Annotated in this window: 111 protein-coding genes, 1 tRNA gene and 1 pseudogene (2 of these 113 cut by a window edge); 69 read left to right on the plus strand and 44 right to left on the minus strand. The window is 70.0% G+C overall.

Features of this window, described 5'->3' with window-relative positions; translation table 11 throughout:
• The 3 genes in view from AB0O65_RS08740 to AB0O65_RS08750 are tightly spaced (at most 60 nt apart) and all read right to left on the minus strand, a layout consistent with a single transcriptional unit that may run on beyond the window.
• Positions 1–65: the beginning of an NAD(P)/FAD-dependent oxidoreductase gene (locus AB0O65_RS08740; protein WP_071641304.1), read on the minus strand. The gene continues 1,222 nt to the left of window position 1, outside the view; the window shows 65 of its 1,287 coding nt (coding positions 1–65); its start codon is at positions 63–65; the stop codon falls past the left edge of the window.
• Positions 66–76: 11 nt separating this feature from the next.
• Positions 77–733 carry a histidine phosphatase family protein gene (locus AB0O65_RS08745; protein WP_363384208.1) on the minus strand — a complete coding sequence of 219 codons (657 nt, stop codon included), beginning with the start codon at positions 731–733 and terminating at the stop codon, positions 77–79.
• A 60-nt stretch (positions 734–793) separates the two neighbouring features.
• Positions 794–1,711 (minus strand): DnaJ domain-containing protein, encoded by a 918-nt coding sequence (locus tag AB0O65_RS08750; RefSeq protein ID WP_363384211.1) that lies wholly within the window; start codon positions 1,709–1,711, stop codon positions 794–796.
• 32 nt (positions 1,712–1,743) lie between these two features.
• Between AB0O65_RS08750 and AB0O65_RS08755 the strand changes: the two genes are divergently transcribed.
• Positions 1,744–1,932, plus strand: coding sequence for a hypothetical protein (locus AB0O65_RS08755; RefSeq protein ID WP_071641192.1), 189 nt, complete (start codon positions 1,744–1,746; stop codon positions 1,930–1,932).
• Between the two features lie 3 nt (positions 1,933–1,935).
• Here the strand turns inward: AB0O65_RS08755 and AB0O65_RS08760 are convergent, their stop codons facing one another.
• Positions 1,936–2,703: an alpha/beta hydrolase gene (locus tag AB0O65_RS08760; RefSeq protein WP_071641302.1), complete on the minus strand. Its 768-nt coding sequence runs from the start codon at positions 2,701–2,703 to the stop codon at positions 1,936–1,938.
• A 73-nt stretch (positions 2,704–2,776) separates the two neighbouring features.
• Entirely contained in the window at positions 2,777–3,751 is a 975-nt protein-coding gene (locus AB0O65_RS08765; RefSeq protein ID WP_363384213.1) for a DNA topoisomerase IB, read from the minus strand.
• A 179-nt stretch (positions 3,752–3,930) separates the two neighbouring features.
• Between AB0O65_RS08765 and AB0O65_RS08770 the strand changes: the two genes are divergently transcribed.
• The 4 genes from AB0O65_RS08770 to AB0O65_RS08785 all read left to right on the plus strand — a co-directional run bounded on the left by AB0O65_RS08770 (position 3,931) and on the right by AB0O65_RS08785 (position 7,288).
• Positions 3,931–5,421 (plus strand): MATE family efflux transporter, encoded by a 1,491-nt coding sequence (locus AB0O65_RS08770; protein WP_071641188.1) that lies wholly within the window; start codon positions 3,931–3,933, stop codon positions 5,419–5,421.
• Positions 5,422–5,602: 181 nt separating this feature from the next.
• Entirely contained in the window at positions 5,603–6,025 is a 423-nt protein-coding gene (locus AB0O65_RS08775; RefSeq protein WP_363384216.1) for a hypothetical protein, read from the plus strand.
• Between the two features lie 199 nt (positions 6,026–6,224).
• Positions 6,225–6,896, plus strand: a complete 672-nt coding sequence (locus AB0O65_RS08780) for an acyl-CoA synthetase (RefSeq protein WP_071641185.1) — start codon at positions 6,225–6,227, stop codon at positions 6,894–6,896.
• Positions 6,893–7,288 carry a hypothetical protein gene (locus tag AB0O65_RS08785; RefSeq protein ID WP_071641183.1) on the plus strand — a complete coding sequence of 132 codons (396 nt, stop codon included), beginning with the start codon at positions 6,893–6,895 and terminating at the stop codon, positions 7,286–7,288. The genes AB0O65_RS08780 and AB0O65_RS08785 overlap by 4 nt, the downstream gene beginning before the upstream one ends.
• 6 nt (positions 7,289–7,294) lie before the next feature.
• Here AB0O65_RS08785 and AB0O65_RS08790 read toward each other — a convergent pair whose 3' ends face one another.
• Positions 7,295–8,380, minus strand: coding sequence for a PQQ-dependent sugar dehydrogenase (locus AB0O65_RS08790; protein ID WP_071641181.1), 1,086 nt, complete (start codon positions 8,378–8,380; stop codon positions 7,295–7,297).
• A gap of 102 nt (positions 8,381–8,482) precedes the next feature.
• On the opposite strand from AB0O65_RS08790, the pseudogene AB0O65_RS08795 reads away from it, so the two are divergent.
• Positions 8,483–9,894, plus strand: a pseudogene (locus AB0O65_RS08795) (MFS transporter).
• A gap of 6 nt (positions 9,895–9,900) precedes the next feature.
• Here the strand turns inward: AB0O65_RS08795 and purB are convergent.
• Positions 9,901–11,274 (minus strand): adenylosuccinate lyase, encoded by a 1,374-nt coding sequence (purB, locus tag AB0O65_RS08800; RefSeq protein WP_363384948.1) that lies wholly within the window; start codon positions 11,272–11,274, stop codon positions 9,901–9,903.
• 37 nt (positions 11,275–11,311) lie between these two features.
• A complete protein-coding gene (locus tag AB0O65_RS08805) occupies positions 11,312–11,824 on the minus strand; it encodes a low molecular weight protein-tyrosine-phosphatase (protein WP_071641175.1) in 513 nt (170 codons plus the stop codon).
• A gap of 113 nt (positions 11,825–11,937) precedes the next feature.
• Between AB0O65_RS08805 and AB0O65_RS08810 the strand changes: the two genes are divergently transcribed.
• Complete coding sequence (locus tag AB0O65_RS08810) at positions 11,938–12,198, plus strand: hypothetical protein (RefSeq protein WP_363384221.1); 261 nt, start codon at positions 11,938–11,940, stop codon at positions 12,196–12,198.
• Positions 12,195–13,499 (plus strand): hypothetical protein, encoded by a 1,305-nt coding sequence (locus tag AB0O65_RS08815; protein WP_363384224.1) that lies wholly within the window; start codon positions 12,195–12,197, stop codon positions 13,497–13,499. Before AB0O65_RS08810 ends, AB0O65_RS08815 begins: the two co-directional genes overlap by 4 nt.
• A gap of 20 nt (positions 13,500–13,519) precedes the next feature.
• Here the strand turns inward: AB0O65_RS08815 and AB0O65_RS08820 are convergent, their stop codons facing one another.
• A complete protein-coding gene (locus AB0O65_RS08820; RefSeq protein ID WP_363384227.1) occupies positions 13,520–13,921 on the minus strand; it encodes a phage holin family protein in 402 nt (133 codons plus the stop codon).
• 85 nt (positions 13,922–14,006) lie between these two features.
• Between AB0O65_RS08820 and AB0O65_RS08825 the strand changes: the two genes are divergently transcribed.
• The 4 genes from AB0O65_RS08825 to AB0O65_RS08840 all read left to right on the plus strand — a co-directional run bounded on the left by AB0O65_RS08825 (position 14,007) and on the right by AB0O65_RS08840 (position 18,619).
• Positions 14,007–15,074 (plus strand): histidinol-phosphate transaminase, encoded by a 1,068-nt coding sequence (locus AB0O65_RS08825; protein WP_363384230.1) that lies wholly within the window; start codon positions 14,007–14,009, stop codon positions 15,072–15,074.
• Between the two features lie 83 nt (positions 15,075–15,157).
• Complete coding sequence (locus AB0O65_RS08830; RefSeq protein WP_363384233.1) at positions 15,158–16,285, plus strand: thiamine pyrophosphate-dependent enzyme; 1,128 nt, start codon at positions 15,158–15,160, stop codon at positions 16,283–16,285.
• 11 nt (positions 16,286–16,296) lie between these two features.
• The gene (locus tag AB0O65_RS08835; protein WP_363384951.1) at positions 16,297–17,262 is read left to right on the plus strand and encodes an alpha-ketoacid dehydrogenase subunit beta; all 966 of its coding nucleotides are present in this window, start codon (positions 16,297–16,299) and stop codon (positions 17,260–17,262) included.
• Between the two features lie 22 nt (positions 17,263–17,284).
• Entirely contained in the window at positions 17,285–18,619 is a 1,335-nt protein-coding gene (locus AB0O65_RS08840; protein WP_191712446.1) for a dihydrolipoamide acetyltransferase family protein, read from the plus strand.
• A gap of 103 nt (positions 18,620–18,722) precedes the next feature.
• On the opposite strand, the gene AB0O65_RS08845 is transcribed toward AB0O65_RS08840, so the two are convergent.
• Positions 18,723–19,940 (minus strand): ROK family protein, encoded by a 1,218-nt coding sequence (locus AB0O65_RS08845; RefSeq protein ID WP_363384236.1) that lies wholly within the window; start codon positions 19,938–19,940, stop codon positions 18,723–18,725.
• Between the two features lie 99 nt (positions 19,941–20,039).
• On the opposite strand from AB0O65_RS08845, the gene AB0O65_RS08850 reads away from it, so the two are divergent.
• The 12 genes from AB0O65_RS08850 (at position 20,040) to AB0O65_RS08905 (ending at position 32,376) form a co-directional block, all read left to right on the plus strand.
• Entirely contained in the window at positions 20,040–21,344 is a 1,305-nt protein-coding gene (locus AB0O65_RS08850) for an extracellular solute-binding protein (RefSeq protein ID WP_363384239.1), read from the plus strand.
• The gene (locus AB0O65_RS08855; RefSeq protein ID WP_071644561.1) at positions 21,341–22,252 is read left to right on the plus strand and encodes a sugar ABC transporter permease; all 912 of its coding nucleotides are present in this window, start codon (positions 21,341–21,343) and stop codon (positions 22,250–22,252) included. The genes AB0O65_RS08850 and AB0O65_RS08855 overlap by 4 nt, the downstream gene beginning before the upstream one ends.
• An 80-nt stretch (positions 22,253–22,332) precedes the next feature.
• Positions 22,333–23,154: a carbohydrate ABC transporter permease gene (locus tag AB0O65_RS08860; RefSeq protein WP_313480683.1), complete on the plus strand. Its 822-nt coding sequence runs from the start codon at positions 22,333–22,335 to the stop codon at positions 23,152–23,154.
• Positions 23,155–23,253: 99 nt separating this feature from the next.
• Positions 23,254–24,927, plus strand: a complete 1,674-nt coding sequence (locus tag AB0O65_RS08865) for a glycoside hydrolase family 13 protein (RefSeq protein ID WP_363384242.1) — start codon at positions 23,254–23,256, stop codon at positions 24,925–24,927.
• Positions 24,928–25,080: 153 nt separating this feature from the next.
• Complete coding sequence (locus AB0O65_RS08870) at positions 25,081–26,028, plus strand: zinc ABC transporter substrate-binding protein (RefSeq protein ID WP_363384245.1); 948 nt, start codon at positions 25,081–25,083, stop codon at positions 26,026–26,028.
• A complete protein-coding gene (locus AB0O65_RS08875; RefSeq protein WP_071640595.1) occupies positions 26,025–26,864 on the plus strand; it encodes a metal ABC transporter ATP-binding protein in 840 nt (279 codons plus the stop codon). Before AB0O65_RS08870 ends, AB0O65_RS08875 begins: the two co-directional genes overlap by 4 nt.
• On the plus strand, positions 26,861–27,709 hold the full coding sequence (locus tag AB0O65_RS08880) for a metal ABC transporter permease (RefSeq protein WP_363384248.1): 849 nt from the start codon (positions 26,861–26,863) through the stop codon (positions 27,707–27,709). Before AB0O65_RS08875 ends, AB0O65_RS08880 begins: the two co-directional genes overlap by 4 nt.
• 50 nt (positions 27,710–27,759) lie before the next feature.
• A complete protein-coding gene (locus AB0O65_RS08885) occupies positions 27,760–28,176 on the plus strand; it encodes a transcriptional repressor (protein WP_071640591.1) in 417 nt (138 codons plus the stop codon).
• 89 nt (positions 28,177–28,265) lie between these two features.
• Complete coding sequence (locus AB0O65_RS08890; RefSeq protein ID WP_256220985.1) at positions 28,266–29,207, plus strand: permease; 942 nt, start codon at positions 28,266–28,268, stop codon at positions 29,205–29,207.
• On the plus strand, positions 29,200–29,982 hold the full coding sequence (locus AB0O65_RS08895) for a TIGR03943 family protein (protein WP_363384251.1): 783 nt from the start codon (positions 29,200–29,202) through the stop codon (positions 29,980–29,982). Before AB0O65_RS08890 ends, AB0O65_RS08895 begins: the two co-directional genes overlap by 8 nt.
• Positions 29,972–31,708, plus strand: coding sequence for a hypothetical protein (locus AB0O65_RS08900; protein WP_363384254.1), 1,737 nt, complete (start codon positions 29,972–29,974; stop codon positions 31,706–31,708). Before AB0O65_RS08895 ends, AB0O65_RS08900 begins: the two co-directional genes overlap by 11 nt.
• Positions 31,705–32,376: a DNA-3-methyladenine glycosylase gene (locus AB0O65_RS08905; RefSeq protein WP_363384257.1), complete on the plus strand. Its 672-nt coding sequence runs from the start codon at positions 31,705–31,707 to the stop codon at positions 32,374–32,376. The genes AB0O65_RS08900 and AB0O65_RS08905 overlap by 4 nt, the downstream gene beginning before the upstream one ends.
• 105 nt (positions 32,377–32,481) lie before the next feature.
• Here AB0O65_RS08905 and AB0O65_RS08910 read toward each other — a convergent pair whose 3' ends face one another.
• Positions 32,482–33,483 carry a LacI family DNA-binding transcriptional regulator gene (locus AB0O65_RS08910; protein WP_071645081.1) on the minus strand — a complete coding sequence of 334 codons (1,002 nt, stop codon included), beginning with the start codon at positions 33,481–33,483 and terminating at the stop codon, positions 32,482–32,484.
• A complete protein-coding gene (locus AB0O65_RS08915; RefSeq protein ID WP_363384260.1) occupies positions 33,473–34,681 on the minus strand; it encodes a Gfo/Idh/MocA family oxidoreductase in 1,209 nt (402 codons plus the stop codon). Before AB0O65_RS08915 ends, AB0O65_RS08910 begins: the two co-directional genes overlap by 11 nt.
• Between AB0O65_RS08915 and AB0O65_RS08920 the strand changes: the two genes are divergently transcribed.
• The 6 genes from AB0O65_RS08920 to AB0O65_RS08945 all read left to right on the plus strand — a co-directional run bounded on the left by AB0O65_RS08920 (position 34,680) and on the right by AB0O65_RS08945 (position 38,376).
• Complete coding sequence (locus AB0O65_RS08920; RefSeq protein WP_363384955.1) at positions 34,680–34,796, plus strand: hypothetical protein; 117 nt, start codon at positions 34,680–34,682, stop codon at positions 34,794–34,796. The two genes, AB0O65_RS08915 and AB0O65_RS08920, sit on opposite strands and share 2 nt — an antisense overlap.
• Before the next feature lie 224 nt (positions 34,797–35,020).
• Positions 35,021–35,257, plus strand: coding sequence for a 50S ribosomal protein L28 (gene rpmB, locus AB0O65_RS08925; protein WP_071645079.1), 237 nt, complete (start codon positions 35,021–35,023; stop codon positions 35,255–35,257).
• Positions 35,257–35,427 carry a 50S ribosomal protein L33 gene (rpmG, locus tag AB0O65_RS08930; protein WP_045250846.1) on the plus strand — a complete coding sequence of 57 codons (171 nt, stop codon included), beginning with the start codon at positions 35,257–35,259 and terminating at the stop codon, positions 35,425–35,427. Before rpmB ends, rpmG begins: the two co-directional genes overlap by 1 nt.
• Positions 35,428–35,429: 2 nt before the next feature.
• Positions 35,430–35,735 (plus strand): 30S ribosomal protein S14, encoded by a 306-nt coding sequence (rpsN, locus tag AB0O65_RS08935; protein ID WP_071645078.1) that lies wholly within the window; start codon positions 35,430–35,432, stop codon positions 35,733–35,735.
• Positions 35,736–36,005: 270 nt separating this feature from the next.
• Complete coding sequence (locus AB0O65_RS08940) at positions 36,006–36,293, plus strand: HU family DNA-binding protein (RefSeq protein WP_071645077.1); 288 nt, start codon at positions 36,006–36,008, stop codon at positions 36,291–36,293.
• A gap of 70 nt (positions 36,294–36,363) precedes the next feature.
• Positions 36,364–38,376 (plus strand): cytochrome c oxidase assembly protein, encoded by a 2,013-nt coding sequence (locus AB0O65_RS08945; RefSeq protein WP_363384265.1) that lies wholly within the window; start codon positions 36,364–36,366, stop codon positions 38,374–38,376.
• Between the two features lie 4 nt (positions 38,377–38,380).
• Here the strand turns inward: AB0O65_RS08945 and AB0O65_RS08950 are convergent, their stop codons facing one another.
• Entirely contained in the window at positions 38,381–39,481 is a 1,101-nt protein-coding gene (locus tag AB0O65_RS08950; protein ID WP_363384268.1) for a hypothetical protein, read from the minus strand.
• 68 nt (positions 39,482–39,549) lie between these two features.
• On the opposite strand from AB0O65_RS08950, the gene AB0O65_RS08955 reads away from it, so the two are divergent.
• From AB0O65_RS08955 to AB0O65_RS08980, 6 genes are all read left to right on the plus strand, one after another.
• A complete protein-coding gene (locus tag AB0O65_RS08955) occupies positions 39,550–40,968 on the plus strand; it encodes an AAA family ATPase (RefSeq protein WP_363384271.1) in 1,419 nt (472 codons plus the stop codon).
• Between the two features lie 60 nt (positions 40,969–41,028).
• Complete coding sequence (locus AB0O65_RS08960; protein ID WP_313480532.1) at positions 41,029–42,315, plus strand: serine hydrolase domain-containing protein; 1,287 nt, start codon at positions 41,029–41,031, stop codon at positions 42,313–42,315.
• A 119-nt stretch (positions 42,316–42,434) separates the two neighbouring features.
• Complete coding sequence (locus tag AB0O65_RS08965) at positions 42,435–43,022, plus strand: hypothetical protein (RefSeq protein WP_363384274.1); 588 nt, start codon at positions 42,435–42,437, stop codon at positions 43,020–43,022.
• Positions 43,023–43,108: 86 nt separating this feature from the next.
• A complete protein-coding gene (locus AB0O65_RS08970) occupies positions 43,109–43,684 on the plus strand; it encodes a copper resistance CopC family protein (RefSeq protein WP_363384277.1) in 576 nt (191 codons plus the stop codon).
• Between the two features lie 97 nt (positions 43,685–43,781).
• On the plus strand, positions 43,782–44,798 hold the full coding sequence (corA, locus tag AB0O65_RS08975; protein WP_363384280.1) for a magnesium/cobalt transporter CorA: 1,017 nt from the start codon (positions 43,782–43,784) through the stop codon (positions 44,796–44,798).
• A 65-nt stretch (positions 44,799–44,863) separates the two neighbouring features.
• A complete protein-coding gene (locus AB0O65_RS08980) occupies positions 44,864–46,060 on the plus strand; it encodes an aminotransferase class I/II-fold pyridoxal phosphate-dependent enzyme (RefSeq protein WP_363384283.1) in 1,197 nt (398 codons plus the stop codon).
• A gap of 18 nt (positions 46,061–46,078) precedes the next feature.
• Here the strand turns inward: AB0O65_RS08980 and AB0O65_RS08985 are convergent, their stop codons facing one another.
• A complete protein-coding gene (locus tag AB0O65_RS08985) occupies positions 46,079–46,546 on the minus strand; it encodes a MarR family transcriptional regulator (RefSeq protein ID WP_071645069.1) in 468 nt (155 codons plus the stop codon).
• Between the two features lie 120 nt (positions 46,547–46,666).
• Here AB0O65_RS08985 and AB0O65_RS08990 point away from each other — a divergent pair, with 120 nt between their 5' ends.
• Entirely contained in the window at positions 46,667–47,026 is a 360-nt protein-coding gene (locus tag AB0O65_RS08990; RefSeq protein WP_191712462.1) for a hypothetical protein, read from the plus strand.
• Entirely contained in the window at positions 47,023–47,421 is a 399-nt protein-coding gene (locus AB0O65_RS08995; RefSeq protein ID WP_313480541.1) for a peptide ABC transporter permease, read from the plus strand. Before AB0O65_RS08990 ends, AB0O65_RS08995 begins: the two co-directional genes overlap by 4 nt.
• Before the next feature lie 50 nt (positions 47,422–47,471).
• Here AB0O65_RS08995 and AB0O65_RS09000 read toward each other — a convergent pair whose 3' ends face one another.
• The 3 genes from AB0O65_RS09000 to AB0O65_RS09010 form a co-directional block, all read right to left on the minus strand.
• The gene (locus tag AB0O65_RS09000; protein ID WP_363384287.1) at positions 47,472–47,813 is read right to left on the minus strand and encodes a protein-L-isoaspartate carboxylmethyltransferase; all 342 of its coding nucleotides are present in this window, start codon (positions 47,811–47,813) and stop codon (positions 47,472–47,474) included.
• A 142-nt stretch (positions 47,814–47,955) separates the two neighbouring features.
• Positions 47,956–50,340: a phosphoenolpyruvate synthase gene (gene ppsA / locus AB0O65_RS09005; protein WP_363384290.1), complete on the minus strand. Its 2,385-nt coding sequence runs from the start codon at positions 50,338–50,340 to the stop codon at positions 47,956–47,958.
• A 25-nt stretch (positions 50,341–50,365) separates the two neighbouring features.
• The gene (locus AB0O65_RS09010; RefSeq protein WP_363384293.1) at positions 50,366–51,208 is read right to left on the minus strand and encodes a pyruvate, water dikinase regulatory protein; all 843 of its coding nucleotides are present in this window, start codon (positions 51,206–51,208) and stop codon (positions 50,366–50,368) included.
• Positions 51,209–51,339: 131 nt separating this feature from the next.
• Here AB0O65_RS09010 and AB0O65_RS09015 point away from each other — a divergent pair, with 131 nt between their 5' ends.
• Complete coding sequence (locus AB0O65_RS09015; protein WP_071642944.1) at positions 51,340–51,534, plus strand: hypothetical protein; 195 nt, start codon at positions 51,340–51,342, stop codon at positions 51,532–51,534.
• Between the two features lie 27 nt (positions 51,535–51,561).
• Here the strand turns inward: AB0O65_RS09015 and murQ are convergent, their stop codons facing one another.
• The 4 genes from murQ to AB0O65_RS09035 form a co-directional block, all read right to left on the minus strand.
• On the minus strand, positions 51,562–52,497 hold the full coding sequence (gene murQ / locus AB0O65_RS09020; RefSeq protein WP_363384296.1) for an N-acetylmuramic acid 6-phosphate etherase: 936 nt from the start codon (positions 52,495–52,497) through the stop codon (positions 51,562–51,564).
• Positions 52,487–53,386: a BadF/BadG/BcrA/BcrD ATPase family protein gene (locus tag AB0O65_RS09025; protein WP_363384299.1), complete on the minus strand. Its 900-nt coding sequence runs from the start codon at positions 53,384–53,386 to the stop codon at positions 52,487–52,489. The genes murQ and AB0O65_RS09025 overlap by 11 nt, the downstream gene beginning before the upstream one ends.
• A gap of 42 nt (positions 53,387–53,428) precedes the next feature.
• Positions 53,429–53,502 (minus strand) — tRNA-Gly (locus AB0O65_RS09030).
• Between the two features lie 51 nt (positions 53,503–53,553).
• On the minus strand, positions 53,554–54,087 hold the full coding sequence (locus AB0O65_RS09035) for a 2'-5' RNA ligase family protein (protein ID WP_363384302.1): 534 nt from the start codon (positions 54,085–54,087) through the stop codon (positions 53,554–53,556).
• 45 nt (positions 54,088–54,132) lie between these two features.
• Between AB0O65_RS09035 and dcd the strand changes: the two genes are divergently transcribed.
• From dcd to AB0O65_RS09050, 3 genes are all read left to right on the plus strand, one after another.
• Entirely contained in the window at positions 54,133–54,738 is a 606-nt protein-coding gene (gene dcd, locus AB0O65_RS09040; protein ID WP_363384305.1) for a dCTP deaminase, read from the plus strand.
• 1 nt (position 54,739) lies between these two features.
• The gene (locus AB0O65_RS09045) at positions 54,740–55,177 is read left to right on the plus strand and encodes a hypothetical protein (RefSeq protein WP_363384308.1); all 438 of its coding nucleotides are present in this window, start codon (positions 54,740–54,742) and stop codon (positions 55,175–55,177) included.
• 223 nt (positions 55,178–55,400) lie between these two features.
• Complete coding sequence (locus AB0O65_RS09050; protein ID WP_363384311.1) at positions 55,401–56,615, plus strand: FAD-dependent oxidoreductase; 1,215 nt, start codon at positions 55,401–55,403, stop codon at positions 56,613–56,615.
• Between the two features lie 6 nt (positions 56,616–56,621).
• Here the strand turns inward: AB0O65_RS09050 and AB0O65_RS09055 are convergent, their stop codons facing one another.
• Complete coding sequence (locus AB0O65_RS09055; protein ID WP_363384314.1) at positions 56,622–59,000, minus strand: glycosyl hydrolase family 65 protein; 2,379 nt, start codon at positions 58,998–59,000, stop codon at positions 56,622–56,624.
• Between the two features lie 136 nt (positions 59,001–59,136).
• Complete coding sequence (locus AB0O65_RS09060) at positions 59,137–60,573, minus strand: MFS transporter (RefSeq protein WP_071642980.1); 1,437 nt, start codon at positions 60,571–60,573, stop codon at positions 59,137–59,139.
• A 140-nt stretch (positions 60,574–60,713) separates the two neighbouring features.
• On the opposite strand from AB0O65_RS09060, the gene AB0O65_RS09065 reads away from it, so the two are divergent.
• The 4 genes from AB0O65_RS09065 to AB0O65_RS09080 all read left to right on the plus strand — a co-directional run bounded on the left by AB0O65_RS09065 (position 60,714) and on the right by AB0O65_RS09080 (position 65,919).
• Positions 60,714–61,982, plus strand: a complete 1,269-nt coding sequence (locus AB0O65_RS09065) for a DUF222 domain-containing protein (protein ID WP_363384317.1) — start codon at positions 60,714–60,716, stop codon at positions 61,980–61,982.
• A gap of 152 nt (positions 61,983–62,134) precedes the next feature.
• The gene (locus tag AB0O65_RS09070; protein ID WP_363384320.1) at positions 62,135–62,596 is read left to right on the plus strand and encodes a DUF3817 domain-containing protein; all 462 of its coding nucleotides are present in this window, start codon (positions 62,135–62,137) and stop codon (positions 62,594–62,596) included.
• A 120-nt stretch (positions 62,597–62,716) separates the two neighbouring features.
• On the plus strand, positions 62,717–64,480 hold the full coding sequence (treS, locus tag AB0O65_RS09075; RefSeq protein ID WP_363384323.1) for a maltose alpha-D-glucosyltransferase: 1,764 nt from the start codon (positions 62,717–62,719) through the stop codon (positions 64,478–64,480).
• Complete coding sequence (locus tag AB0O65_RS09080) at positions 64,477–65,919, plus strand: phosphotransferase (RefSeq protein WP_083428689.1); 1,443 nt, start codon at positions 64,477–64,479, stop codon at positions 65,917–65,919. The genes treS and AB0O65_RS09080 overlap by 4 nt, the downstream gene beginning before the upstream one ends.
• Before the next feature lie 13 nt (positions 65,920–65,932).
• Here the strand turns inward: AB0O65_RS09080 and AB0O65_RS09085 are convergent, their stop codons facing one another.
• The 12 genes from AB0O65_RS09085 to AB0O65_RS09140 all read right to left on the minus strand — a co-directional run bounded on the left by AB0O65_RS09085 (position 65,933) and on the right by AB0O65_RS09140 (position 78,090).
• On the minus strand, positions 65,933–66,853 hold the full coding sequence (locus tag AB0O65_RS09085) for an NAD(P)/FAD-dependent oxidoreductase (protein WP_313480575.1): 921 nt from the start codon (positions 66,851–66,853) through the stop codon (positions 65,933–65,935).
• The gene (gene fdxA, locus AB0O65_RS09090) at positions 66,846–67,193 is read right to left on the minus strand and encodes a ferredoxin (RefSeq protein WP_071644999.1); all 348 of its coding nucleotides are present in this window, start codon (positions 67,191–67,193) and stop codon (positions 66,846–66,848) included. The genes AB0O65_RS09085 and fdxA overlap by 8 nt, the downstream gene beginning before the upstream one ends.
• Positions 67,190–68,614 carry an FAD-dependent oxidoreductase gene (locus AB0O65_RS09095; RefSeq protein ID WP_313480578.1) on the minus strand — a complete coding sequence of 475 codons (1,425 nt, stop codon included), beginning with the start codon at positions 68,612–68,614 and terminating at the stop codon, positions 67,190–67,192. The genes fdxA and AB0O65_RS09095 overlap by 4 nt, the downstream gene beginning before the upstream one ends.
• Entirely contained in the window at positions 68,611–69,558 is a 948-nt protein-coding gene (gene cobA / locus AB0O65_RS09100) for a uroporphyrinogen-III C-methyltransferase (protein WP_313480580.1), read from the minus strand. The genes AB0O65_RS09095 and cobA overlap by 4 nt, the downstream gene beginning before the upstream one ends.
• Positions 69,555–70,466 (minus strand): ABC transporter permease, encoded by a 912-nt coding sequence (locus AB0O65_RS09105; RefSeq protein ID WP_313480582.1) that lies wholly within the window; start codon positions 70,464–70,466, stop codon positions 69,555–69,557. The genes cobA and AB0O65_RS09105 overlap by 4 nt, the downstream gene beginning before the upstream one ends.
• Complete coding sequence (locus AB0O65_RS09110) at positions 70,456–71,292, minus strand: ABC transporter ATP-binding protein (RefSeq protein ID WP_313480584.1); 837 nt, start codon at positions 71,290–71,292, stop codon at positions 70,456–70,458. The genes AB0O65_RS09105 and AB0O65_RS09110 overlap by 11 nt, the downstream gene beginning before the upstream one ends.
• Positions 71,292–72,362, minus strand: a complete 1,071-nt coding sequence (locus tag AB0O65_RS09115; protein WP_313480686.1) for an ABC transporter substrate-binding protein — start codon at positions 72,360–72,362, stop codon at positions 71,292–71,294. Before AB0O65_RS09115 ends, AB0O65_RS09110 begins: the two co-directional genes overlap by 1 nt.
• Before the next feature lie 52 nt (positions 72,363–72,414).
• The gene (locus tag AB0O65_RS09120) at positions 72,415–73,713 is read right to left on the minus strand and encodes a GTP-binding protein (protein ID WP_363384330.1); all 1,299 of its coding nucleotides are present in this window, start codon (positions 73,711–73,713) and stop codon (positions 72,415–72,417) included.
• Complete coding sequence (gene cysD / locus AB0O65_RS09125; protein WP_083428839.1) at positions 73,713–74,684, minus strand: sulfate adenylyltransferase subunit CysD; 972 nt, start codon at positions 74,682–74,684, stop codon at positions 73,713–73,715. The genes AB0O65_RS09120 and cysD overlap by 1 nt, the downstream gene beginning before the upstream one ends.
• Complete coding sequence (locus AB0O65_RS09130) at positions 74,681–75,433, minus strand: phosphoadenylyl-sulfate reductase (RefSeq protein WP_313480589.1); 753 nt, start codon at positions 75,431–75,433, stop codon at positions 74,681–74,683. The genes cysD and AB0O65_RS09130 overlap by 4 nt, the downstream gene beginning before the upstream one ends.
• The gene (locus AB0O65_RS09135) at positions 75,430–77,148 is read right to left on the minus strand and encodes a nitrite/sulfite reductase (protein WP_363384335.1); all 1,719 of its coding nucleotides are present in this window, start codon (positions 77,146–77,148) and stop codon (positions 75,430–75,432) included. Before AB0O65_RS09135 ends, AB0O65_RS09130 begins: the two co-directional genes overlap by 4 nt.
• Before the next feature lie 255 nt (positions 77,149–77,403).
• Positions 77,404–78,090, minus strand: coding sequence for a CbiX/SirB N-terminal domain-containing protein (locus tag AB0O65_RS09140; RefSeq protein WP_363384338.1), 687 nt, complete (start codon positions 78,088–78,090; stop codon positions 77,404–77,406).
• Positions 78,091–78,293: 203 nt separating this feature from the next.
• Between AB0O65_RS09140 and dnaK the strand changes: the two genes are divergently transcribed.
• From dnaK to AB0O65_RS09160, 4 genes are read left to right on the plus strand one after another with little or no spacing between them, the layout of a single operon-like run.
• The gene (gene dnaK / locus AB0O65_RS09145; protein ID WP_071641916.1) at positions 78,294–80,153 is read left to right on the plus strand and encodes a molecular chaperone DnaK; all 1,860 of its coding nucleotides are present in this window, start codon (positions 78,294–78,296) and stop codon (positions 80,151–80,153) included.
• Positions 80,154–80,155: 2 nt separating this feature from the next.
• Positions 80,156–80,821 (plus strand): nucleotide exchange factor GrpE, encoded by a 666-nt coding sequence (locus tag AB0O65_RS09150; RefSeq protein WP_363384342.1) that lies wholly within the window; start codon positions 80,156–80,158, stop codon positions 80,819–80,821.
• 13 nt (positions 80,822–80,834) lie between these two features.
• Positions 80,835–81,818: a DnaJ C-terminal domain-containing protein gene (locus AB0O65_RS09155; RefSeq protein WP_363384345.1), complete on the plus strand. Its 984-nt coding sequence runs from the start codon at positions 80,835–80,837 to the stop codon at positions 81,816–81,818.
• Between the two features lie 2 nt (positions 81,819–81,820).
• Positions 81,821–82,285 (plus strand): MerR family transcriptional regulator, encoded by a 465-nt coding sequence (locus tag AB0O65_RS09160; protein ID WP_363384348.1) that lies wholly within the window; start codon positions 81,821–81,823, stop codon positions 82,283–82,285.
• Positions 82,286–82,397: 112 nt separating this feature from the next.
• Here AB0O65_RS09160 and AB0O65_RS09165 read toward each other — a convergent pair whose 3' ends face one another.
• Positions 82,398–83,984, minus strand: a complete 1,587-nt coding sequence (locus AB0O65_RS09165; protein WP_363384351.1) for a cation:proton antiporter family protein — start codon at positions 83,982–83,984, stop codon at positions 82,398–82,400.
• A gap of 40 nt (positions 83,985–84,024) precedes the next feature.
• The gene (gene mgtE, locus AB0O65_RS09170; RefSeq protein WP_071641936.1) at positions 84,025–85,380 is read right to left on the minus strand and encodes a magnesium transporter; all 1,356 of its coding nucleotides are present in this window, start codon (positions 85,378–85,380) and stop codon (positions 84,025–84,027) included.
• 240 nt (positions 85,381–85,620) lie between these two features.
• Between mgtE and AB0O65_RS09175 the strand changes: the two genes are divergently transcribed.
• The 8 genes from AB0O65_RS09175 to AB0O65_RS09210 all read left to right on the plus strand — a co-directional run bounded on the left by AB0O65_RS09175 (position 85,621) and on the right by AB0O65_RS09210 (position 94,772).
• Positions 85,621–86,286, plus strand: a complete 666-nt coding sequence (locus AB0O65_RS09175) for a GntR family transcriptional regulator (protein WP_363384354.1) — start codon at positions 85,621–85,623, stop codon at positions 86,284–86,286.
• 129 nt (positions 86,287–86,415) lie between these two features.
• Positions 86,416–87,372 (plus strand): tripartite tricarboxylate transporter substrate binding protein, encoded by a 957-nt coding sequence (locus AB0O65_RS09180; protein ID WP_363384357.1) that lies wholly within the window; start codon positions 86,416–86,418, stop codon positions 87,370–87,372.
• A 58-nt stretch (positions 87,373–87,430) separates the two neighbouring features.
• Complete coding sequence (locus AB0O65_RS09185) at positions 87,431–87,973, plus strand: tripartite tricarboxylate transporter TctB family protein (protein WP_071641941.1); 543 nt, start codon at positions 87,431–87,433, stop codon at positions 87,971–87,973.
• Entirely contained in the window at positions 87,970–89,598 is a 1,629-nt protein-coding gene (locus AB0O65_RS09190; RefSeq protein ID WP_071641943.1) for a tripartite tricarboxylate transporter permease, read from the plus strand. The genes AB0O65_RS09185 and AB0O65_RS09190 overlap by 4 nt, the downstream gene beginning before the upstream one ends.
• Positions 89,595–90,464 carry a dihydrodipicolinate synthase family protein gene (locus AB0O65_RS09195; RefSeq protein WP_071641945.1) on the plus strand — a complete coding sequence of 290 codons (870 nt, stop codon included), beginning with the start codon at positions 89,595–89,597 and terminating at the stop codon, positions 90,462–90,464. The genes AB0O65_RS09190 and AB0O65_RS09195 overlap by 4 nt, the downstream gene beginning before the upstream one ends.
• 62 nt (positions 90,465–90,526) lie before the next feature.
• Positions 90,527–91,504 carry a LacI family DNA-binding transcriptional regulator gene (locus tag AB0O65_RS09200; RefSeq protein ID WP_191712489.1) on the plus strand — a complete coding sequence of 326 codons (978 nt, stop codon included), beginning with the start codon at positions 90,527–90,529 and terminating at the stop codon, positions 91,502–91,504.
• 123 nt (positions 91,505–91,627) lie between these two features.
• Positions 91,628–93,115: an FGGY family carbohydrate kinase gene (locus tag AB0O65_RS09205; RefSeq protein WP_313480609.1), complete on the plus strand. Its 1,488-nt coding sequence runs from the start codon at positions 91,628–91,630 to the stop codon at positions 93,113–93,115.
• 25 nt (positions 93,116–93,140) lie between these two features.
• Positions 93,141–94,772 (plus strand): fucose isomerase, encoded by a 1,632-nt coding sequence (locus AB0O65_RS09210; protein ID WP_225211055.1) that lies wholly within the window; start codon positions 93,141–93,143, stop codon positions 94,770–94,772.
• A 69-nt stretch (positions 94,773–94,841) separates the two neighbouring features.
• On the opposite strand, the gene AB0O65_RS09215 is transcribed toward AB0O65_RS09210, so the two are convergent.
• Positions 94,842–95,426, minus strand: a complete 585-nt coding sequence (locus tag AB0O65_RS09215; protein WP_313480611.1) for a hypothetical protein — start codon at positions 95,424–95,426, stop codon at positions 94,842–94,844.
• Between the two features lie 94 nt (positions 95,427–95,520).
• On the opposite strand from AB0O65_RS09215, the gene AB0O65_RS09220 reads away from it, so the two are divergent.
• Positions 95,521–96,699 carry a glycosyltransferase gene (locus AB0O65_RS09220; protein ID WP_256221023.1) on the plus strand — a complete coding sequence of 393 codons (1,179 nt, stop codon included), beginning with the start codon at positions 95,521–95,523 and terminating at the stop codon, positions 96,697–96,699.
• Positions 96,700–96,725: 26 nt separating this feature from the next.
• Here AB0O65_RS09220 and AB0O65_RS09225 read toward each other — a convergent pair whose 3' ends face one another.
• A complete protein-coding gene (locus AB0O65_RS09225) occupies positions 96,726–96,869 on the minus strand; it encodes a hypothetical protein (RefSeq protein ID WP_177243799.1) in 144 nt (47 codons plus the stop codon).
• Positions 96,870–96,968: 99 nt separating this feature from the next.
• On the opposite strand from AB0O65_RS09225, the gene AB0O65_RS09230 reads away from it, so the two are divergent.
• Positions 96,969–97,937, plus strand: a complete 969-nt coding sequence (locus AB0O65_RS09230) for a helix-turn-helix domain-containing protein (protein WP_071641957.1) — start codon at positions 96,969–96,971, stop codon at positions 97,935–97,937.
• Between the two features lie 61 nt (positions 97,938–97,998).
• Here AB0O65_RS09230 and allB read toward each other — a convergent pair whose 3' ends face one another.
• The 3 genes from allB to AB0O65_RS09245 all read right to left on the minus strand — a co-directional run bounded on the left by allB (position 97,999) and on the right by AB0O65_RS09245 (position 101,660).
• Positions 97,999–99,396: an allantoinase AllB gene (gene allB, locus AB0O65_RS09235; protein ID WP_071641959.1), complete on the minus strand. Its 1,398-nt coding sequence runs from the start codon at positions 99,394–99,396 to the stop codon at positions 97,999–98,001.
• Positions 99,397–99,465: 69 nt separating this feature from the next.
• Entirely contained in the window at positions 99,466–100,191 is a 726-nt protein-coding gene (locus AB0O65_RS09240; RefSeq protein ID WP_071641964.1) for an aspartate/glutamate racemase family protein, read from the minus strand.
• 23 nt (positions 100,192–100,214) lie between these two features.
• Positions 100,215–101,660, minus strand: a complete 1,446-nt coding sequence (locus tag AB0O65_RS09245) for an NCS1 family nucleobase:cation symporter-1 (RefSeq protein ID WP_239528468.1) — start codon at positions 101,658–101,660, stop codon at positions 100,215–100,217.
• Between the two features lie 299 nt (positions 101,661–101,959).
• Between AB0O65_RS09245 and AB0O65_RS09250 the strand changes: the two genes are divergently transcribed.
• The 5 genes from AB0O65_RS09250 to pucL all read left to right on the plus strand — a co-directional run bounded on the left by AB0O65_RS09250 (position 101,960) and on the right by pucL (position 105,254).
• Entirely contained in the window at positions 101,960–102,817 is an 858-nt protein-coding gene (locus AB0O65_RS09250; protein ID WP_071641968.1) for an aldolase/citrate lyase family protein, read from the plus strand.
• Between the two features lie 45 nt (positions 102,818–102,862).
• Positions 102,863–103,330, plus strand: coding sequence for a thioredoxin-dependent thiol peroxidase (gene bcp / locus AB0O65_RS09255; protein ID WP_204974852.1), 468 nt, complete (start codon positions 102,863–102,865; stop codon positions 103,328–103,330).
• Between the two features lie 179 nt (positions 103,331–103,509).
• Positions 103,510–103,998, plus strand: a complete 489-nt coding sequence (gene uraD / locus AB0O65_RS09260) for a 2-oxo-4-hydroxy-4-carboxy-5-ureidoimidazoline decarboxylase (RefSeq protein ID WP_313480618.1) — start codon at positions 103,510–103,512, stop codon at positions 103,996–103,998.
• Between the two features lie 11 nt (positions 103,999–104,009).
• A complete protein-coding gene (gene uraH, locus AB0O65_RS09265; protein ID WP_204974850.1) occupies positions 104,010–104,351 on the plus strand; it encodes a hydroxyisourate hydrolase in 342 nt (113 codons plus the stop codon).
• 9 nt (positions 104,352–104,360) lie between these two features.
• Entirely contained in the window at positions 104,361–105,254 is an 894-nt protein-coding gene (pucL, locus tag AB0O65_RS09270; protein WP_313480621.1) for a factor-independent urate hydroxylase, read from the plus strand.
• A 37-nt stretch (positions 105,255–105,291) separates the two neighbouring features.
• On the opposite strand, the gene AB0O65_RS09275 is transcribed toward pucL, so the two are convergent.
• Positions 105,292–106,041, minus strand: a complete 750-nt coding sequence (locus tag AB0O65_RS09275) for an SDR family oxidoreductase (protein WP_313480623.1) — start codon at positions 106,039–106,041, stop codon at positions 105,292–105,294.
• Between the two features lie 22 nt (positions 106,042–106,063).
• Positions 106,064–106,831 (minus strand): IclR family transcriptional regulator, encoded by a 768-nt coding sequence (locus tag AB0O65_RS09280; RefSeq protein ID WP_071641979.1) that lies wholly within the window; start codon positions 106,829–106,831, stop codon positions 106,064–106,066.
• Between the two features lie 194 nt (positions 106,832–107,025).
• Between AB0O65_RS09280 and AB0O65_RS09285 the strand changes: the two genes are divergently transcribed.
• The 4 genes from AB0O65_RS09285 to AB0O65_RS09300 form a co-directional block, all read left to right on the plus strand.
• Entirely contained in the window at positions 107,026–108,426 is a 1,401-nt protein-coding gene (locus AB0O65_RS09285) for an NAD-dependent malic enzyme (protein WP_191712499.1), read from the plus strand.
• Positions 108,427–108,431: 5 nt separating this feature from the next.
• Positions 108,432–109,697 carry an aldolase gene (locus AB0O65_RS09290; protein ID WP_363384372.1) on the plus strand — a complete coding sequence of 422 codons (1,266 nt, stop codon included), beginning with the start codon at positions 108,432–108,434 and terminating at the stop codon, positions 109,695–109,697.
• Positions 109,694–110,506: a bifunctional allantoicase/(S)-ureidoglycine aminohydrolase gene (locus AB0O65_RS09295; RefSeq protein WP_143187152.1), complete on the plus strand. Its 813-nt coding sequence runs from the start codon at positions 109,694–109,696 to the stop codon at positions 110,504–110,506. The genes AB0O65_RS09290 and AB0O65_RS09295 overlap by 4 nt, the downstream gene beginning before the upstream one ends.
• A 186-nt stretch (positions 110,507–110,692) precedes the next feature.
• Positions 110,693–111,465 carry the 5' portion of a TIM barrel protein gene (locus tag AB0O65_RS09300; protein WP_363384375.1) on the plus strand. It continues 13 nt past the right edge of the window, so 773 of the gene's 786 nt are visible here — the first part of the coding sequence; the start codon lies at positions 110,693–110,695; its stop codon lies off the right edge, out of view.

Consider the following 111,465-nt stretch of genomic DNA (forward strand, 5'->3'; position numbering starts at 1 on the left):
GTCGCGGCCCGCAGGCCGGCGAGGCCCGCGCCTACGACGATGACATCGTGGTCTGCTCCTGGCATCCGCTCTAGCATCAGGATTCCGCCGGCTCCATGGGCAGGTGCGGCCCGTGGTTCCAGGCCAGGATCGCGGGGGATTCGCGCGCGAATCCGAGCACCGACACCGAGCCCGCGTCGAGCGAGATCGACGCGGCGAATCGTGGTGCCTGGCGCAGGAACACCGCCGTGAGGATACGCAGATAGTGGCCGTGCGCGACGAGGGCGACATCTCCGGATGCCATCGCCGGCAGCACGCGGGTCAGCACACGCGACGCGCGTGCGGCGACCTCCTCGACGGTCTCGCCCGGCGTCTCGCCGCGGATCACCCCATGGGTGAACGTCGTCCAGCTGTAGCCGAGCTCCGCCCGGATCTCCTTCGTCGTGCGCCCCTCGTACCCGCCGTAGTCCCATTCGACCAGAAGGGGGTCGATGCCGGCATCCAGCCCCGCGAGCTCGGCCGTGCGTCGCGCCCGCTGCAGCGGCGAGCTGAGCACGAGGCGGAAGTCGTACCCCTGCACCAGCTCACCGGCCGCACGGGCGAGATCCTCACCGTGGGTGGTCAACGGGATGTCGGTCAGACCCGTGTGCCTGCCGGTGCGCGACCATTCGGTCTCGCCGTGGCGCAGCAGCACGAGCTTGCCCCGAGGGGCGTCGGGCGCGGGTCGATCGGGCAGCGGGTCGGTGGCATCCACGCTCTCACCGTAACCCTCGCTGCAGCCCCGGGCGCGGGCGCGCGCGGCTTCTCACGCGCCTCACGGTGAGAGCACGCGGACCGTGTGCGTCAATCGGCTTCGCACGTCGAACGCCTCGTTGCCGCCGAGCACGCGCGCTCCCGGCACTCCGGCGCGCAGCACCGAGCGCAGCGCGCTGCGGCGCACGACCACGACCGGCACACCCCTGACGGAGACCAGCGGCGTGATCGCGTCGTCGAGGTCGTCATCGGGAAGGATGAGGATCGCCCCGCCGAACCGCACGCGTGCAGCGCGTGCCACGATCCGCATGCGGGCGAGCAGGTCGCCGATGGGGGCGGCGCCGCCGACGTGGCTGCCGATGACCTCGCCCTGACGGAACCGCACCGGTCCGCCGAAGTCCTCCGACCGGAGGCCGTACAACCCGGTCGGGCTGAGCACGACGTGATCGAGCTTCCCCTCCTCGTCCTCGCCGGTGGCGACGTCATACCACGCCGTGAACCCGATGCCGAGCTCGTCGATCGCCGCGGCCGTGGCCTCCTCCGCCAGCGCGTCGGCCAGCATCCGACGCGCCTGCCACGATGCCGCGTGCACGACGAGCGGGTCGTAGGCCTCGGCATCCGTCGCCTCGTGACCGAGCTGCTCGGCGAGCAGCTCACGGTAGCGGCGACGGCGCCACGCGCCCGCCTGCCCGTGCGAGCGCCCGCGCGGGCGGGTGCCCGTCGCGCCCGGAGTCGACGGACGCGTGGCCCAGGACGTCGTCCCCCTCCCGCGGTCGTAGGCGGCGCGCGCGGCCGAGGTGCCGACCAGCTCCCAGGCCCGCTGCACGCGCACGAAGACGGCCGCGTCGCCCCCGGTGTCGGGGTGCGACTGGCGCAGCCGCAGCCGGTAGGCGCGGCGCAGGTCGTCGTCGCTCACCTGGGGCGTGACACCGAGAACCTCGTACGCGGATGCCGAGAGCGGGCCGTCGAAGGTCACCATCACACGTTAGACGCTTCTTCTAGGCTGGAGGCATGACCAAGAGCACCCTGTGGACCATCGTCGCCGTCGTCGTCTCGGTCGTCATCGCGTTCTGGATCGTGAACGTGCTGTTCTCGCTGATCTGGTTCATCGCGAAGCTGGCGATCGTCGCCGTCGTCGCGGTGATCGTCTTCGTCGTCATCCGCGCGCTCATGGCCCGCTCCCGCGGCGAGCGGCGCTGAGCCTCAGCCCCGCAGGAATTCCAGCGCCGCGACGCGGAACGCCTTCGCCCCCGGGGCGTTGAAATGATGTCTGCCGGGGATCTCGAAGAACGTGGCCTGCGGGGCTGCCTCGGCGAGCCGCCGCGAGCCCTCGAGCACCCCGTCCAGCGCTCCGGTCGCGAACAGCACCGGCTGCTGCGGGGCGTGCGCGGGATCCGGGTCGATCGACCGCGAATCGCGCATGCCCTCGGCCAGGGCGAGCAGGGCGTGCATGTCGTTGCCCGCCACCCGCTCGGCCAGCGTGATGTAGCTCTGCGTCACCGGATCGGCGACGGGCGTGCCGTCCGTGGCATATCGGCGCACCTGGTCGGTGTCGAGCCGATCCAGCGGGATGCCGTCGGGCACGCCGCCCAGCACCGCGCGCGGAATGCGGTCGCCGAGGTCCAGCGCGACCTGCCAGCCGACCCGCGCACCGAGGGAATAGCCCACGTACAGGGCCTCGTCGATGAGGAACGTGTCGAGCACCGACTCGACGTCGCGCGCGAGGCTGCGCACCGTGTAACCGGCCGAGTCGTGCGGTTTCTGGCTCGCGCCGTGCCCGCGCTGGTCGATGCCGAGGATCCGGAAGCCCTCGCGCTCGAGCATCCGCACCCAGCCGGTGTGCACCCAGGTGTCGGCCGTGCTCGATGCGAACCCGTGCACGAGCACGACCGTCGGCCCGCTCGCGTCACCCCACGAGTACGTCGCGAGGGCGACGCCGTCGCCGACCTCGACGTACTGGGGCTCGGGCATTTCGGTGAGTGCGGAGAGGATGTCGACCACACCACCATCATGCTCCTGCAGCACCGATGCCGGCGCCTGAGCGTCAGCCGAACAGCGTCACCAGCTGGCCCTCCACCCGTCGCGCCGGGTCGACGACGACGCCCTCGTCGTACAGGTCGAACACGCGCGGGTCGATGTAGCTGGCACGGGCCACGGCGGGAGTGTTGCCCAGGGCGGATGCTGCCACGCGCACGGCCTGGGCGGCGGCGCGCGAGCGCGCAGTCGCGGTGGGCTTCAGGCCGATCTGCGCCAGGGCGACGGCAGCCGAGATGGTGCCGTGCAGCGTGCGGAAGTCCTTCGCCGTGAAATCGCCGCCGGTGCGCAGCCGGACGTCGTCGTTGATCTCGGCGGCGCGGAGCGGGTGCCACGCGGCGGCACGGGCCGTGTCGTCCTGCCAGCTGAGCAGCAGCGAGCGACTGCCGCGGCGTTTCAGCCCGGAGATGAGCATCGCGAGGTCGGCGTCGTCGACCTCGGATTCCCAGGGCTGGCCGCTCTTGCCGGGAAAGCGCAGCTCGACGACCCGGCCGCCGCGCACCCTGGCATGCGATCCGCGCAGGGTGACCAGCCCGATGCTGCCGTGCGCCTTGGCGTACTGCTCCGATCCCACTCGCAGCAGGGCCGAGTCGAGCATCCGGAACGCACCCGCGAGCAGTCGCGGCCGGCCGAAGCCGTCGGTGCGCAGATCGCGGGTCACCCCACGGCGGGCGCTCGGCAGCACCTCGGCGAGCTGCAGCATGCGATCGAACTTCTCGCGCGCCATCCGCTCATGCCACGCGGGGTGGTAGATGTACTGCCGTCGGCCCGCGGCATCGATTCCCGTCGCCAGGATGTGCCCGTTGGCATGCGGGCACATCCACACGTCGGTCCACGCGGGCGGCACGACGAGGGCGCGCAGACGTTCGAGCATCGCCCGATCGTCGACCGGGGTGCCGTCCGCCGTCAGGAACCGGTAGCCGCGACCGTGACGCATCCGCCGGATGCCCGGGGCGTGCGGGTCGCTTCGACGTAGGCGTGTCATGCATCCGGACTACCCAACCGGCCCGATCGCAGGCAAGCCCCTGGCGTGGACGGAGGGAAAGAAATATGCGGCTGCGGCTCGACCGTTTCGAAACGATTCGATAGACTGTCCGAGCGGCGCCGTGACGATCCACGGTGCCGCCGTCTTTTTGCCGGCATCCCTCGTTCCCCCGGATCATCATGGCCACCACCCTCATCACGGGGCGCCCTTGGCGCGTCATCCTGCTCTTCTCCGTGCCCCTGCTCATCGGCAACGTTGTGCAGCAGCTCTACCAGTTCGTCGACACGATCGTCGTCGGGCGACAGCTCGGCGTCGACTCGCTCGCTGCGGTCGGCGCGACCGGCAGCCTGATCTTCCTCATCATCGGCTTCGCGTGGGGTCTCGCCAGCGGGTTCGCTATCCCGACCGCGCAGGCGTTCGGCGCCGGGGATGCCCGCGGGGTGAGCCGCTCGGTCGCCACGGGAACCCTGCTCACCGCTGTCACCAGCCTGATCCTCACGGTGCTCGGGCCGCTCATCGCGCGCCCGTTCCTCGAGCTGCTGCAGACGCCGTCCGAGCTGCTCGCCGAGGCCACGACCTTCACCCAGGTGACGTTCATCGGCGGCAGCACGATCATGTTCTTCAACTACCTGGCGGCCATCATCCGCGCTATCGGCGACTCGACCACGCCGCTGGTGTTCCTCACCATCTCGTGCGGATTGAACGTCGGTCTCGTGATCCTCATGGTCGGCCCGCTGGGCTGGGGCGTCGCCGGCGCGGCCCTGGCCACGGTGATCGCGCAGGCCGTCTCGGTTCTGCTCTGCCTCGGATACCTGTGGCGGAAGCTGCCCGTGCTGCACGTGCACCGCGATGACTGGAAGGTGCGCCGCGCCGACGCGCTCGAGCACCTGCGACTCGGCCTGCCGATGGGATTCCAGGCATCCATCATCGCGATCGGCGCCCTCGCGGTGCAGGTGGCGCTGAACACGCTCGGCGCCGACGCCGTCGCCGCGTACACCGCCGCATCCCGCATCGACGGCCTCGCCGTCGCCCTTCTCGCCTCGCTGGGGCTGGCCTCGTCGATGTACGCCGCGCAGAACCTGGGCGCCCGCCGCCCCGACCGCATCCGCCGGGGCACGGTCCAGGCGCTGTGGATGGCAATCATCACCTCGGTGCTGCTCGGCGTGATCATGATCGCGTTCGGTGCGTCGGTGGTGCGCCTGTTCGTCGGCGACGGATCCGATCGGGTCGTCGACCTCGCCCATCAGATGCTGATCATCAACGGCGTCAGCTACGCCGCCCTCGGTGTGCTGTTCGTGCTGCGCGGCGTGCTGCAGGGTGTCGGCCGGGTCGCCATTCCCACCATCACCGGTGTGGTCGAGCTGGTCGCGCGCGTGATCGCCGCGGTCGCGCTGGGCGCGGTGTGGGACTTCGCGGGCGTCGCCCTCAGCAATCCGCTCGCCTGGATCGGTGCCGTCGTGATCCTCGTGCCGGCGTACGTCTCCGCCCATCGCGGGTTCGGCAGGCTGCCCGTCGAACCGGTCGAGACCACGCTGACCACGCCCATGCCGGTGATCGGCCCGTCGGAGGGGTCGCGGACGGTGGATGCCGTGTTCACCGCCCCCGTGCCTGTGGTCTCGGGCCGGTTGAGCTCGCTGCGCCTGCCCCGGAGGGGGCGCCGCCTGCGCTGAGCGCGCGCCGCCGAGAGGTGCGGACGGCGCGGAATCGGGCCGTCACGAGCCGTTCACGCGTCATCCCTCAGGATGATGCCGAATCGTTCCCCTGGCTGACGCACAAGCCGGATCTCCGCGCGTAACCTGGCTGACACGAGCACGCCGCGATGCGGCGTGCGGATGACCGGGGGGTCGGGGAATGTCCAGTCTTGCAGTGGCCAACATGTTGGCATCCGTGCTCGTGCCCATCGGCAACGCCGGCGCGGTTCTGGCGGTGGTCTGCGCACTCATCTTCGCTCTCGCCTTCGCACGGGGGTCGGCTGGGCTCGCGGGCGGCGCCGCCGGCGTCTGGATCCTGGGTGCGCTGCTGAGCCTCTGCGCATCGTTCGCCACGGTGTGGACCCCGGTGGTCGTCTCGCTGAGCGCGCTCGCCGCCGCCTTCGTCGTCGGCGTGCTCGGGCGAGTGCTGCTGCGGGCGGCGCGCAGGCCGCGCGCCGCGCCGGCCGCCGCAGCCGCCCCCGCAGATGCCGTGCCGGGGACGGCCAAGCCGGCCGCGGCGCGCATCACGGGGCGCAGCGCACCGGCTCGGGCGGGCGCCGAGACCGTCCGCGTCGCCTCCTGATCCGGGCCCGGTCGACGCCGAGGCGACTCGGCGTTGCGAGGTCGATCAGGCACGGTTTCGCACGCGTCGCCGTACCGAAGTGACCCCGGATGCCATCGCGGATGCCCGCGGCGCGGCCCGCGCGGCGGCCCCACCACCGTCGAGGCGGTGCAGGGGTCGCGCGACGTAGACTGGTCGGGTCACCGATCTGAGGACTGTCATGCCCGCCGCTTCCCGCTCGCGCACCGCGCGCCCCGCTGCGGTGCGCCCGTTCACCGCGCGCACCGTGCAGCTCGCTCGCGCACTGATGGCGGCCGTCGCCGCCCTCATGATCACGTTCTCTCCCGATCACTCCGCCGCCGTCGGCCTGGCGGTGTTCGGCGGCTTCGCGATCGTCACGTCCCTCGTGCTGATCGTCGCCGCGATCATCGTCCACGGCCCGGGCCAGCGCTGGCCCTCGGTGCTGATGGGCGCGATCACCCTGGTCCTCGGCATGGCCGCGAGCATCCCGACCTGGCGCACGGACGCGCTGTTCTTCGTGCTCGTGATCACCTGGGCGGCGCTGACCGGTCTCGTCGAGCTGATCTCGGGCATCCGGTCGCGGGGCCAGGAGGGCTCTCGCGACGCGATCACGGTCGGCGGGCTGGGGCTTCTGCTCGCCGCGCTGCTGCTGATCGTGCCCGTCGGATTCGTGCAGAACTACGCCGTCGAGGGGCACGCCATGTCGCTCACCGGCATCATCATCGGCGTGGGACTGTTCGGCGGCTACGCCGCGATCGTGGCGGTGTTCCTCGGCATCGCGGGGCTCGCACCCGCCGCGACGAGCACCGCGACGACGAGCGAGACGACTGCCGGGGCCGACCGCCTGGCCGACCACGGAGGAGAGGCATGACCGACCACAAGCCGACGCGCAAAGAGATCCTGCGCCCGCTGCACCTCGTGGGCATCGCCCTCGCCGCCGGCGTCTTCGCGACCGTCGTGACCCTCGTCTCGACCGGGGCGTTCACCGAGCGCGTGAACCTCTCCATCGCCAAGGGCACCTACGAGGGCCTCACCCCGCTGGGCCTCGGACTGGTCATCGGCGGCGCCTCGTTCATCGTCACCCTCCTCGGGCTCGCCATGCTCATGCTCGCGGTCGACCCCGCAGACGTCACCAGGACCATCGATCGCCCGGTGCTCCTCGACCACGACCCGTCGTCGTCCGCCCCCGAGAGCGGCCAGACCGGCGCACCGCGGAGCGGCGAGCGTCGTGATGGCGGCGACGGTCCGGCCACGGCATCCTGACCCGCCTCATCCCTCCGGCAGCGTGAGCTGCAGCAGCCGATCGTCGTCGCGCCCCGGTGATCCCCGACCGTCGGTGTTGTTCGTCAGCACCCAGAAGGTGCCGCCGGGACCGGCGACCACGTCGCGGAGCCGGCCGAATCGGCCGGTGTAGACCGCCCAGGGTTCGATGCTCGGTGTCGTCGTGTCGTACAGCCAGAGCCGCGCACCGCGCAGACCAGCGACGTACACGACGTCGTCGATCACGGCGATGCCGCTGGGGCTCGCTTCGTCTGGCGCCCACACGGCGACCGGATCGATCGTGTCGTCGGCGCGCCCGAACCCCTCGTGGTCGGGCCAGCCGTAGTCGCCGCCCGCCTCGATGCGGTTCAGCTCGTCCCACGTGTCCTGCCCGAACTCGCTCGCCCACAGGGTGCCGTCATCACCCCACGCGAGTCCCTGCACGTTGCGGTGGCCGAGGCTGTACACCGCTGTGCCGAACGGGTTGCCGCGCGCCGGCTCGCCCTCCGGCGTCACCCGCAGGATCTTTCCGCCGAGGAAGTCCCGATCCCGAGCACGATCACGCTGCCCCGCGTCGCCGGTGGCGATGTACAGCATCCCGTCCGGTCCGAAGGCGATCCGCCCGCCGTCGTGATTCGATGCCCGCGGGATGTCGGCGACCACCACCTCGGCCGCGTCGACGTCCAGCGTCAGCGAGCCGGGCTCGCCGGTCAGCGGCATCCGCACGACCCGGTTGTCGTCCGCCGCACCGTGATAGGCGTACAGCCAGCGCGTCTCGCCATCGACGAGCAGCGCGAGGCCGTGCAGGCCCGACTCGCCACCCGACACGACACCGGGCACGATCCCGGCCTCGCGCAGGTCTCCGGATGCCGTCAGCTCGAGCACCTCGCCGCCGTCGCGCTGCGAGATCAGCGCCCCGCCGCGGTCGAGGCGCACCACCGACCACGGCGCCGCCAGCCCCGACACGAGCGTGATCGGCTCGGTGTTCGCCGTGTCGGTCGGGTCGACGGCGGGCGGGGTCGGGATGCCGGGGGCCGAGCAGCCCGCGAGAACGAGAGCGCCGAGCACCAGCGCCGGTGCGACGCGTCGTCTCATCGGCCGCTCCTCTCACGCGTGTGCCCTCCAGCATCCGTCACTTCGCGCCGTCGATCCACCCTCGGCGGGAATACATCCGCCACGCGGCGCCTTGGCCCTGTCATGACCGTCTCCGTCGATCGCGCCTCCGTCGGTCTGCGATCGGAGCGCGGGCCCGTGCTCGGTGCGCTCATGCTCGCCACGGGGCTCATCGCGATCGACACGACGATCCTGGCCACCGCGGTGCCCACGGTCGTGCGAGATCTCGGCGACTACCAGCTGTTCCCGTGGCTGTTCTCGGTCTACCTCCTCGCGCAGGCGGTGAGCGTGCCGATCTACTCGCGCTTCGCCGACACCATCGGTCGCAAGCCCATCATCCTGATCGGGATCGGCCTGTTCCTGGCGGGATCGGTGCTCTGCGGGTTCGCGTGGAGCATGGTCACGCTCATCCTGTTCCGTGTCGTGCAGGGTCTCGGCGCCGGGGCCGTGGGCCCGATGGCCATGACGATCGTGGGTGACATCTACACGGTCGGCGAGCGGGCCAAGGTGCAGGGCTACATGGCCAGTGTCTGGGCGATCTCGTCGGTCGTGGGCCCGTCGCTCGGCGGCATCTTCGCCCAGCTGGATGCCTGGCGGTGGATCTTCTTCATCAACGTGCCGCTGTGCCTGCTGGCCGGATGGATGCTGGTGACGAGGTATCACGAGCAGGTGGAACGGCACCGGCACCGCATCGACTACCTCGGCGCGGTGCTGTTGACGCTCGGCCTCACGGGGATCATCCTCGGACTGCTCGAGGGCGACAGCGCCTGGGCATGGCTGTCGTGGCAGAGTGCGATCTGCTTCGTGGGGGGCGCGCTGCTGCTCGTCGTCTTCGCCTTCGTCGAGAAGCGGGCAACGGAGCCGATCATCGACTTCGCCCTCATCACCCGGCGGCTCATCCTCACCTGCACGGCGGTCGCCTTCGGGGTCGGTGCGCTCACCGTCGCGTGACGACCTTCGGGCCCGCGTACCTCGAGGGCGCCGGCGGGGCCATCCCCCTGGTCTCCGGCCTCGCGGTCGCTGCACTGAGCATGGGCTGGCCGCTCGCGGCATCCCTCGTCGGCAGGCTGTATCTGCGCATCGGATTCCGGCGCACGGTGCTGATCGGCATGTCCATCACAACCGTCGCGGCGGCCGGCCTGGTGCTCATCGCGCCGTGGCCGAACCCGCTGCTGTTCGCGGTCGTCGCCTTCGTGCTCGGATTCGGGCTGGGGTGGACGGCCGCCCCGACGCTGATCGGCGCTCAGGCCGCGGTCGGCTGGGGAGAGCGGGCGGCCGTCACGGGAATGAACGGCTTCGCCCGGTCGGCCGGAAGCGCGGTCGGCGTGGCCGTGCTCGGCGCCATCTCCAACTCGCTGCTCGACGCGGGCGACGCCGCCACGGTCGTCTGGGCGTCGACGTGGGTGTTCGTCGGCGCTGCCGTCTTCGCGGCGCTGACCCTGCTCGCGGCGGTGCTCATGCCCCGCGACGGCGTGCCCGACCCCGACGCGGTGTGACCGGGCTCAGCGAGCCAGGCGCTCGGCGATGCCGGTGTACGTCGCCGGAGTCAGCGCGAGCAGGCGCTGCTTCGCGGCATCCCCGATCTCGAGCTTCCCGACGAACTCCGCCAGCTCCGCCGCGCCCACGCGGTGACCACGGGTGAGCTCCTTGAGCAGCGCGTACGGGTCGCTGATCGTCGAGCGGCCGGCGACCACCTCGGCGCGGATGACGGTCTGGATGGCCTCGGCGAGCACCTCCCAGTTGTGGTCGAGGTCGTCGAGCAGCACCTCGCGGCGCAGCGAGATCGCGTTCAGCCCGCGGCGCAGGTTGTCGAGCGCGAGCAGCGAGTGCCCGAACGCGACGCCGATGTTGCGCTGCGTGGTGGAGTCGGTGAGGTCGCGCTGCAGACGGCTCGTGACGAGGGTCTGAGAGAGGGAGTTCAGCAGCGCGCCCGACAGCTCGAGGTTGGCCTCGGCGTTCTCGAACCGGATCGGGTTGATCTTGTGCGGCATCGTCGACGAACCGGTCGCGCCGGCGACGGGGATCTGCGCGAAGTAGCCCAGCGAGATGTACGTCCAGATGTCGGTGGCGAGGTTGTGCAGGATGCCGCCGGCGTGGCGCACCCGGTCGTACAGCTCGACCTGCCAGTCGTGCGACTCGATCTGCGTGGTGAGCACGTTGAACCCCAGGCCCATGCCCTCGATGTACTCGCGGGCGATCGTGGGCCAGTCGGCATCCGGATCGGCCGACAGGTGCGCCGACCACGTGCCGGTCGCGCCGGAGAACTTCGCCAGGTAGTCGGATGCCGCGATCTGGCCGCGCACGCGCTCGAGGCGCCATGCGAAGACGGCGAGCTCCTTGCCCATGGTCGACGGGGTCGCGGGCTGTCCGTGCGTGCGCGACAGCATGGCCGCGTCGGCGTGCTCGACGGCCAGCTCGCGCAGCTTCGCGATCACGAGGTCGAGGGCGGGCAGCCACACCTGCTCGACGGCGCGCTTGACGGTGAGGGCGTAGGAGGCGGAGTTGATGTCCTCACTGGTGCACGCGAAGTGTGTGAGCTCGGCGATGGCATCCAGGCCCAGCGTCTGCAGGCGATCGCGCACCAGGTACTCGATGGCCTTCACATCGTGCTGCGTGACGGCCTCCTTCTCGGCCAGCCAGTCGATCTCGGCCTGACCGAAGTCGCGGTACAGCGCACGCAGGCGCTCCTTGTCGGCATCCGCCAGCGGCGTCGTCTCGAACAGCGACCGATCGGTGAGGGCGATCAGCCATTCCACCTCGACCTCGACGCGGGCGCGGTTCAGGCCCGCCTCGGACAGATAGTCGGCGAGCCCGGACACAGCGGCCTGGTAGCGGCCGTCGAGGGGGCTGAGCGGCTGGGTCGGGAGCGAGGGCAGAGAAGTCAGGGCAGGTCCTCCTGCTCAGGGTCCCGCGTCACGCGAGACGGCGATGGGATGCCCGCACAGCCGGTTCGAGCTGGGCGAAGAGGCCGCGGGTGGCGGTCTCAATCATACCGAGCACCGAATCGAACATCGCAGGGCCGGCGTAGTACGGATCCGGCACGTCCATGCTCGACGCGTGCGGGTCGAACGCGCGCAGCAGAGTGACCTTGCCCTCATCGTCCTCGTTGTGGGCCCAGGCCCGCAGGATGCGCTCGTGGGTGCGATCGAGCGCGACGATCAGATCGTTCTCCGAGAAGGCTGCCGCGCTGAACTGCCTGGCGCGATGGTGCGACCCGTCGAGTCCGCGCCGACTGAGGGCGTCGAGCGTGCGACCGTCCGCGCGCTCGCCGACGTGCCAGTCGCCGGTGCCGGCGCTGCGCGAGATGACGCGCGCGCCGAGCCCGTTCTGCGCGGAGAGCGCACGAAGCACCACTTCGGCCATCGGGGAGCGACAGATGTTGCCTGTGCAGACGAAGATGACGCGGAAGGGATCCGGGTCGGTCATCACACCATTGTGCCCGCAACCACCTCCGTCCCCAATCGCGGATCCTGTCGACTTGTGCACAGCTGCCGGGATTCGCGGGGGTCAGGGCGCGCAGAGCCGCGCACCCTGGAGACATGCTCGCGATCACCCCTCCCGGCGCATCGTCGGCTGACGAGATGGCCGCCCTCCTCGGCGGCGTGCGCCTGCTCGACGATGCGTTCGACACGCTCACGCAGGTGCGCATCGAGCTGTCGCGGCTGATCGCCGACTCCCACTGGCGAGCGGATGCCGTCGAGATCCTGCGCGCCTCGCTCATCGAACGACGCCGCGAGGCCGACGCGCACAGCGCGGAGGTCGTCGCGCATCGCGATGACTGCCTCCGGGGGATCACATGAGCGGCGACCTGCAGATCACCGGCGGGGGAGCGATCGCCGTCGACCCCGACCAGATGCGGGCGGTGTCCGATCGGATGGCCGCGGTGGCCGCGCGGCTGGCCGACGCCGGGGAGAGCGTCCGCCGCGCGCACCGGGTGCTCGCCGCGACGCGCAGCGCGCCGACGTGCATCGATCTGTCGGCGCTGTGGGTGACGGCGCAGAGGCTCGCAGACGAGAGTGCGGATCTCGCCTCCGATGCCGCGGGCACGGCGATCATGGCGGATGCCTTCGAACTGGCCGATCTGCGCGCCGAGCAGGAGATGCTCTCGATCAGGCGGCCGACAGAAGCCGACCGCCTGCAGACCCGCATCGATGAGCTGCTCGCCTCGAACGAGCAGCTGGACACCATGGCACTCACCCTCACCTCGACGTGGCAGGCATCATCCACGACGGGCCTCTTCGACCAGTCGCTGGATTCGATCGCGTGGGGCGCCTACAGCATGCACGCCGCGCTTCCGATGCGGATGCTCGTCGGCATGCTCCGCGACGGCACGGCGGCGGCCGGAACGGTCCCGCGCGGCACCGTCATCACGGGGGCCGCACCGCCCGTCGCCGTCCGGCGGGTGTCGACGTCATCCGTCACGGGATCGGCCGTGACGCTCACGCAGCTCGTCACGCGTCTGCCCGGCGGCGCAGCACAGGTCGCCGTCGAGAAGCGCACCCACGCCGGTGGTGCGGTCTCATTCGTCGCGTACATCGACGGCACGCGCCGAATGACCAGCGGCGGCAGCGACCCGTGGGACATGGGATCGAACTGGGACCTCTACGTCGACCGCGAGCAGAGCGCGGCGTACGCGGCGACCGTCGAGGCGCTCCGGCTGGCGGGTGCGGAGGAGGGGGCGCGCGTGGACCTGGTCGGATACTCGCAGGGCGCGGCGATCGCCGGGGCCGTGGCGATGAGCGGCATGTACCAGACGCCCCGGGTGATGATCGTCGGAAGCCCTGCCGTGCCGTCACTGGGCGCGGATCAGACCCTCATCCGCATCTTCCACACCGACGACCCGGTCGGCGCCGGCTTGACCGCGGGCGGCCCGGCACATGCGACCGGATCGCCGCAGGGCATCACCGTCTCGCGCGAGTACGCGACGAAGAACGAGCTCAGCTCGGTTCCCTCGCACTTCCGCGATGCCTACGACGAGACGATCTCCCGGGCGGACGCCTCGGGTGACGCGCGCGTGAGGAGTCTGCACGCGAGTCTCCGGGCGGAGGCCGGTGACATCGTCTCGGTCGAGCGTATGGAGTTCCAGGCGACGCGGCCGTGAGCCCAGGGCGGGTGCGCCGATCAGCGGCGCTTCTTCTTCTCCTGCGGTCGCAGGATGCCGCCGAGGATCGCGTTGATGACCGAGATCAGGAAAGCCGCGACCACACCCCACCAGAACGATTCGACGGTCAGCCCCCAGCTGAACGCGCTGGTGATCCACGCGGTGATCCAGAGCAGCAGGCCGTTGATGACGAACGAGATCAGGCCGAGCGTGAGGATGTACAGCGGGAACGCCACGATGCGGATCACCGTGCCGATGATCGAGTTGACCAGCGCGAAGACCGCACCGACGGCGAGCAGGGTCAGCGCGACCTGCAGGTCGCCGCCAGGGGCGAACGGCCGGATGCCGACTCCGAGAACCGAGATCAGCGTGACGACCCAGATGGCGAAGGCGTTGATGACGACGCGGATGAGGAATCGCATGTGCTGATCCTGTCACGCATCCGCTCTTGCGCGAAGGGACGGGACGGCGGCGTTGCACGGCGACGGCCGCTCTTAGACTGATCCCGTGACCGAGCCGACCCTGCCCCGCATCCGTCCCGAGATCGCCGCCCTGCCGCCGTACCGCCAGGGCAAGCAGGCGGGGCCGGACGCCTTCAAGCTCTCGAGCAACGAGAACCCCTTCGAGCCGCTCCCGTCGGTGCTCGAGGCCCTGCAGACGACCACTCCGATCAACCGCTACCCCGACGCGTCCGCAGCGGCACTGCGCGCCCGCCTCGGCGAGAAGTACGGCGTCGAGCCCGACGCGGTGCACGTCGCCGCCGGGTCGGTGTCGATCCTGCACCAGCTCGTGCTCGGCACCGCGTCGGTCGGCGATGAGGTCGTCTACGCCTGGCGCTCATTCGAGGCGTATCCGAGCCTTCCGCTCGTCGCCGGCGCGACCGGCGTGCAGGTGCCCCTCACGTCCGGCGCCAGGCACGACCTCGACGCGATGGCGGATGCCGTCACCGAGCGCACCCGCGTGGTGATCGTGTGCACCCCGAACAACCCGACCGGGCCGGTCGTCAGCAGCGCCGAGTTCGCCGCCTTCGTCGCCCGTGTGCCGCAGGACGTGCTGATCATCCTCGACGAGGCGTACGCCGAGTTCGTCACCGCTCCCGACGCCGTCGACGGTCTCGGCGAGCGTGTCTTCGAGCGTCATCCGAACGTGGTCGTGCTGCGCACCTTCTCCAAGGCGTACGGCCTGGCCGGTCTGCGCGTGGGCTATGCGATCGGGCATCCGCGCGTGCTCGACGCCGCGCGCACCACGGGCATCCCGCTCTCGGTGACCAGCGCGGCAGAGCGCGCGGCGATCGCCAGTCTCGATGCCGAGGCCGAGCTTCGCGAGCGGATCTCGGTCATCGTCGAGCGGCGCACCCGCCTGATCGGCGGCCTGCGGGCGCAGGGCTGGCAGGTCCCCGACTCCCAGGCGAACTTCGTCTGGCTGCCCGCCCGTGAGCGCACCGACGAGGTCGCCGCAGCCTTCGACGCCGCCGACCTGATCGTGCGCCCGTTCTCGGGTGACGGCATCCGCATCTCGGTCGGCGAAGAGGAGTCGATCGATCGCGTGCTGGCCGTCGCGAAGTCGCTGCTCTGACACGAGAAGTCCAGATGCCGGGCACTTACGAGGAACCCCTAGGTATGCGTGACCTGGCATGCCGACGTGGGTAGCGTGGTCGGGTGACCCCGATCGAAGCACCCCTCGTTCGCGTCCTCGCCGACGACGGCAGCTACGCACCCTCGGCTGACGCCGAGCGCTACCTGCCCCTCATCGACGCGCTGACCGACGCCGAGCTCGAGCAGTTCTACCGAGACATGGTCGTCATCCGCGCGATCGACACCCAGGCGACCAACCTGCAGCGTCAGGGCCAGCTCGCGCTGTGGCCGCCGAGTCGCGGTCAGGAGGCCGCGCAGGTCGGGTCCGCGCGGGCGGCCCGCACGCAGGACACCCTGTTCCCCTCGTACCGCGAGCACGCGGTCACCCGCATCCGCGGCGTCGATCCGGTCGACATCCTCAAGGTGATGCGCGGCACCTCGCACGGCGGCTGGAACCCCCTCGATGCGAAGAACGGCAACACCCGGATCTACACGCTGGTGCTCGGGTCGCAGACGCTGCACGCCGCCGGCTACGCGATGGGGCTCACCTTCGACGGGCGCACCGGCACGGGTGACGTCGACCGTGACGAGGCCGTCGTCGCCTACTACGGCGATGGCGCATCCAGCCAGGGCGACGTGCACGAGGCCATGGTCTTCGCCGCCAGCTACGACGCTCCCGTGCTGTTCTTCCTGCAGAACAACCACTGGGCGATCTCGGTTCCCGTGCAGACGCAGTCGAAGGTGCCGCTGGTCGGCCGTGGCGCGGGGTACGGCATCCCGTCGGTGCGCGTCGACGGCAACGACGTGCTCGCCAGCTACGCCGTCTCGCGCGCGCTGCTCGACGAGACCCGCAGCGGCCTCGGCCCGCGCGCGATCGAGGCGGTCACCTACCGCATGGGCGCGCACACGACGAGCGACGACCCCACCAAGTACCGCGGCTCCGATGAGGAGCAGCGCTGGGCGCAGCGCGACCCGATCGCGCGGATGCGCGCGTTCCTCGAGGGGCGGGGCGCGCCGGCATCCCTGTTCGACGAGACGGATGCCGAGGCGGCGGACGCCGCCGAAGACCTCCGCCGCCGCGCCGTCACCCTCGCCTCGCCGGAGCGGTCGCTGATCTTCGATCACGTCTACAGCGACCCGCACCCGCTGATGGCCGAGCAGAAGGCCTGGCTGGACGACTACGAGGCCTCGTTCGAGGGGAGTGCATCGTGACCATCGAGTCGATGCCCATGTCGAGGGCGCTGAACGCCGGCCTTCGCAAGGCGATGGAGGACGACCCGCGCGTGCTGCTGATGGGCGAGGACATCGGCCGCCTGGGCGGCGTCTTCCGGATCACCGAGCACCTGCAGCGTGACTTCGGCGACCGCCGCGTGCTCGACACCCCGCTGGCCGAATCCGGCATCGTGGGCACCGCGATCGGCCTCGCGATGGCCGGCTTCCGCCCGGTGGTCGAGATCCAGTTCGACGGATTCGTGTTCCCCGCCTTCGACCAGATCACCTCGCAGCTCGCGAAGCTCACCAACCGGCACGAGGGTGCTCTGTCGATGCCCGTCGTGATCCGCATCCCCTACGGCGGGCACATCGGAGCCGTCGAGCACCACCAGGAGAGCCCCGAGGCGTACTTCGCGCACACACCGGGTCTGCGGGTGGTCGCGCCGTCGACGTCGAACGACGCCTACTGGATGATCCAGGAGGCGATCCGGTCGAACGATCCGGTGATCTTCCTCGAGCCGAAGAGCCGCTACTGGCAGAAGGGCGAGGTCGAGCTCGAGGCATCCGCCCTGCCCCTGCACGCATCCCGCGTGGTGCGCCGCGGCACCGACGTGACTCTCGTCGGCCACGGTGCCATGGTGACCACCCTGCTGCAGGCGGCCGCACTCGCCGAGGCCGAGGGCACGAGCTGCGAGGTCGTCGACGTGCGCTCGCTCTCCCCGGTCGACTACGGTCCGATCCTCGACTCGGTGCGCTCCACCGGCCGCATGATCTATGCGCAGGAGGCGCCGGGTCACACGAGCGTCGGCAGCGAGATCGCCGCGACCGTGATGGAGCGCGCGTTCTACGCGCTCGAGGCGCCGGTGCTGCGGGTGTCGGGCTTCGACGCGCCGTTCCCGCCCGCCAAGCTCGAGAGCACCTACCTGCCGGATGCCGACCGCATCCTCGAAGCGGTCGACCGCTCCCTCGCCTACTGATCCCCGACGGAGGACATCTCTCATGACCACCGAAACCTTCACTCTTCCCGACGTCGGCGAGGGTCTCACCGAGGCCGAGCTCGTGGCATGGAAGGTCGCCCCCGGCGACGCCGTCGCGGTCAACGACGTCATCTGCGAGATCGAGACCGCGAAGTCGCTGGTCGAGCTGCCCTCTCCGCACGCCGGCGTCGTCGGCGAGCTGCTGGTCGCCGAGGGCGTCACGGTGGAGGTCGGATCGCCGATCATCACCTTCGTGTCGGAGGCCGAGGCTGCGGATGCCGGTATCGCGGCGAACCCGAAGGATCCCGCCGCACCGCCGGCGACCGACGAGGGCGGCGGCTCGGTGCTCGTCGGCTACGGCACCGGGGGAGGGGCGACCTCGCGGCGCCGCACCCCGCGACAGGCGCAGGGGCCCAGTGGGCGTGGCCCGGTGCGCTCGTCGGTGGGAGTGATCGCGAAGCCGCCGATCCGCAAGCTCGCGCGCGATCTGAACGTCGACCTCACCGAGGTCACGCCGTCCGGTGCCGACGGCGAGGTCACGCGCGACGACGTCGTGAAGCACGCCGAGCAGGCGAGCGTGTTCCGCAACATCGAGACTCCCGCGTGGGGCGCTGTGCGCGAGGAGAAGCTGCCCGTCACGCCGCGGGTCGACGACGGGCGCTCCGAGTCCATCCCCGTCAAGGGCGTGCGCAAGGCGACCTCGTCGGCGATGGTGCAGAGCGCGTACTCCGCCCCGCATGTGACGGTGTGGAAGGAGATCGACGCGACGCGCACGATGGAGCTGGTGAAGCGGCTGAAGGCCTCGCCCGACTACGCCGACATCCGCGTGTCGCCGCTGCTGGTCATGGCCCGCGCCGTGATCTGGGCCGCCCGTCGCACCCCGATGGTCAACGCGGCCTGGGTCGACACCGACGCAGGTGCCGAGATCGCCGTGCGCCACTACGTCAACCTCGGCATCGCCGCCGCGACCCCGCGCGGTCTGCTGGTGCCGAACATCAAGGACGCGCAGGACCTCAGCATGAAGGAGCTCGCCCGCGCGCTGAACCGTCTGACGCTCACCGCCCGCGAGGGCAAGACGAGCCCCGCCGACCAGCAGGGCGGCACGATCACGATCACGAACATCGGCGTCTTCGGCATGGACGCGGGCACGCCGATCATCAACCCCGGCGAGGCCGGCATCGTCGCCATGGGCACGATCGCCCAGAAGCCGTGGGTGGTCGACGGCGAGGTGCGCCCGCGCTGGGTCACGACGGTGTCGGGCTCGTTCGATCACCGCGTGATCGACGGCGACGGCATGAGCCGCTTCATCGCCGACGTCGCGTCGATCCTCGAGGAGCCCGCCCTCCTCGTCGACTGATACCCGCCTCTCGCTCCGGTATGAGTTTGTGCCGCTTCTTGCACCGGGAAGCGGCACGAACTCATACCGGAGCGAGTAGCGGTTGGGGTGGGGGAGGAGGGGGTCAGGCGCGCGCGAGGCGGCGCTCGGCGAGCAGGGGCACGGCGCGCTCGCGCGCTGCGCGTCGCGCGGTCGCCACGGCGCCGAGCGAGACGACCTCCGCGCCCAGCGACGACGCGAGCAGCTCGGGTGCTGGAAGGTGCAGCTGATCGGGCAGCACGGCGCGCGCCGCGGCGACCACGGGCTCGATGCTCTCGGCGATCGCCCCGCACACGATCACGCGCGCGGGGTCGTACATGCTGCCGAGCACGCCCACGATGCGCGCGAGCTTCTCTCCGACCCGCGAGCAGACGAGCACCGCGTCCGGATCGCCGGCGGCGGCTGCCGCGAGCACCGTGCGCGGATCGATGCGGGCGGCGTCCGAGAGCCCGCCGACCGGCCCCCGGCCGTCGATCTCGCCGAGGGTCACGGCGGCGCGCACCTCGTCCTGCACCGCGTAGCTCAGGCCGAAGGCCGAGCCCACGCCGATGATGTGATCGAACACGATGCCCTCGCCGACGCCGCCGTGCGCGCCGTGCAGCAGGTGACCGTCGACGACGACCCCGCCGCCGAAGCGCTCACCGGCCAGCAGCGCCACGTAGTCGCGGCATCCGACCGCCTCGCCCAGCGAGCCCTCCGCGACGGCGGCGACGAGCGCGTCGTTCTTGACCTCGATGACAGGCGCCCGGTCGGCGAGCGCTGCCGCGAGGCCAGGGTTGGTGCGCTCCCAGAATCCCTGCGGATGCGGCGGAGAGGCGCCATCGCGGTCGACCGGAGCGGCGACGCCCACGCAGATCGCCAGCAGCGACTCGGGGGTCTGGCCGGCTTCGGCCAGAGATCGATCGAGGTGCTGCAGGATCGTGGCTCGTCGTTGCGCCGGGGTCTGCTGGGGGTCGAGTTCGACACGACGATGCGCGAGCGTGGTGTCGAGCAGATCGGCGATCGTGACCGCGAGATGCGTGTCGCCCGCGTCGATGCCCGCCACCACACCGAGGTCGGGGGAGAGCGTGAAGCGCCGGGCCGGGCGGCCGGCGCGATACGCTCCAGCCGCTCTGGCATTCGGCAGCTCCGTCAGGATCTTCGCGCCGACCAGGGTGGCGAGCGCTTCGATCGCGGTGGATCGGGTGATGGAGATGGATGCCATGGCATCCGTCGCCGTGAATTCTCCCGCGGTCCAGGCGTAGTCCAGCACCGCTCCGACGCTGGCTCTGCCGGTGCCGAGATCTGCGGAGATATCGCTCACAGGTCTTGACCTCTTCCCTCCCCTCTGAGAGAGTACCGGCAAGCGATTAGATCTAGTGATTAGATTTACTCTCTGGATCTTCAGATCGAAAGGACGACGGTGTCTGTGAAATCTCCTCGCGCGGTGCGCGCGGCGGCGAGCGCTGCGGTGCTCGCGCTGCTCGGCTCCGCGCTCGTCGGCTGCTCGTCAGACGGCCGCGAGACCATCCGCTTCACGTTCAGCAAACGCGAGGCGATCGAGTTCATGACGAAGGTCGTCGCCGACTACAACGACTCGCAGGACGACGTGCGCGTCGAGATCGACACCTCGGGTGTCGACGTCGTCTCGGCGAGCTTCGTCCGGGGAAACCCGCCCGACATCATGCTCGCCAACTACAACTACGAGGTCGCTCGGTTCGTGCAGCGCTGCGCGCTCAGCGATCTCGGCGGCACCGACGCGGCGAAGAACGTGCGCGACGACCTGCAGCCGCTCATGGCGCAGTACGGGTCGTGCGAGGGGCGCACGAGCGCCCTGCCGTACTCGGTGATGGCCGCATCGGTCATCTACAACAAGCAGATCTTCGAGGAGCAGGGGCTCGAGGTGCCGCGCACCTGGGACGAGCTGCTGCAGCTCGCCGACCAGCTGACAGAGGCGGGCATCACCCCGTTCTACGGCACGTTCAAAGACGACTGGACCGTCGGTCAGGGGTGGTACGACTACTCGGTGGGCGGTTCGCTCGACGTGCTCGACTTCTTCGACGCGCTGGCGAAGGAGGGCACCGAGGTCGGCCCCGATTCGGAGGTGTCGTTTCAGAAGGACTTCGCCGAGCCGATGGATCGGATGCTGACCCTCGCGACCGAGTACACGAACGATGACGCACCCAGCCGCGGCTACGGCGACGGCAACCTCGCCTTCTCACGGGGCGAGGCGGCCATGTACCTGCAGGGCCCGTGGGCGTTCAGCGAGATCGCCAAGACCGCGCCCGACCTCGAACTCGGCACCTTCCCGCTGCCGATGACCGACGACCCCGACGACCTCGCCGTGCGGGTGAACATGGACCTCGCGGCGATGATCCCGGAGGAGTCGCGGCACCAGGAAGCCGCCAGGGACTTCCTGGAGTACCTCTACCTGCCCGAGCACATCGAGGCGTACAACGCGTCGCAGCTCGGGTTCACCCCGCTCGAGGGTGCGCCTGCGCCGGACGATCCGCGCATCGAGGGGATGATCGAGTACTACGACGACGGCCGCATCTACCAGGGCCCGTCGGTGCTGGTGCCCAAGACGATCCCCGTCTTCAACTACGCGCAGGCCATGGTGCTCGGGGCCGACCCCGCCGACATCCTGCGCACGATGGACGCCGACTGGGCGCGCATCGCCTTCCGCGCCCCGGCGCCCACCAGCCAGACGAAGGAGTCGGCAGAATGAGCACCACCTCCACGGTCATCACGCAGGGCGACCGCACCCGCCGGCGCAGCAGTCGCCGCGTCGAGCCGATCTACTATCTCTTCCTCGTCCCCACCCTCGTGCTGTTCACCCTGGCGATCACCGTCCCCGGCGTGATCGGCATCTTCTTCAGCTTCACCGACTCGATCGGGCTCGGCGACTGGAGCTTCAACGGGCTGACGAACTACATCGCGATGTTCAGCGATCCGGCCATCCTGCAGAGCTACCTGTTCACCTTCGGGTTCTCGATCGCCACGGTGATCGTCGTGAACATCGTCGCGTTCCTGCTTGCGGTGGGGCTCACCTCGCGCATCCGGTTCAAGACCGGCCTGCGCACCGTCTTCGTCATCCCGATGGTGATCTCGGGCATCATCATCGCCTACGTCTTCAACTTCCTGTTCTCCAACTCGATCCCGGCGGTCGGAGCGGCGACGGGAATCGGGTGGCTGCAGACGAGCCTGCTGGCCAACCCCGACCTCGCGTGGGTCGCGATCGTCATCGTCACGGCGTGGCAGGCCATCCCGGGCACGATGCTCATCTACATCGCCGGGCTGCTGTCGGTGCCCGGTGACGTGTACGAGGCGGCGTCGATCGACGGCGCAACCAAGACCCAGCAGCTGATGCGCATCACGGTGCCGCTGGTGGCCGGGTACGTGGTGATCAACGTCATCCTCGGGTTCAAGGGCTTCCTGAACGCCTACGACATCATCGTCGGTCTCACCAACGGCGGACCCGGCACCTCCACCCGCAGCGTCGCGATGACGATCATCGCGGGCTTCAACGGCGGCGATTACGCCTACCAGATGGCGAACGCGACGATCTTCTTCATCGTCGCCGTCCTCATCTCCCTGCTCCAGCTCTCGCTGACGCGCGGAAGGAATGCGCTCTGATGACCACCCAGCCTGCTCTCACCAGGGCATCCACCACCGCCATCGTCCTCGGACCCGAGGGCCGCCGACAGCGTCAGAAGATGGAGCGCATCAACTGGTCGGGCACCATCATCCTGCTCCTGTGCGCGGTCACCGTGCTGCTGCCGCTCTACGTCACGATCTCGATGGCGTTCAAGACCACCGGTCAGGCCGTCGACGGCAACGCGTTCTCGCTGCCCGCGCCGTTCAGCGTCGACGGATTCGTGCAGGCGTGGAACCTCACGAAGTTCCCTGTCGGCGCGGCGATCTCGATGGCCGTCACCGCCGGAACCGTGATCGCGACGATCGTGCTCGCCGCCTTCGCCTCGTACGCCATCGTGCGCAACTGGGATCGCCGGTTCTTCCGGTACTCGTTCTTCTACCTGCTCGCGGCGATGTTCATCCCGTTCCCGGTGGTCGCCCTGCCGCAGATCCAGCTGACCGGCCGGGTCGGGCTCGACAACCCGATGGGCGTGATCATCCTCGCCACGATGTTCCAGCTCAGCTTCAGCGTGCTGCTGTTCACCGCGTTCCTGCGATCGATCCCGATCGAGCTCGAGGAGAGCGCGCGCATCGACGGCGCGACCACCTGGCAGACCTTCTGGAGACTGATCTTCCCCCTGCTCGCTCCGATGAGCGCCACGGTCGGCATCTTCGCCTTCCTGTACGCGTGGAACGACTTCATGATGCCGTCGCTGATCATCTCCGACCCGAACCTGCAGACCCTTCCGGTGCGACAGAACCTGTTCCAGAACCAGTTCAGCAACAACTACAACGTCGCCTTCGCCTCGTACCTGATGGCGATGGCGCCCGCGATCGTCGCCTACCTGTTCACCCAGCGATGGGTGATGGAAGGCGTCACCCAGGGCGCCGTCAAGGGCTGACGCCTCGGCGCCACCCGCAACCCTCCAGGCCGACCCGACGACCCTCCAGGCCCATCCATCCACCAGCCCGACCAGACCCCCCGCTAGACAAGGAGCTCCATGACCGACCCGTCCCTCGCCGAGCAGAACGCCACCGACCCCACCACCTGGTGGCGCCAGGCCGCCGTCTATCAGATCTACCCGCGCAGCTTCGCTGACGCGAACGGCGACGGCATCGGCGACATCGCCGGCATCCTCTCCCGCGTCGACTACCTGGCCGAGCTGGGGATCGACGCCGTCTGGCTCAGCCCCTTCTACCCGTCCGCGCTCGCCGACGGCGGCTACGACGTGGCCGACTACCGCGACGTCGACCCCCGCATCGGCACGCTCGAGGAGTTCGACCGGATGGTGCAGGCGCTGCACGAGCGCGGCATCCACGTCATCGTCGACATCGTCCCGAACCACTCGTCGAACCTGCACGAATGGTTCCAGGAGGCGCTGGCCGCGGGACGGGGCTCTGCTGCCAGGGAGCGGTACATCTTCCGCGAAGGCACCGGTCCGGACGGCAGCGAGCCGCCCACCGACTGGGTGTCGGTGTTCGGGGGCGGGGCGTGGGAGCGCGTGGAGGACGGCCAGTGGTACTTCCACCACTTCGCCGTCGAGCAGCCCGACCTGAACTGGTCGCACCCCGAGGTGCGCGCCGACTTCGTGAAGACCCTGCGGTTCTGGTCGGACCGCGGCGTCGACGGCTTCCGCATCGACGTCGCCCACATGCTCACGAAGGATCTGACCGAGCCGCTGCCCAGCCGTGCCGAGCTGGAGGCCATCGACAGCACCACCGGACAGCATCCGATCACCGACCGCGACGACGTGCACGAGGTCTACGCCGAATGGCGCCGCGTGTTCAACGAGTACGATCCGCCGCGCACCGCCGTCGCGGAGGCGTGGGTGCAGACGCCCGAGCGACGGGCCCGCTACGCCTCGGCGGAAGGGCTCGGACAGGCGTTCAACTTCGACCTGCTGGAGGCCGACTTCGACGCGGAGCAGTTCCGCAGCCTCATCACCGTCAACCTCGCGCAGAGCGAGCTGACCGGCTCGTCGACGACGTGGGTGCTCTCGAACCATGACGTGACCCGGCACGCGACCCGCTACGGGCTCGCACCGCTGAACGGACGGCGCGTCAAGCAGGGCACGGAGTGGGTGGCCGCCGGCGGCCCCGAGGATCAACTCGACCGCGAACAGGGACGTCGGCGCGCCGAGGCGGCCACGATGCTGCTGCTCGGGCTCCCCGGCAGCACCTACCTCTACCAGGGCGAGGAGCTGGGCCTGCACGAGGTGGCCGACATCGCGTCAGCGCAGCGCCAGGACCCCGCCTTCTTCCGCGGCGCGGAGTTCGACGGCCTCGGCCGCGACGGATGCCGCGTTCCCCTGCCCTGGACCGCCGAGGGCTCGTCGTTCGGCTTCGGCTCCGACGGCGCGCACCTGCCGCAGCCGTCGTGGTTCGCCGAGTATGCGGTGGATGTCGAGGCCGCGGATCCGGCATCCACCCTCTCGCTCTACCGCGAGGCCCTGACCCTGCGCCGTCGACTGCAGACGGAGGAGCGGCTCGAGTGGCACGACACGGGACGCGCGGACGTGCTGCGCTTCTCGCGCCCGAACGGCTGGCAGGTGGTGACGAACTTCGGCACCGAGCCGTTCGACCTCGGCGCCGACGCGGATGCCCTGGTGCTCACCAGTCAGCCGCTTCGCGCCCGCGCCCTGCCCGGAGAGGCGACCGCCTGGCTCAAGGCCTGATCCCTCTGCCACGGGCGTGAGTGGTCGGAAACGTACGCGAATCGTCGTGTTCGCGTACGTTTCTGACCTCGCCGACCCGCTCTTCGCTGACCATCGAGCCGGGGATCGACGTCGAGTTGAGAATGGTTCTCATTAGCATTTAGACTGGCGATCATGAAGTCGCGTCTGTTCCCCCTCGCCCTGGCCGCCGCATCCGCTCTCGTCCTGACCGGATGCACGGCCACCGCCGGCGATGCGGATGCGGACGGTGGCGCGCTGCAGATCGTCGCCTCGACCAACGTCTACGGTCAGCTCGCGGCGGAGATCGGCGGAGATCGGGTCGAGGTGACCAGTCTGATCGACTCCGCGGCGAAGGATCCGCACGGATACGAGGCGACCGCCCGCGATCGTCTCGCGGTGCAGAAGGCCGACCTCGGCATCGAGAACGGCGGCGGATACGACGCGTTCATGGACGAGCTGATCGCCGGCTCGGATGCCGTCGTCATCACGGCCGCGGAGTTCTCGCACGACTACCCGGATGCCGTCGTCGCCGACGACGAGCATGCCGACGAGCACGAGGGCCACGCGCACATCGACGGATTCAACGAGCACGTCTGGTTCGACGTGCACACCGTCTCGCACGTCGCCGAGCAGATCGCCGCCGACCTCGCCGAGATCGACCCGGCGGGCAAGGCGCAGTACGCCGCGGCGGCCGAGCAGCTGGCCGGTGAACTCGAAGGGATCGAGGGCGAGCTCGACGCCCTGCACACGACGCTCGAGGGCACGCCGGTGTTCATCACCGAACCGCTGCCCGGGGCGCTGGCCGCGGCGGCCGGCCTCGACGACGTCGCCCCGGAGGGCTTCGCCTCGGCGGTGGAGGAGGGCAACGAGGTCGCCCCCGCGATCCTGCTCGAGTCGCTGTCGCTCGTCGAAGACGGTGCCGTGCGCGCCGTGCTCGCCAACGCGCAGACCGGAGGGGCGGAGACGAGCCGCATCGAAGCCGCCGCCGAGGACGCCGGCATCCCGGTGATCACGTTCCACGAGCTGCTGGACGCCGACCAGTCGTACGCTGAGTGGATGCGCTCCGCGATCTCCGACCTCGCCGCCGCACTCGACGGATGAGCGGCGCCCCAGCCAGCGTGCTCGAGATCCGCGGTGCCGCGCTGCACCGCTCCGGCCGCGAGCTGTGGTCGGGACTCGACCTCGACGTCGCGCCGGGGGAGTTCCTCGCCGTGCTCGGACCGTCCGGGTCGGGCAAGACGACGCTGCTGCGCAGCATCCTGGGCCTGCAGCCGCTCTCGGCCGGCACCGTCCGGGTCGGCGGGCAGCCCGCCCGACGCGGTGACCGCCGGATCGGCTACGTGCCCCAGCAGCGCCCGCTGCCGCCCGACACGAGCATGCGCGCGCGAGACCTCGTCGCCCTCGGCGTGAACGGCACCCGCTTCGGGCTGCCGATCCCGCACCGCGGCGATCGCGCCCGCGTCGACGCGCTGCTCGAGGGGGTCGGCGCCGCGCACTACGCCGAGCGTCCGGTCGGACTGCTCTCGGGTGGTGAGCAGCAGCGCCTGCGCGTCGGTCAGGCTCTCGCCGACGACCCCATGCTGCTGCTCTGCGACGAACCCCTCTCCGGCCTCGATCTCGCCAATCAGCGCGGCATCACCGGAATCATCGACCGTCAGCGCCGGCAGGGCGCCGGCGTGCTGTTCGTCACCCACGACGTCAATCCGATCCTCGGGCTCGTCGACCGCATCCTGTACATCGCCGGCGGACGCTTCGTGCTCGGCACCCCCGACGAGGTGCTGCAGAGCCGCGTGCTCACCGACCTGTACGGCACGGCCGTGTTCGTGCTGCGCGCCGGAGACCGGCTGGTGGTCGTCGGAGCGCCGGATGCCGAGGGCACGCACGCGCACGAGCACGACGACGACGGCGCCGCCGCACACCGGGGAGCCCACGCATGAGGCCGATGCTCGACTGGGGCGATGTGTTCTCGTTCCAGGACTACGGCGAGCTGCTGGCGCTGCTGTCGAACTCACTCATCGCGGGCGCCGTGCTCGGCGTCGTCGGCGGGCTGATCGGCGTCTTCGTCATGCAGCGCGACCTCGCCTTCGCCGTGCACGGTGTGAGCGAGCTGTCGTTTGCCGGGGCCGCGGCCGCGCTGCTGTTCGGCGGCAGCGTGGTCGTCGGTTCGCTCAGCGGCGCACTGGTCGCCGCGATCCTCATCGGCGTGCTGGGCGCGAAGGCGCGGGACCGCAACTCGATCGTGGGCGTGCTGATGCCGTTCGGGCTGGGCCTCGGCATCCTGTTCCTCTCCCTGGTCGACGGGCGCACGGCCAACCGATTCGGGCTGCTGACCGGCCAGATCGTGTCGGTGTCGAGCCCGGATCTCGGCTGGCTGATCGGCATCTCCGCGGTCGTTCTGGTCGGACTGCTGCTGATGTGGCATCCGCTGCGCTTCGACTCGCTCGACGCCGAATCCGCGGCAGCGCGCGGTGTGCCGGTGCGCGCGGTGAGTCTCACCTTCATGGTGCTGCTGGGGCTGATCGTCGCGGTCAGCGTGCACATCATCGGCGCGCTGCTGGTGATGGCGCTGCTGGTGACCCCGGCGGCGGCGGCGATGCGCCTGTCGAGCGGCCCGGTCGCGGTGCCGCTGCTGGCATCGCTCTTCGGGTTCACGGCCGCGGTCGGAGGCATCCTGCTGGCGCTCGCCGGAACCCTCCCGGTGAGCCCGTACATCACCACCATCTCGTTCCTGATCTATGCGGGCTGCTGGATCACGCAGCGGGTGCGGCCGGTCGGTCGCTGACCGTGATCAGCGCTGACCGCCCGCACAGGCGCCCGGCCTAGACTCGAGGCATGGCTCAGCGGAACACCTGGCAGCGCGAACGCGTGCGCGATGCGCTCGCCGACGCGCGCGGCTTCGTGAGCGCGCAGTCGCTGCACGCCGAGCTGCGTCAGGCGAACACCGGCATCGGACTCGCCACCGTGTACCGGGCCCTCGCCGGGCTCGCCGCCTCGGGCGAGGCGGACTCGCTGCAGAGCCCCGAGGGTGAGGCGCTGTACCGCGCCTGCTCGACGGAGGGGCACCACCACCACCTCATCTGCCGGTCGTGCGGGCTGACCGTCGAGATCGAGGCGAAGGATGTCGAGCAGTGGGCTCAGCGCACGGCATCCCTGCACGGCTTCCGCGACGCCGAGCACGTCGTCGACATCTTCGGCCTCTGCGCCACCTGCGCCAACCGGCAGGATGCCGCGTCCGGGGCCGCGCAGTGACATCCACGGCATCGCCGCCCGTGCCGCACGCGCACCGGCACCCGCCTCGCCGGGTGCCGACCGGGCAGGCGATCGCAGCGGGTGCCGGCATCGTCGCGGTGCTCGTGCTCATCGACCTGTTCGCGCCCACGCTCTTCGCCGACGCCCTGCCCGCCCGTGCTCAGGATGGCCTGACCCTCGCCCTCAGTGTGCTGATCGAGGCGCTGCCGTGGGTGATCCTGGGCGTCGTGCTGTCGATCGTCGTGCAGGTGTGGCTGCCCTCGGATGCCGTGCAGCGCTGGCTGCCGCGCAATGCGTGGGCGCGACGCGGCGTGCTGTCGCTGCTGGGCATGTTCATCCCCGTCTGCGAGTGCGGAAACGTGCCGTTCGCTCGCGGGCTGATGATGCGCGGACTCGCCCCGGCCGAGGCGATGACCTTCCTCATCGCGGCGCCCATCGTGAACCCCATCGTGATCCTCACCACCCACGCGGCGTTCGGCTGGGACGGCGGCATCCTCGTCGCGCGTCTGGTCGGCGGCTTCGTCATCGCGAACCTCATCGGGTGGCTCTTCAGCCTCCGCCGCGATCAGCAGGCCCTGCTCACCGAGCGGTTCGTCGACACCTGTGCGCACGTCGCGCACGAGCCCGGCAGCCCCGCCCGCCGCAGCCTCGTGCAGTTCCTCATCGAGCTGCGCGCCGTGATGCCCGCCCTCGTGATCGGTTCGGCGCTCGCCGGAGCCGTGCAGGTGCTCGTCCCGCGTGACGTGCTGCTGGCGATCGGCTCGAATCCCGTGCTGTCGATCCTCGCCATGGTCGCGCTCGCGATGACCGTCGCGATCTGCTCGAACGTCGACGCCTTCTTCGCCCTGTCGTTCGCCTCGACCTTCTCGTCGGGTGCGATCATCGCCTTCCTCATCGTCGGGCCGCTGGTCGACGTGAAGATGCTCGCGCTGCTGCGCACCACCTTCACCGCCCGGGTGCTGGCCGCCGTCGTCGGGATCGTCGTGCTGTCGGCCTGCGTGATCGGGATCGGGGTGAACGTCCTTGGCTGAGACCGAGAACGCGCGATGCGAGCTCTGGCGCGCTGTCGTCACCCGCTGGCTGGGTGTCGGCCTCGCCGTCGTCATCTCGGTGGTCACGCTGGTGCTCGCCGTGACGGGGCGCCTCACCCTGTACATCAGCCCCGAGACGGTGTGGTTCGCGGCCGCCGCGGCCGCGGTCACGCTCATCCTGGCCGTCTGGTCGTGCACCCTCCCGCTCGGCGCGGAGGGTGAGCACGACCACGACCACGCGGCCCCGGATGCCGGGACCCGGCGTCGACGGCGGATGCAGACGATCGCCGTGGTGAGCGGGGGAGTGATCGCCTCCGCTGTCGTGCTCGCGGGCCTGGTGCTGCCGCCCGCATCGCTCTCGGCCCAGCTCGCGCTGTCGCGCGCCGGCGAGACGCCGACGCTGTTCGCCGGCGCCGACGATGTCGCACTCGGCGTCGCCGACACCACCAGCTTCGGGGTCGGTGACTGGTCGATCGCGTTCGCCAACTCCACCCGCCCCGAGAAGTACGACGGTGCGGCGGTCACGCTCACCGGATTCGTCACCCCCGCCGAAGACGGCGACGTCAACCTCACCCGCATGGTGATCTCGCACTGCGTGATCGACGCGCAGCCGGCATCCGTGCCCGTGAGTGGCGGAGGGCTCGACGGCGACTACGAGACCGGGCAGTGGGTCGAGGTGACCGGCACCGTCCGTGCCGGCGACGACGGCACGCTGAGCATCGAGTCGGCGACGGTGAAGCGGATCGACGAGCCGAAGGATCCGTATGAGTACTGACGATCCGGATGCCGGTGGCACCGGCGAGCAGCCGCTCACCCGCGCGCAGCTGCGCGCGCTGCGTGCCGCGGACAACCGTGACGAACCGGCGGCCCCGCCCGAGGCATCCCCCCACCCCCGTCCCACCCGCGACGAACCGGCCCCCACCCCCCGTCCCGCCCGCGACGAGCCGGCCCCCACCCCCCGTCCCGCGCGTGACGAAACGGGGGCCGACACTCCAGATGTCGGACCGATCACGGGGATTCGTCCGACATCTGGCGTGTCGGCCCCCGGATCGGCGCCGCCCGCGGAGGGCCCCGTCGCCCCTGACCGGCCGGCCGCGGATGGATCGCCGCCTCCGGAGACGCCCGCAGCCCCGCGCGACCGGCGCTTCACGCTCGCGCTGCTCTCTGTCCTCGGCATCCTGACGGTGGTCGCCGGGGTGCTCGCCGTCGTCAGCCTCGTGCAGGGGCCGCGTCTGAGCCAGGTGCAGGTCGATCCGGCACAGGCGATCGAGGCATCCGGCAGCAGGCTCATCCTCACCGCCAACCAGAGTCTCGATGCGATCGACCCCGACCAGGTCACGGTCGAGCCCGCCGTGCCGTTCACGGTCGACGCGGGCGGGCGCAGCGTCGGCATCCGGTTCACCGTCCCGCTGCACGACGACACGACCTACCGGGTCGCCGTGGCCGGCGTCACCGCCGCGGGCGGAGGCACTGAAGCTGACCTCGAGACGAGCTTCCGCACGCCCGCGTCGAGCATCATGCTGCTGCAGCGCTCGGCCGACGGCGCCGACAAGATCTTCCTCTCCGACCTGAGCGGCGAGAAGGCGGCCCCCGTCTTCGAGCATCCCCGCATCAGCGACTTCCGTGCCACGACCGACGTCATCGTCGTGGCCGTCGAGGAGGACGACGGCTCGCGTCTGCTCGTGATGAACCGCGACGGGTCCGAGCAGCGCGAGCTGCCGCTGCCGGGCGAGGGGTACGTCTCGTCGGTGCAGGTCTCCGATCGTGGGGGTCTGGTCGGCTACAGCTACTCGGACCGCGAGCTCACCGAGACGACCGGTCGCGCCAGCGTGCTCGTGACCCAGGCGCTCAGCGGCGCGGACGAGCCGCGCATCGTGCAGATCGACGGCGAGGAGGCGAACGTCGCCGAGTGGCGTTTCGTGCCCGACTCGTCAGCGCTGCTGTTCATCGACTTCGACGGCTCCCTGACGGTCGAGGATCCCACCGGCGACGCGGGCGCGCAGCCGATGGGCGTCGCGGCGAGCATCCTCGGGGTCAACCGCGGCACGTACACCGCGCTCATCGAGCGCGCAGACGGCAGCTTCGTCGTGCTCGACCTCACCGACGGCACCGAGCAGCCCCTGCCGGCCTCCGACCCCGACTACGGCGACGCGGTGGGCATCGAGGCGTTCCCCGGCGGCACCCTGCGACACATCGTGCAGCGCGACGAGCTGGGCATGCCGACCGGCCAGGCCGTCGTGCGCGTCGACGAGGAGGGCGCGGCGACCATGGTGGCCGAGGTGAGCGGCGAGGACTCGATCCTGCAGACCTGCGTCTCGCCCAGCGGCCAGTACGCCGCCGTCACCATCGCCCCCGATCTCGCGAACAACGAGTACGACGACCTGCTGCTGCCGCTGCCCGTCACGGTGCACACCCGTCTCATCGACCTGCTCGGCGACCGCGAGCTGCCCACCCTGAGCGGCTTCGACATCTCGTGGTGCCGCACGGCTCCGCTGCCATGACGCTCGACCGTCAGGACCTGCTCGCGCTGCCGATCGACGTGGCACCCCGTCTGCTCGGCGCCGAGCTGCGCACGATCGTCGACGGCGTCTCCACCGCCCTACGCATCACCGAGGTCGAGGCCTATCACGGCCGTGGCACCGGTGACGTGGCCGACCCCGGATCCCACGCGAGGATGGGCCCGACCGCGCGCAACGCCACGATGTGGGGCGAGCCGGGGCACCTGTACGTGTACCTCAGCCACGGCATCCATTCCTGCATCAACGTCGTCTGCGGACCCGAGGGGACGGCCGGGGGAGTGCTGCTGCGCGCCGGCGAGATGGTGGAGGGAGTGGATGCCGCGGCGCACCGTCGCGGCGTCAGGGGCCCGTTCTCGCGCATCGCGCGGCGCGACCTCGCTCGCGGGCCCGGCCGGCTGGGGCAGGCGCTCGGTCTGCGCCATCCGCTGCACGACGGCATCGACATCGTCTCGGGCGAAGAGCACAACGGCGCGGTCGCACGGCTGACCTGGGGCGCGCCCGTGGCCGACGTCTCCGCCGGACCGCGGGTGGGCGTCGCCGGTGTCGCGGGCACCATGGCGTTCCCCTGGCGGTTCTGGATCACCGGCGACCCGACGGTGTCGCCCTTCCGGTGGGGGCGCGGCGCCCGGGAGGCGGCGGAGGGACGCTGAATCCCGGGATGCCCGAGCGCCCGGGGTCAGCCCGGTCGAGTCGCCGCGCCAGCCCGGTCGAGTCGCCGCGCCAGCGCGGTCAGGTGCACGCGGGCGAACGTCGCGTCAGGCGACCGTGCATCCGCACGACTCGCGCACCCGCAGCTCGGTGGCGAACTCGTGGTGGCGGCGGTCGTCGCCGGACGCGAGCAGAATCCGCACGGTGGCGTGCGCCATCTGCTCCAGCGGCTGTACCGCCGTCGTCAGGCGAGGCCACACGAACTCGGCCGCCACGGTGCCGTCGAACGACGCGATGGCGATGTCGTCCGGCACTCGCAGACCGTGCTGGCCGAACGCGGCGAGCATGCCGATCGCGATCTGGTCGGACGCTGCCAGCACCGCCCGAGGCCGGCGGGGCGCCCGCATCAGCTGCATCGCCGCGTCGTAGCCGCCCTGGTGGGTGAACGGCACATGCACGAGCGGCCCGAGGGGCAGCCCGGCCGCGCTCAGGGCATCGCGCCAGCCTCGCTCGCGTTCGTCGTACCTGGCCGCGCTTCCCGCGAATCCGATGTCCCGGTAGCCGTGGGAGATGAGGTGCTCCGTCGCGCCGCGCGCGCCCACCGCGAAGTCGACGCCGACGCTGTGCAGACCGTCCGTCTCGCCGAACTGTCCGATCACCACCGCGGGGATGCCGAGGGCCTCGACCAGCGACTGCTCGCGCGCGGTCAGCACGTCGGCGATGATCAGACCCCCGATCTGGCGTGAGACGAGGTCGCGGATCTGCTCGGAGGTCGCCACCTGCTCGCGGTCGGAGTTCACGATCAGCAGCGAGCGGCCGTTGTCGGCGCTGGCCTGATCGAGGGCGTGGCAGAGCTCGGCGAAGAACGGGCTGCGGTTGTCGTGGACGAGCAGGCCGAACATGTCGGCCGAGCCCATCGACAGCGCCCGTGCGGCCGCGTTCGGGCGGTAGCCGAGCACGCGCACCGCGTCGAGCACCCGTTCCCGGGTGAGCGGGGCGACCGCCTTCGGCCCGTCGTTGAGCACATAGCTGACGACGGCGGTGCTCACGCCGGCATAACGGGCGACGTCGGCCCGGGTCACCGACCGCGGTCGACGGTCAGCGTGCATTCGGTTGTCCCATATCGGGAATCATAAGCCGCTCGCCGCCTCGACGCGCCGACTCGTGCGCCATAACGCCGGGCAGCGTGAACCGAGCCGCCTGCCAGGCGTTCACCGGCGGCAGCGTCTGATCGGTCACGGCGCGCACGAAATCGTCGACGAGGAAGTGGTGGCTGCCCTCGTGACCGTTGGGCAGCTTCTGCAGCTCGGCGGGGATGCGGGTGCGCTCCTGCTCGTGGATCGCCGCGTACCCCGAGACGAACGCGTCACGCAGCGCCGGTGCGATCCCCGACAGGGCGGGGTCGTCGACGGATGCCGAGGGGTCGGTGTCGACGAGGTGCGAGATGTCCTCCACGCCCTGGCGGGTCTGCCACACCGTGGTGCGGGCGAGCTGCTCGAACGAGCCCTCCGTGCCGAACCAGCGGAAGCGCGACTCGCGCAGGTGGGTGGGATAGCCCACCCGGCGGAACTCGTTGATCCGCATCGAGCCCCCGCCCGCGACCTCGAACAGGGCGGTGGCGTTGGAGAAGTCGTTGTCGAACTGGCTGAGCTGACGCTCGAACACCCCGTCGCCGCGCTCGTCGGTCACGCCGATCGCCGACACGGCGACGGCATGGGTGGGCCGGGCGCCGAGCACGCCGCCGATCGAGTGCGTCGGGTACAGCAGCGGCGGGTAGCTGGCGGTGCTCTTCCACTCCGCGCCGCCCGAGTACTGGTACGCCTCGTAGAAGCCGAGGTCCATGTCGTGGATGTAGTCGCCCTCGCCGTAGAACAGGCGGCCGAACTCGCCGGCGGCGAGCTTCTGCCTCGCATAGACCGTGGCGGGGTTGTAGAAGCTCGTCTCGCCCATCATGTAGGTGAGGCCCGTGTCGCGGACGGCGTCGATGATGGCGCCGATCTCGTCGACGGTGATCGCCATGGGCACGGCGGAGTAGACGTGCTTGCCGGCGCGCAGCGCCTTGACGACGAGCGGACCGTGGGTCCAGCGCTGCGTGAAGATCGCGATCGAGTCGATCGCAGGCGACGCGATCATCTCGTCGAAGCTGTCGAACGTCCCGGCGAGGCCGGCGGAGGTCACCAGCTCGGTCGCCCGAGAGCGGACGACGTCCGTTACATGCACGGCCGAGATGCCCGGATGATGATGGAAGAGGGTGGCGAACTGACCTGCGAACTGGCCCGCGCCGACGAGCCCCATGGTGAACGCCATGTGCCGCAGTCTTCCATCCGCCGTCAACAGGTGTCAACAAAGGGAAGGGGCCCCGGAACCGTGCCCCTCAGAACGGTTCCGGAACCCCTCGGTCCCCAGTGATCTACGCGGGTAGAGTAGCACGATTCGAGAATGTTCGCACCACTCTGATACCGGAATCCGGTGCGGCACGGCTGAACGACGACGCCGTGCTAGACTGACTCCTTGTCTGTGCACACTCCTGTGCGCAGTTCGTATCCCACACCTCTCTCCCGGCCTTGTGCTGTGCCTGCGGGTGGGATGCAGACAAGGGATCTTGGGTGGGGCCGTCCGGCCTCACGGTAATGAAGGAGTCACAACATGGCAGCAGTGTGCCAGGTGACCGGTGCTGTTCCCGGCTTCGGTCACAACATCTCGCACTCGCACCGCCGGACGAAGCGCCGCTTCGACCCGAACGTGCAGAAGAAGACCTACTACGTGCCGTCGCTCGGTCGTAAGGTCACCCTGAACGTGTCCGCCAAGGGCATCAAGGTGATCGACGCTCGCGGTATCGAGAAGGTCGTCGCGGACCTCAAGGCGAAGGGTGTGAAGCTCTAATGGCCAAGAAGGCTCAGGACATCCGTCCGATCATCAAGCTGCGCTCGACGGCGGGCACCGGTTACACGTACGTGACCAAGAAGAACCGCCGCAACACCCCGGACCGCCTCGTGCTGAAGAAGTACGACCCGGTCGTTCGCAAGCACGTCGAATTCCGCGAGGAGCGTTAATCATGGCGAAGAAGAGCAAGATCGCTCGCAACGAGCAGCGCAAGGTCATCGTCGAGCGCTACGCCGAGCGTCGCGCCGAGCTGAAGAAGACCCTGGTCGACCCGAACGCCACCGACGAGGCCCGCGAGGCCGCACGCGTCGGCCTGCAGAAGCTTCCGCGCAACGCGTCGCCGAGCCGCGTGCGTTCGCGCGACGCCATCGACGGCCGCCCCCGTGGCGTGCTCACGAAGTTCGGCATCTCGCGTGTCCGCTTCCGTGACATGGCCCACCGTGGCGAGCTGCCCGGCATCACCAAGTCGAGCTGGTAAGCATTCCCCGAGCTCGTCGAAGGGCTGCACAGGGGGCGAGGATCTTCGGATCCTCGCCCCTTTTGCATTCCCTCCCCGATCCGTCAACCGGTCGAATCTGTGACCGAAGTGGCCAAAGTGACGCAACTCGCCGGGAAATCCGGCCAAAACCCGCGAAATGACGCGGAATCACATCCCGCGGTTGGTACATTCAAGGCGGTCGAACGACCGACGGGGGCTCTCCCTCGAAATCAACACGATGCGACGGACCTTCGTCGCTGGAGGAGTGACATGGCTGACAAGTCCATCACCAAGACCGAGCTCGTCGCGAGCATCGCTTCCGCCACCGGCGAGAGCCAGGCCACCGTCTCGCGCGTGCTCGACTCGCTGTTCACCACCGTCTCGGACGCCGTTGCCAAGGGCAGCAAGGTCTCGATCCCGGGCTGGATCGCGTTCGAGCAGGTCGACACCGCCGCCCGCACCGGCCGCAACCCGCAGACCGGCGCCGAGATCAAGATCCCGGCCGGCAAGCGCGTCAAGGTCACCGCTGGCTCGAAGCTGAAGGCAGCCGTCAAGTAAGACCGCTCGCCGTACGGAAGGCCGTCCCCTCGGGGGCGGCCTTCCGTCGTATCGGCCGTAGGCTGGAAGCGTGAACCCGTACCGTCTCGCTGGCCTGGCGATCCTCGTCATCAGCGGGGCCGCCGGACTCATCGCCGCCCTCATCGTGGGCGGCGGCGCGGTGCCTCCGAAGCTGCTCGACCCCGGCCCCATCGTCATGTGGGGTCTTCCTGCCGTGAAGCTCGTCGCCAACCTCGGCGCCGCGGCGATGCTCGGCTCGCTGGTGCTGGCGCTGTTCGCCCTGCGCGTCGGGACCCGACCGTTCGAGCGGGCGATCGACACGGCATCCGCAGGGGCGGCCGTCTTCACCATCGGCTCGGGCATCACCGCATTCCTCACGTTCATGGCGGCGTTCAACCCGAAGCTCACCGCCGACCGCGGCTTCGGCGATCAGTTCGGCCGGTATCTGCTCGAGCTGCCGCTGGGTCAGGCCTGGCTGATCACCACGCTGATGGGCGCGGTGATCACGCTGCTGCTGTTCGGCTGGCGCAGCTGGACGGGCACGGCGTTCACCGCGGTGCTCGCCGCGGCGGCCTTCCTGCCGATGGCCACGCAGGGCCACTCGGGTGACGTCGCCGGTCACACCGTCGCGGTGAACGCGATCCTGCTGCACACGATCGGCGCCGCCGTGTGGGTGGGCGGGGTGCTGCTGCTCGTCATCCTCCGTCACGTCGACGGACGCGTCGGCGCTCAGCCGAAGACGGGGAAGACGGCGAAGACGGATGCCCGCATCGACCTGCCCGTGCTCGTCGCACGCTACTCGTCGCTGGCGCTCGCCGCGTTCGTGGTCGTGGCGTTCTCGGGCGTCGCGCGCACCGTCGTCGCGCTGGGGGAGTGGAGCGAGCTGCTCTCGCCGTACGGCCTGATCGTCATCGCCAAGGCCGTCGCCCTCGTCGGGCTCGGCCTGTTCGGCGCCTGGTACCGACGCCGACTCATCCCGCACCTCGACGGTGCCCGCGAGAAGCGCGCGTTCTGGTCGCTGATCCTCGGCGAGCTCGCCCTGATGGGCATCGCCTCCGGCGCCGCCGCCGCGCTCGCCCGCACGCCCCCGCCGCTCGGCGAGCAGGCGCCGGCCGTGCAGACGCCCGCGCAACGGCTCACCCGGGAGCCGCTGCCGCCCGAGCTGACCCTCGACCGCTGGTTCACGTCGTTCGACCTCGACGTGCTGTGGATCGCGGCCGCCGGCTTCGGCGTCTTCCTCTACATCGTGGGGATCGTCCGGCTGCGTCGGCGCGGGGATGCCTGGCCGGTGCATCGCACGATCTTCTGGATGCTCGGCATGGCCCTGCTGCTGTGGGTCACGAGCGGTCCGATCAACGCGTACCAGGACTACCTGTTCAGCGTGCACATGGCAGGACACATGCTGCTGAGCATGGCGATCCCCGTGCTCCTCGTCGCGGGCGCTCCGATCACGCTGGCGCTGCGCAGCATCCACAAGCGCGACGACGGCACGCGCGGCGGGCGCGAGTGGATCCTGTGGGCGGTGCACTCGCCGTACTCGCGGTTCATCACGCATCCGTTCGTCGCCGCCGGCATCTTCGCCGTGTCGCTGTGGGCGTTCTACTTCACCGATCTCGTGCGCTGGGCGATGTACGACCACCTGGGGCACGAGTGGATGATCATCCACTTCCTCATCTCGGGCTACCTGTTCGCGATGACGCTGATCGGCGTCGATCCGATCCCGTACCGTCTGCCGTACGCGGGCCGGCTCATCACGCTGATCGCCGTGATGGCCACGCACGCGTTCTTCGGCATGGCGATCATGATGCAGTCGGGCCTGTTCGTCGCCGAGTGGTTCGGCTCGATGGGCCGCACCTGGGGTCCGACGCCGATGGAGGATCAGTACATCGGCGGTGGCATCGCGTGGTCGGTCGGCGAGATCCCGACGCTGATCCTGGCGGTCACCGTCGCGATCCAGTGGTCGCGATCGGATGCCAGGCTGCAGCGTCGACGTGATCGACATGCCGATCGCACCGGGGATGCCGAGCTGGAGGAGTACAACGCTCGGCTGGCACGGATGGCCGAGCGCGACAGCGTGCGCTGAGGGCTCAGCCCTCGAGCGTCGGCTGATCGCCGTCCGGCGAGCCGACGCGGATCGACACCGATCCGTCCGGGAGCACGGTCGCGGTGCCGTTCACCCGGAACGGCACGTCCTGCGAGACGTCGCGGACGGTGCCGTCGAACAGCGACTGGATCCGCACCTCGATGTGCGCCATCGCGTCGGTGGGAGGCAGCGCCCAGGCGCCGCCGTCGGGCTCGAGGGTCACGACGGGCTGTGCGGTGATCGACCATTTCGGCACGGTGTCCGGGGCGAGCCGGTTGTGCAGCTGCAGACCGAACGGGCAGCGGGTGGGCTGCAGCACCTCCTGCGTCGCGCACTCGGTGAGGAACTGCTCGACCTGCTGCTGCACGACCTGGACGAACCTCTCGGTCGGCTGGGCCTGCACATCGACGGGCGTGCGAGCGAGCGCGGTGTCGGCGAGCACGCTCACCCCCGGGGTGGACGAGATGGCGGTGTCGACGGTGACCGAATACCTGCCAGGGGTGAACACCAGCAGGTGCAGGGGGTCGAGCGGGGCGGCATCCGCGCCGTCGACGGACACCTGACGCCGATCGATCGCGAAGCCGTTCACCGCGAAGACGTCGGCGCCCCGCACGGTGAGCTGGATCTCCGCCAGCGGGCTCACCGTGAAGCGCCAGTTCGGGGCGACTCCCACCCAGCCGTCCTGCGCGACGGTGAAGATCGAGGTGCCGTCGACACCGCCGGCGACGTAGTCGACGACGATCTCGTGCACGCCGTCCTTCGAGCCCTTCTCGGTGACGGTCACGTCGGTGAGCGGGGCGAGGGCGGCCCGGCGCAGCAGCGCTTCGGAGGCGGAGGCGTCGATCCCGGCATCCTGCAGCACGGCGAGGTCGAGCGAGACGCCCGGAACCTGCAGTGCCTCGGCGGCGCGCCCGCTGGAGAGCAGATCGACGTACCGCTGCACGAAGGCGGAGGGGCTGTAGAACGACTGGTACAGCGACATCCCGCCCGCGGCGATCGCGGCGAACAGCAGCACGCCGATGACGGCCAGCAGGGTGAGGTCGGACCGCAGGCTGGAGCGCCCGCGCGGGCGCGTCCGCCCCGGTGACACCCGCCCCTGCATCATGGCGCAAGTCTAGGCAGTCGGCGCTGGGACGATGCCGTACGCACCCGTCGGGGACTTAACATAGGGTCGTGTCCGTCGCCCTCTCCGAAGAACAGCACGCGCTGTTCAGACTCATCGAGGACACCGATGAGCACGTCTTCATCACCGGTCGTGCCGGAACGGGCAAGTCGACCCTCCTGCAGCACTTCGCCTGGAACACGAAGAAGCAGATCGCGATCTGCGCGCCCACCGGTGTCGCCGCCCTGAACGTCGAGGGGCAGACGATCCACTCGCTCTTCCGGCTGCCGGTCGGACTCATCGCCGAGAGCGAGATCGAGCAGTCCGACGCGACCCGCCGCATCCTCAACGCGATCGAGACCCTCGTCATCGACGAGATCTCGATGGTGAACGCCGATCTGATGGATGCCATCGACCGATCTCTCCGTCAGGCGCGCGGCAAGCGCGGCATCCCGTTCGGGGGAGTGCAGGTGGTCATGTTCGGCGACCCGTACCAGCTCGCGCCGGTGCCGCCGCGCGGCGACGAGCTGCGGTACGTGCAGGATCACTACCGCTCGTTCTGGTTCTTCGACGCCAAGGTGTGGACCGGAGGCAGGGACGACGCCGGCGGCATGCTCGACATCGGCAGCTACGGCGCGAAGCTGCACGTGCACGAGCTGGTGCACATCCACCGCCAGTCCGACGACGGCTTCAAGGCGATGCTGAACGCCGTGCGGTACGGGCGCGTCACCGCCGACATCGCGGGTGCGCTGAACGAGAAGGGCGCGCGCACTCCGCCCGAGCCCGAGCCGGGCGAGGTGCCGATCATCACCCTCGCGACCCGCAACGACATCGTGAACAGCATCAACCGGCGCCACCTCGCGGCCCTGCCGGGGCGCGAGCAGACCGCGCACGCCGAGGTGTCGGGCGACTTCGGGCGGGGCGAGGCGAACTACCCCGCCGACGCCGAGCTGAAGCTGAAGGTGGGCGCGCAGGTGATGTTCCTGCGCAACGACATCGCCATGCAGGGCGAGCCCCCGCGCTGGGTGAACGGGTCGATCGGGACGGTCACCCGCATCCTCGGCGACACCGTGCGCGTCGAGGTGGACGGCGACGAGTTCGATGTCGAGCCGGCCGTGTGGGAGAGGTTCCGCTACGCGTACAACCCGGGCACGAAGACCCTGAGCCGCGAGGTCGCCGCGGAGTTCACCCAGTTCCCGCTGCGCCTGGCCTGGGCGGTCACGATCCACAAGTCGCAGGGCAAGACCTACGATCGCGCGGTCGTCGACCTCGGATCGGGTGCGTTCGCGCCGGGGCAGACGTATGTCGCGCTGTCGCGGCTCACCTCGCTCGACGGGCTGTACCTCTCGCGCCCGCTGCGGCCGAGCGACATCCGCGTCGACGAGGACGTGCGTCGATTCATGCGCGAGGCGTGGGAAGCCCGTCAGGCCCGGCGAGCCGAGAGCGCCGCAGCAGGCGGGGAGAAGGAAAAGGGCATCCGGATGCCGTGACGGGCGGCCTTTCAGCCTCGTCGCCCTAGACTCGGAGAGTCCATCCCCCGGGAGTGTTTCATGCATCTTCGTTCGTCGCGCCGTGTGCGCGCAGCCGTTGGCGGCGTGCTCGCCCTGGCCCTCGCACTGACCGGCTGCACCGGATCGGATTCCGAGTTCAGCTACACGCCCCCGAAGCAGGTCGACGCGAAGCTGCCCGACGATGTGACCGGGCAGCTGCAGGCCGCCGTCGAGCGGGCGATCGTCGCCAGCGGATCCTCGGGCGCCATCGTCGGCGTCTGGGTGCCCTGGAGCGGCGAGTGGGTCACCGGCGTGGGCACGCAGGGCCCGGACGGCGCCGAGGTGACCACCGACATGTCGTTCCGCATCGCCGACGTCACCCGGCTGATGACGTGCGATGTCCTCTACGGCATGGCCGACGACGGCACGGTCGAACTGGACACCCCCGTGCCGAAGTACGTCTCGGGCGTCGCCGACCTCTCCGACATCACGCTGCTCGACCTCTGCAACGGCACGAGCGGCGTCGGCTCCTCCGAGGCCGTGGTCAAGCCGTACTGGCTGAACACGCCGGGGCGCGAGTGGGCTCCCCTGCAGCTGGCCAGCTTCGGGCTGGGCACCGCCCGCACACCGGCGCACACCGAGTACCGCGAGTCGGACGCCGGGTACCTCATGCTGGGCATGGCGCTGGAGCGCGTGTCCGGTCGCAGCGCGTCCGAGCTGATCGCGAAGTACGTCACGGGGCCGCTCGAGCTGGCGTCCACTTCGCTGCCGCCGCGCGAGTCGGCCGCACCCAGCCCGTCGCCGGCGCTCAGGGGCACCTTCCTTCCCCCGGCCGAGGGCGGCGGGTACGACTGCGCGGCCCCCGTCGACATCACGAAGAGCTCGTCGAGCATCGGGTTCACCGACTCGGGCGTCGTCTCGACCATCACCGACCTCGGGCGCTACGCCCAGGCGGAGGCACGTCAGGCGCTGCGCGCGAAGAACGCCGAGCCCGCTCGCTTCGGCGCCCCGCTCCCCGTCAGCCCCGGCGCGCCGAGCTGGTACCAGGCGACCGGCGGCGGGTACCTCGTGGGCTCGATGGTCGGACAGCACGGCTGGGTTCCCGGCTACGCGACCGCGGCGTACTCCGACCCGGCCACCGGCTTCACCGTGGCGGTCACGCTCAACGGCTCGTCCGCGGGTGGCGCGATGGCCGCGTACCTCGCCTGGGAGCTCGCGGCGATCGCGTCGAAGGCTCCTGCTGCCGAGGGGCAGACGGCGCCGGAGTTCGGACTGCCGTTCACGGCTGAGCAGTACGCGCAGAGCATCGCTGACGCGGCCATCTGCGCACCGCCTGCCGCGGAGTGAGCCGCGTGAGCATCCGAGGCGACCTGCTCGCCAGCGCCGGCGCGGTCTGGGCGGGGCGCCAGGGGCAGCCCCATGGCGTCGCCTCCGACGTGCCTCCCACGCCATGAAAGGATGGACGGGTGCGCTCGTCTGGTAGATCTCGGCTCCTCCGCGGCTTCGCGGGCGCCTCGATCTCGACGTTCGTCGCCCTCGCCTCCCACGTCTGGGTCGGCGGTCAGATGCCGGGGATGCTCGGTGTCGCGGTTCCCTGGCTGCTGTCGTTCATGCTCTGCACGCTGCTCTCGGGCATCCGCCTGTCGGCGATCAGGCTGACGTTCTCGGTGATGGTGTCGCAGGCGCTGTTCCACGTGCTGTTCGTGCTCGGCTCGATCGCACCGCGAGGCGGCATCGCACCGCACGTGCACGGGCCGCTCACGCTTCCCGCGGCCGGCACGGCGGTCGTCCCCGAGGACGCGGGCATGTGGCTCGCGCACGGCATCGCCGCGCTCGTCACCGTCGTCGCGCTGCATCGTGGTGAGCGTCTGATCCAGGCGCTCACGGCCCTGGCATCCTCCGTCGTGCGCTGGCTGACGCGATCGGTCGCCGTCGCACCGGCTGTGCCCGCTGTTCCGACCCGGTTGCGCTGGGCGCTGCTGCCGGCACCACCGCGCGCCGAGCCGCGCCTGGTCGCGCTGCACCGGCGCGGGCCGCCTCTGAACGTCGTCTGATCCATCGCCGCCGTGTGGCCGCGTCGGGCGCCCCGCGCCCCTTCCAGATGATTCGCCGCGTCGCGGCACCCAGAAAGAGGTCCCCCATGTTCCGCATCCGCACCACCATCGCCGCCGTCGCCGTGGCGACCGTCGCCGCGCTCGCCGTCGCAGCTCCGGCGTCCGCTCACGACACGATCGTCTCGAGCACCCCTGCCGCCGATTCGCAGCTGACCGCCGCGCCCACCGAGGTCGTGCTGACCTTCTCGAACACGCTGCTCTCCATCGACGAGAACAGCGGTACGGCCATGACCGTCGTCGACGAGTCCGGTCAGGACTGGGTGGCCGGGCCGCCCTCGATCGAGGCCGATACGGTCACGGTTCCGCTGTCGGAGGGGATGCCCGACGGCGCCTACACGGTGACCTGGCAGGTCGTCTCGAGCGACGGGCACCCGACGTCGGGGGAGTACGCGTTCTCGCTGACCGTGCCCGAGCCCACGGCGACGCCCAGCGCCACCCCGAGCGAGACGGCTGCGGCAGACCCGACGGCCCAGCCATCCGACGCCGCACAGCCGACCGAGCAATCCGACCCGATGCCGTGGCCGCTGCTGATCGGCCTCGGAGTGGTGCTGCTCGCCGCCGTCATCACCGCCATCGTGATCGTCGCGCGACGCCGGCGCTGACCCGGATCGAATCGAACGGGCCCCGCCGCGCATCGGCGGGGCCCGTTCCCGGTGGTACGTTCGCGACAGCGCGAACGGCGCACTCAGGAGGCACGGCATGGCGATCGTCGACAACGGCATCTACGTGGGCGGTGCGCGCACGGCGAATCCCGACAGCATCGACGAGACCTTCGAGCTGATGCGCGAGCGCGGCGGAATGGGCTGGATCGGTCTGTATCGACCGGATGCCGAAGAGCTGCAGACCGTCGCCGCCGAATTCCGGCTGCACGAGCTCGCCGTCGAAGACGCCCTGCGCGGGCATCAGCGCCCCAAGCTCGAGCACTACGAGAATCACCTCTTCGTCGTGCTGCGACCCGCGCGCTACCTCGACGCGGAGGAGGAGGTGGAGTTCGGCGAGGTGCACGTGTTCGTCGGGCGCGACTTCGTCGTCACGGTGCGCCACGCCGAGGAGCCGGACCTCGGGCAGGTGCGCCGCCGCCTCGAGAGCGATCCCATCCTGCTCGCCCACGGGCCGGAGGCCGTGCTGTACGCGATCCTCGACGAGGTGGTCGACCGGTACGCGCCGGTGCTGGCCGGGCTCGAGAACGACATCGACGAGATCGAGAACCAGCTGTTCGTCGATGACGTCGACGCCACGCAGCGCATCTACGAGCTCTCGCGCGAGGTGCTCGAGTTCCAGCGCGCGGCGCAGCCGCTGACGGACATCGTCGGCGGGCTGCTGCGCGAGGGGGAGAGGCGCGACGCGGATGCCGAGCTGCAGCGTCGACTGCGTGACGTGCACGATCACGCCATCCGGGTCGCCGACCGGGCCGCCACGTTCCGCGCTGTGCTCGAGAACGCGCTCACCGTCGAGTCGACGATCGTCGCACGCCGGCAGAACGAGGAGATGCGGCGGATGACCCAGGAGAGCATCCGTCAGGGCGACCAGATGAAGCGGATCTCGGCGTGGGCGGCGATCCTGTTCGCGCCGACGCTGATCGGATCGATCTACGGCATGAACTTCCTCGACATGCCCGAGCTGAACTGGCCGTACGGGTACCCGCTCTCGATCGCCGCGATGGTCGCGCTCGGGGGCGGTCTCTACCTCGCGTTCAAGCGCAAGGGCTGGCTGTAGCGGCGTGTGACGCTGCGCGGCGCCGGCCATGCCGGATGCCGGGGCGGGCACGGCAGAATGGATGCATGAGCCTCGCCGACCTCGCCGCACCGCACCCGTACGACGTGATCACCGAGGCCGACCTGCGGCGGGCGGGCAGCGTCAAGTGGACGCGTTTCCCCGACACGATCGGCACGTTCATCGCCGAGATGGACTTCGGCGTCGCGCCCGCGATCTCGGATGCCGTCGCCGACGCGCTGCGTGCCGGATTCACCGGCTACCTGCCCGTGCCGACCGCTCGCGCGCTGCAGCAGGCGGTGGCCGATTGGTATGCCGATCGGTACGGCTGGACCGTGCCGAGTGCGGACGTGCGGCTCGTCGCCGACGTGATCGCCGCGTACGAGTTCGCGATCACCACCTACACCCAGCCCGGCGAGGCGGTGATCGTGCCGACCCCCGCCTACATGCCGTTCCTCGATGTGCCGCTGCGACACGGACGTCGAGTGATCGAGGTGCCCAGCCTCGAGGTCGACGGGCGCTGGGTCATGGACCTCGCGGCCGTCGCATCCGCGTTCGCCGAGGGCGGCGAGCTGCTCGTGCTCTGCAACCCGCACAATCCGCTGGGCACGGTCGCGACTCGGGAAGAGCTGCTGGCGATCGCGGAGACCGTGTCGGCTGCCGGCGGTCGGGTCTTCTCCGACGAGATCCACGCTCCGCTCGTGTACGAGCCCGCCCGGCACATCCCGTACGCCTCGGTGTCGGATGCCGCGGCCGCGCACACGCTGACGGCGACATCGGCGTCGAAGGCATGGAACCTCGCCGGCTTCAAGTGCGCGCAGCTGATCCTGTCGAACGCCGAGACCAGGGACGCGTGGGATGCCGACGGCGGGTGGGCCGGTCACGGCACCGCGACGATCGGCGTGATCGCGCAGCTCGCGGCCTACACCGGGGGCGCCGAGTGGCTGGCCGGGGTCATCGAGTACCTCGACGGCAACCGGCGACTGCTCGCTGAGCTGGTGGCGGAGCACCTTCCCGGGGTGCGGGTCACCGTGCCGGAGGGGACCTACATCGCCCTGCTCGATTTCCGCGGCACGCGGCTGTGGGCCGAGCTCGGTGCGGATGCCGACCTCGGCGCCTGGTTCCGCGAGAACGCCGCGGTGTCGATGACCGACGGCGCGCTATGCGGACAGGCCGCGATCGGGTGCACGCGGTTCGTGTTCGCCACTCCGCGACCGCTCCTCCGCGAGGCCGTGGTGCGCATCGCGGCGGCGCTCAGCAGCTGACGCGCTGTCCGGTCGGCGTCAGGCGGTGGTCGAACGGCTGGCCTGGTCTGCGGCGGCAGTGAGCCGACGGAGGAATCCGACGACGGCAGCCTGCTCCGCTTCCGTGAGGTCTGCGGCGATCTCCTGCGTCGCCTGCTGAAAGGCGACGACGGGCGCGCCCACGGTCTGCTCGGCGAGCGGCGTGGCCGTGATCACCAGGCTGCGACGGTCGGAGGGGTGCCGCACGCGCTCGATGGCGCCGGCGCGCTCGAGGCGATCGAGCAGAGCGGTCATGGATGCCGAGGTGACGCCGAGGTGCTTAGACAGCGCGGTCGGGGTCACGGTGTCGCCGTTCATGGCGGCACCGAGGAGGTACTGGATGATGCGGATCTCGTTGTCGGACATCGAGGAAACCTGCCGGGCACGCGCATGCATCGCGCTATCGGCTTCCTGGTACTGCCGAAGGGCGTCGATGATCACCTCCGCGGCGTCAAGCTGAACGCTCATGGCCACCTCCTGCTCCCACTATAGCAAGACGTGAAGCGTGGCAGATATGTAGTTTGACAAACTACTTTTGATCTGAGTAAGTTTTCTCACATCGGATATACACCGACCTGAGGAGTTGAAATGGGCACGCTGCACTACGGAGCCACCGGCGAAGCAATCGAGATGCCGGACCGCATCCTCGCTCACCTGAAGGTTCTCGTGTCGACCAAGCTGCGCCGGAACGAGAGCTTCTCGCTCTCGTGGGACCGTCTGGTCGACGGAGGCGTCGAGCGCTCCAGCATCTGGCTGCACTGCTCGATCCCGCTGCAGTTCAAGATGGACGCCGAGGCCGCCAAGCAGCTCGACCGGAGCTACCTGCAGCAGCTCGCCGATCAGGCGAACTCGTCGGCGGGCGTCGTCATCGATCTCTGCGACCAGGTCGCCGAGCGCGAGATCACCGAGCTCGATGTCCGCACCCCGGCACTGGCGCGTGTGGCATGACCATCGCAGAGCACCCCGCAGGCCGCCTCTACGTCCCCGGCGCCGTCTCGGCGACCGACCCGGTCGCTCCCACGGCCGGCATCGTGCCGCGTGCGGTGACGTGGAGCAAGGTCGACACCGGCTTCCACGTCGCCTCGAAGGCCGGCGAGTACGTCGGCTCGGTCGACACGACCCCCGACGGTCACTTCGTCGCCTTCGACGCGACGAGCGCGCCGATCGGCCGTTACGCGGATCTTTCCGAAGCCAAGACGGCCGTGCTGTCGTGGAAGCCCGAGCGCTCCCGCATGCGCGATCGCCACGTCGGTCGGATCGTGCACCCCATCGCCGCGTCTGCGGGCCTCGTGGCCGGCGTCACCGCCGCGTTCGGCGCACTGCTCACGGTGTTCCCCGCCTGAGCGCCGGCCTCAGCCGCGCGGTCCGTGCGTGAACGCGCGTAGACGTGCGGTCAGTGCGTGAGGACGACCGCGTCGGTCTTCTGCTGCAGGAATGAACGGAGCTCCGCGAGAGACATGAGGTCTTCCGCGAGCTGACGAAGGGCCGCGTCGTCGAGGTCGAGCGTCTCATTTCGCCCCTCGAACGTGACCACCCAGTTGGGCAGCCCCTGACGGATCTCGGGGTGCAGGAACGTGATCGTGCTGGCGGAACGCAGCGTGACGACCACTATTCCGGAGTTCGGTCCGGCCTCGAAGTTCTTGTCGAGCACCGCGACGCCCAGCGAGTCCGCGCTGTGCGACTCGATGTACTCGTTGACCCAGCGCTCCACTGTGGTCCGGTCGCGATATGGCATGGGGCACCTGCATTCGTTCGATGAGCGCACACACGCTCACTCTGAACCGTAGCCGACTGTGCGGGGTGAGGGGCCGCGGCCCGCCCGGCAGGACATATCGCGCATCGTTGTTTCGCTCCATGTCACCTGCCGAGCGCCGGACTCACACCTGCATCGGCGCCATTCGCGCCAGGCGCAGCCACGTCTCGATGACGGTGTCGGGGTTCAGGGACACCGATTCGATGCCCTGTTCGACGAGCCACTCCGCCAGCTCGGGGTGATCGCTCGGGCCCTGGCCGCAGATCCCGACGTACTTGCCCTGACGGCGGCATGCCTCGATGGCCATCGAGAGCAGCTTGAGCACGGCCGGGTCGCGCTCGTCGAAGGTGTCCGCCACCAGTGCGCTGTCGCGGTCGAGGCCGAGCGTGAGCTGCGTCATGTCGTTCGAGCCGATCGAGAAGCCGTCGAAGTGCTGGAGGTAGTCGTCGGCGAGCAGTGCGTTCGTCGGCACCTCGCACATCATGATGACCTTCAGGCCGTTCTCGCCCCGGCGCAGGCCGTTCTCGGCCAGCAGCTCGACGACGGCCTGCCCCTCGGCCACGGTGCGGACGAACGGCACCATCACCTGCACGTTGGTGAAGCCCATCTCGTCGCGCACGAACGTCAGCGCTTCGCACTCCATCTCGAAGCACTCGCGGAACTCCGGGGAGATGTAGCGCGAGGCCCCGCGGTATCCGATCATCGGGTTCTCCTCGTGCGGCTCGTAACGATCCCCGCCCAGAAGGTTGGCGTACTCGTTCGACTTGAAATCGCTCAGCCGCACGATCACCGGCTCCGGGGCGAACGCGGCCGCGAGCATCGAGACGCCCTCGGCCACCCGCTGCACGAAGTACTCGCGCGGCGACGGGTAGGCGGCGATCCTGGCATCCACCTGTCGGCGAAGGTCGTCGGGCAGGGTGTCGTGCTCGAGCAGGGCGCGGGGATGGATGCCGATCTGCCGGTTGATGATGAACTCCAGCCGGGCGAGACCGACCCCGCGGTGCGGAAGGCGGGAGAACGAGAACGCCTGATCGGGCGTTCCGACGTTCATCATGATCTTCACCGGCGGTTCCGGCATGCTGTCGAGCGCTGTCTCCTCTTCGGCGAAGGCCAGGATGCCCTCGTACACGACGCCCGTGTCTCCGTCGGCGCAGGACACGGTGACCGGCTGGCCGTCGGCCAGCACGCGCGTCGCGTCGCCCGTGCCGACGACGGCGGGGATGCCGAGCTCGCGGGCGATGATCGCGGCGTGGCAGGTGCGGCCGCCGCGGTTGGTGACGATCGCGGATGCACGCTTCATGATCGGCTCCCAGTCGGGATCGGTCATGTCGGCCACGAGCACGTCCCCGGTCTGGAACTCGCTCATCTGCGTGGCATCGCGCAGCACGCGCACGGGACCCGCGCCGATCCGCTGCCCGATCGCACGACCCTCGACGGCGACGGGGCCCGTCTCCTGCAGACGGAAGCGCCGCATGACGTTCGCCGATGCGCGCGACACGACCGTCTCGGGGCGCGCCTGCAGAATGTACAGCTGACCGTCGACACCGTCCTTGCCCCACTCGATGTCCATCGGTCGGCCGTAGTGCGCCTCGATCACGAGCGCGTGCTGCGCGAGTTCGGTGAGCTCGACGTCGGTGATCGACAGGAGTGCGCGGTCCTCGGCCGGAACGTCGACGAAGGCGGTGCTGGCGCCGACCTCCGTGCTGTCGGTGTAGCGCATGGCGATCGCCTTCTCGCCCACCGCGCGCTTGAGGATCGCCGGACGACCGGCACGCAGCGCCGGTTTCGACACGTAGAACTCGTCGGGATTCACCGCGCCCTGCACGACGGCCTCGCCGAGTCCGTACGAGCTGGTGACGAACACGGCCTGGTCGAAGCCCGACTCCGTGTCGACGGTGAACATCACACCCGACGAGCCGACGTCCGAGCGCACCATCCGCTGCACGCCCGCCGACAGGGCGACGTCGTCGTGATCGAAGCCGTGGTGCACGCGGTAGGCGATCGCCCGGTCGTTGTACAGCGAGGCGTACACGGCGCGGATCGCGGCGAGGACGTTCTCGACGCCGCCCACGTTGAGGAACGTCTCCTGCTGGCCGGCGAACGAAGCATCCGGAAGATCCTCAGCGGTGGCCGACGAGCGGACCGCCCACGTGACGCCGTCGGGATCGGCATCCGTCGCCACGAGCCGGTCGTACGCGTCGCGAATGTCGCGCTCGAGGTCGGCCGGCAGGGGGTGTTCGATGATCCACGCGCGGATCTCGGTGCCGACCAGGGCGAGCCGCGTGACGTCGTCGGTGTCGAGGCCCGCGATCGCGTCGCTGATGCGCTCACGCAGCCCGGCGTGCGCGAGGAAGCGCCGATAGGCATCCGCCGTCGTCGCGAAGCCGCCCGGCACGCGCACGCCCAGATCGGCGAGATTCGAGATCATCTCCCCGAGCGAGGCGTTCTTGCCGCCCACCTGGGGGAGGTCGGTCATTCCGATCTGATCGAACCAGAGGATGTTGGTCACGAGGAGCTCTTTCGTCTGAGGGTGGTCAGCGGCGAAGGCCGAGGGAGTGCAGGATCACGGCGGACATCTCCTCGACGCTCTTCGTCGAGGAGTTGAGGAACGGGATGGCGTTGCGGGCGTACAGCCTCTCGGCACGACGCAGCTCGGTGGTGCACTGCGCGAGGCTCGAGTAGCGCGAATCGGGGCGGCGCTCGTGCCGAACCTGGCTGAGGCGCAGCGGCGTCGTGGTGAGGCCGAAGCAGCGAGCCGCGTACGGCCTGACCAGCGGTGGCAGCTCGTCGGTGGGGAAGTCGTCGTCGGTGAGCGGGTAGTTGGCGACCAGCAGACCGTACTGCAGAGCGAGGTACATGGTGGTCGGCGTCTTGCCGCAGCGGCTCGGGGCGACGATGATCACGTCGGCGAGGTCGAGGGCGCGACTGCTCTGACCGTCATCGTGCTCGATCGCGTACTCGACGGCCCGCATGCGGGCGAAGTACTCGGTCGCGTCTCCCAGGGTGTGGAACTGGCCGAGCTGCTCGGAAGGCGGGGTGCCGAGAGCCTCGGCGAGTTCGCTGAGATGGCCGCTCAGCAGATCGATGTGCGTCGCGGGTGCGGAGGTGAGTACGGTGCGGACGGCGGGATTCTTCGCCGTGGTGAACACCAGGGGCTCGAGTCCGTTCGCCGCGTCCTGCGCGATCTGACCGGCGACCGTCGTGGCTGTGTCCACGGCGTCGACGAACGGCACCGTGTGCTTCACGAACACCAGACCGGGAAAGTTCGCCAGCAGGGCGTTGCCGAGGGTCTCGGCCGTGATGCCCGTGCTGTCCGACACGAAATAAGCGGCGCGCACCGTGCGCATCGTCGTGTCGGAGGAGGTCGTCTCGGCCATGAGGCGACTCTAAGTGGAGGAACAGGCGAACCTTCGACCGATCCGGCCTTGAAGATCACCTGAATTTAACGCTGCCGTAAGAGTGCAGCTCTGCCCTCGGATTCGGCCGAGGCGGTCGGTAGAGTGCGCTCATGAGCGAGCAGAACGCAGATGACCTGAGCGGCCTCGACGAGGCGCTGATCGAGCGGCTGCACGACGGCACCGCGACCCGAGCCGACGAGATCGTCAAGCTTCAGCACCTGCGTCGCCTCGCACTGGAGCGGAACGATGCGGATCGCCTCGAGGAACTCGAGATGCGGCTGAGCGTGCTGCGCGTCGGCGAATAGCGCGCGGCGGGTTCGTCGGCTCGCCTCTCAGCTCAGGGCGGTGATGGCGTCGCGCAGGATGCCGTCGCTGCGCCGCAGCGCGTCCGCCGCAGCGTCCGCCGCAGCGCCCGTCATCAGCATGAGCAGCGCCAGCTTCACCGAGCCGTCGGCCGCGTCGAGCGCGGCCACGGCCTCGTCGATGTCGACCCCGGCGAGGCGCGAGACCGTGCTGATCGATCGGGCACGCAGCTTCTCGTTCGTCGCGACGAGGTCGACCATGACACCTCGGTAGGTCTTGCCCAGCTTGATCATCGAGAGGGTGCTGAGCATGTTGACGACGAGCTTCTGCGCCGTGCCCGCCTTCAGGCGAGTGGATCCCGAGATGAACTCCGGTCCGGTGACGACCTCGATCGCGATCTCGGCCGCGGCGCCGATCGCCGAGCCCGCGTTCGAGGCGATCGCCACGGTGAGCGCCCCGGCGGCTCGTGCGAAGGTGAGGCCCCCGACGACATACGGTGTGCGACCGGATGCCGATATGCCCACGACGGTGTCGTCCGCCGAGAGCTCGAGCTGTCGCAGCGACTCCTCCGCGGCCCGATCGTCGTCCTCGGCGTTCTCCACCGCCGAGCGGATGGCAGACTCGCCGCCCGCGATCAGTCCGACGACCATCGACGGGTCGGTGCCGAAGGTCGGCGGGCATTCGCTGGCGTCGAGCACGCCGATGCGCCCCGCGGTTCCCGCTCCGATGTAGATGAGTCGACCGCCCCGCTGGAAGCGCTCGACGATGCCGTCGACGGCGGCGGCGATCTCGGCCGCCTTGGTCGCGACCGCCTCGGCGACCCTGCGGTCCTCGGTGTTCATGCTGCGCACGAGCTCTTCGGTGCCGAGGGTGTCGAGATCGCCGCGCTCCGGCGTCGAGGCTTCGGTGTCGAGGGTCGAGAGCACCCCGAGCAGGGCGGCGAGGGAGCTGTCGTCATTCGGCACGGTGCACGAACCTTTCGTGAGGGAGATCGTGGCTGGTCATCAGAAGCTGAGCGCCGGTCAGGGCATCCCCGATCGCGGGGACGACGCGACGATCGGCGTTCGAGAGAGCGTCGACGAGGTGCGCGCGGAACCACGGGTGGTCGGTGAGTCCGCCGTGCAGGGCGACCGTGCGCGCTGATGCGGACGACGCGACGGCGGATGCCGTCAGCAGGCGCGCCGCCTCGGAGGCGATCGCGAGGGCGACCGCGTCGCCCTGCTGCGCGCAGTCGAGGACCAGCGGCGCGAGCGTGCCCAGCGCGCGGGGGAGCGGATGCTGCGCGAGCGTCCACGACAGCGCGTCGGACGCGGGCGCGATGCGCGCGGCGACGGCATCCTCGAGCGCGGTCGCCGGCCCGAGCCCGACCGCTGCGCGCTGCACCGCGCGGACGGCTTCCCGCCCGAGCCACGAACCGCTGCCGAAGTCGCCGATGTCGGGCCCCCACCCGTCGACGAGGCGGACGCCGTCGGCGTCGACGCCGAGCGCGACGGCGCCGGTGCCCGCGAGCAGCAGCACGCCGGGAGCGCCGCCGAGGGCGCCGATGTGCGCCGTGACCACGTCGGACGCCACAGCGACGCTCGCGCCGGTCGCCGCGGCCAGTGTCTCGGCGAGCGCGAGTGCGGCGGCCGGGGCGGTCCAGGCGCCGGCCGCGCCGACACCCAGCGAGTGCGGCGTCGAGCCGGTATCGAGCAGCGAGAGGATCGCCGCGGCGGCGGACTCGACGCCGCCCGGCGCCGCGAGCCCCGGAGCTCCGTCGCCCGTGCGGGTGACCGGTCCCGAATCGTCGCTGATCAGCAGACGGCACGTGGTCTTGCCCAGGTCGATCGCTGCGATCGTGCCCGCAGTGCTCATCTCTCCCCTTGGCCGATGGCTCATTCAGGAAGACTCTACAGATGGAGGGGCTGACGGGAATCGAACCCGCGCTGTCTGCTTGGGAAGCAGAAGTTCTACCATTGAACTACAGCCCCGCACGCCTGGCGGCGCGTGGCCAGCATAACAAACCGCGGCGCGTGCCCGCGTCACGGGCGGGAGCGGGCGAGGTGCCCGAGTTCGGTCACCGTGCGAGTGGCGGCATCCCAGCGGCGCAGGCACTGGGCCGTGGCGCTGATCTGCCCGCCGACGAGGGCCAGGGCGCGCTCGAGGTCCTGCAGCCGCAGGCGGCGTGAGATCGTCACGTGCGGCGTCCACGCGCCCGGGGTCGTGTGCGGGGCGTCGTCGCCCGGTCCGAGCGCACGGTGCACCTCATCATGCAACGCGAGCAGCTCGACAGACGGAACGACGCTGCGCACCAGCACTCGTCGGTCGCCTTCCCCGAACAGCATCGGGGCCCCGAGCCGCACGGCGAACACCGGGCGGGCGGAGAGCGCGGCGGCATCGATGTCACCCAGCGAGCTGCGCGCGAGCAGCGTGATGTGCGGCCTGTTGCTCGGCGCGGTGTGAGCGGCGAGGCTCGACAGGCTTACCGCAGCCAGGGCATCCCACTCCTCACGTACCGCCGCCTCACTGTCCTCGTCGAGCAGCAGCTCGATGGAGCTCACCGGGGCGCGCGTCATGCGTCGAGGATAGTGCGGCTCTCGCGGCACCGTTACGCTGAACACGTGCTTCTCAGCGACCGCGACATCAGAGCAGAACTCGCAACGGGCCGCATCGGGCTGGCTCCCTACGACGAGCAGATGGTGCAGCCATCGAGCGTCGACGTGCGCCTCGATCGCTACTTCCGGCTGTTCGACAACCACAAGTACCCGTTCATCGATCCCGCTGAGGATCAGCCCGAACTGACCCGCCTGATCGAGGTCGCTCCCGACGAGCCGTTCATCCTGCACCCCGGCGAGTTCGCCCTCGGCGCGACCTTCGAGCAGGTCACGCTGCCCGACGATGTCGCCGCGCGGCTGGAGGGCAAGTCGTCGCTCGGACGCCTCGGGCTCATCACCCACTCGACGGCCGGATTCATCGACCCGGGGTTCAGCGGGCACGTCACGCTGGAGCTCGCGAATGTGGCGACGCTTCCGATCAAGCTGTGGCCGGGGATGAAGATCGGACAGTTCTGCTTCTTCCGCCTCACCTCGCCCACCGAGAACGCTTACGGCTCCGGCCCGTACGGCAACCGCTACCAGGGGCAGCGCGGGCCCACGGCATCCCGCTCGTTCCAGAATTTCCACCGCACCGACGTCGGCACGAGCGACGCGGGTGCGGTCGGAGGCTGACGTGAGCGACCGGTCGGGGGATGCCGATGACGCAGCGCCCGAGGCCGCTGCGCCCGATCGCGCGGTCGTACCGGAGCCCGCGGTCGCGGGACCCGACGCGCCGGAGGCGGTGGTTCCCGAGCTCGACGTGCCCGAGCCGACGATCCCGGACGCGGTGATCCCCGAGGCGGCGCTCGCCGAGCCGGTGATCCCTCCCGCCCCGCCCGAAGAGGCGCCGACGCGGGCGGCTCGACGCACCACGACGGCCGAGAAGCTCGCAGCCGTGCCGGCACCGGCATCCGACCCCCGCCTGACCGCGCCGCCGCCCGATCCGACCGTCGTGCCGCCGCCGGAGGGGGCGACGCCCGACAGCTACCACGGCTGGACGATCGCGATCTACAGCTTCCTGGCGCTACTGCTGACCGGCGCCGTCGTCACGATCGGCGTGCTGCTCAGCTGACCGGCCGTCGCCGGAGATGGAAGACGCCGGTGAGCCGCAGCCGCGACCAGCGTTTTCCATCCCGTGCGGTATGCGGGTCAGTTGTGCACGGAGATCCGCGCTGGCGTGCACACAAGTGACCTCGCATCCGGCAGGTGGCCGCCCCGCGCGCGCGACCGACCACCCCGGCCTGCGCTGTCAAGGGCGTCGCCGGGCGCGCCACCGCCGCCTACGGTCGGCTTCCATGAACACGCGGAGCGCATCCACAGCTGACCGTCACGAGCGGACGCATCAGGTTCTCGTCGTCGGCGGAGGCAACGGCGGGCTGTCGGTCGCGGGCCGACTGCGCCGTGCCGGAGTCACCGAGATCGCGGTCGTCGAGCCGTCGCAGACGCACTACTACAAGCCCCTCTTCTCGCACATCGCCGGCGGCACCGCCCGGGCGAGCGAGGCGGTGCGCCCGCAGGCCGACGTCTTCCCCCACGGCGTGGAGTGGATCCCGGATGCCGTCACCGCGGTCGACCCCGAGAATCGGCGGGCGCATCTGGCATCCGGTGACACCGTCCGGTACGATCAGCTGATCCTCGCCCCGGGCATCCGGAACGACTGGGATGTCGTTCCCGGTCTCGACGACGCGATGGGATCGCCGCACGGGGCCTCTAACTACGACTTCGCGCTGGCGCAGAAGGCGTCGAAGCTGCTGCGCTCGGTGCGCTCCGGCACCGTGGTGTTCGTGCAGGCGCCAGGACCCGCGTCCTGCGCGGGCGCGGCTCAGAAGCCGATGTACCAGGCGTGCGCGTACTGGCGGGCGACGAACGTGCTGCACGACATCCATGTGGTGCTGCTCGTGCCGACGCCGACGATCTTCGGCATCCCCGAGATCGACGCCGAGCTGCAGCGCAGCATCGACGAGTACGACATCGACGTGCGCTACCGCGCGCAGCTGCGCCAGGTCGACGCAGACGACCGCACCGTCGTGTTCGACGCTGCCGGCGCCGACCGGCAGAGTCTGCACTACGACCTGCTCATCGCCGAGCCGCCGCAGAAGGCGCCGGAGTGGATCCGCGCCAGCGGCCTCGCCGACGACGACGGATTCGTCGCCGTCGACCCGCGCACCCTGCGCTCCACCCGGCATCCCGAGATCTGGGCACTGGGAGACGCGGCGGGCACGACCAACTCCAAGTCGGGCGGAGCGCTGCGCACGCAGACGAAGGTGCTGGCCGAGAACGTCCGCGCGGTTCTCGAGGGGCGCGATCCGGCATCCGCCTACGACGGCTACGGCGTCTGCCCGTTCACCGTCTCACGCTCGACCGCGGTGTTCGCCGAATTCGACGACCGGCTCCGCCTGAAGCCGACCCTGTGGCGCAGCTCGTACCGGGAGAGCCGGATGAACTGGATCATCGACCGGCAGATCTTCCCGCAGATCTACTGGCGGATGATCCTGCAGGGTCGCGCCTGAGGCGGGTCAGGTCTCGGCTCCCGCTCGCCGCGGCTCGCGTCCGCGCGGCTGCGACGGGCGAGGCCCCGGATCGGGCAGGGGAGGGATGCTCAGGCGGCGAGGCTCCCCGGCCTCGAGGGTGACCTCCTCGCCGAAGTGCCGGATGCCGAGCGCGGGGCCTCCCTCGAGCCGGTAGGTGACCGTGTCGTGCTGCACCTCGACTCGAAGGGTGTGGCCGCGCACGAGCATCCCGAACGAAAAGGCGGTGATGGGCGCCGCCACGCGCGGCGCGAACTGGAGCGCCTCGGCGTCGTCGCGCATGCCGCCGAAGCCGCAGACCAGCGCGTTCCACACCCCGGCGTGCGCGGCGACGTGCAGACCCTCGTCGACGTCCTCCTGCAGATCGTCGAGGTCGATGGTGCCGGCCTCAGCGAGGTAGTCCACCGCGAGGTCGAGCTGTCCGACGCGAGCGGCGACAGTCGCCTGCACCGACGCCGACAGCGACGAGTCGCGCACGGTCAGCCCGTCGTAGTACGCGAATGCGCGGGCCGTCTCATCCGGTGTGAACGCGTCGGGCGCGGCCTGCAGCGCGAGCACGAGGTCGGCCTGCTTCACGACCTGCTTGCGGTACAGGTCGAAGTACGGGAAGTGCTTCTGCAGCGGGTACTGGTCGTCGCGGGTGCCCTCGAAGTCCCACCGCTCCTTCTCGTTGAACCCGGCCGACTGCTCCGGGATGTCCCGAGCGGCGTCGTACGGGAAGGCCATCGCGTCGGCGGTGGTCGTCCATCGCGCGATCTCGTCCGATGAGACGCCGAGAGCGGATGCCTGATCGCGGTGCCGCCTGCAGGCATCCGCCGCGGCCCGCAGGTTGCGCTGCGCCATGAGGTTGGTGAAGAAGTTGTCGTCGACCATGGCGGAGTACTCATCGGGCCCGGTGACGCCGTCGATGTGGAACACGCCCTCGTCGTCCCAGCGGCCGAGGGTGCACCACAGCCGTGCGGTCTCGACGAGGATCTCCGCACCCTTCTCCCGTTCGAAGTCCACGTCGCCGGTCGCCCGAACGTACCGCACGACCGCGGCCGCGATGTCGGCGTTGACGTGGAAGGCGACGGTGCCCGCCGGCCAGTACCCCGAGCACTCCCGGCCGTCGATGGTGCGCCACGGGAAGGCCGCACCGGCGAGGTGCAGCTGCTCGGCCCGCTCGCGCGCATGGTCGAGCGTGGAGTGCCGCCACACCAGTGCGTCCCGCGCGGCGGACGGTGCGGTGTAGGTGAGCACCGGCAGCACGAACGTCTCGGCATCCCAGAAGGTGTGGCCCTCGTATCCGACGCCGGTGAGTCCTTTGCCTGGGATCGATCGCACCTCGGCGCGCGCCGCGGACTGCAGAACCTGGAAGAGCGAGAAACGTGCGCTCTGCTGCAGCCGCTCGTCGCCGTCGACGCTCACATCGGCCCGGGCCCAGAACTCGTCGAGATACCGGCGCTGCTCATCGACGAGCCCGTCCCAGCCGAGCTCGATGGCCGTCTCGACAGCGGCTTCCGCGCGATCCTGCAGCGCGACATCGTCGAGCGAGGGCGACCACTCATGGCCCACGCACTTCACCAGGGCGACGCTCTCGCCCGGCTCGATCCGGACGCGCACGGAGGTGCGCGCGAGGTCTGCCGTGACCTCGGTGTGCGGCTCGGGCGCGGCACCCCGCGATGAGATGCTGACGCGATGGTCGGCCGCGACGGCCACCGCGATCCGGCTGCGCCTGGTGCGCTGCACGAGGGTGGCCCGACCGCCGCCGCCGTGGTGGGCCACCGGCTCGAAGGGGTCGCGCAGGGCATCCATCACCCTCGGGTCGGAGTGCACCTCGGGCAGCGGCTCGTCGGCGACGATCTCCGAGAGGAGCGTCACGTCGACGGCGGCGTCTTCGGCGGTCACCTCGTATCTCACCGCGGCGATCGAGCGGTGGGTGAACGACACCAGGCGCTGCGAGGCGATGGTCACCGTGCGGCCGGCGGGCGAGGTCCAGGTGGCCGTGCGGTGCAGGATCCCGGTGCGCAGATCGAGATGCTGCCGGTGCTCGACGAGTGCTCCGGTGCGGATGTCGAACGGCTCGTCGTCGACGATCAGGCGGACGACCTTGCCGTCGGGCACGTGCATGACCGTCTGACCGTGCTCGGGGTATCCGTAGCCGTCTTCGGCGTAGGGCATCGGGTGCTCTTCGAAGACCCCGTTCAGGTAGCTGCCGGCGGCCGCGCTCGGATCTCCTTCGTCGAGGGTGCCGCGCCATCCGATGTGCCCGTTCGACAGGGAGAAGACCGACTCCCGGTGGGACTGTCCGCGCTCCTCCCAGCCGACGTTCCGCATGCACGACCAGCCGACGCCCCAGGGGTGCACGTCGAAGCGGTGGGTGGTCATATCGCTCCTGTCTGGTGCGGGCCGGGAGGATCATTCTGCGACGGGACGACCTGCGCCGGCGCAGCCCTTGCGCCGCAGGCGCACATCCCGGTATGCGCCGCAGGCCGGCATCCGGATCGGGGTGGCGAGTCTGGGCTCACGCCCCGACGTCCTTCGGGAAGCGCACGCACAGCAGCAGCACGAGGCCGATCAGCAGCACCACGGCGATGCCGAGCACGCCGTAGACGATGCCGCCGAACCAGGCGAGGAACAGCGACCATGCCAGCGGCGACAGGAACGACGCCACCCGGCCGGTCGTCGCGTAGAGACCGAAGATGGTGCCCTGCTGGCTGGGCGGGGTGAGGCGGGTGAGCAGGCTGCGGCTGGATGCCTGGGTCGGGCCGACGAACGCGCACAGCAGCAGGCCGCAGATCCAGAACACGATGGTGCCGTAGTCGCGCAGCGCGTAGACCACGAACGCCATCAGGACGAGCCCGGACAGGGCGAAGATGATGAGTCGGCGCGGACCGATGGCGTCGTCGATGCGCCCGGCGAGCAGCGTCGAGACGCCGGCGACGAGGTTGGCCGCGAGCCCGAAGATGATCACCTCGAGGAACGAGAAGCCGAAGCCCTGCGCGGCGAGCACGGCACCGAACGCGAACACCCCGGCCAGGCCGTCGCGGTAGACGGCTGCGGCGAGCATGAACCAGAACGTCGGGCGGTTGGTGCGGAACAGTTCCGCGATGCTGCGGGCGAGCACGACGTACGAGCGGAGGAAGCCGACCTTCTCGGCCGTGTCGTACGACGGCGACTCGGGCACGTTGCGGAACATCGGGATCGAGAAGACGATCGTCCACACGGCGCAGATGACGGCGACGAGCTTGAACGAGAGCGCGTTGTCCTGCCCGACGAGGAACAGCACCGGGATGCACACGATCAGCGCGACGACGCCCCCGATGTACCCGAGTCCCCAGCCGAGGCCGGACACGCGGCCGACGTTCTTCGGCGTCGACACCTCGGAGAGCATCGCGTAGTAGCTGACGTTTCCGATCTCGCTGACGACCGCGGCGACCGCGACGGCGAACGCGCCGAACCAGAAGAACTTCGGGTCGGCTTCGACGAACAGCAGCGAGAACTGCACGAGCGCGATCCCGATGGTGGCGCCGATGACCCACTTCTTCTTGTTGCCGCGCGCGTCGGCCTGCTGGCCGAGCACCGGCGCGAGAAGCAGGATCAGGATGCCCGCGGCGAAGTTCGCCCAGCCCCACCACTCCGACAGGTCGGTGAGGCCCTGGCAGTACTCGGATGCGGCGTACGGGGAGCTGTTGCAGTTCATGTACGAGCCGTCGGCCAGCAGACCGGACTCGCGCACCGAAGGCTCGAGGAACATCCGCGAGGTCAGGTACAGCGCGATCCAGACGAACGTGAGGATGACCGTGTTGAACGGCTGCATCGCCCAGTCCCACATCGCCCACGAGATGACCTGCTTCTTCGTGGCCGCCGGAGCTGAGCTCCCGTGCTCTCGGCCGAACGCCGCGACGGCTCCCGTCCTGGCGGTCGGCGGGGGTACGGAGGCGGCATCACGACCGGTCATGGCCGACACGCTACAGGATGCCCGTGTCGTGCCGACCACGCCGCCACGACGAACGAATGACGCCCTCGTGTCGCCTCGTCGCTCTGCTCGAGAGGGCGATGAGAAGTACGAATGTCGGCGGCCTGTCCGATACTCGAAACATGAACGGAATGTCGACGGCGACCAGTGAGGACATCGCGAATCTCGACGCGATCGTGTCGTCGCTGCAGGCCGTCGAGAAGACCCTGCAGGGCGTGCTCGCCGCACGCGACGGGCTGGTGGCCCTGGCGAATCGGCTGGCGATGTCGATCGCTGAGCAGGGCGACGGGATCGAGGACTCGGATCTCACCCTGCGCACGGTGGCGGCCGAACTCGCGACGGCGCTGCGCGTGAGCGACCGCACCGTGCAGCGGCGCATGGTCGCGGCCGAGGTGATGGTCGAGCGGTTTCCGCAGGTGTGGCATGCGCAGGGTGCGGGGCTGATCACCGCCGGGCATGCGCGCGTGATCGTCGACGCGGGTGCGCACATCGACGACGGCGACGCGCGCGCCGCCTACGCCGTGCGGGTGCTGGAGTTCGCGCAGCACGAGTCGCCGAGCCGGGTGCGGGTGATCGCCGAGCGCATCGCCCAGCAGTACCAGTCGCGCACGCTCGACGAGCGACACGAGGACGCCCGCGCGCATCGAGGCGTGTGGGTGACCGATGGTCCGGATGCCATGTCCGAGCTGCACGTGTACGGCCCCTCGGTGCTGATCCACGGTGCGCAGGACCGGTTGACGCAGATGGCGAAGGCGATCGCCGAGCGCGGCGAAGACGAGCCGACTCAGGCTGACGACCCGCGTACGCTCGCGCAGCGTCGGTTCGACCTGGCCATGGATCTGCTGCTCACCGGCGCTCCGGCCGGTCACGACACCGCCGACCGACTGCTCGGGTCGATCAGCGCGCACGTCGCCGTCACCGTGCCGGTCACCACGCTGATGGGTGCGGACGGTCCCGCTGCCGAGCTCTCCGGCCGTGCGCCGATGGATCTCGCCTCCGCCCAGGTGCTGGCCGGGGCCGCGTCAGGGTGGGATCGCGTGCTCACCCATCCCGTGAACGGCGGGGTGCTTTGCGTCGACCGGTACCGCCCTCCGGAATCGCTGCGCCGTCGGCTGCGATCTCGCGACGAGCGATGTCGCTTCCCCGGATGCGGGATGCCGGCCCGCGACAGCGATCTCGACCACACCCGCGATGCCGCCTTCGGCGGGGAGACCAGCGAAGACAACCTCGCCGCTCTGTGTCGGCGACATCATGTGCTGAAGCATCAGACGCCGTGGCACGTCGTGCAGCACGGCGACGGGTTGCTGGAGTGGACGAGCCCCACCGGTCGCACGTACGTCGACCGGCCGCCGCCTCCGAACACCGTCACCTTCATCGAGCCGCCCTTCTGAGAGTGACGCCGCAGCCCGACCGTCGTGCCGGAGCCCGGGCGTGTCAGCCTTTCGAATGATCTTTCGCGGTTCACGCCCGCGATGGTCTGCATCTCGGGCATCCGCATAGCCGCGCTCACCTACCGTGGAAGCACACCCACCCGAGGAGAACCGTGTTCACCACTCCCGCCCGCCTGTTCCGCGTGCTCGCGATCGCCGAGGCGATCACCTGGACCCTGCTCATCAGCGCCCTCATCCTGCGCGCCGTCGGGCAGCCGTCGGTGCTCGTCACGATCGGCGGCGGCATCCACGGGTTCGTCTTCCTCGCCTACGGCGCCACGGCGGTGCTGCTCGCGTTCAACCAGCGCTGGCACGCCGGCGTGGCCGCGACCGCGATCGCCAGCGCGATCGTGCCGTACGCCACCATCCCGGCGGAGATCTGGCTGCACCGCAGCCGGCGACTCGAGGGGCAGTGGCGTCTCACCGAGACCGACGACCCGCGCGACCGCACCTGGTACGACCGCACGATGCGCTGGTTCCTGCACCGCCCCTGGGTGCTGGCCGTGCTGATCCTGGTCGCCATCGTGGCGATCTTCAGCATCCTGCTGCTGATCGGCCCTCCCGGCGGTCGCTGAGCTTCCGGCTCCCCTTGCACTCCGACCGGCGCAGGTCAAGAGGTGCACAAGCCCCTAGCCAGCGCCCGTCTCGTGTGACAGGTTGGGCCTCGGACGAAATCCGATGGTGAGGGAGCCCGTATGACCGATGAGCCCGCCCCGTACACCGCGTCGATCCCGGTGCTCACGCAGGATCCGTTCCCGGACACCCCGGGGAGCCCCGCGCCGGAGTGGTTCAAGACGGCAGTGTTCTACGAGGTCCTCGTGCGCTCGTTCAAGGACGGCGACGGCGACGGCGTGGGAGACTTCCGCGGCCTCATCGACAAGCTCGACTATCTGCAGTGGCTGGGTGTCGACTGCCTGTGGATCCCGCCGTTCTTCCCCTCCCCGCTGCGGGACGGCGGGTACGACGTCGCCGACTACACGGGAGTGCAGTCCGACCTCGGCACGACCGACGACTTCCAGGAGTTCCTCGACGCCGCGCACGAGCGCGGCATCAAGGTGATCATCGACTTCGTCATGAACCACACCAGCGACGAGCATCCGTGGTTCCAGGCGAGCCGCACCGACCCGGACGGGCCGTACGGCGACTTCTACGTCTGGAGTGACACCGATGAGCTCTACCAGGACGCGCGGATCATCTTCGTCGACACCGAGCCGAGCAACTGGACGTGGGACCCGGTGCGCAAGCAGTACTTCTGGCACCGCTTCTTCTTGCACCAGCCCGACCTGAACTTCGACAACCCGAAGGTGCACGAGGCGATGCTCGACGCCATGCGCTTCTGGCTCGACATGGGTCTGGACGGATTCCGCCTCGACGCGGTCCCGTACCTCTACGAGCGCCCTGGCACGAACGGCGAGAACCTGCCCGAAACGCACGAGTTCCTCAGGAAGGTGCGCCGGTTCGTCGACGAGAACTACCCGGGCCGCGTGCTGCTGGCCGAGGCGAACCAGTGGCCGGCCGACGTGGTGGACTACTTCGGCGACCCCGAGGTCGGCGGCGACGAGTGCCACATGTGCTTCCACTTCCCGGTGATGCCGCGCATCTTCATGGCGGTGCGCCGCGAATCGCGGTACCCGATCAGCGAGATCCTGGCCGACACCCCCACCATCCCCGCCGGATGCCAGTGGGGCATCTTCCTGCGCAACCACGACGAGCTCACGCTCGAGATGGTCACCGACGAAGACCGTGACTACATGTGGAACGAGTACGCGCAGGACCCGCGGATGAAGGCCAACATCGGCATCCGGCGCCGCCTCGCCCCGCTGCTCGAGAACGACATCGACCGCATCGAGCTGTTCACCGCCCTGCTGCTGTCGCTGCCTGGCTCGCCGGTGCTGTACTACGGCGACGAGATCGGCATGGGCGACAACATCTGGCTCGGCGACCGCGACGGTGTGCGCACGCCGATGCAGTGGACCAGCGACCGCAACGCCGGATTCTCGAGCGCGAACCCGGGCAAGCTCAGCAAGCCGGTCGTGCAGGACCCCGTGTACGGGTACCTCGCCGTGAACGTCGAGGCGCAGCAGGAGGACCGCTCGTCGCTGCTGCACTGGACGAGGCAGATGATCCAGGCGCGCAAACGGCATCCCGCCTTCGGTCTCGGCGGCTTCAACGACCTCGGCGGCTCGAACCCGTCGGTGCTGTCGTACACGCGCGAGCACACCAACGACGACGGCACGTCCGACGTCATCCTGTGCGTGAACAACCTGTCGCAGTTCCCCCAGCCGGTCGAGCTGGATCTGCGGCGCTTCGAGGGGATGATCCCGGTCGAGCTGGTCGGCGGGGTGCCGTTCCCGCGCATCGGCGAATGGCCGTATCTGCTGACGCTGGGCGGGCACGGCTTCTACTGGTTCCAGCTGCACGCGCCGGCGGAGGATTCTGAGGAGGTGGGGCTGCTGTGAGCCTGATCGATCATGCCCTTCTGGAGGGCTACCTGGTGCGCACGCGGTGGTTCGGCGGCAAGGGCCGCCCGTTCCACGTCACCGCGGTGCGACAGCTCGGCGAGCTGACCGACGCCGGCCGCGACCCCGCCGTGCGCGTGCTCCTGGTCACCGTCGAATACGCCGACGAGGAGGGCGGCCGCGATCTCTACCAGGTGCCGCTGTCGGCCTATGACGAGTTCGACGATCGGCACAGCCACGCCTACGTCGGCGCGATCGAGTTCGAGGGACGTGAGCGCCACCTGTACGACGCGGTTCACGACCGCGACGCCATGGCGCTGTGGCTGCGCGGCTTCATCGCCGCCGAGCCGGACGGCAGGGCCGACGTCGGCGGGCTACGCTTCCGCCGAGTCTCGGCCAGTCCCGCGCTGGATGCGGGGCTGCGCCCCTCGCCCCTCACCGGCGAGCAGTCGAACTCGTCGCTGCGTTTCGACGACACGGCGATCATGAAGCTGTTCCGCAAGGTCAGCCCCGGGGTGAACCCCGACATCGAGATCCACGACGTGCTCACCAGCGCCGGCTCGGAGCACATCGCCGAGCTCTACGGATGGGTCGAGATCGAGCTCGACGGCGAGGTCCTGCAGCTGGCGATGCTGCAGGAGCTGCTGAGCACGGCCGCCGACGGATTCGAGCTGGCCACGGGGAGCGTCCGCACTGCTCTGGCCGACCCCGAGCTGACGGTGCCCGAATCCGGCGGAGATTTCGGCGGCGAGGCTGCCCGGCTCGGCGAGGCGCTCGCCGAGGTGCACGCCGCGCTGCGCACGCGGTTCCCGACCGCGCGGCGAGATCACGAGGCCACCTCGCAGCTGGCTCGCGCGATGATCGAACGGCTCGATCGGGCGCTGCCCGTCGTCCCCGAGATCGGGCCGTACGCCGATCGCCTGCGCGCCCTGTACGACGCGGTCGCGCAGCTCGACGGGATCGACGTGCAGCGCGTACACGGCGACCTGCACCTCGGGCAGACGCTGCGCACCTCGCACGGCTGGCGGATCGTCGACTTCGAGGGTGAACCGGGTCGGCCGTTCGCCGAGCGCGCCCTGCCCGATTCGCCGTGGCGCGATGTCGCGGGCATGCTCCGCTCGTTCAGCTACGCTCCCGGCGTCGTGGAGATGTCGCTGGCGGGTCGTCCTGGCGACGGCGACGGGGTGGACCTGCGCGGCGAACGCGCGAAGGAGTGGTCGGACATCGCGCGCGAGCACTTCCTGCACGCGTACACGGCGGCTCTGGATCTCGATCCGGCGGACGCGGACGCGGGGGCCGAGCTGAGTCCGCCGCTGCGAACCCTGCTCGACGCCTACGAGGCCGACAAGGCGGTGTACGAGGCCGTCTACGAGAAGCGCAACCGTCCGTCGTGGGTGGTCATCCCGCTGGTCGCGCTGGAGCGCATCGCCGGGCGGTGAGAGCGGCCCGCGGTCAGTGCGCGGTGGCGACGCCGATCGCGTCGTGGGTGATCACCGCCGCGACCCGCGCACCGGCGCCGGCCGCGACGATCAGCTGCTGCGGCCCGGGGGCCGCGACATCGCCCGCCGCATACAGACCGCGGATGCTCGTGCGCCCCGACCGGTCGGTGACCAGATGCCCGTCGTCGTCGCGTTCGGGCAGCATCCCGTCGAGGAACGACAGATCCGCCTCCCACTCCGGACGCACGAACCCGCCGTCGATCGCCCGCTCCTCGCCGTCGGCGGTGCGCACGGCCGCGATGCGGCCCCGCTCACCGGTCAGCTCGACGATCGGCGAGCGGACGACCGGCACGCCCGCCGTCCCGAGCTCCGCCTCCTCGGCGGTGCTCACCGCGGCGGAGCCGTTCGTGAACACGGTCAGCTGCGGCGTCCAGTGCGCGACCAGCCTCGCGCGGTCGGCGAGGTCGGCGGATTCGCCGATCAGTGCCAGGCTGCGCCCGCGCAGCTCCCACGCATCGCACGCCGCGCAGCTGAACAGGCTCATCCCGTAGAAGCCGCGCAGATCGGGCACGTCGGGCAGCGTCTCGCGCAGCCCGGTCGCGAGCAGCACCGACCGGGCCGTCACCTGCTCCGACGGGTCGCGCCGCCCGATGCCGGCAGCGAATCCGGCATCCGTCCTGGTCAGCGCGCCCACCCGCACTCGGGAGCGGATCTCGACGTTCGGGTACGCGGCCAGCTCTTCGCGGGCGATGCGCCGCAGCTCGAACGGCGGCACCCCGTCGCGGGTGAGGAAGCCGTGCGAGTTGAGCGTCGCGGCGTTGCGCGGCCGGTCGGCGTCGACCACGAGCACGCGGGCCAGGGATCGCCCGAGGTTCAGCGCGGCCGACAGCCCCGCGGGCCCGCCGCCGACGATGAGCACGTCGTAGTCAGTCATCCGCGCCCCCCGAGCTCGTCGACGCGCCCTGCGGCGCGAGCGCGGCCACGAGGGGGTGGTCGACGTCGTAGACGCCGACCTTCGATGCGCCGCCCGGGGAGCCGATCTCGTCGAAGAACTCGACGTTGGCCTTGTAGTAGTCGGCCCATTCCTCGGGCAGGTCGTCTTCGTAGTAGATCGCCTCGACCGGGCAGACCGGCTCGCAGGCGCCGCAGTCCACGCACTCGTCCGGATGGATGTACAGCGAGCGCTCGCCCTCGTAGATGCAGTCCACCGGGCACTCGTCGATGCACGCGCGGTCCTTCACGTCCACGCACGGCAGCGCGATCACGTAGGTCATCGGGTCAGCACCCCCGGCCGTGAGATCTCGACCTGCTCATCGCGCGCCACGACCTTCACGCGCTCGCGGACATGCTCGTGGTTCTCGCCGAGCGCGCGCTCGTGGGCATCCAGCGCCTGCCAGCCGTCCCACGTGGTGTACGCCGTCTCGCGGTCGTCGAGCAGGTCGAGCACGTCGCCCTGCGAGCCGCCCAGGGACCCAGGAGCGGCGGCATCGGTGAGCACCCCCGACTGCGCGTCAGCGAGGAGGTGCCCGACGGTCTCCAGGGCGTCCGACTTCGTGTGTCCGATCAGCCCGACCGGGCCGCGCTTGATCCAGCCGGTCGCGTACAGCCCGGGCTGGCCGATCACCCGGCCCTCGACGTTCGGCACGACGCCGCGGCGCTCGTCGAAATCCGCGCCCTCCACCCGCGTGCCGTAGTAGCCGATCGCGCGGTACACGGCCTGCACGTCGTAGTCGCGCACCTCCCCGGTCGGCACCGGGGTGCCGGCGGCGTCGGGGGCCGTGCGCGCGAATCGGACGCCGTCGACGCGGTCGTCGCCGGTGATCTCGATCGGCGCGTGCCAGAAGTGCAGGTGCAGCCGCCGCGACGCACCCGTCGACGGCCGTCCGCGCCACGAGTTCAGGGTGCGCAGCATGACCTTCAGCTGGTTGTTCGGCGCGGCGGTCGGATCGACGCCCTCGAAGTCCTCGTCGTACAGCACGATGTCGACGTCGCGCACCTCGCCGAGCTCGCGCAGCTCGATCGGGGTGAACTTGATATCGGCCGGCCCGCGGCGACCGAACACGTGCACGTCGGTGACGGCGGACGACTCGAGACCGGCGAGCACGTTGTCGGGCACCTCGGTGGTGCGCAGGTCGACCGCGTGCTTGGCGAGCACCCGCGCCACGTCGAGTGCGACGTTGCCGTTGCCGATCACCGCGACCGACGCCGCCTCGAGCGGCCACGTGCGCGGCACGTCGGGATGCCCGTCGTACCAGGCGACGAAGTCGGCCGCCCCGTAGGAGCCCGGCAGGTCGACACCGGGGATGTCGAGGGTCGCGTCGCGCAGCGCACCGGTGGCGAGGATCACGCCGTGGTAGCGCTCGCGCAGCTCGTCGAGAGCGATGTCGCGCCCCACCTCGACGTTGCCGATGAAGCGGATGGTGCGGCGTGCGGCGCCGGGCTCGGGGAACGCGTCGAGCATCTCGTGCAGCGAGGTGACGATGCCCTTGATGCGGGGATGGTCGGGCGCGACGCCGTAGCGGATCAGCCCGTACGGGGCGGGAAGCGACTCGAACAGGTCGATCTCGACCGCGTCGATCGACGCGGGTCCCTCGGCCCGCCGAAGGGCGTCGACGGACTGAGCCAGCAGGTTGCCCGCATAGATGCCGGCCGGTCCGGCGCCGACGATCGCGACGCGCAGCGTGGAGAGGGTCATGACAGGTGGACCTTTCGAGATGGGGTGGAATGGGGGGAGCGGATGCTCGTGTCGATCGCCCGCACGAGGCCGGTGTCGACCGCGAGTCCGGCGTCGAGTGCGGCGGCCAGACGCGAGCGCCCCCGCCGGCGCGGTGATCCAGATGCCGGCGGGTCGGCGTCTTCGACATCGGCCGCCGCGGGCGCGAGCGACGCGGCGAGCGGACTCAGCCGCACGACCTCGCCGATCACCACCACAGCGGGCGAGCGCACCTGCGCGGCGGCGGCGAGCTGCGCGATGGTGCTCAGCGTCCCGACGGTCACGCGCTCTGCGCTGCCGTAGCCGTCCTCGATGATCGCGACCGGGCAGTCGGCGCCGCGCGCGCCGGCGGCCAGCACGTGCGCCGAGTGCCCGAGCGTGCTGACGCCCATCAGCAGCACCAGCGTGTGGTCGGCGCCCGAGGTGCTCACCGACCCGCCGGGCTGGATCTGGTCGTGCGCGCTGATGACGCTGAACGAGGCGGCGACGCCGCGGTGCGTGAGCGGGATGCCGGCGATCGCCGGCACCGAGACGGCGCTGGTCACGCCGGGCACCACATCGACTCGGATGCCCGCGGCCTCGCAGAACAGCTGCTCCTCGCGGCCGCGGCCGAAGACGAACGGATCCCCGCCCTTCAGACGCACGACCTCGCGGCCGGCCCGCGCCAGCTCGACGAGCAGCTCGTTGATGCCGTCCTGCGGCACCGGGTGGTGGCCGGGCAGCTTGCCGACGTCGATCACCTCGGCGGCGATGACCGCGCCCTCCGCGTGCAGCTGCGCGAGCACGTTGCGTGCGCCGAGCCGGTCGGCGACGATCACGTCGGCCTTCTCCAGAGCGCGCAGGCCGCGCAGGGTGAGCAGGCCGGCATCACCCGGACCCGCGCCGACGAGGGTCACGGTTCCAGCAGGGGTCGCTGTTCCGGTCATGAGGTGCCTCCCAGCAGCAGGCCGCGATTGCGCAGCATCCGGCGCTCGAGCGGCCCGAAGACCACCAGCTCGATGACGATGCCGATCGTGAGGATGAGGATGATGGTGCCGAGCACGCTGGCCAGATCCGCCAGCTCGCGCGACTGGTTGAGCAGGGTTCCCAGGCCGAATCCCATCGAGCCGCCCATGGTGATGATCTCGGCGGCCATCAGCGATCGCCACGAGAACGCCCAGCCCTGCTTGAGCCCGGCGACGTAGCCGGGCAGCGACGCGGGGAGCACGACGGCGGTGGCGAGCTGCCAGCGGCTGGCGCCGAGCACGGTGCCCACCCTGCGCAGCTGCGGCGGCACCTGGTCGATGCCCGAGAGCAGCCCGTTCACGATGGACGGGATCGCACCCATCAGGATGACGAAGTACGCCGTCGCGTCGGTCAGACCGAACCAGATGATCGCGGCGGGCACCCACGCCACCGAGGGCAGCACGGTCAAGCCCGAGATCAGCGGGCCGGCCGCGCGACGCAGCAGCTTCCACTCCGCGAGCGCGAGGCCGAGCGGGGTGCCGATCGCGATCGCGATCAGAAAGCCGAGCCCGCCGCGTTCGAGGCTGGTGAGCACGGCCTGCTGCAGCCGACCGGATCCCCACGCGTCGCCGAGGGCGGCCAGCACGGCGGCGGGGCTCGGCGCCTTGTCGGGGCGGGGGTCGGCCACGCTGATGTAGAGCTGCCACACGACCAGCAGCACGAGCAGCAGCACGATCGGCGGCAGTGCCTTGGCGAGCATCCCGCGCCAGCGCGGCGCATCCTGCGCCGACGCGGACTGCAGTCGGTCGAGGCCGGTCGAGAGGGTGCGCAGATCGTCATGCTCGCCGGAGGCGGTGCTCGACGACGGGGCCGATGTCTCAAGAGGCATTGCGAGCCAGCTCCTTCCGCAGCTCGGCGGTGATCTCGCCGGCGAGAGCGGTGACCTCGGGCGACTCGATGCGGCGTCCGATGGTGTTGCGGATGCGCCATTCGCCGGCGATCCGGCCCGGCCTGCTCGAGAGCAGCACGACCCGCTGACCGAGACGAGCGGCCTCCCGCACGTTGTGCGTGACGAACACGATCGTGCGGCCGGTCGCACGCCACACCCGCTCGAGCTCCTCGTGCAGCAGATCGCGGGTGATGGCGTCGAGGGCCGCGAACGGCTCGTCCATGAGCAGCACCGGACGATCCTGGGCCAGTGCCCGCGCGAGGGCGACGCGCTGTCGCATGCCTCCCGAGAGCTCGTGCGGTCGCCGGTCTCCGGCTTCGGCGAGATTGACGGTCGCCAGCAGCCGGTCGGCCTCCGTGCGGCGCTCACCGCGCGGCACGCCGCGCAGCCGCAGGGCCAGCTCGATGTTGCGGCGAGCGGTGAGCCACGGCATCAGCGCCGACTCCTGGAACATCACCGCGGACCCGCCGTCGGGCGTCTGGATCTCTCCGGAGGTGACCGGCTCGAGGCCCGCGATGAGGTTGAGCAGGGTCGATTTGCCGCAACCGGATGCCCCGAGCAAGCACACGAACTCGCCGGGGGCGATGTCGAGCGAGATGTCGTCGAGCACGACCGGCCCCGCGGCGTAGCGCTTGGTGACGTGCGAGATGCGCACCGCCGGGGCTGCGGCCGGGCGTCCGCCGGGCAGCGGGCTGACGCCGTCGAAGCTGGGCGCGAAGGGCGTCTGCGCGACCGCCGGGGGCGCGAGGGTGTCGCGGGTCGTCATCACTGCGCCCCGAGCCCGGCCGCCGACACCGTGTCGACGCCGGCATCCGAGAGCTGCGCGTTGAGCGCTCGCAGGTCGAACAGCCCGTCGATCGAGCCCTTCTTCTGGGTTCCGGCGGCCAGTCCGTTCGCGACGAGGGCCTCGAACGTCTCGGCATGCGGATCGACGGTGAAGTCGACGTGCTCAAGGGCACGGGCCAGCACGTCGTCGGGCAGGCGCTTGCCGGTCGCCTCCTCGAGCTGCGCGTTGATGACGGCGCCCGCCTCCGACTCGTTCTCGTCGAGCCAGCGAACCGAGGCGATGTGGCCGGCGAGCAGCTTGTCGACGACGTCGGGATGCTCGTCGGCGAAGTCCGCGCGCACGAGCAGCACCGTGGTCGGGAACGCCCCGTCATCCCACAGATCGGCCTCGTCGACGAGCACGTGCGCGTCGGCCTCGACGACCAGGCGCGACACCCACGGCTCGGGGAGCCAGGCGCCGTCGAGCTGGCCGTCCTGGAAGAGCGTCAGCGTCTGCGCGTTCTCGGTCGGCGTGATCGCCACGTCGCCGGCGCCCGAGGTCGAGGTCTCGTACCCCTCGTCGGCGAGCCAGCTGCGCAGCGCGACGTCCTGCGTGTTGCCGAGCTGAGGGCTGGCGAGGGTCGCGCCGTTCAGATCGGCCGGCGAGTCGATCCCCTCGCGCACGACCAGCGCCGCGCCCCCCGACGTGGCCCCGGCGATGATGTGGGCCGAGGCGCCGCCCGACTGGATGAACGTGTTGATCGCCGGGTTGGGCCCGATGTAGGTGGCGTCGATCGCGCCCGCCGAGAGGGCCTCGATCGCGGCCGGGCCGGCGTTGAAGACCTCGGTGGTCAGGTCGATGTCGCCGAGCGCGTCGGCGAACAGCTCCTCCGACAGACCGACCAGCGCGGGCGCGTGGGTGACGTTGGCGAAGTAGCCCAGGCGCAGCTCGGTCGCCGCCTCGCCTTCGGCCGCGGAGCCGGATGCGGGGGCGCAGCCCGCGAGCGCCAATGCGGTGAGGCCCATCGCCAGGGCTCCCAGTGCGGTGAAGGTCCTGTTGCTGCGGGTGATGTTCACGGTTTCGCCTCCTTAGGCTCGTGGTGCTGTGCGGACGTGCGGTCGGTCAGTCGATGACGGTGCCGGCGGCCAGTGTGGCGCCGTCGGCGGGATGGATCAGCAGCAGCGAGCCGCCCTCGCGGCTCTGCGCGTACGGCTCCAGCGGCAGGTCGGATGCCAGGCGCAGCCGCACCCGACCGATCTCGTTCTCGGCGAGCGCGGCATCCGGCGCCGTGGTCAGGTCGGCGTGCTCGAGTGTCTCGAGGTCGCGCCGGGTGAGCACCTCGGCGACGATCGCCTGCACGGTCGCGGTGCCGTGCTTGACGAGCACGCGCGCGCCGGGGGCGGTCGCGCGCGGATCCAGCTGGAACAGCTCGACCACGGCGTCCCGTCGCAGCGTGGGAGCCGAGCCCGCGGCGACGATCACGGCACCGCGGGCGGCGTCGATCTCGTCGGCGAGGGTCACCGTCACCGACTGCCGCACGCCGGCGGCGCCGGTGTCGGCTCCGGCGACGTGCACGCCGGTGACCTCGGTGACCCGCCCGGAAGGCAGCACCTGCACGCGGTCGCCGACCGAGACGGCGCCGGCGGCGATCCGCCCGGCGAAGCCGCGGAAGTCCCGCAGCCGTTCCGCGTCGTCGGCGTCGATCTCGGGCGACAGCCCGCCCTGCGGTCGCAGCACGAGCTGCACCGGCAGCCGCAGCGGGGCATCGGCGTCGGTGCGCACCGGCAGCGTCTCGAGCAGCTCGAACAGCGTCTCGCCGCGGTACCACGGGGTGCGCTCTGACCGGTCGACGATGTTGTCGCCCTCGAGGGCGGAGACGGGCAGCACGCGCACGGCGGAGATGCCCAGCTCATCCGCCACGCGCAGCGCCTCGAGCTCGATGTCGACGTAGGTCTGCTCATCGAAGCCGACGAGGTCGATCTTGTTCACCGCGACGATCACGTGCGCCACCCGCAGCAGCGACGCCACGGCGAGGTGGCGCCGAGTCTGCTCGACCACGCCCTTGCGGGCATCCACCAGCACGATCACCGCGTCGGCGGTGGCCGCTCCGGTGACCATGTTGCGGGTGTACTGCACGTGCCCTGGGCAGTCGGCGAGGATGAAGCTGCGCCGGTCGGTGGCGAAGTAGCGGTACGCGACGTCGATCGTGATGCCCTGCTCGCGTTCGGCGCGCAGGCCGTCGGTGAGCAGCGCGAAGTCGAAGGCCCCGTGCGCGAAACCGCGCGCCCGCGAGGTCGCGGCGACCTGGTCGAGCTGGTCGGCGAGGATCGCCTTCGCGTCGTGCAGCAGCCGGCCGACCAGGGTGGACTTGCCGTCGTCGACCGAGCCCGCGGTCGCGAACCGGAAGAGAGTCGTGCTCATCAGAAATACCCGTCCTTCTTGCGGTCCTCCATGGCGGCCTCGCTGATGCGGTCGTCGGCGCGGGTGGCGCCCCGTTCGGTGAGCGTCGTGCGGGCGACCTCGTCGACGATCGACGCCGTGTCGGCGGCATCCGACTCCACCGCACCGGTGCAGCTCATGTCGCCGACCGTGCGGTAGCGCACCGTGCGACGCTCGACCTGCTCGTCGGGGCGGGGCTGCGAGAACTCGCCCACCGCCCACCACATGCCCGAGCGCTGGAACACCTCCCTCTCGTGCGCGTAGTACAGCGGCGGCAGCGCGATGCCCTCGCGCTCGATGTAGCGCCAGATGTCGAGCTCGGTCCAGTTCGAGATCGGGAAGGCCCGCACGTGCTGGCCGGGCAGGTGCCGGCCGTTGTACAGGCTCCACAGCTCGGGACGCTGGTTGCGCGGATCCCACTGCCCGAACTCGTCGCGCAGCGAGATGATGCGCTCCTTCGCGCGCGCCTTGTCCTCGTCGCGGCGTGCGCCGCCGAAGACCGCGTCGTGGCGACCGGCGGCGATCGCGTCGAGCAGCGGCTGCGTCTGCAGCGGGTTGCGCGTGCCGTCGGGGCGCTCGAGGAGCCGGCCGTCGTCGATGTAATCCTGCACGCGCGCGACCTCGAGGTCGATGCCGAGACGGGCGATCGTCTCATCGCGGAAGCGGATGACCTCGGGGAAGTTGTGACCGGTGTCGACGTGCAGCACGGGGAACGGCACCCGCCCTGGCGCGAACGCCCTGGCTGCGAGGTGCAGCACGACCACCGAGTCCTTGCCGCCCGAGAAGAGCAGCACGGGCCGCTCGAACTCGGCGACCACCTCGCGGATGATGTGGATGCCCTCCGCCTCGAGCAGGTCGAGGGTGCTCAGGGTTCGGGTGGGCTCGACCTCCCGGTCGTTGAGCGAGCGGAGCGAGGCGAAACGCGTGGTGGTCTCCGGATTCGTGGCGTTCATACGTGCAGCCCGCATTCTGTCTTCGTCAGCCCGGCCCAGCGGCCGGATCGAGGGTCTTCGCCGGGGGCGACGGGCCTCGTGCACGGCGCGCAGCCGATCGACGGGTACCCGTTCGCGATCAGGGGGTTCACCGGCACATCGTGCGCGGCGCTGTACGCGGTGAGGTCGTCGAAGCTCCACGCCGCGACCGGGTTCACCTTCACGAGTCCGTTGCGCTCGTCCCACACGACCAGCTCCGTCTCAGCGCGCGTGGGCGCCTCGTCGCGGCGCACGCCCGTGAACCACGCCTCGTAGCCGCCGAGGGCCCGGTGCAGTGGCTCGACCTTCCGGCGCGCGCAGCACAGGCCCGGGTCGCGGGCGAACAGGTCGGTGCCGAACTCGGCATCCTGCTCCCGCACGCTCTGAGCGGGTTTCACGTCGACGACGGTCACGTCGAGGCGCGACGCGACCTCGTCCCGCGTGAACCTCGTCTCGAGGAAGTGGTAGCCGGTGTCGAGGAACAGCACGTCGACCCCGGGCAGGCTCTGCGAGACGAGGTGGGGGAGGGCGGCGTCCGCCATCGAGCACGCGACGGCGACCTGCGAGACGGCGATGTTGGCCGCGACCCACGCGACCACCTCGGCAGGGCTCGCCTCGTCAGGCTGTCGGCTGCGCAGCTCGGCGTTGCCGCGCTCGGCGAGCGCGCGCAGCTCCGACGCAGGGCGGCGCCCCTGCGACAGGCTCAGCGACCCCCGTCGTGCGGTGCTCACTGCAGCGCCTCGTCGTCGGCGCGGTGCGCCCACGTGGCGAAGCTCTCGCCCTCGGACCGGTCGGCAAGGTAGCGGCGGATCACCCGCTCCGCGTAGTCGGCGATGCCGTCGGCCGGAACCTTCAGCCCGCGCACGGTGCGCCCGAGGCCTGCCTCGGCGCGCCCCTCGGTGGCCAGGCCACCCCCGAGATGCACCTGATAGCCGGGAACCTGCTGGCCGTCGATCATGACGAGCTGGCCCTTCAGCCCGATGTCGGCCGTCTGGATGCGCGCGCACGAGTTGGGGCACCCGTTCACGTGCAGCGTGATGGTCTGGCCGATCTCGGGTTCGAGCTCGGCCAGGCGCTGCTCCAGCTGGTCGATCGCCTGCGCGGCGTTCGCCTTCGTCTCGACGATCGCGAGCTTGCAGAATTCGATGCCCGTGCAGGCGATCGTCCCGCGGCGGAACAGGCTCGGGCGCGACGGCAGACCGAGCTCGTCGAGCCCGGCGACGACGTGCGGCACGCGGTCCTCCGGCACGTCGAGCACGAGGATCTTCTGGAAGACCGTCGGGCGCACGCGCTGCGATCCGTTCGCCTCGGCGAGGTCGGCGAGACGCGTCAGAGTGGTGCCGGAGAGACGGCCGACCGTGGTCGCGGCGCCGATGTAGAACCGGCCGTCCTTCTGCCGGTGCACGCCGACGTGGTCGGGTGCGCCGACCGGCTCGGCGGGGGCCGGACCGTCGGGCAGTGGGGAGGCCAGGTACTCGCTCTCGAGCACGTCGCGCATCTTCTCGGTGCCCCAGTCGGCGAGCAGGAACTTCATCCGCGCCTTGTTGCGCAGCCGGCGGTAGCCGTAGTCGCGGAAGATGCTGGTGACGCCGTGCCACACCTCGGCCACCCGCTCCGGCGGCACGAAGGTGCCGAGCCGCTCGCCGAGGCGGGGCACCGCGGCGAGGGCGCCGCCGACCCACAGGTCGTAGCCGACACCGAGATCCGGGTGCTCGACGGCGACGAACGAGCAGTCGTTGATCTCGTGCACGACGTCCTGACTCGGATGCCCGGTGATCGCCGTCTTGTACTTGCGCGGGAGGTTCGAGAAGCTCGGGTCGCCGAGGTAGCGGTCGACGATCTCGCGCAGCTGCGGTGTCGGATCGATGAGCTCGTCCTCGGCGATGCCGGCCACGGCCGAGGCGAGGAAGGTGCGCGGCACGTCGCCGCAGGCCTCGGTGGTGTTCAGCCCGACCGCTTCGAGGCGACGCCAGATCTCGGGCACGTCCTCGATGCGCACCCAGTGCAGCTGCACGTTCTGCCGGTCGGTGATGTCGGCGATGTCGCGGCCGAACTCCGTCGAGATCTCGCCGATCACGCGCAGCTGCTGAGTGGTGAGCTGTCCGCCGTCGATGCGCACCCGCATCATGAAGTACTCGTCTTCGAGTTCGTGCGGCTCGAGCTGAGCGGTGCGGCCCCCGTCGATGCCGGGCTTGCGCTGGGTGTACAGCCCCCACCAGCGGAAACGCCCGTGCAGGTCGGACGGATCGATGCTCGCGAACCCGCGCTGGGCATAGATCGTCTCGATGCGCTCGCGCACGTTGAGTCCGTCGTCGGCGAGCTTGATCTCCTCGTTCGTGTTCAGCGGCTCGCGTCCGTCGACGGCCCACTGGCCGTGCGGCTTGGTCGGCGTGCGACTGGTGCGGGTGCGCGCACCGCGGATGGTCGTCGGCTGCTGGATCGACATCGAGCCCCCCTCGGATGAATGGCTGGGGATCAACGTACGGACTGCGATCCGAGCCGGAAACCTTCCATGACACGGAAAGACCAGGAGCGAAACACAGCGTCATGAGACGCGAAACATGACGCCAGAGGGGTGGCGCGATCGGCTCGAGTGTGCTGTCGCGTGCGCGGGATCGCGCGAGCGCAGGCGATTCACCGGAGGTCGGTCCGCATCGGGCAGGGCCGTCCTGCGCTCGCGTGTTCGCCTGCCTCCGCCGGGTCAGGCCGGGGGAGCTGTCTCGTAGCGCTGGATGACGAGATCGACGAGCGCGTCCGGGATGCCCTGATCAGGCAGCAGATCGTCGAGCAGCGGCGGCGTGATCGGGTGTGCGCCCGCCTTCCGCACCGCGAGATCGAAGAAGAACCCGCGTCCGAGCAGGTAGGTCGCGACGACGGCATCCGGGGCGGCGCTCAGAGCCGTCGGCAGATCCGGATGCCGGGCGGCGAGGTACGCGAGATCCACACGGCGGCCCGTGCGGGCGCGCAGCAGCGCGGCCATGCCCTCGGCGTCGGCGACCGAGCGCTCGTCGCGCGACCCCGCGACGACGAGCACGAGCGGGGATTCCGGGCGGGCGATGCCGGCGAGCCGCATCGCGAGGACCTCCGCGAGCAGAGCATCGGGCCCCAGCGCGTCGGTGACGACGGCGTCCGCCCTGTGCACGGCGATCCCGTGCAGATCGTGATGCACGTGGAAGCCCTGCGAGAGCAGCAGCGGCACGATCACCACCGGCCCGTCGATCGCCGCCAGCGCGCTCGCCGCATCGGGCTGTTGCACGTCGACGAAGGCCGCGCGCACGTCGACGTCGGGCAGGCGCTCGGCCACGCGTGCGACGAGAGCGGCGATCGAACGCGCCCCGTCGGGGTCGTCCGTGCCGTGCGAGACGGCGAGCAGGGTGGGACGGGTCATGCGGGTGACTCTAGAGCGGGCGGTCGGGATGCGTCGCGCGCGGCGTCAAAGAGCGAAATGCCGCGTCTTCCACGTAAACCTGAGTCGAGTCGTGTCAACTTCCTTTTGACAGCATCCGACTGCGGGTTTACACTTGAGTCATCACGACTCAGGTTCGACATCTGAGCCGTCCGCAGACTTTCACCAATACAAAGGAGAAACACATGGCACGTGCTGTCGGTATCGACCTCGGAACCACCAACTCCGTCGTCAGCGTCCTCGAGGGTGGCGAGCCCAAGGTCATCGCCAACGCCGAGGGCTTCCGCACCACCCCGTCGGTGGTCGCGTTCACCAAGGATGGCGAGGTGCTGGTAGGCGAGACCGCCAAGCGCCAGGCCGTCACCAACGTCGACCGCACGATCGCGTCGGTCAAGCGCCACATGGGCACCGACTGGTCGTTCGACGTCGACGGCAAGAAGTGGACGCCGCAGGAGATCTCGGCGCGCATCCTGCAGAAGCTCAAGCGCGACGCGGAGTCGTACCTGGGCGACACCGTGACCGACGCCGTCATCACCGTTCCCGCCTACTTCAACGACGCCGAGCGTCAGGCCACCAAGGAGGCCGGTGAGATCGCGGGCCTCAACGTGCTGCGCATCATCAACGAGCCCACCGCGGCCGCGCTCGCCTACGGCCTCGACAAGGGCAAGGAGGACGAGCTCATCCTGGTCTTCGACCTCGGTGGCGGAACCTTCGACGTCTCGCTGCTCGAGGTGGGCAAGGACGACGACTTCTCGACCATCCAGGTGCGCTCGACCGCCGGTGACAACCGCCTCGGCGGCGACGACTGGGACCAGCGCGTCGTGGACTACCTGATCAAGCAGTTCAAGGAGACCACCGGCGTCGACGTCTCGAGCGACAAGATCGCCCTGCAGCGCCTCAAGGAGGCCGCCGAGCAGGCCAAGAAGGAGCTCTCGTCGTCGACGAGCGCCTCGATCAACCTGCCCTACCTGTCGCTGACCGACTCGGGCCCGGTCTCGCTGAGCGAGAGCCTCACCCGCGCGAAGTTCGAGGATCTCACCAAGGACCTCCTCGACCGCACCAAGAAGCCCTTCGAGGACGTCATCCGCGAGGCGAACATCAAGGTGTCCGACATCGACCACATCGTGCTCGTGGGTGGGTCGACCCGCATGCCCGCGGTCGCCGAGCTCGTCAAGCGCGAGACCGGCAAGGACGCCAACAAGGGTGTCAACCCCGACGAGGTCGTCGCCGTCGGCGCGGCGCTCCAGGCCGGTGTCCTCAAGGGTGAGCGCAAGGACGTGCTGCTCATCGACGTCACCCCGCTGAGCCTCGGAATCGAGACCAAGGGCGGCATGATGACCAAGCTCATCGACCGCAACACCGCGATCCCGACCAAGCGCAGCGAGACCTTCACCACCGCCGACGACAACCAGCCGTCGGTCGCGATCCAGGTCTTCCAGGGCGAGCGCGAGTTCACCCGCGACAACAAGCCGCTCGGCACCTTCGAGCTCACCGGCATCGCCCCTGCCCCCCGCGGCATCCCGCAGATCGAGGTCACCTTCGACATCGACGCCAACGGCATCGTGCACGTGTCCGCCAAGGACAAGGGCACCGGCAAGGAGCAGTCGATGACGATCACCGGCGGTTCGTCGCTGTCGAAGGAGGACATCGACCGCATGGTGCGCGAGGCCGAGGAGCACGCCTCCGAAGACAAGAAGCGCCGTGAGGCCGCCGAGGTCCGCAACCAGGCCGAGACCCTCTCCTACTCGATCGAGAAGCTCATCAAGGAGAACGAGGACAAGCTCCCCGAGGACGTCAAGACCTCGGTTCAGGGCGATGTCGACGCGCTCAAGACGGCTCTCGCCGGCGAGGACGACGACGCCGTGAAGACGGCGTTCGACAAGCTGAACGAGTCGCAGACGAAGCTGGGCGAGGCGATCTACGCCCAGTCCCAGGCGGATGCCGCCGCCGGCGCCCCCGCAGATGACGAGGCTCCGGCCGACGCCTCCTCCGATGAGGATGTCGTCGACGCCGAGGTCGTGGACGACGAGGACGAGAAGAAGTAATCATGACGGACAAGAACTTCGACGACAACAGCGCCGAGGTTCCCGGCGAGGGGTCGGATGCTCAGGCATCCGGCCCCGCGTCGCAGAACCACGACGTTCCCCAGAACAGCGACGCTCCCCAGAACCCTGACTGCGCCGAGGCCGCTGCGGCCGAGGGATCCGACGACGACCTCACCGTCGACGACATCCTGAACGCCGAGCAGATCGACGAGGCGGCATCCGAAGACGGCTCCGACGCGGGCATCGCCGACGCCGAGCACGCGCTGCTCGTCGACCTCAAGCGTCTGACCGCGGAGTACGCCAACTATCGCCGCCGCACCGAGGAGCAGCGCCACGTCGAGGTCGACCGCGCCAAGGGCGAGGCCGCGAAGGGCCTGCTGCCCGTGCTCGACGACCTCGACCGGGCTCAGCAGCACGGTGACCTCGTCGAGGGCTCCGCGTTCGCCGTGATCGCCGGCAAGCTGCGTGCCGTGGTCGAGCGCCTCGGCGTCGTCGCCTACGGCGCGGCGGGCGACGAGTTCGACCCGCAGCAGCACGAGGCGATCTTCCAGCAGCCGACCCCCGGTGCGACCACCTCCACGATCCTCGAGGTCGTCGAGGTCGGCTACCGTCTCGGTGACGTCGAGCTGCGGCCGGCGAAGGTCGTCGTCGCTGTTCCCGCCGAGTAGGAACAGGTGATCGATGGCTAGCCAGGACTGGTTCGACAAGGACTTCTACAAGACGCTGGGCGTCTCGAAGGACGTCTCGGACGCCGATCTCAAGAAGACATATCGCAAGCTGGCCCGCACGTACCACCCCGATTCGAATCAGGGTGATGCCGCGGCCGAGGCGAAGTTCAAGGAGATCAGCGAGGCGTACAGCGTGCTCAGCGACGCCGAGCAGCGTCGCGAGTACGACGAGATCCGCGCCATGGGCTCGGGTGCGCGCTTCACCGCGCCCGGAGCGGGCGGGGCAGGCGGCTTCGAAGACGTCTTCAGCCGGTTCGGGCAGGGCGGACGCGCGAGCCAGGCCGACTTCGAGGACATCTTCTCGATGTTCTCGCAGGGCGGCGGCTCGTTCGGGTCCGGCCGCTTCGGCCAGCCCACAGGCGGATACCGCGGCTTCGGCGGCCCGCAGAAGGGCGCCGACCTCACCGCCACGACGACCCTCGACTTCGCCACCGCGGTGCAGGGCGACACCATCACCCTGCAGGCCGGCGACGGCAAGCCGTTCAAGGTGAAGGTGCCCGCAGGCGTGAAGGACGGACAGAAGATCCGTCTGCGCGGCCGAGGGCGACCCTCGCCCGACGGCGGCGAGGCCGGCGACATCGTCGTGCAGGTGAAGGTGCGTCCGCATCCGGTCTTCACCCGCGATGGACTGAATCTGCGCCTCACGGTGCCGGTGACGTTCACCGAGGCGACGCTCGGCGCGACCATCGAGGTGCCCACACTCGGCGGCGACGTGGTCAAGCTCCGCGTCGCTCCGGGAACACCGTCCGGGCGCGTGCTGCGCGTCAAGGGGCGCGGCGTGAAGAGCTCGAAGGGCACCGGCGACCTGCTCGCCGAGCTCCAGGTCGTGGTGCCCTCGCACCTCGACGACGCCGCCAGGGAGGCGCTGGAGCGCTTCCAGGAGCTCGGCCCCAAGGAGAACCCGCGGGCAGAGCTGATGGCCAAGGCGAAGGCCTGACCATGGACGTCGATTCCCCCGTCTTCGCGATCGCAGTCGCCGCGGAGCTGGCCGGGATGCATCCCCAGACCCTGCGGCAGTACGACCGCATCGGCCTGGTGGTGCCCGGCCGCACCCGCGGCGGCTCGCGGCGCTACTCAATGCGCGACATCGAGCAGCTCCGTGAGGTCGCCCAGCTCTCGAGCGAGGGGATGAGCCTGCCGGCCATCGCCCGGCTGCTCTATCTGGAGGACGAGGTGCGGATGCTGCGCCGCCGTGTGGACGAGCTCGAGGGCGCCCTGCGCGCCGAGCGCGAGAACCGCCCCGGTGTGCGCGTGTTCGCCGCCGGGGCATCCGGGCAGGTCGTCACCCTGCCGTCCGGCCGGCGCATCCGCCGTTCGACCGAGGTCGTGCTGTGGCATCCGCGCCACGCCGCCGTCGAGGCGGACGGCACAGGCGAAGCCGCCTTGTCCGACTCCCGGCGCTGACGGCGCCCCCGGGCCGACTGCGTACCTGCCGGCTGGTCCCACATGGCGGCATCCCCTCGCTCAAGACGACCATATGGGCCCACCCGACGCGTCGGGCGGCGGCAGCGTTCCCTCAGCCGCCATCGAGCGGCAGAGCCAGCGTGGCCTCCGCGAGCGTCGCGCCTGCGCCGGCGTAGACGTTGACCACGGCGCCGACCCCCTCGCGGGAGAGATGCTCGAGCTGATCCGGATGCTGCGCGACAGCCGACACCCGGCCGTCGAAGCCCGCAGCGCGAAGCTGCGCGAGCGCGAACATGTTCGAGTTGTGGATCGGCATGGCGAGCACCACTGTACGTACGAACCCGCCGGCGACCATGCGCGTCCAGAACTCGTGATCGGTCGCGTCTCCTTCGACGACGTCGAACCCGTCCTCCTCGAGCCGCTGCACCACGAGGTGGTCGTTGTCGACGCCGAGCGGACGCAGACCGCCGGCTTCGGCGAGATGCGTGTAGGCGGCTCGCCCGACGCGACCCATCCCGAGCACGACCACATCCGCGTCGCTGGTGTCGATGGGCCGATCCGCGGGGCGCAGTCGACGCACGTCCTGCTCGGGTAGGCGGGCGGTGAGTCGGGTGGTGAGATCGAGACCCTGCGTGTTCGTGATCGACGAGATGATCATGCTCAGCGGCACGGCGACCGCCACGACCGTCATCCACTGCTCCGACACGAGCCCGCCGGCGACGCCCACCGCCGTGACGATGATCGAGAACTCCGAGAAGTTGCTCAGCACGAGGCTCATCCGGATCGTCGTGCGATTGCGCAGGCCGAACAGTCTGCCCAAGACCACGAAGCCGACGAACGTGAGCGGAAGCAGCACCGCGCACAGGATGAGGGCGATGAGCACATCCAGCCAGGTCGGACTCGAACTCATGCCGATCAGGAGGAAGAAGCCGACGAGGAAGAGCTCCTTCACCCCGAACAGCGACTTGGACAGCTCGATGGCGCGGCGGTGCGGTGACAGCAGCAGTCCCACGATCAGGGCTCCGAGGTCGCCCTCGAGGCCGACGGCGCTGAACGCGAGGTATCCGGGCCCGAGGGCCGCAGCGGCGCCGAAGAGCACGAGCAGCTCGCCATGGCCGATGCGATCGAGAACCCGGCGCAGCAGCCACGATGCCGGCACGAGCAGCACGAGCACGAGTGCCCACGGACTCGGCGGTGTCTCGGAGGTCGCCGTGACGAAAGCCACGGCGACGAGGTCCTGGATCACCAGCACGGCGATCGCCGTCTGCCCGTAGAAGGATCCGTCGTCGGAGCGCTCCTCGAGAACCTTGACGCACAGCACGGTGGAGGAGAACGACAGCGCGAAGCCGATCACCGCCGCCTCTCGCCACCCGCCGCCGTCGAGCGAGCCGAGCGTCAGTGTCGCCAGAAGCCCCACTGTGCCCATCCCGATCGCCGAGAGCACGACCAGGTGGATCGCGGCGGTGCCGTAGGTCTCCGGGCGCAGCAGCGAGCGCAGGTCGAACTTGAGTCCGATGGTGAACAGCAGCAGCATCACGCCGATGTCGGCGAGCACCTCCAGGCCGGTGAACGGCTGCACGCCGAGCGCACCGAGCAGGAAGCCGGCCGCGAGGAAGCCGACCAGGGGCGGAATGCGCAGCAGGTGTGCCACTGTGCCGAGCACCGCCGCGGTGAGGAGGGTCAGGACGATCTGCTCCATGCTCACTCCTTGGCCGGTGCGCTGATCCCGAGAGTAGCGGTCAGATGCCGAGCACAGCCCTCGCGATCAGGAAGTAGATGATCAGGCCCGTCGCGTCGACGAACGTCGTGATGAATGGGTTCGAGAAGACCGCCGGGTCGACCTTGATGGCCCGAGCGGCGAGCGGCATGATCCCGCCGATCGACGCGGCCACCGTGCACACGGCGACGAGGGTCAGACCCACCACCAGGCCGATGTGCCACTCGTACACCAGCCCGGCGATCGCGAATCCGAGCGTGCCCAGCAGCAGCCCCAGGCACAGCCCCACCCTGATCTCGCGGGAGAGCACCTTGCGCACATCTCGAGGCACGATCTCGCCCAGGGCCAGCGAGCGGGTCACCGTGGTCGCCGCCTGATTGCCGGTGTTGCCGCCGGTGCCGATCAGGAGGGGCACGAACAGCGCCAGCACCGTCATCTGCGAGAGCGTCGCCTCGAACGCGTCGAGCACCTGCACGGTCAGTGTCGCGCCGACGGCGAGCACCAGCAGCCAGACCACCCGCGAGCGCACCAGACGGCGGATCGGCGTCGACAGATACGACCGGCGCAGCGGCTCGACACCGCCCTGGCGTGCGGCATCCTCGCTCTCCTCCTGCTTCAGGATGCGCGCCGCGTCGTCGATCGTGAGGATGCCGACGAGCCGTTGCTCGCCGTCCACCACGGGCAGGGCAAGCAGTCCGTAGTCGGTGGTGCGGCGTGCGACGACCTCCGCATCCTCCGTCACCTCGGCGACGTGCGGATCGCTCATGACGTCGACGATCAGGGCCTCCTCGTCTGCCGACATCAGATCCCGCAGGCTCACGATCCCGACCACCCGTCGCGCGTCGGTCACCGGCAGCGTGTAGACGGTCTCGGCGCTGTCCAGCGCCGCCCGGATGCGCGCGAACGTCTCGCGCACGGTGAGCTGCGGGTGCGTGGTGACGAACTCCGGGCTCATGCGCCGGCCGACCGAGTGGTGCGGATAGCCGAGCATCCCCGCGGTCAGGTCGCGCTCCTGCCTGGTGAGGCCGCGCAGCAGCTGCGGAGCGACGGACGCCGGCAGCTCGTCGAGCAGCCAGACCCGGTCGTCGGGGTCGATCTCGGCGAACAGCGAGGTCACCTCGGCGCGGCGCAGGGCGCCGACCAGGTCGCCCCGGGTGCCGGGGGAGAGCGCTTCGAACACGTCGAGTGCCCGCGCCTTCGCGAGCAGTCGGTAGACGATGGCCGCGTCCTCGATGCTGAGTCGATCGACGAGCTCGACGACCTCGGGAACGGACAGCGGCGTCAGCCGGGCGGATGCGCCGGCGAGATCCTGCTCCGAGATGAGACGGCGGATGTCGTCGGCGGCCTCGGAGACGGACTGGAGCTGGAAGGGGGTCATGGCGAGCCTTGGGAGAAGGCACCGCACTGAGCGCGTCGCGGAGAACGCGGGGCGTGCGTCGCAGCAGACGCCGCCGCTCAGCCGAGCGGTGCGGAAGCGGAGGGGGTGACGTGTCTGCGACTATGACTGTCACTCGACATGGTGAACCACCTCGCTTACCGGTGCTCGGGAGACGTACCCACCGATCGTACCCGGTGCCCGGCACGATGTAACCTGTCAACAGTCGACAAGGGGGGCACTGTGCCGGACACCGTCAATCGAGGTGAATCGCTGGGTACGCAGATCGCCAACCTGCTGCGGCAGCGCATCGTGCGTGGTGTGCTCGCGCCCGGGGAGCGGATCACCGAAGAGGCGCTCGCCGAGGAGTTCGCGGTGAGCCGCGGACCCGTGCGCGATGCGCTCACGCAGCTCAGCTTCGAGAAGCTCGTGCGCATCCAGCGTCCCCGCGGCGTGTTCGTCGTCGGACTGAGTCGCGACGACGTCGATCAGCTGTACAGCCTGCGTGGCGCGCTCGAGCAGCTCGCGCTGTCGAGGGCGATCCGCGTCGAGGACGAGGCGCGGTGGCGGGGGATGGCGGACGCGGTGCACCGGATGGCCGACGCCGCGGATGCCGCGGACCACGCGGCGTTCGTGGAGGCCGATCTCGACTTCCACTCGCAGATCTACGCGCTCGCCGATCATCCCCGGCTGGAGGGGGCCTGGCGGCAGTACCTGCCGACCTTCACGGCCCTGCTCGAGGTGACGATCAATCACGACGACGACCTGCACGATTCCGCCGCCGACCACGTCACGCTGATGGACGTGATGCGCAGCGGCGACGCCGACCGCGCCGCTGACGTGCTGACGGCGCATCTCGACGGTGCGCGGGATCGGATGCTCAGCGAGCTGACCCAGCAGAACGGCTGATCGGCCCGCCTGCTGAACGGTCGGCGATTGATCGGCGTGTGCTGACCGCGCATGATGTTGACTGTTAACAGTCAACGATGCTACTGTCGCCACGTCGACAACACGGTCGACCAGCACCGAGGAGCAAAGATGCCCCGCATCCGCATGTCCCGAGCGGCCGCAGCCATCGCCGCAACCGCGCTCGTCCTGTCCGGCTGCACCAAGGTCGATGAAGGAGGTGCCGAATCGGCCTTCCCCGAGAAGGACATCCGCCTGATCATCCAGGCCAACCCGGGCGGCGGCTCCGATCTGTCCTCGCGCGCCCTGGCGACCGAGCTCGAGAAGATCCTCGACGTCAGCGTCATCCCCGAGAACATGCCCGGCGCCGCCGGAGCCCTGGCCATGGAGTACGTCGGCAATCAGAAGGCCGACGGCTACGTGATCGGCTTCGCGCCCGTCGAGATCGCGATGCTCAACACCACCCAGGGTGCTGCCGTGCTGCCCGAGGAGTACGACCTGCTCGGGCAGATCATGCTGGCGCCCGGTGTCGTCACGGTCGGCGCCGACAGCGGCATCGACTCGCTCGAGGCGCTCGTCGAGAAGGCTCAGGCGGGCGCGGTGACGGTCGCCAACTCGGGTGCCGGCTCGATCTGGGAGGCTGCGACCCTCGGACTCGGCAAGGCCGCCAACGCCGACTTCTCGCCGGTGCCGTATGACGGCGGCGCGACCGCCGTCGGTGCCGCCGCCTCGGGCGAGACCGTCGCTGCGGTCTCCGGCCTCGGCGAAGCGCTTGCGCAGGGTGACGCCGTGAAGATCCTCGCGGTCATGAACGACGAGCGCCACCCCGACGCTGAGGACGTTCCCACCGTCGCCGAGGCGATCGGCGAAGACGTCGAGTTCGGCGGCTGGGGCGGCATCTACACTCCGAAGGGCCTGCCGGACGACGTCAAGAAGACCCTCGAGGACGCGGTCAAGAAGGCCGTCGACTCCGAGGAGTACCAGAAGTTCCAGAAGGACGCCGGCAACCTCGTCGTCTACCGCGACTCGGCGGAGTGGACCTCGTTCGTGAACGACCAGTTCGACCTGTTCAAGGACCTGCTGGGCTGAGCGGCACCCAGGGGCCGGGTCATCGACCCGGTCCCTGCGCCCTCGAGAGGATGCACTGATGTCGAGTACCGACACCCCCGCAGCGGACGCCACCGCAGCGGACGAGTACCAGGGCGCGGCGCCGTCGCGCCGTATCGAGGTGCTGTTCGCCGGGGTCGCCCTGGCCGTCGCCGCCGGCTACCTCGCCCTCGCGCTGCAGACGCCGCTGCGCCGGGCGGCGGCCGCCGGTCAGATCGATGCCCGGTTCTGGCCCACGGTGCTCGGGACGTGCGCCGTCGCCGTCGCCGTCCTCCTGCTCGTCATCGCGCTCACCCGGCCGGCGCCGACCCGCGAGGACGTCGAGCGCATCCAGCCCGGCGGTGTGCGCCGGGTGATCCTCACCCTCGCGATCGTGGGCGCGTTCATCGCCGCATGGTCGCTGAGCGCGGTGGTGCTCTTCGGCTACCGAGTCGAGGTGTTCCCGATCGCGGCCGGCCTGCTCATGGCCGCCCTCATGCTCGCCTACGGCCACCGCCGCCCCGTGAGCCTGATCATCTACTCCGTCACGGTCACGGCGTTCGTCTACGTCGTGTTCGGCATGCTCCTGAGGATCCCGCTGTGAACTTCTTCGTCGAGGGAGTGAGCTCCCTGCTGGACATCTCGATGGTGCTGTACATCGGCGTCGGCCTCGTGCTCGGCTTCATGGTCGGCGCATTCCCCGGCATCACCGCGACGATGGCCGTCGCCCTCGCTGCCGGGTTCACGATGACGCTCGAGCCCGTGCAGGGCCTGGCGGTGCTGCTGACCATCTACGTCGCCGCCAACTTCGGCGACCGGGTGCCGTCCATCCTCATCAACACGCCCGGCACCCCGGCATCCATCGCGACCACGCTCGACGGGTACCCGATGGCCAAGCAGGGCCGGGCGGGTCTGGCCCTCACCATCTCGGCCATCGTCTCGGCGGTCGGCATCCTCGCCTCCCTCGTGCTCTTCTCGGTGGCGGCCGTGCCCGTCGCGAGCTTCGCCCGCGACTACTTCAGATCGCCCGAGCTGTTCGCGCTCGTCGTGTTCGGCATCGCGATCATGATCGGCATCTCCTCGAAGTCGATGCTCAAGGGCATCCTCGCCGGTCTGTTCGGACTCATGCTGGGCACCGTCGGCACCTACGCCGCCACCGCCGACCAGCGCTTCACCTTCGGCGTGCTCGAGCTCGTCGAGGGTGTCAACTTCATCGCCGTGATCATCGGCCTCTTCGGCATCGCGGAGCTGTTCGACCAGCTGCTCACGCACCGCAAGTCGCATGTGCGACCGATCTCGAGCCTCGGCCGCTGGTGGCCCAACCGGTCGGAGCTCGCGCAGTCCGGCCGGGCGACCGCGGTCGGCGGCGCCGTGGGGCTCGGCGTCGGGCTCATCCCGGCCGCCGGTGGCGACATCGCGGGCCTCATCGGATGGGAGCGGGCGCGCAAGGCCTCGAAGCATCCCGAGATGTTCGGCAAGGGCTCGATCGAGGGCGTCGCGGCATCCGACACCGCCTCCAGCGCGACGCTCGGCGGATCGCTCACGACCACGATGGCGCTCGGCATCCCGGGCGACTCCGTGATGGCCGTGATGATCGGCTCGATGATCATCTGGGGCATCACGCCCGGCCCGACACTGTTCACCAACCGTCCCGACCTCGTCGTCTCGATCGTCGGCATCATGCTGATCGCCACGCTGCTCTCGCTCGCGCTCAGCCTCGTGCGCATGCGGGGCATGGTCAAGCTGCTGGATGTGCCGCAGCCGTACCTGTGGAGCGGCATCCTGCTGTTCTGCGTCATCGGCACGTACGCCACCTCGAACAGCCTGTCGACCGTCGTCACCATGCTCGTGTTCGGCGTCGTGGGAGTGCTGCTCAAGCGCATGCAGGTGCCCGCGGGGCCGGTGGTGCTCGGCCTGCTGCTCGGTCCGCTCGCCGAGGAGAACCTCGCCCGCACGCTCGCGATCCTGCCCACCAAGCCGTTCTTCGAGGTGGTGAGCCCCATCGCGATCGCCCTGCTCGCGCTGGCCGTGCTGTCGATCGTCATGCCGGCGATCAGGGCGGCCCGCAAGCCCCGCACGCAGCGCGCCGCATTCGCGGACTCGGTGCTCGACACCGAGAGCGTGCAGCAGATCAGTCACGCTCGCGAGGAGCTCTCGGCCGATCCGGGGCTGCTGACCTCGACCGTGCGAAGCATCACCAAGAAGAAGAACTCCAAGGAGAAGAAGTGACCCGCTACGACATCCTCACCGCGATCCCCACCGCGTTCCACCGCGACGGATCGCTCGACCTCGAGGGGTCGCGGGCCATCTTCCGTTACGTGGCGGGGTCGGGCAACGAGGGCGCCTTCGTGCTCGGCACGACGGGGGAGTTCCCGGCGGTCGACGTCGAGGAGTTCACCGCTCTGGTCGACGCCGCGCTGGCCGAGCTCGCGGGGCGGATGCGGGTGGTCGTGCACGTCGGCCGACCGAGCGCGTTCGAGGCCGTGCGGCTGGTGGGCATCGCCCGCTCCCGCGGCGCGACCGAGTTCGCCGCCCTGACGCCGTACTACCTGCGCGCGTCGGACGACGCCGTCGTGGAGTACTTCCGTCAGGTGTCGGATGCCGTCGGCGACGGCCGCCTGTATGTCTATATCTACCCTGCGCGCAGCGGCAACCCCGTCTCTCCGGACCTGCTGGTGCGCCTGGCGCAGCTGCCCAACGTCGTCGGGGCCAAGGTCAGTGAGCTCTCGCTCGACGAGCTGGCCGCCTACCGCGCCGTGGTGCCGGACGGATTCGAGCTCTACACCGGCGCCGACCGCGATCTCATCGCCGCCGTCGAGGCCGGCGCGCAGGGGGTCGTGTCAGGGGTGTCGTCGGTGACGCCCAAGCCGTTCCGCGCGCTCGCCGACGCCGGCCGCGCGGGGGACCCCGCAGCCATCACCGCGGCGCAGGCCGCTGTCGACGAGGTCGTCTCCTGGATCGGCGGCGACATGGCGCGCATGAAAGAGGGCTACCGGGTGCTCGGGGTCGCCGATGCGCATTGCCGGATGGCGCTGGACGAGCCGGACGCCGCGGCCAGGGCCGCGGTCGCCCGAGTCGTGGGCGCGCACGCCTGACGCAGACTGCAATCGGTTTCAGCCACGCGGTAGGGTGTGCGTATCCAGCCGTAGGGGGAGACGTGGCCACGATCTACGACGTCGCGCGGCTCGCCGGCGTCTCGCCGGCGACCGTCTCGCGCGTCTTCAACGGCACGAGCGTGTCGCCGCAGAAGACGGAGGCCGTGCGCCGAGCCGCCGCCGAGCTGAGGTTCACGCCGAACCGGGCCGCCCGCACGCTGCGTCGGCAGAGCTCCGAGGTCATCGCCCTGATCATCCCCGACATCGAGAACCCGTACTTCACCGAGATGGCGCGCGGCGTGGAGGACGTGGCCAGCACGGCCGGGTACTCGGTCGTGCTGTGCAACTCCGACTCCCAGACCGAGAAGGAGTCGACCTACCTGCGCATCGCGATGGCCGAGAACATGTCGGGAGTGATCCTCGCCGCGGCGTCGGATGACCCTGACATCGACGAGGTGCTCGCGACCGGACGTCCCGTCGTGGCGGTCGATCGCCGCACCGGGCGCGAGATCGACGGGGTGATGATGGCGAACCGCGAGGCGGGCCGGATCGCCGCCGCTCACATGCTGCAGCTGCACGACCGGGTCGCCTACATCGGCGGACCCGAGAACATCGAGACCGCCGCCGAGCGTGCACAGGGGTGGCGCCAGGCGCACCGCGACGCGGGGCGGGCGGCGCCGGACGAGCTGCTGCGGTTCTCGACGTTCCGCGTCGACGGCGGGCGCGCGGCGATGGAGGAGCTGCTTCGGCTGCCCGAGCCGCCGGATGCCGTGGTCGCCGGCAACAACCTCATCGGCGTCGGTGCGATCCAGGTGCTCACCGAGCACGGGCTGACCCCGCCGCGCCTGGGCGTCGCGGTGATCGGGTCGCTGCCCTTCACGACGCTCTCGCCCTCGGTGGTGAGCGTCGTGCGCCTGCCCGCCAGGGAGATGGGCGTCACGGCCGCGCGGATGCTGCTCGCGCGGATCGACGGTGACCGCCAGCAGGCGCGCACGGTGGTGCTGGGCGGCGAGCTGCTGTCGGCTGAGCCCGCCCCCTGAGCGCCGGACCGCCCCGCGAACCGCGGACCGCCCCCGTGAACGGCGGCAGACGACTCGTGATCTGTTGGATGAAATCGATTTCGCATAGACTGAGCGACGAACCCAGCGATCGAGGAGGATGCCATGCGCGGCACGCTTGGAGTCGACGTGGGAACGTCGAGCACCAAGGGCGTCCTCGTCGCCGAGGACGGCACGATCCTCGCGTCGACGACGCGGGCGCACACGGTGGACCGGCCCCGCCCTGGGTGGGTGGAGATGGACGCCGGCATCTGGTGGGACGAGTTCCTTAGCATCGCGCAGGAGCTGATCGCCACCGTGCCGGATACCGAGATCGTCGCCGTCGGCGTCAGCGGCATGGGTCCGTGCGTGCTGCTGACCGACGCCGACGACCTGCCGGTGCGCCCCGCGATCCTGTACGGCGTCGACACCCGCTCCACCGCACAGATCGCCCGGATGACAGCCGAGCTCGGCGTCGACGAGATCACCCGTGTCGGAGGCTCGGTGCTCACCTCGCAGGCCGCCGGCGCGAAGATCGCGTGGGTCGCCGAGGAGGAGCCCGAGGCCTGGGCGCGCGCGACGCGCCTGTTCATGCCGGCGTCGTGGCTGGCCCACCGGCTGACCGGCGCGTACGTGCTCGATCACCAGTCCGCCAGCCAGACCTCGCCGCTGTACGACATCGAGAACGAGCGCTGGCACGCGCCGTGGTGGCAGCGCTACGCCGAGCGCCTCGAGCCGCCCCGCCTCACCTGGGCCGGTGACATCGCCGGCGAGGTCACCGCCGAAGCTGCCGCGGCCACGGGCATCCCGCCCGGAACGCCCGTCATCACCGGCACCATCGACGCCTGGACGGAGGCGGTCAGCGTCGGCGCGCACGAGAGCGGCGACCTCATGCTCATGTACGGCACGACGATGTTCCTCATCGCCACCGGTGCGCAGACGCTGCGCACGCCCTCGATGTGGACCACGGCCGGAGCCTTCGCCGGCACCCGCAACCTCGCCGGCGGGCTGTCGACCTCGGGCGCGCTCACGGCCTGGCTCAAGGACCTCACGGATGCCGACTACCCGCAGCTCCTCGCCGAGGCCGAGGCATCGGGACCCGGCGCCCGCGGCCTGCTGATGCTGCCGTACTTCGCCGGTGAGCGCACACCGATCCAGGACCCCGACGCGCGCGGGGTGATCGCCGGGCTCACCCTGGAGCACACCCGGGGCGACCTCTACCGCGCGGCACTCGAGGCCACCGCCCTCGGCGTGCGCCACAACGTCGAGACGATGCGCGCCGCCGGGGCGGACATCCGCCGCATCGTCGCCGTCGGAGGCGGCACTCAGGGCCGGCTCTGGCTGCAGATCGTCTCGGACGTCACCGGTCTCGTGCAGGAGGTGCCGGCCACCACCATCGGCGCCAGCTACGGCGCGGCCTTCCTCGCCGCCGACGCGGTGGGCGCTCCCGGCGCCCAGCCGGCGATCGGCGACTGGAACCCGATCGCCGAGCGGATCACCCCGGATCCCGTGCTGCGCGATCTCTACGACGCCCTCTTCGACCGCTACGTGCGCCTCTACGAGGGCTCGAAGCAGGTCGTCCACGAACTCGCCGCCGTGCACCGCGGCGCCTGACCCCATCCACGCATCGGAGAACATCATGAGCTACACCCTCCCCGCCCCCGTCGAGCGTCCCCGGTCCGCGCCGAAGACCGCGTACCTGATCACCTCAGGCGACCTGCGCGAGTCCGCCAACGTCGGCGGCTGGCCCACCCAGGTCGCCCTCGAGGAGGGGGTGACCCGCGTGTTCGACGGCCTGGGCTGGACGGTCATCCGCGCCTTCGACGTCGACCCGGCCACCGGTCACGGCTTCATCTCCAGCCAGCGCATGGGCTTGGAGGTGTTCAAGGGCATCCCCGTCGACGCCCCGCTGATCGTCGCGATCGCCAACTGGCAGTACTCCCACCACGTTCTCGCAGGGCTCCGCACCCACCAGGGGCCGATCCTCACCGTCGCCAACTTCGCCGGTGACTGGCCTGGCCTGGTGGGACTGCTCGGTCTCAACGCCGGCCTGACGAAGATGGGCAAGCCGTACGCGACCACGTGGTCGGTCGACTTCACCGACGACTGGTTCACCGCGGGCATCCGGGAGTGGACCGAGACCGGCGCGATCACGCACGACGCGTCGCACGTGCGTCCGCTGCCGGCACTGCCCGAGAGCCCCGAGAGGCAGCTCGGCGAGGCGCTCGCCGCGCAGCTGCTCGCCGACAAGGCCATCATCGGCGTGTTCGACGAGGGCTGCATGGGCATGTACAACGCGATCTTCGACGACGAGCTGCTCAACGCCACCGGCATCTACAAGGAGCGTCTGTCGCAGTCGGCCCTGTACGCCGAGATGCTGCAGGTGAAGGACGCCGAGGCCGACGCGGCGTTCGACTGGCTCGTCGAGCACGGCATGACCTTCCACTTCGGTCAGGACGCCGCCACCGAGCTCACCCGCGAGCAGGTGCAGTGGCAGCTCAAGATGTACATCGCCGCACTGCGGATCGCCGACGACTTCGGGCTCGACGCCGTCGGCATCCAGTACCAGCAGGGGCTGAAGGACCTGGTTCCGGCCTCCGACCTCGCCGAGGGCATCCTGAACTCCACCGAGCGTCCTCCCGTCACCAGCCGCGACGGCTCGCGCGTGCTGCACGAGGGGCGTGCGTTCCCGCACTTCAACGAGGCCGACGAGGGGGTCGCGGTCGACGCGCTGATCACCGACCGGGTGTGGCGCGCGATGGGTCTGGTGCCCGACAACACCCTGCACGACGTGCGCTGGGGCGACGATTACGACGGCGACTTCGTGTGGGCGTACGAGATCTCGGGCTCGGTGCCCGCATCGCACCTCGGCGGCTGGGACCAGGCCGAGGGATGGCGTCAGGGTCACGTGTTCTTCCCCGCCGGCGGGGCGACGATCAACGGCGTCTCGAAGCCCGGCGAGGTGGTGCTCAGCCGGGTGTTCATCGCCGACGGCATCCTGCAGGCCGACATCTTCCGCGCCTCGGTCATCGAGCTGCCGGATGCCGAGACGCAACGCCGCAAGGATGCGACGAACCCCGAGTGGCCGATCGCGCACGTCGTGCTGCACGGGCAGAGCCGCGACCAGTTCATGGCCAGGCACAAGGCCAACCACGCGCAGCTCGTCTACGCACCCGACGCCGAGACGGCGGACAAGGCGCTGATCGCGAAGGCCGCGATGCTCGACGGCATCGGCATCAAGGTCAACCTCGTCGGCGACGTTCGCATCTGACCCTCGGCCCGGGCAGGCGGTGCCCTCCACAGGGGGCGTCGCCGGCTGCCTCCGAGGAGAGTCGCGGACTCATGCGGGCGGCAGACGAAGCACGTCGGCGTCGCCGCCGGTGATGTCGCCCGCGATCCGGATGCTGCGGGCGAGGTCGTCCAGCGCGGTCTCGAGAGTGCCGAAGCGCTCGCGGTCGCTGCACACCGCCGTCAGGGTGACGAGGTGGGAGCCGGTGTCCCACGTGTACGTCGCCGACGCGGGCGCGCCGGGCTTCGCCGGAAACGGCATCAGCAGCTTCTCGCCCTGGCCGAGCGCGGTGCGGAAGTCCTCGGTGTCGTCGTACTCCATGGGCATCATGGCGCGCGCGGTGCGCAGCTGCGGGGTGAGTTGCTGCACGGTCGCCATCGCGACCACCAGCTCGGGCTCGGCCTTCCATGTCCACGCGAGCACGCGGCCATCGGCCTTGCGCATGGCGAAGGGGATCGCCTGGCTCGCCAGCCAGCTGCCGAGACGGGCGCCGGGCAGCGTCTCGCGCCCCAGTCCCGTGCCCGCCTGCGCCATCAGCATCCGGATGGCGGCCTTGCGATGCCGGCGGCCGCGGAATCCCAGCGAGCCGGTGACGGGGATCCACAGGGCGCGGTCGGCGGAGGAGATCAGGCGCATGACCCCACGCTACGCGGCCCGCCTCCCCGGATGGCACAGTGCCCTCGGGTAGAGTGACGGGCGCCCAGAGCTAGAGATAGGCAGCAGACTTCCCGTGACCTCCGGACGCCCCCTGAAGATCCTCATCGGCTGCGACACGTTCGCGCCCGACATCAACGGAGCCGCGCGCTTCGCCGAGCGCCTCGCCGCCGGCCTCGTGCAGCGCGGCCACGACGTGCACGTCGTCGCGCCGAACACCGCGTACCGTCGCTCGCCCGCGCACACCGAGGTGATCGAGGGCGAGCCCATGACGATGCACCGCCTGCCGGCCCTGCGCTGGCTGCCGCACGACTGGGTGCGCTTCGTCTGGCCGTGGCGCTCGAAGCACTGGGCGCGCACGGTGCTCGACGAGGTGCAGCCCGACATCGTGCACATCCAGTCGCACATCATCATCGGACGCGGACTCACCCGCATCGCCCACCAGCGGGGCATCCCCGTCGTCGCGACGAATCATGTGATGGCCGAGAACATCCTCGATCACACCACGTTCCCGAAGTTCATCGACGACGTCGTGCTGAAGTTCGCGTGGGCCGACGCCAAGCGCACCTTCGAGATGACGCGCGCGGTGACCACGCCCACGCGCCGGGCGGCCGACTTCCTCGAGCGCACGATCGACATCCGGGGCGTCGTGCCGATCAGCTGCGGGATCGACCGACGCAACTACGACCCCGTGATCGCCCCGCGGGAGCGCAACCGCATCCTGTTCGTCGGACGCCTCACGGGCGAGAAGCAGGTCGACGTCGTGCTGCGCGCGGTCGCGGCCCTCGATCCGGCCCTCGACGTGCACTTCGACATCGCCGGCGGCGGTGATCAGCGCAAGGCTCTGGAGGCCCTCACCGTCCAGCTGGGCATCGAGGATCGGGTGACCTTCCACGGCCGGGTGACCGACGAGCAGCTGCGCGAGCTGTACTCGCGCTCATCGGTGTTCGCGATCGCGTCGATCGCCGAGCTGCAGTCGATCGTGACGATGGAGGCCATGGCATCCGCCCTGCCGATCGTCGGAGCGAACGCCGTCGCGCTGCCGCACCTCGTGCACGACGGCGAGAACGGCCACCTCTTCGAGCCGGGCGACGTCGACGACCTCGCCGCCAAGCTGACGCAGGTGCTGACCGCGTCGCCGGCGGAGTACGAGCGGATGCAGCGCGCCTCGCTCGACGGCGTGGCCGTGCACGACATCAATCGCACGCTCGACACCTTCGAGGCGCTCTACCGCGACGAGCCGCTGCCCGCCTGAGCTCGGCGCCGGATGCCCGGGCAGGGTCAGCGTGTCGGAACGGTGCGGTCGTTCTCGGCGACGCGCGCCCAGTCGGTCGGAGTCGCACGGAATCCGTCGCGGCGGAGCTCGGCGATGGTGGCCGCCGCACCCCAGAGGGCCAGCGCGCCGATGATGATGACGATGAACATGGCAGTAACGCTACGATCGGTTCAGAACTGCCACTAGTGGCAGACAGGTCATCATGCGTAGGATTGCCGCCAAGCATCCACCGCATGAGAAGAGCCCCGATGAAGACCGTCGCCTGCGTTATCGACAACGGCTTCGCGCCGTTCGAGTTCGGCGTCGCGTGCGAGGCCTTCGGCCTCGATCGCGCGGACGACGGCGTGCCGAACTTCGACTTCCGCGTCGTCGCCCCCGAGCCGGGGCTGGTGCGCTCGAAGATCGGATTCGCGGTCGAGGTCGAGCACGACCTCAGCTTCGCCCACGAGGCCGACCTCGTGATCTTCTGCCCCATGCCGCGCAGTCAGTGGACGAATGTGGATCCGAGGCTGATCGATCTGGCGAGGTCGGCCGTCGAACGGGATGCCTGGGTGATGAGCGTCTGCAGCGGCTCTTTCGCGCTCGCCGCCGCCGGCGTGCTCGACGGACGCCGTGCGACGACCCACTGGATGTACGCGCACACCCTGGCCGAGATGTATCCGCTCATCGACGTCGATCCCGACGTGCTCTTCGTGCAGGACGGCCGCATCATCAGCAGCGCCGGGACCGCCGCGGGCATCGACGCGTGCCTGCACCTGCTGCGCATCGAGCTCGGCGCCGAGATGGCCGGGCGCATCGCGCGCCGCATGGTCGTGCCGCCGCAGCGCGACGGCGGTCAGGCTCAGTACATCGACCGCCCGCTGCCGGTCGATGTGGGCGGGTCGCTGGCATCCGTGGCCGACTGGGCGGTGCAGAACCTGCACGACGATCTCTCGGTCGACCAGCTGGCCGACCACGCGCACATGTCGGCGCGCACCTTCGCGCGGCGGTTCAAGGCCGAGTTCGGGGCGACGCCCGCCGCGTGGCTGACCCGCCAGCGGGTGATCAGCGCGCAGCGAATGCTCGAGCGCACCGACTTCGGGCTCGACCGCATCGCAGAAGAGAGCGGGTTCGGCTCGGCGGCCATCCTGCGACAGAACTTCGCCCGGGTTCTCGGCACGACGCCGACCGCCTACCGGGCGCGCTTCTCGTGCCGGGACGAGCTGATGCCCGCCTGAGACGGAGAAGAGGTTCCCGCCGGACGGCGGGAACCTCTTCTGTCGACCTCAGCTCGAGCGCTCAGGCGTTGGTCATGCCACGGCGCAGCAGACGACCGCGGGCGTTCTCGAAGTCGATGACCTCGCCGTGCAGCCACGTCCTGCGCACGACACCCGCGAGCGCCTTGCCCTGGTACGGGGTGAGCGGGTTCTTGTGGTGCAGCTTCTTGACGTCGACCACGTAGGCGTCGTCGGCGGCGAAGATCGAGAAGTCGGCGTCGTATCCAGGGGCGATGCGTCCCTTGCCGGTGAGGCCGGCGAACTGCGCGGGGCGCTCGCTCATCCAGCCGACGACGGTCTCGAGCGACAGTCCGCGCTGGCGCGCCTCGGTCCAGATCAGCGACAGGCCGAGCTGCAGTGATGCGACGCCGCCCCATGCAACCGCGAAGTCGCCGTTCTCGAGGTCCTTGAGGTCGAGCGTCGAGGGGGAGTGATCCGACACGATGAAGTCGATCGTGCCGTCTTCGAGTCCCTGCCACAGCTGCTCGCGGTTGCCGGCCTCGCGGATCGGCGGGCAGCACTTGAAGGCGGTCGCGCCGTGCGGGATCTCCTCGGCCGTCAGCGTCAGGTAGTGCGGGCAGGTCTCGACGGTGAGCTTGAGCCCGTCGCGCTTGGCGCTGCGCAGCATGGGCAGCGCGTCAGACGAAGACAGGTGCAGGATGTGCGCCCGCCCGCCCGTCCAGCGCGCGCGCTCGATGACCTCGGCGATGGCGAGGTTCTCGGCACCACGGGGACGCGAGGCCAGGAACTTGCCGTAGTCGTCGCCCTCGGGCTGGGGTGCACGGTCGATGGCACGGGAGTCCTCGGCGTGCACGATCATCACCGAGTCGAAGGTGGCGAGCTCGCGCATGTCCGTCTCGAGCTCATCGGGGTCGAGCGGGGGGAACTCGTCGACACCCGAGTGCAGCAGGAAGCTCTTGAAGCCGAACACGCCGGCGTCGTGCAGCGGGCGCAGGTCGGCCGTGTTGCCCGGGATCGCCCCGCCCCAGAAGCCCACGTCGACGTGGGTCTGGCCGCGAGCGGCCTCGCGCTTGGTCTCGAGCGCGTCGACGCTGACGGTCGGCGGGATGCTGTTCAGCGGCATGTCGATGATGGTCGTCACGCCGCCGGCGGCGGCCGCGCGAGTGGCGGAGGCGAAGCCCTCCCACTCGGTGCGGCCGGGCTCGTTGACGTGCACGTGTGTGTCGACCAGGCCGGGGATCAGGGTCTCGTCGTCGGCGAGCTCGATGACCTCGTCACCGGCGAGATTGTTGCCGAGCGGCTGCATGGCGACGATGACGCCGCCGCGCACGCCCACCTCGCGCGGGCGGATGCCCGCGGTCGTCAGCACTCGCGCACCGCGGATGACGAGGTCGTAGTGCTCGCCGGTCGGATCGAGCGAGACGGATTCCCCGTCGTGCTCTTCGGTCTCGTGCGACATGTCGCGCGTCCCTTCTGCCGGCGCTCCGCCGGGCTTGTGTTCTGTGGGGGTGATGGGTGCGGGGTGGCCTCAGCCTACGAGACCGGGGAAACCCGTGATCCGCTTCGCGCGCGGAGGGGCGTAGGTACGCACCTTGGAGGTCTTCAGGCCGAGATTGACCAGGCCCTCGGCGACGACGACCGCCGCCTGCACGCCGTCGACGACGGGTACGCCGCACAGCTCGACGATGCGGTCCTTCAGCTCGGCCATGCCGCCGCAGCCCAGCACGATGACCTCGGCGCGGTCGACCTCGACGGCGAGCTTCGCCTCGGCGGCGATGGCCTCGACCGCGCGGTCGGGGTCGCTCTCGAGCTCGAGCACTCCGAGCCCCGAGGAGCGCACCGACGCGCAGCGATCGTGCAGGCCCGCGAGGATCAGGCGGTCCTCGATCAGCGGAACCGCACGATCGAGGGTCGTGACGACCGAGTAGGTGCGGCCCAGGTACATCGCAGTGGAGGCGGCCGCCTCGGTGATGTCGACGACGGGCACGTCGAGCAGCTCCTGAAGCCCTTCGCGCCCGTGCTCGCCGTAGCCCGCCTGGATGACGGCGTCGTACTCGCCCTCGTAGCGCACGACCTTGTCCATCACTCCTACGGCGGCGAGGTAGCTGTCGAAGTTGCCCTCGCACGAGTCGGCCCCGAAGTCCGGCGTGAGGCCGATGATCTCGGTGCCGGCCGAGGCGGCGGCTCGGGCCGCCTCGGCGATGCCGTCGGTCATCGTCTGGGTGGTGTTGACGTTCGCAACCAGGATGCGCATGGGTGTTCTCCGTTCGCTGTCGATCAGTGCGTGGGGGTGACGGCGATGTCGGTGCCCTCGACATCGGCGAAGGGGCCGCGGCGGTCGGCGAGGATGCCGTACGCGATGGCGCCGAGACCGGCGGCGAGGAACCACGAGAACTGGCTCACGACCTGGAAGGCGGGCACGAAGGTCAGCAGCAGGGCGATGGTACCCGAGATGGCGAGGGCGATCACGGCTCGCGGGTTGAAGCCGCGGGCGTAGTAGTACTCGCCGGTCACGTGCTCGGAGTAGAGCTCGGGCACGTTGATGCGCTGCTTCTTGATGAGCCAGTAGTCGACCATGATGATGCCGAACAGCGGGCCCAGCAGAGCGCCGAGACCGTTCAGGAAGATGCCGATCACGACGGGCGAGTTGTACATGTTCCACGGCAGGATCACGAGGCCGATGACCGCCGAGAGCAGCGCCGCCTTGCGGAAGTTCAGGTGCCGCGGGAACAGGTTGGTGAGCGCGTACGTCGGGGCGACGAAGTTCGCCATCAGGTTCACGGCGATCGTGAGCACGATCAGCGCGAGCGAGGCGAGCACGAGCAGCAGGGTGTTCGGGATCGCGGCGACGACGTCGGCGGGGGAGGCGATCGCGACGCCGTTGATCGTGAACGAGCCGCCCGCGAGCACCACGACGACGGTGCCGAAGAAGAGCATGTTGATCGGGATGCCCCAGAAGTTGCCCTTCACGATCGACTTCTTGGACCTGGCGCCGCGGGTGAAGTCGCAGAAGTTGAGCACGAACGTGCCGTAGATGGCGACCCAGGCCGATGCGCCGCCGAGCATGTGCAGCCAGAGGTCGGCTCCCTGCAGGGGTGAGTCGTTCGTCCACGAGATCTGGAAGTCGGCCTGGACGAGGACCCAGACGGCGAGTGCGACGAAGGTCGCGAGGATGACGGGGCCGGCGAAGGCCTCGTACTTGCGGATCATCTCCATGCCGTAGCTGACGATGATCGACTGCAGCACCCAGAGCACGAGGAACGTCAGCCAGCCGAGGCCCGACAGTCCGAGGAACGAGCCCTGCTGCCACGCGGCTGCGCCCGGGAGGAGAGCGATGATCACGACCTGCAGCACCTGGGAGGCGAGATACGTCTGGATGCCGAACCAGGCGATGGCGACGCCGCCTCGCAGGAGTGCGGGGATCTGCGCGCCGTAGATGCCGAAGGAGATGCGGCTCATGACGGGGAACGGAACACCCGTCTTCTCGCCCATGAATCCCGACAGGGTGAGGAGCAGGAAGAGGAAGAGGGCGCCGAACGCCAGCGACCCCAGAATCGCGCCGCCGCTCATGCCGAGCGAGAAGAGCCCGATCGCCCAGACGTAGTTGCCGAGGCTGTGCACGTCGTTCGCCCACAGTGCGAAGATGCTGTAGGCGCTCCAGTGCCGCCCTTCACGGGTGGTCGGCGCGAGGTCGCTGTTGTAGAGACGGGGGCTCAGACCCATCTGAACGGCGAAAGTCCCCGAAGGGGCCTCGTCGAGACCTTCAGAAGCGCGGCTGCGCGGATGCGCGTACTCTTCGGTTGCCATTGCGGGACTCCAATATCCGGACTACGCCGTCGGGAATGAGTGGAGCATGTGATTCTGCCCCGGTATTTCGTATTGCGAAAGTATTCTTTCGTAGTACGTTATTCGAACACAGCGCGGCTCGCCTGTCAAGTGGACTCCGGGGCTGTGGCGCGGGGTGACCCCTCGCGTTAGACTTTTCGTATAGCAGAACTTGATTTTCGTTGATCGGAACTGGCATGAACGCTTCACTCACCTCTACTACGCGACGCGAGATCGCCCCCGAACTCGCGCGTTCGTGGCTGCTCGTGGCTGCCACGCGTCCCGAGACCTTCGACGCCGCGGCGGCCTCGCACGCCGACGCCGTCGTGCTGGACATCGAGGATGCCGTTGACGCCAGCAAGAAGGAGTCGGCCCGCGCCGATGTGGTGCGATGGCTGAGCGAGGGCGGTCGTGCCTGGGTGCGCATCAACGACGCCGGCAGCGACTACTGGGCCGACGACATCGAGGAGCTGCGCACGGCGCCGGGTCTGCAGGGCGTGATGCTCGCCAAGACCGAGCTCGGGGGTCAGGTCATGGACACCTACAACCGTCTCGGCGCCCGTGTCCCGATCGTGGCGCTGGTCGAGTCGGCCATCGGAATCGAGAACGCCAGTGAGATCGCCCGGGCCAAGGGCGTGTTCCGCCTCGCCTTCGGAAGCGGTGACTTCCGCCGCGACACGGGCATGTCGGCCGATCGCGAGGCCATGGCCTATCCGCGTGCCCGCCTGGTCATCTCGAGCCGGGTCGGCGGCCTGCCCGGTCCGATCGACGGTCCCACGGTCGGATCGAGCCATCCCATCCTGCGCGAGCAGTCGGCCACCACCGTCTCGATGGGCATGACCGGGAAGCTCTGCCTCTCGGCCGACCAGGCCCCCGTCGTCAACGAGGTCATCAGCCCCACCCGCACCGACGTCGAGTGGGCACACGAGTTCCTCGCCGACTTCGACGCCCGCGGGCGGATCGTGCGAGACGGCAGCGATCTGCCCCGCCTCGGCCGGGCCCGCAAGATCATGCAGCTCGCCGAGGCCTTCGACGTGCTCCCCGTCGCGCGCTGACAGCGCCGCGACCCAGCATCCATCCCCGAACAGAACGGAGTCATCATGACCGACAAGCTCACCGCCGGCAGCACGGCGCCCGATTTCGCCCTCGCCGACGCCGAGGGCCGCACCACCTCGCTCGCCGACTACCGGGGCCGCAACGTGGTGGTCTACTTCTACCCGAAGGCGGCCACCCCCGGCTGCACCACCGAGGCCTGCGACTTCCGCGACAGCCTCTCGGCTCTCGACGCCGCCGGCTACGCGGTCATCGGCGTCTCGCCGGACTCGGTCGAGGAGATCCGATCGTTCGCCGAAGCCGAGCACCTCACCTTCCCGCTGCTCGCCGACAGGGACGCCGCGGTCGCCAAGGCGTGGGGCGTGTGGGGCGAGAAGACGGTCGGCGACCGCACGTTCGAGGGCGTGATCCGCTCGACCTTCGTCCTCGACGGCGAGGGCGTCGTGCAGCGGGCAGAATATGGTGTGGATGCAGAGGGTCACGTGGCCCGTCTGCGCGCAGAACTCGGAGTCTGACTCCACAATGTGAAAAGGGTCGCCGGGGATGTTGACAAACGACTCCGGCGGCCCGCACAATACTTACACATGCTGAAATAACAGTTCCGGCATACGGAAGTAACCTTCTCGTGAAGACTCCGTCAGGGGTTTCCGTATAGCCTTCGCGCCGGATGCCAGCATCTGCTTGAGGATCGAAGATGTTGCTCGAGAACTTCAATGTGGCCGCTCGCGAAGAAGCCGTCGCCGTCGTGAAGCCGGCGCTCGACATCGCTCGCTGGATCGATGGGATCGTCGACGGCCGGCCGTACCAGAGCATCGACGAGGTCGCGGCCGCAGCCGCCACCGTCGCAGCCCCGCTCACCGAGGCCGAGATCGACGGCGCCCTGGCGCACCACCCTCGTATCGGCGAGCGCCCCCAGGGCGAGACCGCCGAGGCAGCGCTCTCACGCAAGGAGCAGCCGGGCGTCGACGCCGACACCGCAGCGCGGCTCGCCGAGGGCAACAAGGCCTATGAGCAGCGGTTCGACCGCGTGTACCTGGTGCGCGCCGCCGGACGCTCGGCGGAAGAGATCCTCGCCCGGCTGCAGGAGCGGCTGGGCAACACCCCCGAACAGGAGCTCGTCGTGGTCGACCAGCAGCTGCGCGAGATCGCGGCGCTGCGCCTGGCCGGAGCCCTCGAGAGCTGAAGGAGCGCGACATGAGCGTTTCCCACGTGACCACCCACATCCTGGACACCTCGGTCGGGCGCCCCGCGCCCGACGTCGCGGTCGCGCTCGAAGCCCGTCAGGGCGACGAGTGGGTCGCGATCGGCTCAGGATCCACAGATGCTGACGGGCGGGTGAAAGAACTGGGCCCCGAGCGGCTGGAGAGCGGTGCGTACCGACTCCGGTTCGACACGGCGGCCTACTTCGCCGGCATCGACACGGACACCTTCTTCCCGGAGGTGGTGTTGACCTTCCAGGTCGACGCTGAGCAGGCGCACTATCACGTGCCGCTGCTGCTGAGCCCGTTCGCCTATTCCACTTACCGAGGAAGCTGAGTAGAAATCATGACCAACATCATTCTGGGCAAGAACCAGTACGGCAAGGCCGAGGTCCGAGTCGTCCGGGTCACGCGCGACACCGCCCGTCACGAGATCGAGGACCTCAACGTCACGTCGCAGCTGCGCGGCGACCTCGACAGCGCCCACTTCGAGGGCAACAACGAGCACGTCGTCCCGACCGACACGCAGAAGAACACGGTGTACGCCTTCGCCAAGGACGGCGTCGGCAGCCCCGAGGAGTTCCTGCTCCGCCTCGGCCGCCACTTCACGGGCGAGTTCGACTGGATCACCGGCGGTCGCTGGGAGGCCGAGCAGTACACCTGGCAGCGCATCCAGGGCGACGCCGGCGAGCACGACCACTCGTTCGTCCGCGGCGGCACCGAGACCCGCACCTCGGTGGTGCAGATCGACGGCGACGACACGGTGGTCATCGCCGGCCTGCAGGACCTCAAGGTCCTGAAGTCGACGCAGAGCGGCTTCGTCGGGTACCCGAAGGACAAGTACACGACCCTGGCCGAGACCGAGGACCGCATCCTCGCCACCTCCGTCACCGCCAAGTGGCGCTACAACCGCACCGACATCGACTTCAACGAGGTCTTCGCGGACGTGCGCCGCCTGCTGCTCGCCGGGTTCTCGCGCAACTACTCGTACGCCCTGCAGCACACGCTGAAGGAGATGGCCGAGGCCGTCCTCGAAGCGCACCCCGAGATCGACGAGATCCGCTTCTCGACCCCGAACAGCCACCACTTCGTGGTCGACCTGTCGCCGTTCGGCCTGGAGAACCCCAACGAGGTGTTCTACGCCGCCGACCGCCCGTACGGCCTGATCGAGGCGTCGTTCCTCCGCGAGGGCGCCGACACCGACCACTGGTCGTGGGACGGCATCGCCGGTTTCTGCTGATCCGCGCCGGATACCGTTCGGCCGGCTGCTGACCCCGTCAGCCCCTGCCGCCGAACGGCATCCCCGCAGCGGTGACCGTCAGCGCCGAGATGTTCGCCTCGGGCGGCAGCTGCGCCATGAAAAGCACAGCCCGCGCGGCGTCGGCGACGTCGAAGGTCGGCTCGACCAGGCGCGAGCCGTCGGGCTGCAGGGCGCCGGATCCCACCCCGATCTCCGACATGATCTGCGTCGCCGCGTTGCCGATGTCGATCTGGCCGCAGCTGATGCCGTGCGGGCGCCCGTCCAGGTCGATGGATCTCGTCAGGCCGGTGATGGCGTGCTTGCTCACCGCGTACGCGACCGAGAGCGGTCGCGGGACCTGGGCCGAGATCGACCCGTTGTTGATGATGCGGCCGCCCGACGGCCGCTGCGCGATCATCGTGCGCATCGCGGCTCCTGCGCACAGCAGAGCGCCGGTCACGTTCACATCGATCGTCCGCTGCCACTCGACGGGGTCGACGTCGGCGGCGGATGCCACAGGGCCGAAGATCCCCGCATTGTTGAACAGCACATCCACGCGGCCCCACTCGGCCACGACGCGGGCGAACAGCGCGTCCACCTCGGCGGGCACGGTGATGTCGGTGGGCACGACGAGAGCGTTCGGATGCCCGTCGGCGCTCTGCTGCAGGGCATCCGCCCTCCGACCGGCGAGAGCCACCCGGAACCCGGCCTCGAGCATGGCCGCTGCCACGGCGCGGCCGATGCCCGACCCCGCACCGGTGACCACGGCGACGCGTCCGTTCGTCATCAGATCGCTCCCCGATCCGCCGTCAGGATGCCAGCTCGGCGCTGATCGCCTGCGCGGCGATGCGCAGCTTGGGCACGGCGCGCTCGCCGAACGCCTCGTCGACGCGCGAGATCGGACCGGAGACCGACACGGCCGTGGGGGTCGGTGCGTCGGGGACGGCCATCGAGAAGCAGCGCACGCCGATCTCCTGCTCCTGGTCGTCGATCGCGTACCCGCGCTCGCGGATGCGGTCGAGCTCGGCGATGAGCTCGTCGACGTCGCCGATGCTGAACTCCGTCGGGGTCGGCATGCCCGCGCGGGCGACGATGCCGCGCACGGTGTCGTCGGGCAGCTGGGCGAGGATCGCCTTGCCGACACCGGTGTCGTGCATGTGGGCGCGCCGGCCGACCTCCGTGAACATGCGCATCGAGTGCAGCGAGGGCACCTGGGCGACGTACACGATCATGTTGCCGTCGAGCACCGCCATGTTCGCGCTCTCGCCCAGCTCGTCGACGAGGGTCTTCAGCTGCGGGCGCGCCAGGGCGCCGAACTGGCGCGACGCGCCCTCGCCGATGCGGATCAGCCGGGGCCCGAGCGCGTAGCGGCGGTTGGGCAGCTGACGCGCGTACCCCAGCGAGACCAGGGTGCGCAGCAGGCGGTGGATGGTGGGCAGCGGCAGATCGGTCGACGATGCCAGCTCGCTGAGGGTGACGTCGCCGCCGGCGTCGGTGACCAGCTCGAGCAGCTCGAACACCCGCTCGACGGACTGGACTCCGGATCCGCTGCTGCGCGGCGTCTTGCTTTCGGCCATGAGGTCCTCCTAGGTACCCGACGATTCCATCATGCGAGAAGAGCGAGCGAAAATCCTGCGTGATCCCTCATCGTTGATTGCATCGTACTTTCGTAAGATAGATACAAGTATCCACGATGCGAAAGCACGAAGAAGTCCACAAGCAAATGTGAGTCGGCGCGGATGCGCGCGGCGCACCTCAGGGAAGAGGAAACATGGCCAACCCCGGTCCCGGTAACTCGATCACACTGCGTATCGACGCTCCCTCGAACTTCAGCGTCACCAGCGAGCTCGCCGCCGCCGCGGCATCCGCCGGTGCCGCCATCACCGCTCTCGACGTCGTCGAGTCGCACCCGACCTCCATCGTCGTCGACCTCACCTGCAACACGATCGACGACGAGCACGCCACCCGCATCCGCGACGCCGTGGAGGCACTCGACGGCGTGCACGTGCGCCAGGTCAGCGACCGCACCTTCCTCATGCACCTCGGCGGCAAGCTCGAGGTCGTGCCCAGCGTGCCGCTGCGCAACCGCGACGACCTCTCGCGCGCCTACACCCCCGGCGTCGCGCGGGTCTGCATGGCCATCGCCGAGGACAAGAGCAAGGCCCGCAACCTCACCATCAAGCGCAACACGATCGCCGTGGTCACCGACGGCACCGCCGTGCTCGGCCTGGGCGACATCGGTCCCGAGGCCGCACTGCCCGTCATGGAGGGCAAGGCCGCCCTGTTCAAGCAGTTCGCGAACGTCGACGCGTGGCCGGTCTGCCTCGACACCAAGGACACCGAGGAGATCATCAGCATCGTCAAGGCGATCGCCCCCGTCTACGGCGGCGTGAACCTCGAGGACATCGCCGCTCCCCGCTGCTTCGAGATCGAGGCCAGGCTGCGCGAAGAGCTCGACATCCCCGTCTTCCACGACGACCAGCACGGCACCGCGATCGTCACCCTCGCCGCCCTCGTCAACGCCCTCAAGGTCGTGAACAAGACGATCGAGGACATCCGCATCGTCGTCTCCGGCGTCGGAGCCGCGGGCAACGCGATCATCCAGCTGCTGCTCGCCGAGGGCGCGAAGGACATCGTGGCCTGCGGGCGCGACGGCGCGATCGTCGCCGGTGTCGAGTACGCCGACGCGCACCGCCGCGAGATCGCCGCGACCACCAACCCGCGCGGCTTCCAGGGCACCCTGAAGGAGGCCATGGTCGGCGCAGACGTGTTCATCGGCGTGAGCGCTCCGAACGTGCTCGACGAGGCCGACATCGCCGCGATGGCGGATGACGCGATCGTGTTCGCGATGGCCAACCCGACCCCCGAGGTCGACCCCGTCGTGGCGTCCAAGCACGCCGCCATCGTGGCCACCGGTCGCAGCGACTTCCCCAACCAGATCAACAACGTGCTCGCCTTCCCCGGCGTCTTCCGCGGGCTGCTCGACGCGGGCGTGTCCGACATCACCGCACCTATGCTGGTCGCATCGGCATACGCCATCGCGTCGCGCGTCGAAGAGGATGAGCTCAACGCGAGCTTCATCATCCCGAGCGTGTTCGACCCGCTGGTCGCCGGCGCCGTCGCCGACGCCATCGTCCGGGTCGTCGAGTCGGCCGCCGCAGACAAGGAGTGAGCCGGGTGTCAGCCAACACATCGCTGCGCGAAGACGACTTCGCAGACATCGACGCGAGCCTCGCGCAGACCGACGCACTCCTCTCGGGCTCCTACCCCGGCGATGACGGCAGCCGTCAGCCCGTGCACACGCTGTACGTGCCGGCCGACCGCTTCGACCGGGACCTGCCGGCCCGCCTCGGAGCGGACGCGATCGCGGCCGTCGAGGCGGCCGGCGGCACGGCCGCGCTCGCCGCGTCGGTCGGGCTGGGTCACCTCGCCGACCAGCTGGCTCCGCTGGTGGATGCCAAGCTGCGCCGCGAGCCCGTCGAAGACCTCCGTCTCGACTTCGAGGACGGCTACGGCACCCGCGATGACGACGAGGAGGACGCAGACGCCATCCTCGCCGCCGAGCGCGTGGCCGAGGCCGTCGCCGCAGGCACCGCGACGCCGTTCATCGGCATCCGGTTCAAGTGCTTCGAGGCACCGACCAGGCGCCGCGGCATCCGCACGCTCGACCGCTTCGTCACCACCCTCGCCGCCGCCGGCCCCCTGCCGGACGGACTGATCCTCACCCTGCCGAAGGTGACCACCGTCGCGCAGGTCCTGGCGTGCGTCGCGCTCTGCGAGCGCTTCGAGGAGCGCCTGGGCCTGGCATCCGGTCGCCTGCGCTTCGAGGTGCAGATGGAGACGCCGCAGCTCATCGTCGCCGCCGACGGGACGATCCCCGTCGCCACGCTGCTGCATCACGGTGCGGGACGCATCTCGGCGCTGCACTACGGCACCTACGACTACAGCGCCTCGCTGCAGATCGCCGCCGCGTACCAGTCGATGGAGCATCCGGCCGCCGACTACGCCAAGCAGGTCATGCAGGTCGCCGTCGCCGAGACCGGCGTGCGGCTCTCGGACGGGTCGACCAACGTCATCCCCGTCGGCGAGAAGGCGGCGGATGCCTGGAAGCTGCACGCCCGCCTGGTGCGGCGCTCGCTCGAGCGCGGCTATTACCAGGGCTGGGATCTGCACGCCAACCATCTGCCCACCCGGTACCTCGCGACCTACGCGTTCTACCGCGAGGGATTCGAGGCGGCCGCGCGCCGGCTCGACAACTACCTGCACGGCAGCGATGCGACGATCATGGACGAGCCCGCCACCGCGCGCGCTCTCGCCCGCTTCGTCGTTCGCGGCCTGGAGTGCGGCGCGCTCACCGAAGACGAGGTGCGCTCGTCGACCGGCGCCTCGCCCGCAGAGCTGACCAGGCTCGCACACCCGAAACTCGTCACCAAGGAGGCCTGATGTCCTACTACACCCCGACCGGCGGTCTGCCGCCGCAGACCGACCTGCTCACCGACCGCGCGATCGTCAAGCTCGCGTACACGGTGATCCCGAAGGGCGTGCTGCGCGACATCGTCACCAGCAGCCTGCCCGGGTTCAGCAACACCCGCGCCTGGATCATCGCCAAGCCCACCCCGAGCTCGGCGCAGACCTTCTCGCAGCTGATCGTCGAGATCTCCCCCGGTGGGGAGGCCGCGAAGCCCGAGCCCGAGGCCGGTGTCGAGGGCGTCATCTTCGTCACCACCGGAAAGCTCACCCTCACCCTCGACGGCGAGACGCACGTGCTGGAAGAGGGCGGCTACGCCTTCCTCGCGCCCGGTGCGGACTGGTCGCTGAAGAACGAGGGCGACGAGATCACCAGCTTCCACTGGATCCGCAAGGCGTACGAGTGGCTCGAGGGCGTCGACGCACCGGCATCCTTCGTCACCCGCGACCAGGACATCGAGCCCACCCCGATGGTGGGCACCGACGCGTGGCTCACCACCCGCTTCGCCGATTCGAGCGACATGGCGCACGACATGCAGGTGAACATCGTCACCTTCAAGCCGGGCGGATCGATCCCGTTCGCCGAGACGCACGTCATGGAGCACGGTCTGTTCGTGCTCGAGGGCAAGGCCGTCTACCACCTCAACGGCGACTGGGTCGAGGTCGAGGCCGGTGACTACATGCTGCTGCGCGCGTTCTGCCCGCAGGCCTGCTACGCCGGGGGCCCTGGCGACTTCCGCTACCTGCTGTACAAGGACATGAACCGCCAGATCAAGCTGACCTGAGCCGGTCACGCCGGCCGTGCCGGTGACGAGCGAACGCACCCGTCGGGCACCCGGCGGGTGCGTTCGCTCTTCCTGCCGGTTCCGGATGCTGGAATGTCCCGCCGTCTTCGTTGACACCACCTCGGCCCCCGCCTAACCTTTCATTACTAGGAACTTTTCTTCCGCAATACGAAATTAAGGACGATCATGAGCTACACCGTCAACGCGTCGATCCTGCTGACCGACCTCCCCGTGAACGAGCGTCCCGCCGCGGCCAAGGCCGCCGGGTTCGACGCCGTCGAGTTCTGGTGGCCGTTCTCGTCGGCCGTTCCCGAGCAGCAGGAGGTCGACGCGTTCGTCGCCGCCATCGACGACGCAGGGGTGCGGCTCACCGGACTCAACTTCTTCGCCGGCGACATGCCGGCGGGCGACCGCGGGCTCGTCTCGTGGGTGGGCCGCGAGGGCGATTTCCGCGCCAACGTCGACGTCGTCGTCGGCATCGGCGAGCGCACCGGCACTACGGCGTTCAACGCCCTCTACGGCCTGCGCCAGGACGGCGTCGACGAGAAGACGCAGGACGACCTCGCTGTCGAGAACCTCGCGATCGCCGGCAAGGCCGTCTCCCGCATCGGGGGCATCGTGCTGCTGGAGCCGGTCTCCGGCGCAGACGCGTATCCGCTGAAGACCGCCGCCGACGCGCTCGCGATCATCGCCCGCGTCAAGGACGAGCACGGCGTCGACAACATCCGCCTGCTCGCTGACTTCTACCACCTCGCCGTCAACGGCGACGACGTGGCCGCCGTCGTCGCCGAGCACGCCGGCGAGTTCGGTCACATCCAGATCGCCGACGCCCCCGGTCGCGGCGAGCCCGGCACGGGAGAGCTGCCGCTGACCGAATGGATCGAGGCAGCGCGCGCCGGCGGATACGACGGCGTCATCGGTCTCGAGTACAAGGCCACCCAGGACGACCCGTTCGCCTG

Source organism: Microbacterium sp. NPDC077391 (assembly GCF_040686955.1).
Classification (GTDB): domain Bacteria; phylum Actinomycetota; class Actinomycetes; order Actinomycetales; family Microbacteriaceae; genus Microbacterium; species Microbacterium commune.

Excerpts from the sequence above, each read along its gene's own strand:
- AB0O65_RS09120 (WP_363384330.1), bottom strand. The coding sequence starts at position 73,713 with ATGAGCACGACTCTCTTCCGGTTCGCGACCGCGGGCTCGGTCGACGAC.
- AB0O65_RS08865 (WP_363384242.1), top strand. The coding sequence starts at position 23,254 with ATGACCGACCCGTCCCTCGCCGAGCAGAACGCCACCGACCCCACCACC.
- AB0O65_RS08870 (WP_363384245.1), top strand. The coding sequence starts at position 25,081 with ATGAAGTCGCGTCTGTTCCCCCTCGCCCTGGCCGCCGCATCCGCTCTC.
- AB0O65_RS08805 (WP_071641175.1), bottom strand. The coding sequence starts at position 11,824 with ATGACCGACCCGGATCCCTTCCGCGTCATCTTCGTCTGCACAGGCAAC.
- AB0O65_RS08790 (WP_071641181.1), bottom strand. The coding sequence starts at position 8,380 with ATGAGACGACGCGTCGCACCGGCGCTGGTGCTCGGCGCTCTCGTTCTC.
- AB0O65_RS08950 (WP_363384268.1), bottom strand. The coding sequence starts at position 39,481 with ATGATGCAGGGGCGGGTGTCACCGGGGCGGACGCGCCCGCGCGGGCGC.
- cobA (WP_313480580.1), bottom strand. The coding sequence starts at position 69,558 with ATGACCGGAACAGCGACCCCTGCTGGAACCGTGACCCTCGTCGGCGCG.
- AB0O65_RS09025 (WP_363384299.1), bottom strand. The coding sequence starts at position 53,386 with ATGAGCACTGCGGGCACGATCGCAGCGATCGACCTGGGCAAGACCACG.
- uraH (WP_204974850.1), top strand. The coding sequence starts at position 104,010 with ATGAGCGTTTCCCACGTGACCACCCACATCCTGGACACCTCGGTCGGG.
- AB0O65_RS08860 (WP_313480683.1), top strand. The coding sequence starts at position 22,333 with ATGGAGCGCATCAACTGGTCGGGCACCATCATCCTGCTCCTGTGCGCG.
- AB0O65_RS08985 (WP_071645069.1), bottom strand. The coding sequence starts at position 46,546 with ATGAGCGTTCAGCTTGACGCCGCGGAGGTGATCATCGACGCCCTTCGG.
- AB0O65_RS09035 (WP_363384302.1), bottom strand. The coding sequence starts at position 54,087 with ATGACGCGCGCCCCGGTGAGCTCCATCGAGCTGCTGCTCGACGAGGAC.
- AB0O65_RS09215 (WP_313480611.1), bottom strand. The coding sequence starts at position 95,426 with ATGCGCCTGATCTCCTCCGCCGACCGCGCCCTGTGGATCCCCGTCACC.
- AB0O65_RS09160 (WP_363384348.1), top strand. The coding sequence starts at position 81,821 with ATGGACGTCGATTCCCCCGTCTTCGCGATCGCAGTCGCCGCGGAGCTG.
- AB0O65_RS09240 (WP_071641964.1), bottom strand. The coding sequence starts at position 100,191 with ATGCGCATCCTGGTTGCGAACGTCAACACCACCCAGACGATGACCGAC.
- AB0O65_RS08840 (WP_191712446.1), top strand. The coding sequence starts at position 17,285 with ATGACCACCGAAACCTTCACTCTTCCCGACGTCGGCGAGGGTCTCACC.
- AB0O65_RS09275 (WP_313480623.1), bottom strand. The coding sequence starts at position 106,041 with ATGACGAACGGACGCGTCGCCGTGGTCACCGGTGCGGGGTCGGGCATC.
- AB0O65_RS09110 (WP_313480584.1), bottom strand. The coding sequence starts at position 71,292 with ATGACGACCCGCGACACCCTCGCGCCCCCGGCGGTCGCGCAGACGCCC.
- AB0O65_RS09085 (WP_313480575.1), bottom strand. The coding sequence starts at position 66,853 with ATGACTGACTACGACGTGCTCATCGTCGGCGGCGGGCCCGCGGGGCTG.
- AB0O65_RS09065 (WP_363384317.1), top strand. The coding sequence starts at position 60,714 with ATGAACGGAATGTCGACGGCGACCAGTGAGGACATCGCGAATCTCGAC.
- AB0O65_RS09105 (WP_313480582.1), bottom strand. The coding sequence starts at position 70,466 with ATGCCTCTTGAGACATCGGCCCCGTCGTCGAGCACCGCCTCCGGCGAG.
- treS (WP_363384323.1), top strand. The coding sequence starts at position 62,717 with ATGACCGATGAGCCCGCCCCGTACACCGCGTCGATCCCGGTGCTCACG.
- AB0O65_RS09225 (WP_177243799.1), bottom strand. The coding sequence starts at position 96,869 with ATGTTCATCGTCATCATCATCGGCGCGCTGGCCCTCTGGGGTGCGGCG.
- AB0O65_RS09250 (WP_071641968.1), top strand. The coding sequence starts at position 101,960 with ATGAACGCTTCACTCACCTCTACTACGCGACGCGAGATCGCCCCCGAA.
- AB0O65_RS08905 (WP_363384257.1), top strand. The coding sequence starts at position 31,705 with ATGACGCTCGACCGTCAGGACCTGCTCGCGCTGCCGATCGACGTGGCA.
- AB0O65_RS08760 (WP_071641302.1), bottom strand. The coding sequence starts at position 2,703 with ATGCCCGAGCCCCAGTACGTCGAGGTCGGCGACGGCGTCGCCCTCGCG.
- dnaK (WP_071641916.1), top strand. The coding sequence starts at position 78,294 with ATGGCACGTGCTGTCGGTATCGACCTCGGAACCACCAACTCCGTCGTC.
- AB0O65_RS08765 (WP_363384213.1), bottom strand. The coding sequence starts at position 3,751 with ATGACACGCCTACGTCGAAGCGACCCGCACGCCCCGGGCATCCGGCGG.
- AB0O65_RS09060 (WP_071642980.1), bottom strand. The coding sequence starts at position 60,573 with ATGACCGGTCGTGATGCCGCCTCCGTACCCCCGCCGACCGCCAGGACG.
- AB0O65_RS08875 (WP_071640595.1), top strand. The coding sequence starts at position 26,025 with ATGAGCGGCGCCCCAGCCAGCGTGCTCGAGATCCGCGGTGCCGCGCTG.
- rpmG (WP_045250846.1), top strand. The coding sequence starts at position 35,257 with ATGGCCAAGAAGGCTCAGGACATCCGTCCGATCATCAAGCTGCGCTCG.
- AB0O65_RS09135 (WP_363384335.1), bottom strand. The coding sequence starts at position 77,148 with ATGTCGATCCAGCAGCCGACGACCATCCGCGGTGCGCGCACCCGCACC.
- AB0O65_RS09285 (WP_191712499.1), top strand. The coding sequence starts at position 107,026 with ATGGCCAACCCCGGTCCCGGTAACTCGATCACACTGCGTATCGACGCT.
- AB0O65_RS08900 (WP_363384254.1), top strand. The coding sequence starts at position 29,972 with ATGAGTACTGACGATCCGGATGCCGGTGGCACCGGCGAGCAGCCGCTC.
- AB0O65_RS09205 (WP_313480609.1), top strand. The coding sequence starts at position 91,628 with ATGCGCGGCACGCTTGGAGTCGACGTGGGAACGTCGAGCACCAAGGGC.
- AB0O65_RS08755 (WP_071641192.1), top strand. The coding sequence starts at position 1,744 with ATGACCAAGAGCACCCTGTGGACCATCGTCGCCGTCGTCGTCTCGGTC.
- AB0O65_RS09280 (WP_071641979.1), bottom strand. The coding sequence starts at position 106,831 with ATGGCCGAAAGCAAGACGCCGCGCAGCAGCGGATCCGGAGTCCAGTCC.
- AB0O65_RS08785 (WP_071641183.1), top strand. The coding sequence starts at position 6,893 with ATGACCGACCACAAGCCGACGCGCAAAGAGATCCTGCGCCCGCTGCAC.
- cysD (WP_083428839.1), bottom strand. The coding sequence starts at position 74,684 with ATGAACGCCACGAATCCGGAGACCACCACGCGTTTCGCCTCGCTCCGC.
- AB0O65_RS08880 (WP_363384248.1), top strand. The coding sequence starts at position 26,861 with ATGAGGCCGATGCTCGACTGGGGCGATGTGTTCTCGTTCCAGGACTAC.
- AB0O65_RS08750 (WP_363384211.1), bottom strand. The coding sequence starts at position 1,711 with ATGGTGACCTTCGACGGCCCGCTCTCGGCATCCGCGTACGAGGTTCTC.
- AB0O65_RS08835 (WP_363384951.1), top strand. The coding sequence starts at position 16,297 with ATGCCCATGTCGAGGGCGCTGAACGCCGGCCTTCGCAAGGCGATGGAG.
- AB0O65_RS09185 (WP_071641941.1), top strand. The coding sequence starts at position 87,431 with ATGTCGAGTACCGACACCCCCGCAGCGGACGCCACCGCAGCGGACGAG.
- AB0O65_RS09140 (WP_363384338.1), bottom strand. The coding sequence starts at position 78,090 with ATGACCCGTCCCACCCTGCTCGCCGTCTCGCACGGCACGGACGACCCC.
- mgtE (WP_071641936.1), bottom strand. The coding sequence starts at position 85,380 with ATGACCCCCTTCCAGCTCCAGTCCGTCTCCGAGGCCGCCGACGACATC.
- AB0O65_RS08820 (WP_363384227.1), bottom strand. The coding sequence starts at position 13,921 with ATGCGATTCCTCATCCGCGTCGTCATCAACGCCTTCGCCATCTGGGTC.
- AB0O65_RS09245 (WP_239528468.1), bottom strand. The coding sequence starts at position 101,660 with ATGGGTCTGAGCCCCCGTCTCTACAACAGCGACCTCGCGCCGACCACC.
- uraD (WP_313480618.1), top strand. The coding sequence starts at position 103,510 with ATGTTGCTCGAGAACTTCAATGTGGCCGCTCGCGAAGAAGCCGTCGCC.
- AB0O65_RS08810 (WP_363384221.1), top strand. The coding sequence starts at position 11,938 with ATGCTCGCGATCACCCCTCCCGGCGCATCGTCGGCTGACGAGATGGCC.
- AB0O65_RS08915 (WP_363384260.1), bottom strand. The coding sequence starts at position 34,681 with ATGGCGTTCACCATGGGGCTCGTCGGCGCGGGCCAGTTCGCAGGTCAG.
- AB0O65_RS08990 (WP_191712462.1), top strand. The coding sequence starts at position 46,667 with ATGGGCACGCTGCACTACGGAGCCACCGGCGAAGCAATCGAGATGCCG.
- AB0O65_RS08940 (WP_071645077.1), top strand. The coding sequence starts at position 36,006 with ATGGCTGACAAGTCCATCACCAAGACCGAGCTCGTCGCGAGCATCGCT.
- AB0O65_RS09165 (WP_363384351.1), bottom strand. The coding sequence starts at position 83,984 with ATGGAGCAGATCGTCCTGACCCTCCTCACCGCGGCGGTGCTCGGCACA.
- AB0O65_RS09050 (WP_363384311.1), top strand. The coding sequence starts at position 55,401 with ATGAACACGCGGAGCGCATCCACAGCTGACCGTCACGAGCGGACGCAT.
- AB0O65_RS08815 (WP_363384224.1), top strand. The coding sequence starts at position 12,195 with ATGAGCGGCGACCTGCAGATCACCGGCGGGGGAGCGATCGCCGTCGAC.
- AB0O65_RS08970 (WP_363384277.1), top strand. The coding sequence starts at position 43,109 with ATGTTCCGCATCCGCACCACCATCGCCGCCGTCGCCGTGGCGACCGTC.
- AB0O65_RS08920 (WP_363384955.1), top strand. The coding sequence starts at position 34,680 with ATGTGCCGCAGTCTTCCATCCGCCGTCAACAGGTGTCAACAAAGGGAA.
- fdxA (WP_071644999.1), bottom strand. The coding sequence starts at position 67,193 with ATGACCTACGTGATCGCGCTGCCGTGCGTGGACGTGAAGGACCGCGCG.
- AB0O65_RS08960 (WP_313480532.1), top strand. The coding sequence starts at position 41,029 with ATGCATCTTCGTTCGTCGCGCCGTGTGCGCGCAGCCGTTGGCGGCGTG.
- AB0O65_RS09180 (WP_363384357.1), top strand. The coding sequence starts at position 86,416 with ATGCCCCGCATCCGCATGTCCCGAGCGGCCGCAGCCATCGCCGCAACC.
- rpmB (WP_071645079.1), top strand. The coding sequence starts at position 35,021 with ATGGCAGCAGTGTGCCAGGTGACCGGTGCTGTTCCCGGCTTCGGTCAC.
- AB0O65_RS09155 (WP_363384345.1), top strand. The coding sequence starts at position 80,835 with ATGGCTAGCCAGGACTGGTTCGACAAGGACTTCTACAAGACGCTGGGC.
- AB0O65_RS08780 (WP_071641185.1), top strand. The coding sequence starts at position 6,225 with ATGCCCGCCGCTTCCCGCTCGCGCACCGCGCGCCCCGCTGCGGTGCGC.
- AB0O65_RS09015 (WP_071642944.1), top strand. The coding sequence starts at position 51,340 with ATGAGCGAGCAGAACGCAGATGACCTGAGCGGCCTCGACGAGGCGCTG.
- AB0O65_RS08980 (WP_363384283.1), top strand. The coding sequence starts at position 44,864 with ATGAGCCTCGCCGACCTCGCCGCACCGCACCCGTACGACGTGATCACC.
- AB0O65_RS08885 (WP_071640591.1), top strand. The coding sequence starts at position 27,760 with ATGGCTCAGCGGAACACCTGGCAGCGCGAACGCGTGCGCGATGCGCTC.
- AB0O65_RS09210 (WP_225211055.1), top strand. The coding sequence starts at position 93,141 with ATGAGCTACACCCTCCCCGCCCCCGTCGAGCGTCCCCGGTCCGCGCCG.
- AB0O65_RS09150 (WP_363384342.1), top strand. The coding sequence starts at position 80,156 with ATGACGGACAAGAACTTCGACGACAACAGCGCCGAGGTTCCCGGCGAG.
- allB (WP_071641959.1), bottom strand. The coding sequence starts at position 99,396 with ATGTCGCACGAGACCGAAGAGCACGACGGGGAATCCGTCTCGCTCGAT.
- AB0O65_RS09230 (WP_071641957.1), top strand. The coding sequence starts at position 96,969 with ATGAAGACCGTCGCCTGCGTTATCGACAACGGCTTCGCGCCGTTCGAG.
- bcp (WP_204974852.1), top strand. The coding sequence starts at position 102,863 with ATGACCGACAAGCTCACCGCCGGCAGCACGGCGCCCGATTTCGCCCTC.
- AB0O65_RS09000 (WP_363384287.1), bottom strand. The coding sequence starts at position 47,813 with ATGCCATATCGCGACCGGACCACAGTGGAGCGCTGGGTCAACGAGTAC.
- pucL (WP_313480621.1), top strand. The coding sequence starts at position 104,361 with ATGACCAACATCATTCTGGGCAAGAACCAGTACGGCAAGGCCGAGGTC.
- AB0O65_RS09010 (WP_363384293.1), bottom strand. The coding sequence starts at position 51,208 with ATGGCCGAGACGACCTCCTCCGACACGACGATGCGCACGGTGCGCGCC.
- corA (WP_363384280.1), top strand. The coding sequence starts at position 43,782 with ATGGCGATCGTCGACAACGGCATCTACGTGGGCGGTGCGCGCACGGCG.
- AB0O65_RS08855 (WP_071644561.1), top strand. The coding sequence starts at position 21,341 with ATGAGCACCACCTCCACGGTCATCACGCAGGGCGACCGCACCCGCCGG.
- AB0O65_RS08995 (WP_313480541.1), top strand. The coding sequence starts at position 47,023 with ATGACCATCGCAGAGCACCCCGCAGGCCGCCTCTACGTCCCCGGCGCC.
- AB0O65_RS09095 (WP_313480578.1), bottom strand. The coding sequence starts at position 68,614 with ATGACCCTCTCCACGCTGCGCGTCGCGATCGTCGGCGCCGGACCGGCC.
- rpsN (WP_071645078.1), top strand. The coding sequence starts at position 35,430 with ATGGCGAAGAAGAGCAAGATCGCTCGCAACGAGCAGCGCAAGGTCATC.
- AB0O65_RS08910 (WP_071645081.1), bottom strand. The coding sequence starts at position 33,483 with ATGCACGCTGACCGTCGACCGCGGTCGGTGACCCGGGCCGACGTCGCC.
- AB0O65_RS08770 (WP_071641188.1), top strand. The coding sequence starts at position 3,931 with ATGGCCACCACCCTCATCACGGGGCGCCCTTGGCGCGTCATCCTGCTC.
- AB0O65_RS08775 (WP_363384216.1), top strand. The coding sequence starts at position 5,603 with ATGTCCAGTCTTGCAGTGGCCAACATGTTGGCATCCGTGCTCGTGCCC.
- AB0O65_RS09055 (WP_363384314.1), bottom strand. The coding sequence starts at position 59,000 with ATGACCACCCACCGCTTCGACGTGCACCCCTGGGGCGTCGGCTGGTCG.